The sequence below is a fragment of the Flavobacterium sp. LC2016-12 genome, assembly GCF_015351595.1.
Lineage (GTDB): Bacteria > Bacteroidota > Bacteroidia > Flavobacteriales > Flavobacteriaceae > Flavobacterium.
The window spans coordinates 749,240-864,582 of record NZ_JADKPT010000001.1; the positions used below are offsets into that span (position 1 = coordinate 749,240).

Here is a 115,343-nt window from a genome sequence, read left to right on the forward strand (position 1 = left end):
AAACAGCCGTTTTATCCAGAACCATTAATTTCTGCAAACCTTTCGGGGCGTGATTGTATAAAGAAGGCGTTGTAGACAACAGAATTCCGGTTTTGGCACTCCACAATTTAATCCATTCTACAAATTCCACCGCCGATTTGTCGTTGACAGTCTGTAAATCCAGAAAACGTTCTGCCCAGTTTTGTTCTTCTAAAAGTTCATCAATTTCGCGGGCAAAACCGCAAAAATCAGGATAAGCTGTTGAACCAAATCCAACCACAGAAAAATTGATTTTTTGCTGTTGCTTGTGTTTTTGTAAAAGGGAAATAAACTTTCTGCCGTTAGAAGGAGCATCGCCCAATCCGTGTGTGGAAGAAAAAATAATAATATGTTCTGCTTTTGGGAAAGTCGTATAACTATTCAATTCGGTTAAAAAAGCCTTTTCACCAGCAGCATTCAATTGTTTCTGAATCGCATTGGCGAATCGCAAAGAGCTTCCGTTTTCAGACCCAGCCAATAAAATGTATTTGCTTTCGCTGGCTTTGAATTTATTTTTAATTCGGCTTGACCTTCTTTTTAAAGTCATCGCAAAACCGGAATAAATAAAAAAGAGAATATTTAATGAAGCAATAGCCAGAACCAGAGCCCAGATCGCGTTAATTCTTCCGGTATGAAGGTCTAAACTCAAAGCAGCAAATTGAGCCGTCATTGGCGATTTTTTTTCGCTAATTACTTCACCCGTAACCTGATTCACTTCAATTTCACGGTCTTTTAATTCAATAATGTAATATTCTTCAGGATCGTCTGTAAAAGGAAATTCGATTTTCTTTACATCCGTTAAAAGTATAGTCTTGAAAACATTGACTTTCGCCCCTTTTTTGGTAGGAATAATTTTTTCTGTTTTTTCTTTTTGCTCTTTTTTATCCATGAAAAAGTTAAACCTTTCCAGCGACAAATACGTTCCTGTAAGTGCTATAATTAAAATTGGAATTAAAGCCAATCTTCCTAAAACAACATGGTAATATTGAGCAAAATATTCTTTGATTACTTTCGAAAAGAAATTACGAATTCCTTTTTGTCTTTTCAAAACCAAAGCAAACCCGGAAATAGCAATCAGGAATAATAAAAAGGAAATAACACCGACAAAAAAACGACCTGCTTCATGTAAAAATAAAGAGCGGTGAAAGCTCGTGATCCATTGAATAAACTCAGTTTTCTTAACCGGAGTTCCTAATTTTTTTCCTGTTTTGACATCAACATAAGCGTTGATATCATTCCCATCCTGATCGATAGCCTGCAACGTTACAAACTGATTGCAATCAACGGTTAGCTCCGTCATTTCAGAATAGGATTTTTTTAATACAGGAAGCGTTTCTCCCAGCGTTATTTGATCAAAATTTTCGACTTTATACGGAAGTGTTTTTTCCTGTACAGCATCAACAGCCAGGATAATACCCGTTACCGATGCCAAAATCAAAAATAAAGAAGAAACCAAAGCCAAAGCCAGGTGAGAGGAACGCCAAAAAGAAAGAGTCATGAAGTATTATGCTAAAAAGTAAGTAAGCTTTGTCAAAGTTTAAAACTTTGACAAAGCTATGGTTTTATGTATTAGATTTTGTTTAATCTTACGTATTTAATATAACCTTTACCTTCTGTTTTATCAGCAAGTCCGGCAGTTGTTAGCGGAATTTCGGCATCAGTCACATAATATTTTTGATCTTCAACAGCCGATTCAAAACGTAATTTATATCCTTTGTTTAGTTTAGCATCTTCAATTTCAAAAGTAGTAATACTACGATCGCCACCCGTAACTGATGCTCCGCTTATTGCACTAATATCTTCATGTTTCTGAGTTTGAAATTTATTCCATTCTTTCAATGATTTGTACCATTTTTTGTCATCACCCATTACATAAAGTGTTTTTTCATAGTCTCCTTTTGGATTAATTAGTGAAACTACGATATAAGCACCTTCGCCCATATAATTGTTCATTTGAAGCATACATTTGTATTTGCTTTGTGCAACAGATTGAAAAGAGACAAGGCATATTAACGTAGCTGTAAAAGCGACTTTAAGAATTGATTTCATATAATTGTTAATTGTGAATTGTTAATTGTTATTTGTGAGATGGGAAATGTGAGATGTGAGATGTGAGATGTAAAATGGTAAATGGGAAATTTGATTATGGATTGACTTCCAACATCTCACAATTCACATTTTACATCTTGCTTTTAAGTTATTTTAAAAAGTCGATTGATATATTTTGTTTTGTTAAAGACTCATTTTCTTTGGCAAGAGCGTAGGCGCTTTCGTCAAATTCAGTTTTAATGTCTTTTTTAGCACCAATTGAAATCAGATATTTCAGGATTTCATCGTTTTTAGAAATCATGGCAGCTTTATGTAAAGCCGTCATGCTGTCTTTGTTTTTGGCATTAACATCTATATTTAAAGGAGCTAGTTTTTTCAATAAAGTCAAATCACTTTTTACAACCGCTAAATGATACAAAGTGTTTCCATCTTTTTGAGCAGCAGCAAGATTTAAACCTTTTTCCTGTAATAATTTTACTTTTGCTTCTAAAGGATCTGGCCCTTTTGATTCAGGACGATAGGATTGGATTAGGTATACGCCTAAATTATTCCCGTCTTTATCCATAACATTTACATCGGCCCCTTTATTTAAAAGAAGCGCAACATTTTCAGGAGTTCCTGATTTTACAGCCATTGTTAAAGCTGATTCTCCTTTTACATTTTTTAAATTAATGTCTTTCGTGGTTGGAAGTAACAATTCCAATGCGCCATTTTCTCTGGCTCCGGCTGCAATCATAAAAGGTGTGTTCCCGTCTTTATTTACTTTATTAGCATCTGCGCCTTTTGCAAGGAAATAATTGATGATTTCTTTTTGATTTGCTTTGCCTGCCAAAACATGAAGAATAGTTTCTCCTGATTTGTTTACAGCTGTAGGTTTCAGTTTTACTTCTTCTACCAAATATTTGTAAGCTTCTAATGAAGTAGTTTCTCTACGGCTTCCTTGTGCAGCAATAAAAAGAGCATTATCTGTAGCTTTGATTCCTTTTGCAGCAATTTTTTTCAATAAGTCAATATTTCCAATTCTTGCAGCATAATTAAAAGCTGTATTTCCGTTATTGTCCACATCTTTAAGAGACATTCCCTTAGTTGTGAAAAATTCAGCAGTTGTCAGGTTTTTATCAAACGGAATCGTAAGCAATAATAAGTTGGCGCCATCGTTATATTTTTTCTTCGGATTTAATCCTGCTTTGAAGAATGCCTCATATAAAGCCGGATCAATTTGTCCGTTAGCCGCAGCAAAATCAGCTGGAGTAGCTCCGTGACTGTCTTCAAAATTAATATCTGAACCTTTTGCAATAAGATATTCTACCATTTCAACATTTCCTCTATAGGCGGCCCAGTGTAAATAGATACGATTATCGTGAGTCGATTTGTTGATTGGATTTCCAGGTTGCTCTAATAAAAATTTAATTGCTGTATTTGGAGCATCATTATTTATAGCAAGAACAACTACATCAAATGCATTTGCATTGGCTTCTGCCGGATTGTTTCCTTTTGCTATTTCGGCTTTTACAGTTTCTACATTTGGAGCGGACTTCCAAAAAGAGGCTTCTAATAAAATATTCTTTTGCTGAGCATTCGAAAATAAGGCTGCAACTAATGCAATCGAAATGAAAAGTTTCTTTTTCATATTTAGAATTTTACAATTTTTAAAATAATTGGGTTTGTTTTTTACACTCTAAAAATGCCTGAAAAAGGAATCTATTTAGAATAAATAAAAATAAGACAAATGTAAAAATAAATATTAGTAAGACAATTTTATTTGGTGTAGAAAAATCAATCTTAATTTACTCTTAAGATTACTTAATTCAAAAATGTTTAATTATTATACGGATTCTTTAGTGTCATATCGCAAATATTTTATTGCCAATTAGCGATATATAGTTTTTTGTTTTATTATAAAATTTTTTAAAACACTGATTAATAGCGTTTTAAAATACAGGCATTATTCTAGCCTAGTCGATTGCATAACAATCTAATAACGACTGTATGCACACCGAAAATCCAAAAACAATTCTTTTTATAACAGGAGCTTTTGTGAGTAATGAATCCTGGAACGATTGGCGGGATTTTTACGAATCTAAAGGATACGAAACATTTGCTCCACCGTGGCCTTATAAAAATGATACAGCAGAAAAGCTTCGCCAGCGTCATCCAGATCCCGAAATAGCATCGATTCGATTGCAACAACTGATAAATTATTTTGAAGAAATTGCAGGATCATTTTCAGAAAAACCAATTATTATCGGTCATTCTTTGGGCGGATTGATTGCTCAGATTTTAAATCAGAAAGGGTTGGCGGAAGCCATTGTTGCTATTCATTCGGTTCCTCCACAAGGTATTATGTCTTTTAAATTTTCATTTCTAAAAGCAGGATGGGGACCGTTAGGTTTTTTTACTTCTGCAAAAAAGACTTTTTTAATGACATTTCCGCAATGGCAATATGCTTTTACCAATGGTTTGTCTTTCGAACTTCAGAAAAAAGGATATGAAGAATTGGCGATTCCGGAATCAAAACTTGTGGTTCGAGATACAATTACAGCTGTTGCCAAAGTTGATTTCTCTAAACCACATCGTCCAATATTATTTATCGCAGGAGATGCAGATCACACGATTCCATATCAATTAAACCAAGAGAATTTTAAAAGATATACCGATAAAAACTCAGTTACGGACTATAAACTTTTCTCCGGCAGAAACCATTTTGTTTTAGGGCAACCCGGCTGGCAGGAAATCGCAATTTTTATTTCGGAATGGCTAATAAAGAATAAAGAATAAAGAATATAGAATAAAGAATACAGAATAAAGAATACAGAATATAGAGTCAAGAGTCAAGAGTCAAGAATTTGCGCTAAAATCTATACTCTATATTCTATGTTCTTTTTTCTTCTAAATAATTAATAACCACTTTAAATCTAAAATTATGAAATCAATTTCCAACGAAAATGCAAGATCAAAAAATAGAAAAGCTTTTTTAGGTCTTTTAATAATTAGTTTTTTTATGCTTGTGTCGTGCAACAAAAAAGCAGAACCAATAGCAGTCGACGAAGCAAAAGTTACCACTGATTCGGCAACTGTTAAGCCTGCTGATCCTCCGGCTAACTTTAAACATGCAACCGCTTTTGTAAACGGTGTTAATATCCATTATGTAATTGGTGGTAAGGGAGAGCCACTTGTTTTAGTACACGGTTTTGGTCAAAACTGGTACATGTGGAATCGTTTGCTTCCGGAACTATCAAAACATTTCACTGTTATAGCTCCCGATTTAAGAGGAGTTGGAGAATCAGACAAACCGGAATCAGGTTATGATAAAAAAACAATGGCAACCGATATTCATGAATTGGTTAAAAAACTTGGATACAATAGTGTTAATCTCGCCGGTCACGATATCGGACTTATGGTGGCGTATGCTTATGCGGCGCAATATGGCAGCGAAGTAAAAAAACTGGCTTTGATGGATGCATTACTTCCAGGAATCGAACCAGTTTGGTCACAAGTTTCGGCTTCGGCATGGTGGTTTGGATTTTTTGCATGGCCAGCTTCAGGAGATATCGTAAAAGGAAAAGAAAAAGAGTTTTTAGTTAATTTCTGGCCAATGGTGGGACACGTTAAAGATCCTTTTACTCCAGAAGAAACGGCTGAATTTGTAAGAGCTTATGCTGTTAAAGACGGAGCTAAATCTACTTTTAAATGGTTTGGGGCTTTCCCGCAGGACGGAAAAGACAATTTAGTTTTTGCAAAGACAAAACTAAAAATGCCTTTGTTGGCCATGGGTGGAGAATATTTTGCGGCAGCTTTTCTTAAAGAGCATTCTAAATTGGTGGCAGAAAATGTATCAGAATCTAAAATTGCAGGTTCAGGGCACTGGTTGGTTCAGGAAAATACGGCTCAGGTTCAAAAAGATTTATTGGCCTTTTTTCTGGCGAAATAATTCTTTAAAAAATAACGAACAGAGCAATTAAATTTCAAAATAATGAAACGAATATTTATAGTACTATTTTTCTTCAGCCTGCTTATGCAGGCTCAGGAAAAAGCCGATCTGATTATTTTTAATGGAAAAATTGCTACAATGCAAAAATCCAATGAATTTGTTCAGGCAATTGCTTCCAAAAACGGAATCATTTTAGCAACCGGAACATCAAAAAGTATTTTAGAAAATTATAAAACAGCGACCACGCAAGCTATTGATGCCAAAGGTAAAACCGTTGTTCCGGGTTTAAATGACAGTCATATGCACGTTATCCGTGAAGGACTTAATTATAACGCTGAATTGCGTTGGGATGGTGTGAAAACACTAAAAAGAGCAATGGAAATGCTGAAAGAACAAGCTGCCAGAACTCCGCCCGGTGTTTGGATTAAAGTAATTGGCGGTTGGAATGAATATGGTTTTGAGGAAAAAAGGCAACCAACCATCGAAGAGATAAATGCGGCTGTTCCTGACAAACCTGTTTTTATTACCTATTTGTACGGAAAAGCTTTTTTGAATAAAAAAGGAATTGAAGTTTTAGGCTATACAAAAGACACACACTATGAAGGAAGTATTTTAGAGCAGGATAAAAACGGCAATCTGACCGGATTAATGTTCGCCAAAGAAACTCCAAAAGCGATTTACACTACTTTAGGTTTAACCACAAAATTAACGCCCGAAGAAAGAATCAACAGTTCACTTCAGTTTAACAGAGAGTTGAATCGCTTTGGGTTGACTTCTGTAATTGATGCCGCAGGAGGATCGCAAAACTTTCCGACAGATTATGGAACTTCAATGGAATTAGCGAAAACAGGAAAATTAAATCTTAGAATTTCCTACTATCTCTTTGCTCAGCAAAAAGGAAAAGAGTTGCAAGATTATGAAAAATGGGTTGCCTCAACTTTAATTAATAAAAATGATAACCTTTTAGTTGCCAATGGTTATACCGAGGAAGGAGCAGGAGAAAACATTGTAGCTTCTGCAGCCGATTTTGAAAATTTCCTAGAGCCAAGAATTGTCCTTTCAGATGATATGGAAAAAGATCTGGAACCCATTATCAGATTATTGGTTAAAAACAGATGGCCATTTCGATTGCACGCCACTTATGGCGAATCAATTGACAGAATGCTGAATGTTTTTGAAAAAGTAAACAAGGAAATTCCGTTTAATGGTTTACGTTGGTTTTTTGATCATGCCGAAACTATTACACCAAAAGAATTAGAACGAGTGAAAGTACTTAATGGCGGAATTGCAGTACAATTCAGAATGTATTTTCAGGGAGAATTATATGAGAAAATGTACGGAGCGCCAAAAACACAATTACCTCCAATAAAAGAAATGCTTAAAATGGGAATCCCTGTCGGAATGGGAACAGATGCTACCAGAATTTCAACGTATAATCCGTGGATGGCAATGCATTGGCTCCTTACAGGAAAAACTTTAGGAGGAATGCAGTTCTGGCCAAAAGATCAGATTCTGGATAAATTTACTGCACTTCAATTGTATACTTCCGGAAGCGCCTGGTTTTCTGGAGAAGAAAGCGAAAAAGGAAAATTGATAAAAGGAATGTATGCCGATATGACCATTTTATCTGATGATTATTTTGGGATTCCTGCTGATAAAGTTCGAAATATCGAATCTGACTTGACCATTGTGAATGGAAAAGTAGTGTACGGAAATGGAGATTTCAAAGCTCTTGATCCCGGTATTGCGCCGGTAATTCCGGAATGGTCGCCTATTAAATATTTTGGAGGATATCAAATAAAACAATAAAAACATAAAAGATAAATCATGAAAACTCAAAAAATAATTTCGGCATTTGCAATTACTTTATTGCTTCTTATCAGCATTAATGTACACGCTCAATTTCCAATGCCGGATCATGTGCCTATATGGGATGCTAATAAAGTAACTTTAAAACTGCATAAAATTGTCGACAATGTTTATTCCGTTGCGCCGGAAACTGCAGAAGCCGAAACATCAAAAGGTATTGCACAAGCTACTTCGGCAGGATTTATTGTGGGAGAAAAAGGTGTTTTGCTTATCGAAACCATGTTATGCAAACGACTTTACGATCAGCTTTATAAACTGATCAGAAGCGTAACGGATAAACCGATAATTTATGCAATCAATACTAGCGATCATGGTGATCATTGTTTTGGAAATTATCTTCTTCCGAAAGAAACCATTGTTATTCAGAATGAATTCTGCAAAGACAATCTTTCTAAAAATTATGACAATATCAAAGGGTTCATGATTATGCTTTTTGGAAAAGGCAGAGGCATTGAAGAAAGTGTTTATCGTCCGGCAGATATAACGATTTCTATTAATGAGACAATGAAAATTGATATGGGAAAAGGAAATATTGTTGAAGTAATAAATGTGGGAACAGCCCAATCTCCTGCGGATCTTTTTGTGTATTTAAAATCACCAAAAGGCAATGTTTTATGGGCGGGAAATCCTTTTATTGCTGAGAGCCCGACCATTCCGTGGTTATTTGATGGCTATTTTCTGGAGCCAGTTAATAATCTGAATAAGATATATAATATGATTGGCGACAATGATATTGTTGTTCCCGGTCACGGCCGAGTTACCAATAAAGCCGGAATAAAATACACAATTGATTACGTTGAAGCCTTAAAAGCTAATGTAGAAGATGCTGTAAAAAAAGGACTGACTTTAGAAGAGACGAAAAAGGCAGTAACAATGAAAGAGTATGACAAAGGTTACGAGCTTTTCAATTGGCTTCACTTCAATTTTAATATTCCGAATGCTTATAAAGATATTAAAGAGAACGGAGGCAAAAAATGAAAAAGATATATGTAATTCTAGCTATTCTCTTGCTGAATTTTTCAGTATATGGACAACAATTGACAGATGAAGAAATCAAAACAAAAGAAACTGTAGAAAAGTTCTTTGGCTATATTGATGCGAAAGATCCGGACAAAATCGCTTCTATGGTTTCAGAAAAAGTCGATTGGTATATATTCGAATCGAAATACATGCCATGGACAGGACATCGTTCTAAGAGAGCAGAAATTTCAGCATTGTTTAAAACTCTCTTTAGTTATTTTGTTGACGGAAGTGAAAAACTCGAGGCACAATCTTTTTTATTGAGAGGAAATGAAGTAGCCGTCTTTGGTTTTGTCGAAAGAACAGTGAAAAAAAATGGCAAACATTTTAAAATGCCACTTGCGATACATCTTACAGTTGAGAATAATCTGATAAGCAAATTTTCGCTTTATGAAGAGACTTTAATTATTGAAAAAGTATTGAAATAGTTAAAGGCTAAGGACCTAAAAATAAGTCAATATGAAGGACAGAAGAACATTTCTTAAACAAGCAAGTCTTGTTGGACTTGCCGGATTACTGCCAGCAACGACACTTCTGGCAAGTGATTTAGAAACAAATATAGTAGTCAATAAAGAAGATTCCAATACCAAATGGGCGGACGGATCACGTTTGGTAGTATCGCTATCGATGCAGTTTGAAGCCGGTGGTCAGCCTGTAAATGCGGAGAGTCCGTTTCCGCAGAATATGCAAAAAGGATTTACCGATCTTCCTGGCGAAACCTGGTATCAATATGGCTACAAAGAAGGAATTCCCAGAATGCTGGACAATTGGGATAAGTTTGGTGTAAAAGTTACCTCGCATATGGTCGGATCGGCGGTATTAAAAAATCCAGCTCTTGCCAAAGAAATTGTAGAAAGAGGTCATGAAGCCGCTGCTCATGGTATGGATTGGGCAACACAATATTCTATGCCGTATGAAACTGAAAAACAATTCATCAAAGACGGTGCTGATGCTATTAAAAAAGTAACCAGTTTTCAACCTGTCGGATATAATGCAAATTGGTTAAGACGCGGAACAAACACACTCGAAATTTTGCAGGAACTTGGATTTAAGTATCATATTGATGATTTAAGTCGGGACGAGCCATTCTTATTAAAAGTAAAAGGAAAAGATTTTGCAGTGGTTCCGTACACCATTCGCTGTAACGATATTGTATTGATAGAGGGCAAAAATTTTAGTGCTGATCAGTTTGCACGTCAGGTGATATTGGAATTTGACCAGCTTTATAGAGAATCAGAAAAAAAGCGCAGGCAAATGTCGATAAGCTTTCATGATCGTATTGGAGGAACACCACAAATGGTTGCTGCAACTACAGAAATCCTATCGTACATTCAAAAACATAAGGGAGTTAGTTTTAAACGAAAAGACGAAATCGCCCAAATGGCTTATGAAGATAAGAACATCATTAAGGAATAATGATCTATTTAATTAACTATTATTTAGAAAATTTAAATTAACAGATTATGAAAAATGAAAATAGAACTTGGTTTATAACAGGAACGTCACAAGGAATAGGTCTTGTTTTGGTAAAGCAATTATTAGCTCAGGGATTCAATGTTGTGGCAACGGCCAGAAACGCCGAATCGCTTAAAGAAGCGGTTGGCTTTACGACAGCTCAGTTTTTGCCTTTGCAGGTAAATTTAATTGATGAAGAAAGTGTAAAAGAAGCTGTACAGAGTGCTATATCAAAATTTGGGTCTATAGATTATCTGGTAAATAATGCAGGATATGGATTAATTGGTGGTATCGAAGAAAGTTCTGATGCAGAAGTTCGCGCTAATTTTGACGTCAACGTATTTGGATTATTAAATGTAACCAGAGCCATTTTACCTCATATGAGAGCGGCTAAGTTTGGGCACGTCATCAACCTTTCTTCTGTTTTCGGATTACTTGCCGGAGCAGGTTGGGGAATCTATTGCAGTACAAAATTTGCCGTTGAAGCAATTTCTGAAGCGCTGGCGCAAGAAGTAAAATCTTTCGGAATCAATGTAACCATTATAGAACCAGGTTATGTGCGTACCAATTTTTTGAACAGCAGTTCACTAATTGCGCCAACAAATCCAATTGAAGCTTACACCGATATTCGCGAAGGGGTACGCAAGCATCAGCAGGATTTACCAGGAAATCAGTTAGGCGATCCTGAAAAAGTGGCGAAGCTAATTATAAAACTATCCCAGAATCCTGAGCCACCTTTAAGAATGCTTACAGGATCAGACGCTTATCAATTTGCCAATTATAAAATCGATGCATTAAAAACAGAAATTGAAAATAATAAAGAACTCACATTTTCAACAGATTTTTCAGCTTAGTTCATAAATAGGTTTTTTAGAATTGTTCGGAAGGAGTCCATCAATTTCAAACTTGGTTTTGAAAGAGGTGGATTTTTTTATGTTTTTTCTTATTTTTTCAAAAACAATCTTATTATTTAATATCTCTCAGTTTATAGAAACACTTGTAAAATCAATGGTTTACATCGGATTAAAAGTTTAAAATTTAGTTTTATAAAAATATTAACAGAATTAATAACGGAACGATCGTTCCGTTATTGTAAATTTGTCCCATAAAATAATAACACAACATAAAAATGAAAACAATAATTAAAAATTCAGCTATGCTTATTGCAGCACTTTTAGTAGGTACAACTTCACCTGCACAAAATAAATCAGTTAAAGCAGCAAATCCTCCTGCCAACTTTAAACACGCAACCGTAAACGTTAACAACGTTGATATTCATTACGTAATTGGTGGAAAAGGCGAGCCGTTAGTACTAATTCACGGATTTGGTCAAAACTGGTACATGTGGAACAGACTTTTGCCAGAACTTTCTAAACATTTCACTGTCATTGCTCCGGATTTGAGAGGAGTAGGAGAGTCAGGAAAACCAGAAAGTGGTTATGATAAAAAAACAATGGCAACTGATATTCATGAATTGGTAAAAAAACTAGGTTATAAAAATGTGAATGTTGCAGGTCATGACATTGGTTTAATGGTAGCTTTCGCTTATGCGGCTCAATATCCAACTGAAGTGAAAAAATTAGCTTTAATGGATGCTTTGCTTCCTGGAATTGAGCCCGTTTGGTCACAAGTTTCAGCTTCAGCATGGTGGTTCGGATTCTTTAGCTGGCCTTCTTCCGGAGCTATCGTTGCTGGGAAAGAAAAAGAATTCTTAACAGGATTTTGGCCGGTAGTTGCCAATAAAAAAGACGCTTTTACAAAAGAAGAAACAGCTGAATTTATTCGTGCTTATTCTGTAAAAGGAGCAACAACAGGAAGTTTTAAATGGTTTGGCGCTTTTCAACAAGATGGGAAAGACAATGTTGAATTCATGAAAACAAAATTAACTATGCCGGTTCTTACAATGGGCGGTCAATATTTTGCAGCAGCATTTTTAAAAGACCACACTAAATTGGTTGCTAATGATGTTCGTGAAACCAATATTCCAAATTCAGGACACTGGATCGTTCAGGAAAACACAGAAGCAGTTCAAAAAGGATTGTTGGATTTTTTCCTTAAAACTAAATAATTTTAAAAATTCCAAAAAAGAAATTCCAAATTCCAATCCTGGAGTTTAATAAACCCGACAGGTTTTAAAACCTGTCGGGTTTGTTATTAAATTGGAATTTGGGATTTAAAGTTTGGAATTTGGAATTTTTTTATTGGAATTTATCTATTTTTATCAATTAGAAATTCAGCTAAAAACTCAATTTTTATAATCGTTCCATTTTGATTTTCTATTGAAAGTTTTCCTTCCAAATCATCACTTAAACCTTTTATCAGACTCATTCCAAAAGAATTTTTTCTTTCCGAACTAACGTTAGTATTATAGCCAATTCCATTATCGGAAATAGTTAGTAAATAATAACTGTCTTTTACTTTTTCTACTGTCACATGAATCATTCCTGTGCGGTCATCTGGAAACGCATATTTGATCGAATTCGTAATCGCTTCATTCAAAATAAGCCCTAACGGTACAGCCTGTGCAACATCTAATTCTAAAGGAGCAACGTTAATTTCAAATCGAATTCTTTGTCCGGTATTGAAAGATTCTTTCAGGTATTCAACCAATTCTTTAATGTAATTCGGCATATTAATCGTCGAAATATTTTCAGAATTATACAATTTTTGATGAATCAACGACATTGAATGAATTCGGTGCTGACTGTTTTTTATTGCCGATAAAGCCATATCATTATCCAAATAAGCCGATTGTGAATTCAGCAGACTAATAACGGTTTGAAGATTGTTTTTTACACGATGATGAATTTCTTTTAAAAGCCATTCTTTTTCATCAAGCAAATGTTTTAAATTAATGTTTTTCTTATGGATTTCTCTTTCTTTCTGTTCCAATTTAGCGTGATTTCGCTGTTTTAATCGATAACGGTTATATAACAACGCGATCGTAATTATAAATAAAACAGAGCTTCCAATCGCTAAATAATTTAAAAGTTGTGATTTACGCAGTTCGCTTTTCTGCAATTCTGATTGATTGTTTAAGAGTTTGATTTCCTTCTCTTTATTTTGCGTTTCATACCGAATTTTGAGTTCTTCAATTTCCTTGTTTTTGGAAAAATTAACCAACTTATCATTTAGCTTTTTATAGACCTGATGGTGTTTTAATGCAGAAAGATAATTACCATTTATAGAATCAATTTTGGATAAGGAACTTTCAAGTCTTTCAGAGGTAAAATTATGCTTGTACAATTGTGCTATAGATGCAACTTTATCAGCATAAAAGGTGGCTTCTTTTACTCTGTATCTGTAGGCGTAAAAAGCAGTCATATTAGAGTACAGGTTTAATATATCGATTACAGTTTCGGGTGCTAATATTTGCTGCGCACATTTATCCATCTCCTTATAATTCTTTTCTGCCATAGCAAAATTATTCAGCTTGTCATAACAAAGCGCTTTGGTATTAGCCAGAATCATTTTATCAAAGAGATTTGGTGGCGGATATTTAGCCGTAACCGAATTAATATAATCAATAGCTTCCTGATCTTTTCCTTTTGAAGACATGGCAGCCACCAAACTCACAAAACTTTTGTACCAACCACCGGTATTACTTCCTTTTTCTCCTTCTTCAAAACTTTTTTCATACGTTGCTTTGGCTTCTTCGAAATGACCAAGCGCGAGATAAACGTTACCAAGGCGGAGGTAAAAATCATCTGCAAAATTATAGTCATTAATTGCTTCCATTGTTTTTATGCTCTTTAAAGCATAATACAAGGCGCTTTTTGTATTGTTTTGTAAAAGTTCAATGTAGGAGATCGTGGCTTCAGTAAAATGAATGTGCTTAAAACCGGCTTTTCGCTGGTAATACAAACTTTGATAAAATCCTTTAAGTGCTACCTTTAAATTTCCGGAATAATAATGAATGACAACGATCTTTAAATAATTTACAATCATTTTTTCTTGTAATCCCAGAGTGTTGTAAAGTTTAATGACTTCATTTAAAATAATTTCTTTTTGAGGATCAAAAACCGGTAGAAATTGTGCCTGATTGGCCAATGCATCAGCGAGGGCTTTTTGGTCATTTTGTTTTCGGCATTCGTTTACAACTTTGATAAAACAATTTTTACTTTCATCTAAATTACGCGCTTTCGCATAATATTTTCCAAGTAGCATCATACTTTGATGCTGCCATTTTTGTATTTTAAGCTCGTTACTGATTTTGAGTGCTTCCTTTATATTGTACAAAGCATTCTGAAGATATTCAGGTTTTCCTCCTGGTTTAGATAGATAAAAATTTCCACGTTGAAGCAGTAATTTTATTTTTGTGGTTCCTTGTGTTTTTACTAAAATTTTATTGAAAGCTGTGATGTTTCCTTTTTCTAACAATGCACTTCCATCTAGAAAAGCTTTATCTGAAGCATCATAAAACCCTTCATCATAATTTAATAAAAGGGGTAATTTATAAATTTTAGCAGCCAAAACGGTTGCACTGTCTTCATCAATTTTCCCTTGGTATGTTGCATAAAGGAAGGAGCTGCAAAGCTGAATTAAAAGCCGTTTTTTTGCCAGATTGTAATTGGCAGTTGAGGATGGTGCCTGCGCAAAAGATGGAAAAGACATTGCAATCAGCAGACATAAACAGTATAATTGCTTCATTGTTTTCTTAAATATTTGAAATGAATTACTTTAAAAATCAAATATAAAGAGAAACAACTGGCTTTTTAACATATTAATAATAAAATTCAGATTAAAGCAAAGGAAAAAATGATAATTTTAGATATTCAAGATGCCACGAAGCTCTTCAACTAATTCTTTGTAACTATTTGGTTTACAAATAAAATTATGGGCACCAATCTTTTCATAAATATCTTTCATAATGACATCAGATTGGCCAGATAAAACGATAATTGGTATATTTTGTAAATGATCATCTTCTTTTATTTTTTGCAAAAAATCTTTTCCCGTTAAACGCGGCATTTGCAAATCAAGAAAAATTATATCAGGTAATTCTGCTGCTTTTTTTAGGCCTTCCAGAGCCAAAGAAGCATCTGTATACGCTGTAATAGTGATGTTTTCCTTAAAAGAATTAACCGCTTCTGAAAATATTTCAATATCTTCAGCATCATCATCTATTACTAAAATATTTGAGTACTTCATGCTTTAAAATTATACAAAAATGAATTGCAGGCAATTACACAATTTAGTATCAGGTTTTATATAATATTAATATTAAGCAGGAAAAAAGCTTCTTTTATTGCCTTAATTCTAAAAAGCAATTTTTTTAACATAAAATTGAGTTTGTATTAAGCTTATTTTTATCTTTATAATGATTATAAATCAGATGCTTATGTTTGTAAATAATAGTTTCAGCTTTGGTGCATTAGTAAAATTCAGCGGAGGTTATTTATTATGGATTGTTGTATGGTCTTTTCTGGTTTTATTTTCATACGAATTTTTACATCTAAAATGGATTTCGATTCCGTGGGTTAGTATCGGAATCATCGGGACTGCAGTATCTTTTTATATTGGTTTTAAAAACAACCAGTCATACGAAAGAATCTGGGAAGCCAGAAAAATATGGGGAACAATCCTCAATATTAGCCGCATGTGGGGTGTTACTACGAGAGGTTATATTAGAAATCACCCATCTGTTGAAAAACTTTCTGAAGAAGAAATTGATGCCATAACCAAAAAACTCATTTACAGAAATATTGCTTATGTGTATGCTTTTCGGGCCCAATTATCAATACCTACATCCTGGGAACATATTACACTGGGCACTTATATTGCAAAAAGAAGTCGAAGATCAATTGAAAAAGTCGCTGGTGATACTCTTGAAGATGATTTTACCAAAGAAATGCTGGAAAAATATCTTAATTCTGAGGAATATGCTGATTTGAAGAGATTCAGGAATATGGCTACACATATTATTGATTTACAATCACAAGATTTGATGCAGCTTAGAAAAGATGACATTATTAATGATTTCTATCATGTGCAATTGCAGACACTTCTAAATAATTTATACGATGAACAGGGTAAGGCAGAGCGAATTAAGAATTTTCCGTTACCCCGTTTGTATGCTTATGCAAGTAATTTATTTGTCTGGATTTTTATTGTTTTATTGCCATTTGGTTTAATTGCTGAATTTGATCAAATTGGCCCTTATAATGTTTGGTTGTTTATTCCGGTAGTAAGCATTGTTTCCTGGATTTTTTTATTGATGGAACTTGTTGGGGATTATTCTGAAAATCCTTTTGGAGGTTTACCAAATGATATTCCGATGCTTTCGATCTGCCGAACTATCGAAATTGATTTGAAACAAATGATGAAAGAAGAAGATATTCCTAAATCTATTAAAGCTCAAAACGGGATTTTATTGTAATTTTTTATACTCCGACTTTCAATTTTAATAATTGAATATTCTACGCCTCAGCCCAATTTTTTTACTCAAGTCATTAAATAATAAATTGTTTCCGCATACCATTTTATTAACTAAAAAGTGAATAAATCTGATGAATTATTGGCGATTAAAAGATTTAGGTTTAAAATTTTTGTTTCTTCTTTTGGTATGTACTGCCAGCTTTAGTTTTGCTCAGCAAGATAGCCTCGGAAATGCAAAAAAAATCAAGCTGGATGAAGCCATATTACTTGGTATTCAGAATAATAAACAACTTAAAATTGCCAATACCAATCTGGCCATCGCAAATGAAAATGTAGATCAGGCTAAAATTGCCAAAATGCCGCGTGTGGGTTTAAGTGCCGGATATACTTATATAGGCGACCCTAAATTGTATGATGGATTTTATGAAAGTAACATTACCGTAGATTATTTGAATCATATGGGATTTGCCAATATTGTATCGGCGATTCCAATTTACAGCGGAGGGTCAATCAATAATAGAATTGAGCAACAAAAACTACTTAGTCAAATGCAGGAATCGGTTGTTAAGATGACTGAGGCTGACGTTAAAAATGCGATTACAGAACAATATTTTACCCTTGAAAAATTATACCGTCAAATTGAAGTAACGAAGCAGAATATCATCAATACAGATCTTCGTATCAGCCAGTTAAAATCACGTGTTAATAACGGTCAAAACTTAAAAAGTGATTTACTGAGAACCGAATTGCAACAATCTAACTTTAAGGTTTCGGTTTTTAGAAGTACCAATACAATCGAATTAATCAGTAATTATCTGGACATATTAATTGGTTTTCCAACGAACACTATTTTAAAACCTGAAGTAGCGGAAAGCATGCTTCCGACAGAGAATTTAAATCTTCAGCAAAGTTTAGAAGAAGCCTTTTTGAATAGAGAAGAAATCAAACGCGCTGAAATAGGAATTAAATTCTCCGAGTCTAATTTAAGTCTAACCAAAAGCGGTTTTAGACCCAACATTAATGCCAATCTTATTCTGAATACGGAATATCCGGCACAATGGCCGACCTATGTCAATATACTTAATTATTGGGCTGCCGGCCTTTCTTTAAGCTGGGATGTATCGAGTTTTTATACTTTAAAACATCGTATTTCAGGAGATAAACTGGAAATTGATAAGAGTAATATTGCTTTGGCCGTTACGAAAGACCAAATTACTACCGAAGTAAAAAATGCTTACGTACGTTATGCTGAAAGCAAGGAGAATATCAAAACCTTTAAAAAAGATGTAGAGCTTTCGATGAGTAACTATAAAATTGTAAAAAGCAGATATGATAATGATTTTGCTTTAATCAGCGAAATAGTAGATGCTGAGTTGCAATTGAATAACTCCCGAATTTCCTTGGTAAATGCCAATTTAGATTTAATTATTCAATACTATTCCCTGCAATATGCCATGGGTAAACTTTAAGATATAAATATCATGAGCGAAGAAAATGCACCAAATGAAGCAATTCAGAAGAAAGATAAAAGACGAAATACGGTTTTAACGGTTTTATCTTTTGTTTTTTTGATCGCTGGAGCTTTATGGATTTTGAGCTTATTTTTTGATTTCAGTAATTATGAAACCACTAATAATGCTCAGGTTGAGGCTTATATCAACAGTGTTGCAGCAAGAGCAACAGGCCATATTAAAGAAATTAGGTTTGAAGCCAACCAGTATGTTCATAAAGGCGATACTTTGGTGATTTTGGATGATTCAGAATACATCATCAAAGTGAAGCAAGCCGAAGCTGATTTGGCTATAGCCGAAGGAAACCTGCATTCCTTAGTGCAGACCATTACAACCTCAGCATCCAATCAGGCTTCGGGTCAGGAAAAGTTAGCCGGAGATTTGGCGAGTCTTGAAAAAGCTCAGAAAGATTATCAGCGTTTCAAAAATATGTATGCCGATTCGGCTGTGACACGCAACCAATACGATCAGGTGATTTCGAAACTGAAATCGGAGGAAGCCTACGTAAAAGCGAGCCGAAAAGGCTTGGAAGCCAGTGGATCTGTTACCAAACAAAGCAATATCAATCTGGAAGCTGCGAGAGCAACAGTCGCCAGAAAAAAAGCAGATCTTGATGCAGTAAAGTTGCAATTATCCTATACCAGCATAACAGCCCCATCTGATGGTTATGTTGGAGAACGCAATCTTTCTATAGGAGAATTAATTAACGCCAATCAAACAATAGCTACGATTGTACTGAACCAAAAGCTATGGATATCGGCCAATTTTAAAGAAACTCAAATTGAAAAAATAAAACAGGGGCAACAGGTCACCATTACTATTGATGCATTGGACGGAAAAGAATTTAAAGGAAAAGTGCTAGGTTTTTCTCCGGCAACAGGAGCGAAGTTCTCTATGGTTGAACCGGATAATTCGACTGGAAATTTTGTGAAGATAACACAACGAATTCCGGTTAAAATTGAATTTGAGGCTGCAGATAAAGATTTAGAAGAAGTAAAACCCGGTATGAATGTAACTGTCGAAGTAAAAAAGTAAAAGATGATCGCAGGAAAAAAAGGAAGCGTTTTTACACTTATAGGATTATACATCCTTACAATTCCTTTTTTTAATGGACTGAACGTTACTACTTATGATAATTCGCAGATTCTGGGGCATTTTGGAGCTTCAACTACAGTTTTTACGTATTCTGTCTATATTCCCATTTTTAGTATGCTGGCTTTTATGCCCTTGGGATTAAAATTAGGCAAACAGATTCGCGTTCGCACCATGATTTTATCGGTAAGTTTTTTATCGCTGCTTTTCAATACGGCCTCTTTATTTGCACCTACAATCGGGTGGTTTACATTATGTCGTGCTCTTATGGCTATTGTTTCCGTTATTGGGATATTTGCTTCGATGGTACCTATTATATTAAAATACAATCCTGTTTTTAATATGGCGTTGTTGTACGGTATTCTTCAGTTTATTCAGAAGGGAAGTCAGCATTTATATCAATATATTGGGGCTCATTTTACCAGTTTGCACAACTGGACTTTTAGTGTCTATTTTCTTAATGTCAATTTTTTAGTATGCATTCTTTTAGCCTGGTATTTTTATAAGGCCGATGTGGCGCCTATGAAAGCGGTATTTCAGTTTGACTGGCGAGGCTGGATGATCATGATACTGTTTTTTATGGTGATTCTCTTTTTATGTGCTGAAGGTCAAACCCGTAATTGGTTTGATGATCCAAAAATAGGATTGGCGACGGCTCTTTTGTTTCTATTATTGGGAATTTACCTATTGCATACTCGTTTCACAGAAAATCCTATAATCGATCCGGATGTGTATCGGTATAAAAATGTTGTGATTGGTGCTTTTTTGATGTTTTATATTGGGATTATGAACGGAACCGGAAGTATTGTAACGGGTTATATGACTAATATTTTGGGTTTTGATTCGGTTTTGGGCGCTCAGACACATCTTGCTTTACTGCTTGGGTTGTGTATTTCGATTCCGTTGTCAACCTATCTTTTATACAAAAGAATCTATCTGGCAACGATCTGGATTATTGGTTTTGCGTGCTACGGATTGTATCATGTTATGCTTTTTTTGAGGTTTTATCCCGGAATAGATTCTTCGGACTTCTTTTTGCCACTGATTTTTAAAGGACTTGGAATGGGGTTTCTTTTTCCGGTATCCTTGCTTTATATCTCAGAAGGAGTTCCGCCAAAATTAAGTACGTCTCGTATGATGAGCGGGATTATTGCTCAGGCTGTTTTTGCATCACTTTTAGGAGGAGCGATTTTAGGAACCTTTATTTCAAATATGAATATACAGCATAAAACAGGACTTAGCCAACAATTGACCATGACCAATAAACAGGCAGAAAATCAATTGGCGAGTTCCAAAAGAAACTTTTTATTCATGGGATTATCAGATGCTGAAGCACAGAAAAAAGCAGAGAAAAGCCTTTCTAATCAAACGGCTCAGACGGCTATGTTACTGTCGTATAAAGATATTTATCTGGTCATGTCGGCGATTTGTTTTTTGCCCATTTTTATCATTCTTCTTTTTAAACTTTGGCGCAGGCCAATTGGAAAAGTAGAATCGGAGCCTATACCAATTTAAAGTATTACATATAATCCAGTTTAGCTTCTTATTTAATTAACAATCGAGAATTATGGAAATAAAAAATGATCGTTTTTTATATCGTTTATGGACACAGGAGAAAGGACTCAGCGTCATGTTGTTACTGCTTTGTATCATGCAATTTATTGTGATTCCGTTATTTGGCAGCTACTCTCGTTTCATGGTAGTTATCAATATTTTTTGGATGTTATTTATATTGGCGGGAATTATTTCATTATCAAAAGATAAAAAGCAGGCCCTTCTGGTTTCTATTATTCCATTTTTGTTTTTAATGGTACAGTGGATCGACTTTTTTCAGACCAACGTTATTGTTGTATTTGCCGACCTCTTTTTGTCGGTTGCTTTAATGTTGCTTTTAATTGGGTTGGTTTTAATAAAAGTATTAGAACCCGGGCCCGTAACACAATATCGTATTATTGGTTCGATAGTCGTTTACATGTTGTTGGTCAATCTATGGTGTACGGTGTATTTATTTGTTTTTAAACACATCGAAGGTTCTTTTCAGATGGCCGTTTCTCCATTTGATAGCAGCAGCCAACAGGCTAATTTCATGTATTTCAGTTATATCACCATGACCTCGACAGGTTATGGCGAAATTGTCCCCATTCATCCTTTTGCTCGCTCCCTCGTTCAGATCGAAGTGCTGACAGGTGTTTTATACCCGGTAATCTTAATAGGAAGATTGGTTTCTGATGCCAACTTTTCTTTAAAAAAATAATAAACAAACACGTAAAACCAATTATTATCTAAAAACAAAATAAAATGGAAAATTCGAATGTGAATAAACGAAAAGAACTCTTTGACACTATTTTGCAGCTATTTTTTATCTTTCTGGTTGTTGGGTTTTGTCTTACATTGCTAATGCCTTTTTTTATGCCAATCCTTTGGGCAGCAATATTAGCTGTGGCATTTTATCCTTTATTTAATTTTCTGCAAAGAATATTAAAAGGACGAAAAACGTTGGCAGCTGTAATCATAACAATTGCAATTATTGCTATAATGTTAATGCCAGTAATATATGCCTTAAAAGCTGCAACGTCCAATTTTTTAGAATTGAAAACCGAGTTTGAGGCCGGAACCCTTAAGATTAGTCCGCCTAAACCTTCGATTAAAGAATGGCCTATAGTTGGCAAACCTCTTTACGAGTTTTTGCATTCAGCATCAACAGATATAGAACAGAGTGTCGTTAAGTATCAGGATCAGATTAAAGAATTTTCCACCAAAATTATGGGAAGTATTTTAAGTTCAGGTGTTGCTTTTTTGCAATTTATCCTTTCGGTCATTATTGCCGGAATTTTATTGGTTTCACCCGGAGCAAAAACTATGGTCCATAAATTTCTAAAAAAGATTGCCGGAACTGAAGCAGATGAAATTATGACCATTTCAACTTCTACCATTTATCAGGTGGTGAAAGGAATTTTGGGAGTGGCTATTATTCAAACGCTCATTCAGGCATTTGGATTGTTTTTAGCCGATATTCCGTATGCTGGAATATTGACCTTGATTTGTCTTGTTTTTTCTATTTTACAGATAGGCCCCATTATCATAAATATTGGAGTTATTGTATATCTTTTTTCTACCGGAGATTCCGGTTATGCGATTGGGTGGACTATCTTTTTTATCATAAGCGGACTTTCAGATAATGTTTTGAAACCACTTTTATTGGGTAAAGGCGCTTTGGTGCCGATGTTAGTAATCTTTTTGGGCGTTATTGGCGGATTTATAATGTCAGGATTTATAGGATTGTTTGTTGGTCCGATCGTATTTTCAATTGGTTACAAATTGTTTATTGCCTGGCTCGATGATCATCATTATACAACTCCTCAACCGGAAATAATTGAACCGGATCCTACTATTGAATAATGTCTATTTCTCCTAATAATCAAAACAAAATCCCATTTCATATCGAAATGGGATTTGTTTATAAATTTATGTCTGAAATCTTATTTACTATTCTTTAAAGCCGTTAATAATTCGACTAAATCTACAACGGCATAAGTAGAAGAATAATCGGAGACGGCGTATGGCAATATCAGACTGTTGTTATGAATAATGGCACCACAGGAATAAACAACATTTGGAACATAACCCTCGCGTTCATCTTCCAAAGGAGAAAGCAAAGGTTCTTTCAATCTTCCAATTTCCTTTGATGGGTCATCTAGATCAAATAAAGATGCTCCAATACAGTAACGTCGCATTGTACCCACACCATGGGTAATTACAAGCCATCCTTCTGTTGTCCAAAGGGGCGATCCGCAGTTTCCAATTTGGGTAAATTCCCAGGCAAAGCGCGGTTCCTGAAGTAGGATAGGAGTATTCCATTGCGTAACCCTGTCTGAATACATGATGTAGTTATTAACGCCATCAATACGTGAAAGCATGGCATATTTTCCTTTGATCTTTCTCGGAAATAAGGCCAGATTTTTATTTTGTGCACCCACTCCATGCAAAGGCATTACCCTAAACGTATAAAAATCTTCAGTAGAAATAAGTTTTGGCAAGATAGCGTGACCATTATAAGCTGTATAAGTGGCCAATACACGATGAGAATCATCATGATCATCATCAAAACGAACAAAACGCGCATCTTCTATACCACGACTTTCAGACTCAGATATTGGAAAAATAACACGCTCTGTAATATCAGAATCATGTTGAAAAGACAAATCATAAAAAGAATTAGCCAGCCAGATTATTTCTTCGAGTGCGGTTCTTCTTTCCTGACTGATAGATGGATCGCTTAAACCTGTTTTCACCAGAGCTTTTAATACCGCATATTCAAATTCATTTGGTAATTCCTGCATAATTTGGGCGATGTATTTATCATCGGTATGCATTTCATAGAGTTTCATTGAGAAGCGCTCCTTGTTATACAAGGTTTTATGTTCAATTTCGGCTTTGTCAATATGATGCCCAATTTTCATTACCTGAAGATTGTTGTTCCGATCAAGAATTGCTCTTCTAAAAACAATGGACGAAATATGACCTTCACCTGTTGCCCTGAAAGAAAGAATGACACGTTTTTCGCCCATTTCTAAACCTGTCTGGTCAAAATCTTCTATAATTGACGGATTAAAAATAGCGGCAGATTCAATGGCATATTCCATGGTACAGTAGGAGCCTATCAGCATCTTTCGATCCAGGGAAATAGCTTCGTAATCTACCTGCATTCCTTCGATTATAGGTCTGATTTTCTCGCAATGTTTTAAAAATATGCTTGAAATATTCCGATGTCGTCTGGCAAATTCCCTAAGTGTTTGTTCCAGAGTTTGTAAAACCTGTTTTTCATCCAGCATCATTATCCGCATCACCATTTGTTGGGTTCTTTCATCGCCATTCATAAAATATCGGGCAACAACTCTTTTGGAATCTGGTGTAAATACTATGTTTTTTCTAATGATGGGTACTCGCATATTTTTATTTTTTTGTTAGATAAAAGTCGGTCCAATTTTATTCCTAAATGGATAAAACGACTTTAGTTATTTTACTTTATGTTTCTTTTTTTTAGAGAATTAAGAAGCATATCTATTTTAAAACGGCTTAACTGTGTATTAATAGCTCTATACAAGTTAGTGATTTTGCTAACGAAAAAAACTTAAAATTTTATTAAAACTCCATGCATTGCCTTTCACTTTACAAATTTTAGCTTTTTGAAAAAATCAATTTATAAAGTCTGATTTTAATAAAGGGGTATTTCAAATTTACAAAAAAGAATAAAATTAATTGTATAAATATTTGATTTACAGTAGATAAATTTTGAAGCTTGTTTTTAAATAGAAAAGAAAGAACGTTTGAGACATAAAAAAAGGGACAAATGATTTTTTCACTTTGTCCCCATTAATAATTTTGAACGAATAATTAAACCTTTTAAGTTTACTCTTTATACAAAATGATAACTGCTTTGTAACCCTTACCAACATTCCATTGGCTAGATTCGATTACTTCGCCTTTATCATCATAAACCTGAAATTCAGCTGTATTTGGTGAAGCAGAACCTTCATTTAAAGCTTCAAAATCAATTTTGTTGATCCCTTTAACTAAATTTATTTTGAATCCTTTATAACTTCCGTCAAGAATTACTTCAGGTTCAATAACTTTATCATTCAGATACACTTTGATCTTATCGCCGTCAACAAAAGCAGCATCTCTGTAACGAATTGTAGAGGTAAAAGATTTCGTTACAAAACCACCTAAATATTCATTTCTTCTATAAAAAATACCTTCTACATTGGCTTCTCTTTTATAAAGAATATTATTATTGAAAAGTTCATCCGGATTTATTTTTAAAACAATCGGCTCTTTTGAAAGAGGCAGAGGCTCGTCTGTTGGCGGAGCTTCTGTTGGCGGAATCACTTCTTTATTTTCTGAATTTTTAGGTTGGATTGATTGCTGTTTTCTATTGAGCTCATCTTGTGCAAGTCCATGCACTGAAACACCAATCATCATAACTAAAAACAAAATCTTTTTCATACTTTTTTTCTATTTTATATATATAAGTTAATATTAGATTTAACCTAATAACCTAAACATTTAATTAAACTTTTTATTGTCTTTATGACGAACTGATTGTCAAAAAGAGTGTTGTTTTATAGATTATTTAACAACTATTGACTTTTTAAAAAGCTTCTCCAATTCTGAAATAAATTCCCCAGTCATCTTTTCCAACGGCCGCATCCAGTCCTACATTAAATTTTACGGTTTTAAAAGCTTTGTAACGGTATCCTACGCCGGCACCCGGATACATTTTCCAGTTGAAATCGGGTGTATCAGAACCATAAATGGTGGCAAGACCCGCAAATCCAACAACGCCCATCTTTTTACTAAAATTGTAGCGATATTCACTTTGTATCGCCATTAGTCCGTCGCCGCGATATTTCCCTTCAGAATATCCTCTGATGTCTTCTCCGCCTATGGTAACCTGTTGTTCAAATGCAATAGCACCCAATCCGAATTTACCTGAAAAACGCGCTGCCAAAACATCGGTTCCACTACGCATCGGAATGTATTTATTGTATTCGGAGAGGATTTTATTAGCATTGACATCATTTCCAAACCACTCCGGATAAGTAAGCCATCGCATTCTTATTTTTTCTCCTTTCGTAGGATAATAAACAGCATCACGAGTGTCATACAATACAATTGCCTGTAAGCCATTTGTATGTGTTTTTGAAGCGGGTTGTACGTCATCTTCATAAGTAGTATCATAATGTGCGTATGCATAACCGATGCCACCATATAAAGATTTGATTATTTTTCGTTGAACACTAAAATTTAGAATAGTAGTTTTGGTTCCATAATCATAAAAATCAGGTGCATCAATATCATCCATATAAAATTGAGAATTATGATTTCCTGTCATGAAGAAAAACGTGGCGCGCCAACTATCTTCTTTAAAATAAAACTTATTAAATAAAGCTAGAAAATAAGATTTATTAGTAGTGTAAATAGCTGATACTCCAGATAAAGTTTTAGGAGAAATTGTATCCGCTGGATTTATTTTGTACATCATCATGGGAATAGCTCCAAACATAAATTCAAGATTTCTATTGTAACTGATGTAGGGCATTACATTAAAATCGATATTTTTTTTGGGTTTGACAGCTATTGCAGTACTATCGATTGATTTCGTTTGCGTCCATGCCAGTGAGCAACATAAAGACAAGATTATTGATAATAAAATTTTCTGCATTTGGTTTCTTTTGAAAATTATGAATCAGTACTTATTAGACTATTTTCCTTTTTGATTTACTATTCCATTTCGCAAAGGATTATTATAAATATACGTAGAATTATTTATAAAGAACTGAATTATAGTGTTTCATTGTTTTAAATAAAGGATTTAGACCAATGTTTCCAGATGAAATCTTGTATGAAAAAACATCTGCATAAACTGCAGATGTTTTCAAGTAAAATGAAAATAAGTAATAAAGTATGCTGCTATTCAGCTGCAACCCTATTTACTGTATTTAATGCAACATCATTTAGCACACAATCGGCTTCTTTTTCTTCTGCCAACGTTTGCGTTAACAATTTTGCTACGTCATTTTCGCCAAGTGTTTTGGCGAAGGCACACAAAGTACCGTAGGACGCAATTTCATAGTGTTCGATTTTTTGTGAGGCCGCAATGATACCGGCATCTCTCACGGCTCCCGGAACCGTTTCCTGCAAAATGCTGTCGCCTTCTTTAAGCAGTCCTGCCATTGCTTCACATTTTTTTCCTTCCGCACTTTCTCCAAGGAGTTCAAAAACTTTTTCTAATCTTTTAACCTGGTTTTCGGTTACAGAAAGATGTTCTAAAATGGCACTGGTCAGCGCAGGAGATGTGGCATTTGACGCCATTTTTGGCAAAGCGGTGACTAGTGCATTTTCTGCCCAATAAATATCTTTAAGACTATCAATAAAGAAATCTTTTAGCTCTGAAGCGGCATCGGCAGAAGGAGATACAATATTATGTTTACCATTTTTATTAACGGCAGTTTTAACCGGAGTGGGTTTATCTGAATTTTTCATATGAGTTATATTTTAGTGTTAGTTGTATAAATTTTCTTCACGTTCCCAAATACGATGATTAGCCATAGCGTTTATAAAGTCAAGTGCAAATGTTTCAGTTGCCGGATCGCTGTATAAAATAATGCCTGAATCATCGTTATTAAGTTTTGAAGCAAATGGTGTTTCACTTAGTACTCCAATTGCTTCACCATCGGCACCAATAACTTTGCAGTGTTTGTAAGCATCATTTAGAAACTCAAGAACATCATCATTTTTCGCCAAATCATTTAGGCCTTCGCTATGTGGAATATAAACAGCGTCAAATAGTACTGATGATGTCGTCAGTAAACTAAAATCAACCGGAATTGCACCGCCTTCGTCAGTAAGAACAGATCCGAGGTTTTTAGCAATTATAAATCCTTTGGCATCTTCTTTTAATAATATATTTTTCATGTTCATCACGGACGCCGCAGAAACGCCATTGGCGCAAAGTATAGCTACTTTTCTGGAAGCTATTGTGGGCGTATTCGTTGGGTTTTTGATCATCGAAAGGGCATCAGACGATTTTACCGATGAATCTATAGAACGCGGTTCCTGATTTCCCATTTCATTTTCTGGAGAAACACCTTTGTTTATAGGAGTTTCAAGAATTGGCGGTACTGAAGTTCCTAGTCCTTCAGCCACTTTTTCGGCTAGCTGCATGTCTACCTGAGATAAAAGCCCAAGCATTCTGACTCTGATCGCAGCTGTTTCTACTTTGCCCAATTCAAAACGCAACGCTTTTACAATATGACTTTTTTCTGTTGGAGTCTGACTGTTGAAGAATAATTTTGCCTGACCAAAATGATCTGCAAAACTTTCGCTTCTTTCTCTCACTTTATGCGCGTCTACACGTTCATTAAAACTTGAAAATCCGCCTTCTTCAATTTTTGCCTGAAAAGGACATCCTCCGCCAAGCGAATTTGGATGATAACTCACACGGCCCTTATTAATTTCCTGACGCATATGCCCGTCGCGTTGATTGTTGTGAACCGGAGCAACACTTCTGTTAATTGGAATTTCATGAAAATTAGGACTTCCTAATCTTGATAATTGTGTATCGGTATAAGAGAATAATCTTCCCTGAAGAAGCGGATCATTTGTAAAATCAATTCCCGGTACAACATGCCCCGGGTGAAAAGCAACTTGTTCTGTTTCGGCAAAAAAGTTGTCCGGATTTTTATTTAATACCATTCGGCCAATTATTTTTACAGGAACAAGTTCTTCGGGAACAATTTTGGTTGGATCCAGTAAATCAAATTCATATTTGTGTTCGTCTGCTTGCGGAATGATTTGAACGCCTAATTCCCATTCTGGGAAATTTCCGCTTTCAATTGCTTCCCATAAATCCTGTCTATGAAAATCGGGATTTTTACCTGAAATTTTCAGGGCTTCATCCCAAACTACGGCATGTGTTCCTAATTTTGGTTTCCAGTGAAATTTCACAAAAACAGATTCGTTTGCTTCGTTAATTAATCTGAAAGTATGCACGCCAAAACCTTCCATCATTCGATAACTTCTTGGAATAGCACGGTCTGACATCGCCCACATAATCATGTGCATGGATTCCGGCATTAGTGAAATAAAGTCCCAAAACGTATCGTGTGCGGAAGCGGCTTGCGGAATTTCATTGTGTGGCTCCGGTTTTACGGCGTGAATCAGATCCGGAAATTTTGAGGCATCCTGAATAAAAAATACAGGAACATTATTTCCTACCAGATCATAAATTCCCTCCTGAGTGTAAAATTTAACGGCAAATCCTCTTACGTCACGCGCAAGATCGGTTGAACCTCTAAAACCTGCAACGGTCGAAAATCGAACAAAAACAGGCGTTTTTAGTCCGGCTTCTTTTAAAAATCCGGCCTTAGTTAATTCAGGAATTGGGTTGGTAACTTCAAAATAACCATGAGCCCCGGATCCACGTGCGTGTACAATTCTTTCCGGAATTCTTTCGTGATCAAAATGGGTGATTTTTTCTCTTAATATAAAATCTTCGAGTAGGGAAGGTCCGCGTTCACCAGCCTTAAGTGAATTGTTATCGTCATTAATGCGAACGCCCTGATCGGTAGTCAGGAATTTATTAGTTCCATCTGATTTATTTTGCAATAAATCACGCTGTTTTTCGTCTTGTAAATTTTTCATAAACTGTAAATTTTGATTTATTTTTAATAGTTTAATGTCGGAGTACCAAGGGTTTGTATTCAAGGTTTCCAAATTTACTCCATGTATTTGCCAACTTATTATAAGATTGTTTTATAAGGTTGTACAATTACCATGATAGAGAAAAGCATGTCAATGTATTGCTAATCAAATATTTCTATTTGATAAATACCAAGTGGTTTAATCGTTAAGATGCAATCCGTCTTATATAAATAAAAAGCAGTATCGTAGCAAAAACAGAGAGAAATCCGTTTTGCCAGTTTTGAAAGTGAGCATGACTCTGTAAGATTGAAGATATTCAGGAAGAGCTTAGGTTTCTAAAGCTGCTAAAATTGCTGCAATTGAAAAGTGAGCTCCACAAACAAATTCGTCAGCAGCTCCGTAATACATGGTAATTTTATCACCATCCACAACATGGCCATTAGTAAAAACGACATAACCGAAAAAGCCACTCAGTTCGTAATTTTCCTGTGGACTCATTATAGGTTCTACTGTACGTGCAATAACTTTAGACGGATCCTCAAGATCCATTAAAAATGCGCCGAGACAATATTGGTGTTCCGCATTTGCTCCGTGATAGATTTCGAGCCAGCCTTTGTCCGTTTTAATGGGCGCTGCTCCGGCACCAACTCGGGCACTATCCCAAAGTCCCATGCGTGTACCCAAAAGAAATTGATGATTTCCCCAATGAATTCCGTCTGGAGATTCGGCTAGCCAAATATAGTTGCCACCAATCTGTGGGCTTGACGGTCGATGCAAAGCATAAAATTTGCCGTTTATTTTTTCTTCAAAAATGGCAACATCCTTATTATGGGGAGGAAATATCATGCCTTTTGTGTCAAAATTTTTCCAGTCTTTGGTGGTACGCAATCCAACACCTACACCGTTGGATGAAACGGCTGTATAAGTTATATAAAAAGTATCTTCAAGATAACTTACCCGCGCATCTTCAATGCCAAATTGTTCTAGTATTCCAGAACCTACAAGTGAATTAAAGCCCTCAGGAGTATAAAAATGAACCCCATCATCGCTGCATAACAGGCGAAGATGGGAGAGTGTCGTTAAATAATCAAGTCCTTTATATTGAATTACTCTGGCATCTGTAGCAACCAGATCAGGATCATTAAGCGGTATTTCAATAATTTCAATTTTGCCTAAAGCGTTTACAACAGGAAAAAAGATAACGCCTTCTTTTTGTGCAATACTTTCTGCCACTCTTACCAACAGCCAGGTTTTTCCTTCGAAAACAAAAACACCCGGATTTAAAAGGCTTATAATTTGTAATTCTTCGCTGCTTGCCTCCAAATCTTTTGGCATCAAAAGCGGATTCTCTGGAAATCTTTGTGCAATGTCGCTCATAATTTATGGGTTTAAATTAATTAGGAATAAGAAGCAGGCTTAACTGAGTTTTAGAAATTAAGGAACATAAAAATACGCATTTTTGCCGTTATCTTCTTTTATATAATAGGAGTTTAATTTTTCAATATTGACATTTCGTTTAAAATAAAAGGAAAATTCTACTTTATCTATGTTGTTGTAAATCAGTATAATAATATGTGTTTTAAACTATGAATCTGCTTTTCTTACTAATTGATTAGTTAAATTACTAACAAATTAGTTTGTCTACTAATTAATTAGTAGTATCTTGCGTCAAAATTTTTAAACCATGATAAAACTAGCAAAACGAGAAGAACAGATCATGCAGGTGTTTTGGGATTTGAACAAAGCCTTCATACGAGATATTATTCCATTGTTACCAGATCCGAAACCGCATTATAATAGTGTGGCTACAATTGTGAAGATATTAGAAGAAAAAGGTTTTTTGAATCATGAAACGGCCGGTAATATGCATTGCTTTTTTCCGGTGATCAGTAGGGAAGAGTATCAGCAATTTGCACTGAAGGATATTGTGAGTCAATATTTTGATAATTCTTATCCGCGAATGCTGGCGTTTTTTGCCAAAGAGCAAAAATTGACCGAAACAGAATTAGATGAAATCGTGCACCTCATTAAAAAAGAAAAGATATGATACCTTATATTTTATATTCAGCGCTTATTCTTACTGCCTGTTTGGTATTTTACAAACTGCTTTTGCAAAAAGAAACGTTCTTTCATTTAAACAGGTTTGTATTGCTTTCCTGCATGGCATTGGCTTTTATTTTACCATTAGTTCCGGTTCCTCAGCAATTTTCCTTTAGAAAAATTGCTGTAGAAAAACCTGTAATAGTAGCGAAAACTCCAGTTAACGCTAATGTAACTCCAACAGTAAAAGAACAGCCAGTACAACCAACGCTTGTTGAAGAAACTAAACAAGTAATTAATATTGAGTCAATTGTTCAGTTGTTGGTTTATTTGTATTGGTTTGGCGTAATTGTCTTTGGACTTAACTTTTTGATGCAGGCGGTTATATTGTTTTACAGAGCCTATTCCACGTCGGTTATTCAGGATGGAAAGTTTCGTATTATCGAAATAACAGGCGATAAGGCGCCTTGTTCTTTTGCTAATAATATTTTTATCAATCCGGAGAAATATGAATGGGAAACCTATAATCAGATTTTGCTTCACGAAAAAATTCACATTGAGCAAAAGCACACGATTGATCTTCTGCTTGCTGAGATCGTTCTTATATTCCAGTGGTTTAATCCTTTCGCATGGCAATGGAGAAAAACGTTAGAAATCAATCTTGAATTCCTGACAGATGATCAGATGCTGCAGCAAGATGTGGTTGAGAAAGAAAGTTACCAGTTTAGTTTGCTAAAGGTAGCAGCACCCCAATTCCCTTTGAGTCTTACAACTAACTATAATCAATCATTATTAAAAAAACGAATCATCATGATGAACTCAAAAAAATCAAACGTGCACACCACCTGGAAATATTTTTTCCTGGTGCCAATTATGGTGCTGTTTGCCTGCCTTTTTAATCAACCGGCAGCGCAAAGTCAAACTCTTGCTTCTAAAGAGAAACAAGGAGAGCATTCAAACAATCAGGGCGGAATGGAAACCGAAGGAAGTTGGTTTGCTACTATCAAAGGTAATTCCGTAAGTATTCAATTTAAGAGCGACGAGAACAATTCTAATAGTACTTTTCAATTAGATGAATTTAATGATCTTCCAAAAGACAAGCAAGGTACTTTTACCTTAACGCGTGAAGCAGGAACAATGACTTTTACTGGTAAATTTGAAGGTAATAATGGAATGGGAAGCTATAAATTTACAGCCAACAAAGACTATCGTACAGCAATGAGCAAAGAAGGAATTGATCTTGAAGACGATGAAGATTTTATCGTTTTCTTTATGATCAACATCAAACAATCTTATGTGCAAATGCTTAAGAAAAATGGTTACAGCAATCTGGATAAAGATCAGATTATTCCTCTTGCGGCATTAGATGTAAATGAAGCCTATATTACTTCAATCAAACAAGTAGTTCCTGATATTGATTTAGAAAACCTTGTTCCTTTTAAATCGTTAAATATAGACAAAGCTTATATCGAAGAGATTCGTAAATCTGGTTATAAAGATCTTAGTCCGGGTAATATTATTGCATTGAAATCTCAAGGGGTAGATGCAAAATATATTAAGGATTTCCACAGTTCTACTAATTCTAAAAAGAATAACAAAGATGCAGAAGACGAAGAAGATAAAGATGACGACGTTATTGCGTTTAAATCATTGGGCATTGATCAGGCCTTTATTTATTCCTATAAAAAAATAGGCTACAATGATCTTTCGAACGATGATTTGATGGCTTTGAAGTCGTTAAATGTTACACCTGAATACATAACTAGTTTTAAGAAAGCAGGTTATAATGATATTAAAGCAGAAGACTTATTTGCTTTGAAATCATTAAATGTAACACCGGAATTAATTTTACAATATAAGGATCTTGGTTTTAACGACTTGAATCTTGATGATGTAGTGGGAGCAAAAGCAGTTGGTGCTACACCTTCTTTTATTAAATCGATGAAAGGAAAAGGACACGATTTTAAAAACTTAGATAAATATATTTCATTAAAAGCTGTTCTTGGTGGTAATTAAACATAAAAAATAAATCAAGTTGTAAGACAAAACAAGGCCCAAACCGAAAGGAATGGGCTTTTTTATGATTTAAACCCACTCTTCCGAAGTGGTATAATCATCCGGTAAGTAGGTGAGATATTGAACCATTCTTGGATTTTCGCCTTTGTTTGCTGTTGCACAATGTGGTAGCGCATTATTCCAGATTATAAAATCCCCTGCATTACCAATGATAGGTTTAGCTTCTAATGTTTTAATGGCTTTTTCTCTTGGGTTTTCATTTGGTTGAAGGTTATCGAGCCAATAATTTATTTTATTATTAAATCCCGGAACACAATGAAAAGCACCGTCATTAATACCGCAATCAGTTAGATAAAGCAAACCCTGAAGACCGAATTTAATAGGTTGTTTTAAGCTGGTATCCCAATGAAGCGGACTTCCCATAAAAACGAAATTTTCAGTCTCAGGCGGATTAAAACTTACTTTGTCAATGGTTTTGTATATTTTATCTGTGCCATAAAGCTGTTCATAAGCTTTTTTTATCCTCGGAGAAAATCTGTTTTTATTTAAGGTTTCATGATCCGAAAAATTAAGCATTAAGCCTTTTTGATTTTGATTTCTTTTATACCAGGTTTCTTTTTTGTTGGGATCCATTTCTAAGAAATCCCATATGGCTTGTTGTGTCGCTTCGCAATCTTTTTTTGAAATAGCATTTTTTACAATGACATAACCGTTTTTATCCCAAAATAGAAGATCTTTTTCTGAGAGAACGTTTTCAATGAAATCTTCAGCTGCTGTATTTTCGTTTTTTGTCCGATTATGGATCCAGTTTTTGAAAGTATCAAAATCAGGATTTTCAAAGTATAAAAATTGTAAAGTATCTTCCATGCTAATCCCCAGATGGTACAGGGATTTAATCTCATCGTTCCAGGTTTACGTATAATCTGAAGCAGGAAATTCGGAAGGGTATAGTGTGCGTTTCCAGAGTCTTTCAAGGAGGAATAATTGCATAATGTCTTGCTATTAGTATAAAAGAGCTATAAAATTAGCGATCTTTTACTAATACGTTATAAGTAGATATACCTGATATTAAGATTTTTGTAATTACGTATCGAAGTACTTTGGGTATAAAAAAAATCCACATCATAATTTGATGTGGATTTCACTATTTTTACTCTATAAATTAATTATCAGAGAAATTTCCAATTTGCTGTAAATGGCGTTCTGTTTGGTATTTATTAAAGTTATTCCATTTTGGCGGAGAACTTGTTTTTTGTCCGTACATCGAATCCAGACAAACATTGTTGTCTTTGTATTTATCATGTAAAACAGCCAGAATTTTAAAGAAAAATTCGTCTAATAATACAATCTCATCAAATTCAGATTTTAAAGTATTATAATTTTCATCTGAAGGATTTAATAGCTGAAGTAAAGTTAAAACTTCGTTCTTTTCTTCTTCATTAATTTCAGTTGCATAACCCATTTTCAAGGTTTTGAAAACAAGATTATTCCACGCTTTACTGTCATGACCCCACTGAACATCAGGAAGGTTTAAAGAATGCTCACAAATTAAAATAATTGAGAAAAGTACATCATTTAAATATTCTGCCGGAAACTCATCAAAACTTCTGAATTCGAAACCGCTTTGGTACATTTTTTCCTGATTAAAATCAAGACCTACTTCTGAAAGCATTTCATATTCCATTTCAGTTTCAATCTGATCGCGCCACCAGATGTTTTCTTCTTTTTCGAATTTCAGTAGTTTTCTAAAATTGTCTACGTTGTAAGTTAGAATTTTACCTTTTGGCATTGCTTTGTTATAAGTTCCAACGCCTATGTAACGAGACATTGCATTACGCATAGAACCCAAAGTAAACTTTTTATCCAGACTGTATTTGTCACTTATCACGCCCATAATATCAGGACTTCCAAGAGTAGCTATGAAAAAAGGTTCAAACCATTGCAATAAATAAATTGCATTGGCGTGTGTTTTTTCAAACTCAGTATAATCAACAATTCGGCTGTCTTCAGTCAATGAAGGTAATGTAATATGAAAATGGTAGGTTCCGTTATTGAACAACACCAGGTTTTCCTGATTGGTCATGAACATATTAAGTCCGTTGTTGTAATCTGGGAAATTTAATTTTCCATTCAAAACAGATGATTCATTGATTTTATCTAAAAACAACTTTTTAGTTGCTTTTAATTCTTTGCAAGAATCAGCAATTGTTCTGTTTTCAAAATATTTGGTTACAAATTCGATAGAATCGCCATCAAAATGTACAGATCCCATTGTTTTGTTACGTTGGGTAATCATACTTTGAATATTATATGGCTGATCTTCAAGGAAAAGTTCCATGATCGATTTTCCAAGATATTCAGGATTTTCAATTGGTTGTGCACTTACTTCACCAGTTGCGGTATCCATTAATGGTTTTATAGGAGATAATGTTTTATGCTGATAATTGATGTCCAGTTTTTCAAGCGAATGACTGTTCATCATTCGGCTCACTTTATAGCTTTCTTTTGAATTAAAAGCTTTTTTCAAAACAGGGGCTAAGCTTTCTGGTTTGTAGCATTTTCTATAGTCGATACTGTATTTCTCAAAGCCAATTTTTTCTTGTATAAACTCACCAGAAACTATTAAGGATTCTTCAAATTGCATGTAGGTTTCGTTTTCTAATCCAATTCCCCAATAATATTTTTTTGTCTGATTGTCTTTCATTTATACTAATTTTCTTTTTATGGTTGATAATATTTTAAAGTTGTTTTTTTATTCGCAGATACAGATCTAATTAGTTAAAAACAGAGACAAAGAATCTTTAACGGATTGCATAAATTGTTGCTTCCATTAAAAAAGTTTTATTCGACTTTTAGAATTTTAGAAATGTATTTTAGTTTTAGGAATTTTGCACTTGTATCAACTGAATGACTGATAAAAAAGTAAGATTTTATAAAGGGGCTTATAAAATGCTAATAATCATTAATTACTTTTATATCAATAATTTAAGCAGATGAATAGCCTAATTGTACTTTTTAGCTATTCCTGTTTTTTCCAAGTTGCAAAAGTAGTCTTTTATTATGTTATTTCCAAGTAGTTAACACGCTGAAAATCAATTATTTTTTTGAATGTTTGACCAGGAGGTTTGTAGACTTAATTTACTCATGATAGTAAAACACAAAAGAGGAATATAATTCATCATTCCACCAGTCTTTTCTTACTTCTGAAAAGTAATTGTAATTCAGTTTTCCCGCTTGCGATTGCAATGGATAAATTACAATATCATTTTCACGATATGCTTTATGTAAATCTGTTTCCGGAACCACAGGAACAATATGTCCCGAAAGTCCTTTTTCTCTTCTTTTGGCACAAATTATTCCAATACCGCCATTTTTATTTACTTTCTTTTGAATCTCATCTGCCGTATACATTTTCTCCCAGCCAAAATTAGGCCCCCATTCAGCAAACCAATCGGTTATGGCACTCGAGTAAATTCTGTCTACGGTTTGCTCAAAAACAGCTTCGATCTCTTGTCCTTGTGCTATTTTTTCAAGAGATTCCTCTGTCCACCAAACTGTAGGAAGATATACTTTGGAGAAGTAACAATAATCGTAAGAATAGACGTTGCAATATGTATCTTCTACAGTTCGCTGATATCTAATACTATTTTCGACATCAAGTTTATTAATAAGTCGGGAAATACTTTCTTTTTTACTGACAACATTCGTCAAATCTCTATAAGGAATAGTAGAATCGCTAAGCGGTGTTTCCTTCATTTCCATAGAATCCAAGCGAGATTCCGGATGGGGTAATAAATCGGCTTTTTTTATTTGAGGGTATGTAGTTGGAGTATTTTCCAGAGGTAACGATGCTACCGTTTCTATATGTTTTTCCATTTTGACTTCTAAAAATTAATTGACTCAACAGCATAAAAATTGAATAATCACACCGTTTTCTGTCAGCTAAAAAAGTAAATATAACAATTTAAACTTTCTGAGGAATTTTGACAGCAGAAAATAGTAGAAAAATAACAGATTTTAAGTTTTTTCAAGGCGTTATACAAAAAAATCCTCTCTCTGCATTTCCATATCTGACAATTCCTTTGCAAAACCTTCACTGTTTTTTATCAGCGCAATTCTGGGACTTTTTACAAACTCAATAAGACTAAAATTAGACAATTTGATAACTAATTCATTGATTTCGTTTTCTTTTCCGGTGGCCTGAAAAACAGTATAATCCCTTTCGATGGAAACTGCTGTGATATCATATTTTTTTAGGAAATGAATTAGATTATCCTCATATATAGTGGCTGTTGGCACTTTAAAAAGAGTAATCTGTTTCCAGATAATTTCTTCATTAGTATTGCAATAACATTTATACACTTCAATGATTTTTTCGATTTGAGGTACTAAGTTTCGAACTACTTCGGAAGTTTCTGTTACTACAATTGTATAGCGGGATATGTGATCAACTTCACAAGAAGAAAAGTTGAAGCTTTCTATTTTAATTTTTTTTCTTGAAAAGATTAAAGTGATTTTTTGAAACAATTGTATTTGATCTTCGGCATAAATTGTAAAAGTGTATGGATTTTTCATGGCTATTTCTTGTGAGTATTTATTAATTGTTAGGTTTAATTTTTTTCAAAAAAAAAACCTTTCTCGTTTTGACAGAGAAAGGTTTTTATTATGCAATAGAATCCTGACTCGTCATGTGAGACGAATAATAATAATTGCGATAATACTATTTGTTGTTACGTTTTTCATAATGGTTTAAAATCAAAAAGACCTCCTGATTAAGGGAGGTCTTTTTAAATTATATCTTCAAATATATTTATATAACACCTCGCTGTAGACATTTAATAATGGCTACACTAATAATAATAGAGATGTTACTATTGTTTTTCATTTCTTTTTGTGAGTTGCAAATGTATTGAATTTAAATCAGCTTTAATAAAAACAATAATAAAACTACGGGAGGCTTTTAAAATAAGTTTTTTAGTTAAATAGTACTGTTGTTAATTTTTTGTTAAAGTAACAACAGTATTTTGTACTAATTGGTACAAAACAATATCTTTGCTACGTAATTAATTCAAAATGGCAGGAAGACCTAAAATATTCGATGAACAGGAAGTGATTTCAAAAGCCGCTCAGGTCTTTTGGGAGAAAGGGTATGAGGCAGCTTCTGCAGAAGAGTTATTAAAGGCTATGGGAATTGGTAAAGGAAGTTTTTACCTTTTTTTTAAAGGAGGAAAAAAAGAACTTTACGAAAAATCATTGCAACAGTTTGCTTCTAACTTACTTTCGAGATTGAGAAAAGAAATTTGGGAAAGCGAAAATCCTTTTGAGTATTTGAAATCCTTCTTTCTTGAACTTTCAGACAGTGCCAATATAAATAAAGCAAAAGGATGTTTCATGGGAAATGCTTTGGTTGAAATGGCAGCAAAAGATGAATATACCGCAAAAATAATAGCAAAGCTTCTTTTTGAATTAGAAAAAATATTTGTTGATGTCGTTCAGACCAGTAAAAATAAAGATCTCATCAAGACGGATAAAAGTGCTGAACTTATTGGAAGTCACCTGCTTAATTTATGGAACGGAATTAATATCACCAGACGAATGAATATGGATGATACCTCGTTGGCAGCACTTATAAAATTTAATCTCGAAATAATAGAATAACTTTTTTTAATCAATTTTGTACTGATTAGTACAGAATAAATTTAAACTTTTTACATCATGAAATACAAAATTTTTGGACAGAAAACCGGACTTAGAGTATCGGAACTGGCATTAGGAACAGGAAACTTTGGAACACGTTGGGGACATGGTTCAGACGAAGAAACTTCAAAAAACATTTTCAATAAATACATTGAAGCAGGAGGAAATTTTATTGATACTGCCGATGGTTATCAGGTAGGGCAATCTGAAGAAATCCTCGGAAATCTTATAAAAGAAAAGCGTCATGATTTAATACTTTCTTCTAAATTTTCTACAGGAGGATCTACATTATTGACTACCGGAAACAGCAGAAAGAATATAATCCATTCTGTTGAACAAAGTTTAAAACGTCTGGATACGGATTATTTGGATATTTACTGGGCGCACCTTTCTGATGGACAGACACCAATTGAAGAGATCATGAGAGCGATGGATGATTTAGTACGTCAAGGTAAAATTTTATACACCGGATTCTCCAATTTTCCAGCCTGGAAGATTGCAAATGCTGCATTGCTGGCAGAAATTAGAGGATGGGCTCCCGTTGCGGGAATACAAATAGAATACAATTTAATTGAAAGAGGAGCAGACCGAGAATTATTGCCTATGGCAGAATCATTAGGTTTGGGAGCAGCATTTTGGTCTCCATTAGCAGGAGGAACTCTTACCGGGAAATATCGTTCAAATTTGAAAGATGAAACGTCAAGACAACAAGCGTGGGGAGGAGCTTTATTAAAAGGTGAAACCGGTAATAGAGAAACAGAAATTTTAAATATGCTTGAAAAAATTGCTAAAGAAAAAGAAACCAAAATATTAGATATTGCTTTAGCATGGTTAAGACAAAAACACGACAATAGCGGATTATCTACAGTGACAATTTTAGGCCCACGAAATGAGCAGCAGCTTGCTGATAATTTGAATTCACTAAATGTTACACTTTCCAGTGAAGAGATTGAAAATCTTAATAAAATTAGCACAATTGATTTAGGATATCCACATACCATGATTTCAGAAAACCAGGCAAATATATTTGGAGAAAGTACTGGATTAGTAGAAGTAAAACATAAAGTTTAGACAAGATATAAGAGAAATTCACGATAAAATAGAATGAAAAGAAAAAAATGCTAAGCGAAGAGTTTAGTATTTTTTTTAAATTTGTTAGAACGCTATCGAAAGTAGTTACGTTTTTTTTCCTTACTTTAAATGAAATTTTGATAGCAATGTAAAAGGAAAATCAATTGCGAGATAAAGTCCGGAGGAAAAATACTGAAAAAGCTAAAAAGGAATTTTTAAATTTATAATATGAAAGCATTAGTTATTGGAGCGACAGGTTCAACAGGAGAATTCCTAGTTGACGAACTGCTAGCAGATGCAGCTTATACATCAGTTACTGTTTTTGTTAGGAGATCTATTGGAAAGCAACATCCAAAGTTGACAGAACAAATTATCGATTTTTCTAATATACATTCTTATAAAGATCTAATAGTTGGTGATGTCTTTTTTTCTTGTTTGGGAACAACCCTTAAAGCTGCCGGATCAAAGGAAAATCAAATAAAAATTGACTTTGATATTCCTGCAACGTTTGCAAAATTAGCAAAGGAAAATGGTATTAAATCGTTTGTTTTGTTATCTGCTTATGGAGCTTCGGCACAAAGCAAAGTTTTTTATTCTCAAATAAAAGGAAAATTGGAAGATAAGATTGAAGAACTTGGTTTCCGTCAGTATATTATTTTCAAACCCGGATTACTTTCAAGAGTTGGTACTGATCGATTTGGTGAAAAAATTATGGATAATCTTCTAAGAACAGTCAACGCAATAGGTTTGTTTAGAAAGTTTAAGCCATTACCAACAGAACTTTTGGCAGAGAAATTGGCAAAAGCACCAAAAGTATTGCCAATAGGGATTTCTATTATTAAACTAGAAGAAATTTTTAGTTTATAAAAGATGAGGAATATCAAAATGAGAAGATCTTATCATTTTGATAGGTGTATGAATATATGATAAAAAAGTTCATTTTATTGTAAGTAGTGTATAAACAGGTATTAACGCTAGTGTTTTGATTACGTCATCATTCATGGTATGTCGTTTGAATCTAATGTTTTGTATTTCTAATAATCAAACATGAAAACCGAGCAACGTATTACAGATTCTTCAGGCATAGATTTTCCGTTGCCTGTTCTTATCGCGCACAAAACAGCTTTATCACAGAATAGTACAATTCCAGGAGAGTTATTAGATTTTATAATTGAAGTGGCCAACGCGCACCACATTTTTTGGGTCAAAGAAATTTGTGATACCACATTATCTTCTGCTATTGCACGTGGCACAGGTATCTCAGGGCGTTCTCCTGAATCGTTAGAAACAAAAATAAAAAATGGCGATGCGGTTATTGCTTTTGCATCAGATGGAACATGGGCAGGTTTTTCTTTTATATCTTCTTGGGAAAATGGCCGGTTTGTCTCTAATTCCGGATTGATTGTCGCTCCTCAATTTAGACACACAGGCCTTGCAAAACGAATTAAAAGAAAAACTTTTGAATTGAGTCGTCAAAAATATCCTGAAGCAAGTATATTTAGTCTGACTACCGGACTGGCAGTTATGAAAATGAACCACGAACTAGGTTTTGAACCTGTTACTTATTCAGAATTAACTAATGACGAGGTTTTCTGGGAGAGTTGTAAGTCTTGTGTAAATTGCCCTATTTTAATGAGTAAACAAAGAAAGAACTGTTTATGTACGGCGATGAAATATGATCCTGAAAATGGATAAGAAAATGCATTTTTGAAAGTACTGTTCTTCTTTTTCAATTATGCGTAAATAAACCTATAACATCAATCTTTGGTGACAGCATTTTGTCATCTCAGAATAATATTTAATAATTTTCAATGGTGCTTTTTGATCCTTTTCAAGAAACACCATTTTTTTGTTATATATCACAAATGGTATTCAAAATTAGCGAAATGTAGTTACAGGAAAAATATGTATATTTGATTAATTGCCTGATAATTAATAATTTGTAATTACGGTGCAATGATTGCTCAGTTTTTTAAGCATCAAAAATTAAGCTGATCTATTACTAAAAAATGACACTATAGTAATTAGAGCTTAAGCTTTTAATAGTCATTGACAATACTTATAATTTTTTTAAATATTTAATCTTATGACAAAATCAAAATCCATAATTCTTATTCACGGAAACTTTGTAAACAATATAAGCTGGGCAAAGTGGAAAACGCATTATGAACAAAAAGGATATACCGTTTATACACCAGCTAATCCGGGACATGATGGAAACCCTGCAGCTTTAAGAAAACAGGTACATCCTGAACTAGTAAAAACAGGTTTTATAGATGTGGTTGACAACATTGCACAACTGATAGACAGCTTACCTGAAAAACCATTAGTTATTGGACATTCTATGGCTGGAATGGCGGCGATGAAATTGCTAGAATTAAATAAGGTGGCTGCAGCTGTAAGTATAGATGGTGCACCGCCTAAAAATGTATTTCCTCCAGTACAAACATTAAAATCAGTTATACCGGCATTTGGCTTTTTTTCTGGTAAAAAGTATTTTATGGGAAGCCGTGAATGGTATGATAAATGTTTTTTTAATACGCTGCCAGAAAGTGAAAGAGCAGATGCTTTTGCAACGTATGCAGTCCCTGAAAGTTATAAAGTAAGCCGTGAGTTGGTCCTAAATTCTTTTTCTAACATTGATTTTAGTACATCACACGAACCGATTCTATTTATAGGAGGAGGTAGTGACAATATTTTTCCACCATCCCTTACAACAACTTTAGCAAATAAATACAAAGACAAAAAAAGTCGTGTAGACCTGAAGATTTTTCAAGGAAAAAGTCATTTCATCTGTGGAGAAAATGGATGGGAAATAGTGGCCGATTATATTTTAGACTGGTATGAAAAACTATAAAAGTGAATTCAATTTAAAGTGATTAATAAACATTAAAAAAAAGTAAAATGAGTACGATTACAGTTAAAGACGGAACAGAAATTTATTATAAAGACTGGGGAAAAGGGCAGCCTATTTTCTTTCATCATGGTTGGCCATTATCTGGAGATGATTGGGATGCACAGATGTTATATTTCCTTGATCAGGGATTTAGAGTAATTGCGCATGACAGACGCGGACACGGAAGATCTACACAAACCTATACAGGAAATGAAATGGATACTTACGCAGCTGATGTAGCAGAACTTACAGCATTTTTAGATTTGAAAGATGCCATACATATCGGACATTCAACCGGAGGCGGAGAAGCCATAAGATATGCTGCAAAATATGGAAGCAGAGTTGCAAAAGTAATACTTATAAGTGCAGTAACCCCCTATATGGTTTTGAACGATAATAATCCAGACGGAGTTCCTATAGCAGTATTTGATGATATCCGTTTTAATACAGCCAATAACAGACAACAGTTTTATCACGATATTACTTTCCCGTTTTACGGATACAATAGAGAAGGAGCTGATATAAAAAAAGGAATTCAGGATAATTGGTGGCGTCAGGGAATGAATGGAGGAATTAAAGCACATTATGACTGTATAAAAGCATTTTCGGAAACGGATTTTACAGAAGATTTGAAAAGTGTGGATAAGCCTGTTCTTATACTTCATGGGGAAGATGATCAGATTGTTCCCTATGTTCCGACTGCTTTAAGAGCTGCTAAATTGGTTAAAAACGGAAAACTAATTACTTATCCCGGTTTATGTCACGGAATGCCAACGACAGATGCAGCAACTATTAATGCTGATATTTTAGCATTTATTAAACCGTAAGAATCAGATTTAAGTAAAAAAAATTGTAGAAAAGGAAACCGCAGTACTAAATTCTTATAAATTTACTATTGCGGTTTATTTATTGGTTTGCTTTTCGAGTTTTAATTTAATGAATTCACTCCAATTTCCATCTTCTGATTGAGTTAACCATTTGCCAGTAATTAAGGTATTTTCATCATTTATCTCTCCGGAAAATTTAAGGCCTTTACCTTGTATGTCAAATTCATTGTTGATTATCGAGCTCTTCATTACACCATCTTCACCTTTTGAATTGAAATAGTGCATTTTAGCAAAATCTATTGAATTATTCAACAATGCAATAATTTCAAACGTTTCACTTTTTTCCGTTCCCATTTTTACAGCTGCTTTGTGCAAAATGTAATTTCCTTTGAGAATCAATTCGTAGCTGTCAATTCCGGTCAATTCCAGTTTTTTTTGATCAGATGTAATGATGCCAGAGGTTTTCCAAATACCCAGAAGCTTTTTAAAATTGCTATTTTCTATGTTATTCATTATTTAATAAATTTAGTAAGTACTTCCTTAAAGAGTGGTGTTTCTGCTTTTTCCAGCCATTCAAATGCGAGCATATCAGGTGTGATTATTTCCGCTCCGTTTTTACTCATTCTTTCGAGTGCTCTTTCTTTGTCATTTGGATTTCTCGTTCCCACAGCCGAATCAAGTATAAAAACCTGATAATCCAATTCCAAAAGATCCAGAACAGTTTGCTGTACGCAAATGTGTGCTTCAGTTCCCGTTACAATAATTTGCTTTCTTCCCTTTTGTATCTTATCGATAAGATTTCCTTCGCGAACAGCAGAAAAATAAACTTTTGCCACAATATCTTTTTCTTTGAATTTATCGCGTAATACAACTGGTGTTGTTCCTATTTTATGAGGACAATGCTCGGTGAGAATATGCGGAATTCCTATTGTTTGTGCTAAATCTACAGCCCATATCACACTTTTTATTACTTCTTTATTTTCGTGAATTTTAGGTAATAATTTTTCCTGTACATCAATAACAAGTAAAGTAGAATTTGATGGTAAAATCTTCATAGTCTTAATTTTACATTAAAAGGTAGTTCAATCAAATTTACAAAAAACCAGACTCTGGATCTAATAAGTTTTTAATTATTAAACAGCTTAATTGTTCAATATCCTTTTAAAATTGGTTCCATTCTATAAAGTGGAACGCATTTTTTATCTCTGATTAATCGTACAAAATATTTATAAAATATCTTTATGTAATATTTACTAGTAAATATTCCTGATATAAACTTAAAATCAATTTATTATGAAATTTATTAAGCTATTTAACGAGGGCGAAATAATGAAATTTGTTATAATAATTTTATTGTTTTTCGTCATTTTGCCAGGCTGCTTTGCACAAGGCAATAAATCAAAGCCCAATATTTTAATCATTTTTGGAGATGATGTTGGACAGACAAATATCAGTGCTTATTCTTTTGGTGTTGTTGGTTACAGAACTCCAAATTTGGACAAGCTAGCCAGTCAAGGCATGATGTTTACAGATTACTACGCCGAAAATAGCTGTACTGCCGGAAGATCTTCCCTAATTACGGGGCAAAGTCCGAAACGTACTGGTTTATCTAAAGTTGGTATTCCGGGTGTAGCAGTTGGGCTCCAGGATCGTGATATTACAATTGCCCAGGCTTTAAAACCATTGGGTTATGCAACAGGTCAATTTGGAAAGAACCATTTGGGAGATCGTGACGAATATTTGCCAACGAATCATGGTTTTGATGAATTTTTTGGAAACCTATATCATTTAAATGCAGAGGAAGAGCCAGAAAGACCATACTGGCCCACAGAGAAAGACCCGCAATTTGTTAAGCAAAATAGTCCACGTGGAGTATTGCACACTTTTGCAGGTGGAAAAATAGAAGATACAGGACCATTGACTAAAAAAAGAATGGAAACCATTGACGATGAAACAACAGCTGCCTGTATCGAATTTATCAAAAAACAAAAAGAGGGTGGAAAACCATTTTTTACCTGGATGAATTTTACCAGAATGCATGTTTTTACACACGTTCGTGAATCTATGAAAGGACAAAGCGGAATGGTAGGAAATGAGTATGCTGATGGTATGATTGAAATGGATATGAATGTTGGTAAATTAATGCAAGCCTTAGATGAATTAGGTATTGCAGAAAATACTATTGTTATTTTTAGTACAGATAATGGTCCAAATCAATTTACATGGCCTGATGCCGCGACAACGCCTTTTAGAAGTGAAAAAGACTCTAATTGGGAGGGAGCTTTCCGTGTTCCGGCGTTTATCCGCTGGCCAGGAAATATCAAAGAAGGTTCTGTATCTAACGAAATATTTTCGGCACTCGATTGGTTTCCAACGGTCCTTGCTGCAGCTGGTGATACCACCATAAAAGAGCGTTTATTAAAAGGAACTTCTGTAGGAGGCAAACAATTTAAAGTTCACCTTGACGGTTATAACCAATTGGATTATCTGACAGGAAAACAGCCAAAAGGGAACAGAACTGAATTTGCTTATTTTAATGATGATGCAGAAATAGTTGCCTACAGAGTTGGTAATTGGAAAGCAGTTTATCGAGAAAATAAAGCGCCAGGTGGTTTTGCCGTTTGGTATGAACCTTTTACCACCTATCGTGTTCCTAAAATCTTTAATCTCCGCATGGACCCATATGAACGTGCCGATGTTGTTTCAGATCAATATGACGATTTTAGAGTTAAAAATTCTTATATAATGGCTGACATGACAATTCATGCGGCTAAATTTCTGGAAACTTTTGTCGAGTATCCACCAAGCCAGCCACCTGCAAGTTTTAGTTTAGATCAGGTCGAGCGAGATGTGGCGAAAAGAATTGAAGAGAACAAAAATAAAAGTAAAGCTAAGAAGTAATTGTTTCAAACTTGTTAATGATGAAAAAGTCAAGATAATTGTATTATTATCTTGGCTTTTTTTATTACTGATGAAGTTTTACAAATAATATTACTTAGAAGATAGATCAATTAAAGAAAGCGTAATTTTTCTTCTTCAATATCCAAGTAATACATTTGTCTTCTAATTATGGATTCGTCTAAAGTTTTATCTTTCTTATTTTTATCGATCAGCCATTGTCTTTGTTCGTTTAACAGATCGAGATAAATAATTTTAAGTTCGTCGCCAATCGATTCGTCATCTATTCCGTTGCTGTGAAGTTCCCATTTTTGAATGAGATGCTGCAATGGTGTATTCTCTTTAACCTCTCCGCTATAATGTGTTTTTAGATAATTTATAGCGTGTTCTGCTAATTCTTTTCGTACTGTATGATAAGCTTCCTCACGCGGAATAGGATCATAAATGTCCGTAAGATTAATTTTTCTGATAAAATAAGGCAACGTTAGTCCCTGAATTACCAAAGTCAAAAGAATAACAATAAAGGTAATAAACAAAATAAGGTTTCGTTGCGGAAAACCATTTCCGTTATTCAAATAAACAGGTATTGAAAGTGCAGCGGCCAGGGAAACAACACCCCTCATTCCGGTCCAACCAAGTATAAAAGGTGTTTTTATACCTGGATTCCTTTTATCAGCCACAGTAATGAAGTTTCGGGCAATCATTGTTACTACTACAGCGCCATATGAAGAAAGCATTCTACTTACTATTAATACAAATGTGATAAGTACTCCATAACCAATAGCAGAGGGAAGGCTAACGTCTTCAAGCCCTTTCGTAATTTGTGGAAGATCTAGTCCAATTAACATAAATACGAATCCGTTTAATATAAAACAGAGGCTCTCCCAAACATTTACACCGCGTAAACGAGATTTACTGGTAAGAAAACGATGTCTGTTATTTGATAAAAGCAAACCTCCACTTACTACAGCCAAAACCCCGGAACAGTGAACTTCTTCGGCAGCCAGGTAAATGATATATGGTGTAAGAAGCGTCAGAACAATATCTGCATTGGTATCAGTGGGTAAATATTTATGGGCTTTCATAAAAAGCCATCCAATTAGTAATCCTATAGAAACTCCGCCAATAATCATCCAGCTAAAACTTGTGGCAGCCTTAACAAATATAAACTGTTCTGTTGCAACCGCAATCATGGCAAATCTGAAAATGATTAAGGAAGACGCATCATTCAATAAACTTTCGCCTTCCAGAATAGATGAGATTGCTTTTGGTACTTTAACGAATTTCAAAATAGCACCCGCACTTACTGCATCTGGGGGAGAGATAATTCCACCCAAAACAAAACCCAATGCCAATGAAAAGCCCGGAATAAAATAATTAGCAACAAGTGCTACTGAAAGTGCAGAAACGAAAACGACAACAAAAGCAAAGCTTGTAATAATTCTGCGCCAACGCCACATTTCTTTCCACGAAACGGTCCACGCTGCTTCATATAATAATGGAGGCAGGAATATAATAAATATGAGTTCAGGTTCGATATTAATTGCAGGCACGCCGGGAATAAAACTAATGGCCAATCCTGCTAATACCAATAAAATAGGGTAAGCTACTTTTACTTTATTGGCTATCATGATCAGCAATAAAATAACAATTAATATACCAAGATAGAAAGGAAAGTTATCAAGCATTCTTTTAATTTATAAAAGGAAAAAATTAATGTTGTATTTAACTACACCGTCTGTTTGTTTGAAATATTTAAATATACCATTGCATATATTAGATCAGATTCAAATGTTTTTTGAATGATTATTATCTGGCCCAAGAATATTCTTTAGCTAATTTAATTAATTTTAGTAGAATATGAACGGAGAAGACTAATGCATTTCATATGCGTTTTGTAAATCATTAGCGGCTACTTCGGAAAATTGTTCTGAGGTTTTCAAATCTTCCGGGATCTTCTTAAATATTTTATCAATTGGGATGTAGATGTTAAATATAACGCCCTTATTTAAATTGCCATCAGCAACTATAATTCCGTTATGGTTATCGACAATCTTCTTTACTATAGCTAAACCAATTCCAGTTCCGGAATAATGCTCAGTGTGATGCAGTCTCTGAAAAATAACGAAGATATTTTGATTGTACTGTGCTTCGAAACCAATTCCGTTATCCTGAAAACTAAAATTCCAATAATCACAAATTTGTGGACTGTTGGGCAAATTAAGCCTTCTGAACTCTTCATTTTTAAGAATTTCAGATTGTATGGTAATTTGAAGCGGAACTTCAGGGATAGAAAACTTTAGTGAGTTACTTATTAAATTGTAAAGTAGCTGTCTAAATTGAAAGGGCATAACATTGACAGGCATTAATCCATTTATTTTAAAAACAGCTTTTTTATGACGAATAGTATCGTTGAGTTCTAATTTTACATCATCAATAATATCTTGTAAATCGGTCATTTCGTATTGATGATCTACTGTACTTACCCTTGAAAAATCCATTAAATCTTCAATGAGTTGTCTCATTCTTGTTGCCGCGACATGTATACGATTTAAATTGTTTTTTCCATCTTCGGTCATAGTTTTCATTTCTTTTTCCATCATAATTGAAATGAAGATTTGAATTTTTCGAAGTGGTTCCTGGAGATCATGGCTGGAGATGAAATTGAAGGCAAGTAATTCTTTATTTGCATTAAGTAACTCAATAGCCCTTTTTTCTTTTTCAGCATTTTGAAATTCTAATTCCTGATTGGCTATTAGTAGTGCTGCAGTTTGTATTTTTAATTTCTGAAGGAGATCTTCTTTCTCTATTAGTTCCTCAGCTTCTTTAAGTGCGCGAGTGATCTTTTGTAATAAGGATGAAAAATTATTTTTAGAAACATAATCTGTTACTCCTTCTTTTATGAGCATTACCGCATTTTCCTCACCAATAGTACCTGAAATAATTATAAAAGGTATGTTAAGTTCCCTTTCTTTAATTAGCTTAAAGGCAGAAACAGCATCAAATGCTGGTAATGAATAATCTGATAAAATAATATCCGGACAAAAGGCATCCAAAGCTTCTTCAAATGACCTTCTGGATTCAACTATTTTTGAGCTAAATGACAATCCGGATTTTGTCAAATGCCTTACTATTAAGTCCGCATCAGCAGTATTGTCTTCTAATAACAAAACTTTTATATCTTTTTTTATTTGATAAGGAATCATAGTTTCAGATTAAATAATTGTTCAATTTTGACTTTAGATTGCAGGCTGGCTGAGTATCATCCAGTACATCCCCATATCTTTTATGGCATTAAAAAAATTATTACTGTCTACTGGTTTTACGATATAACTGTTGGCACCCAAACTGTAGCATTTAGCTATATCAGGATCCTCTTGCGAAGAAGTCAGGATAACTACAGGAATTGATTTAAATTGAACATCACTTTTAATTTTTTCAAGCACCTGTATTCCGGACATCTTTGGCATCTTTAAATCCAAAAGAAAAAGTTTGGGATGTGATTTTGGATTTCTTTCGGAATAAATTCCTCTACAATACATAAAATCAAGTGCTTCTGCTCCGTCTTTTACATGTAAAAGTTTGTTTGTAAAACCGCTTTTATTTAAGGCACGTATCGTTAGTGTAGCATCTTCCATGCTGTCTTCGGCAAATAAAATTTCAATATCGTCGTAATTCATTTTTTTATCTTTTAATGTTTAATATCTGGCAGGCTAAAGTAAAATTTTGCACCTGCGTCTAATTTTGATTCTGCCCACACTGTTCCGTAGTGTCGGTTTACTATTTTTTGGACTATTGCAAGACCGATGCCTGTTCCTGAAAACTCTTCCTGTGAGTGCAGACGCTGGAAGACACCAAATAATTTATCATAATATTCCATGTCAAAGCCTGCACCCCAATCTTTTATACTATATATGATTTTATCATTTTTGGAAGTTGATGTTATCTTAATTCGGGTTTCTAATTTATATTTTGAATATTTGATTGCATTCGATATTAAATTGATCCACACTTGTTTAATTAACGAAGGATCTCCATTTGCCGGGGCAAGTTCATCGATTTCGAATATGGGTGTGTTTTCGCCTTTTTCAATGGTTAAATCGCTTATAACAGTATTTACAAGTGACTTCATATTTATGTTCATAGAGGATACCTGTTTGCGGCCTAATTTACTGAAGGCTAGTAAATCATCTATAAGAACTCCCATTTTATTAGAGTTTTTTATTATGCCGTTAAGTACATTTTTTCCATCATCGTCAATGGCGTCAATATGATCTTCTATAAGAATTTGTGTATAACCATTAATGGCGCGTATTGGTGCCCGAAGATCGTGCGAAACAGAATAAGAAAACGACTCCAGTTCTTCCTGAGCTTTCTTGAGCTCATCGTTTGCTAGTGTCAATTCTTTAGTTCGTTTTTCCTGATAAGCAAGTTCCCGGTTGGTAACAATTAATTCGGCTGCACGCTTTTCTTTCTCCACCTTTCTTTTTTGTTTCAGAATATTTTCGGCTGCTAATTTCTTATTGGCAATAATCAACTCCGCTGCACGTTTTTCTTTTTCCTTACTCTGAATGGCAAGTTCTTTATTGGCAATGATTAACTCCTTGGCCCGCTGTTCTTTTTGTTCATTCTGAAATTTTAATTCTTTATTGGCGACAACTAGTTCTGCAGCGCGTTTTTCTTTCTCTTTATTCTGAAAAGCAAGTTCTTTATTGGCAATAATTAATTCCTTTGCCCGCTGTTCTTTTTGTTCGTTCTGAAATTTTAATTCTTTGTTGGCGATCACTAGTTCGGCGGCTCGTTTTTCTTTTTCTTCATTTTGAAAAGCAAGTTCTTTATTAGCTATGATTAATTCAGAGGCCCTTTTTTCCTTTTCCTGAGCCTGAACTGCCAACTGCAAAAATTGTGTTTTTGCAAGTGTAATATCTGTAGCAATCTTTAGAATTTTATAGGGATTGCCATCAGTATCCAAAATAGGGTTATAACTGCCAAAAAGCCATATTAATTTACCATTTTTAGCAACTCGTATGAATTCATCTTTTTGATAAATTCCTTTTCTTAAGCTGTTCCAAAACAGTTGATAAGCATTAGATTTTGAATAAGAGGAATCAACAAGTAGGCTATGATGTTTTCCGAGTAAATCAGTTTCATTGTAACCCATTATTTCAAGGAAATTTTTATTGGCACTCAGGATATTACCTTCAAGATCAAACTCCAATGATGCATTTGTAGAGTTAATAGCATTGATATGATTATTCAATAATTGCTCTTTTGCCTTTAATTGTTCCTTTAGGTCATGAATTTCAGTGGTCTGTTTATCACTTTTTTTGGCGGGTTTTGTAGTGACAACGATAAATTCAGCAATATTTTGTATTTTCTCATTATTTGTTGTCGGAAGTTCTTTTTTTAGGAGAGGCAGATCTGGACTTTTTTGATCCTTTTCTTTTTCATGAAAAGCGATTTGATCTGAGTAAAGGATTATTTCCTTTTTGTCATTTTTTTCTTTGTTATTCATATAATACGAATTTATATTTAGAAAAATAATGGCAGTAATTTGCTGGAAAAGCACCTATATTTTAGTAATTATTAGAATGGAGACCTTAAATTGTAAAGTAAGGAATTATGATTTTTAACGAATATAGTTAAATTAACTGATAAAACACGTGTTTCTTGCGAGTATTATTATAGGATGACAACTTACGATAATTATTTTTGAGCTATTTTACGTTTTGTTTGGTTAGAAAACGAAAATTACTTTCCGTTTAAATTAAAAGAGTATCTTTCCCGGTACCAATTAACAAAAGAATTCATGAATAAGGGCGGACCAATAATTATTATAGAAGATGACCCGGATGATCAGGAAATCCTGGCTTTAGTATTTAAAGAACTTCATTACAAGAATGAAATTATTTTCTTTAATGATGGAGAAATGGCACTTAATTATTTAACTGCAACTGCTATTGAGCCCTTTATTATTTTCTCGGATATAAATATGCCAAAATTAAACGGAATAGAGTTGCGTTCAAAAATTCATGAAAATGAAGATTTGAGAATGAAGTCTATTCCTTACTTATTTTTCACTACAGGTGCAGAACAAAAACATGTTGTAGAAGCCTATTCAAAATCGGTACAGGGATTTTTTATAAAACCATATGATTTTGTAGAAATGAAAGAGATGATAAAAAGCATAGTAGAATACTGGCAGAAATGTGTTTCGCCCAATTATATAAGGTAGAACAGAACTACAAATCTTTTTTCTTCAAACACCGTCCTCTGGGCTCATCGCCTTCATGAAGCACAATGTCAGAATGCAGGAATTCTGCTGCCGCGGCGGAATCTTTCACTTTAACAGCACTGCGCTCTAACATCTCGGATTCAAATTCAGTTAAAACACTTTCTCTTATTCCTATTTTTTTCCAATGCACTAAAGATTTACATCCTTTTGCAATACCTCGTGCGAGCGAGAGTGCGTCTAGTAAAGCTTGATTTGCACCTTGTCCTTTGAACGGGCTCATTGGGTGGGCCGCATCTCCAATTAAAGTAGCTTTTCCACTTTTCTCTAATAACTCTGAAGTGAGTAATTCCCTGTCATAAACTGGATAGCCGGAAATTTGAGTTTCCAAAGTTGCCGCCAAAATCTGCGGAATAGGGTCGTGCCATTGTGTTCTGCGGCAAGCTTCTTCTTTGAGAGCATGTGTTCCTTGTGCGCTTAAAGTTTTCGCTTCTTCTTCACTCATTGGAAAACTAAGTTGCCACATTATAGCGTCAGACGTGTAAGGCATCATGTAGATACGTTCATTGCCATTGGCGGTTTGGAATACAGTAGCCGAATCGAGTAAAGGGTTTTCAAGATTTTTGAATGCACTTAACGGACAAATTCCTAATATAACAATACAGCCAAGATAACGTAGAGGAGTAATTTCTTCACCAATCAATAATCGTCGGACAGAACTACGAATACCATCAGCGCCGACGACAAGATCAGCTTTAACGTTCTTGATTTCATCATTAACCTGAAAAGTTAGAGCAATAGACTCATCATCAGTTTCTTTAAAATCTATTAATTGATGCCCCCATTGTACTTTTTCGTCTCCGCCGAGTTGTTTTAACAAAGCTAAACGTAAAGATTGGCGAGCTATATGAATATTGGTACGCTTTAGAGAATTTTTAGCTTCTGATTGTAGCCACTTTCTAATACCCCATTCTCCGATCACTTTTCCATCAGTAGTGTGAACTAAGTGTCTTGTCGAAGTGACGCCTTCATCTAAAGAAAAAATTCCAAGTCCTTCAATTGCTTTACTGGCTTGTTGTAAAGTAAGTCCGTAACCTTGTGATCGCGCATCAAAATTGCTATCGCGTTCATAAAGAGTAAAAGGAATTCCGCGGTGTAAACAAGCTACTGCAAGAGCAACTCCACCAATACCACCACCAATAATAGCAATATGTGGATAGTTTTCATTATCAGCAATAGGAGGGATTTCAGAAGCAAGTAATCCGGATCCGGAACAGTTAAGACATACGTTTAAGTGGGCCTTAGGGCGAATTGGAGCAGATCCTTCGTCTTTCGATTTTTCAAATAGGTCAAGTTCTGTCTGGTAGCGGAGTCGTACTTTCTTAGTGAGCCTTTGACTTTTTTTGCCTCGTCCCTGACATTCGTGACAAATATTCCAGCTCGTTTGTTTATTCTCCACTTTTTACTTCCTTGAATTAGGTCATTTATTCCTGAGTATCTCCCAGAAAAATTAGTTAATCACTTGCTTGATTATGCCGGCAAATTTAAAACAAAAGAGTACCAGTACAAGACTTGTTTACATTTTTTGGCGAAAAATTATAATAGACAATTGAAGACTTGTACGGACGGTTATTTTTTACAATAATACTGTTAATGTGGGAATTATATAAAATCTCAGGTTTAAAATATAAAAATTAATGTAAGATTAATCATAATTTTATGACACCAAAACACGTAAAGCATAAGGACATTGCCTTTGCAATCTAAATCGGAATATTAGAATTTCTCCTGTTCCAACTTTCATCTGAAAATATCTTAATTTTTTCTTTAAGATTTTTTTGCAGCTATTTAATACCCCAAAATTGAATATTATGAAATGTAAAATGGTGTTACTGGTATTTTTATTGTTTTTTTTCTCTAATTATATATATTCGTTTCAGGGCCAGGGACCACCTCCGCCCACGATTCCGCCTCCCGTAGGATTACCTGCAACCATTAATGATAAAATCTTGTTTTTAGTTGCTTCTGCTATTTTATTAGGCTTTCTGATTGTAAATAAAAAGAAGGCTTAGTTATAAAATCTCTAAGTTGTTTTGTTGTACCTCTAATTTGAAATTATGACAAGAATATTATTTTTATTAGTACTTAGTACTTCAAAATGTTTTGCCCAGATTTATTTTGGACCAACTGCAAATATGTACGTTAAAAGCGAAATTCTTTTTGTACAACAGAACATTAACTTAGAAGCAAACTCAAACTTGTATCTGAGAAATAATGGACAATTAATTCAGGGTACGACTCTTGCATCAACCAATACCGGACAAGGGAAACTATCCGTATATCAGGAAGGTACCAGTGATAATTTTGAATATAATTATTGGTGTTCGCCTGTAGGAAATGCTTCTGCAACAGTGGGAAATGAAAATTTCGGCATTACAATGCTCAATCAGCCAACCACATCTACATTGTCAAACCCTGCAACAGTGATAAGCAATTATAACGGAACAGCCAATCCGCTGGCTATTTCATCAGTTTGGATACATAAGCTAATAAATGCAAATAACTATTCGCAATGGGTATTTGTAGGAGGAGCAAGCACAATTGCTGCCGGAGAAGGTTTTTCTATGAAAGGAACCAGCGGAACAGATAGTGCTGACCCTGAAGGAACTGGTGTGGTCAATAATTCAGGAAGTGCCCAACGATATGATTTTAGAGGAAAACCTAACGATGGAAATATTACGATCAATTTAGGTGCTAATAATTCAACTTTAACAGGTAATCCATATCCATCGGCATTGCATTTAAATGCCTTCCTTTTAGATTCGGATAATCTGGCAACTGGTGGAATTGCTTATTTTTGGGAACAGGACAAAACAGTAAATTCTCACTTTCTCGCTGCCTATAGAGGTGGTTACGGAAGTTATTCACCAATGTCTGTAGGTGTTGACGGTGTCTATGTGCCAGCGACATTTAATTCTTATAATCAGGATGGAACTTTAAATACAACAGGCTTATCTTCATCACTTTCTATTCCCCGCAGATATGCGCCAATAGGCCAGGGGTTTGTTGTTTTTGCTAATGCTAATGGTACAGCAACTTTTAAAAACGCACATCGTATATATACTAAAGAAGGTCCAGGGGTTTCTCAGTTTGAAAAACAAACAAAACAAGCTGCTGATAAAACTAATAGTAATGAGGAGGTAAACGTTTTTCAGTATTTTAAACTTAATACAATTATCGACAATAAGTTTACCAGACAACTGGCATTGGCTTTTTTGCCTGAGGCTACAGATGGTGTAGATATTGGTATTGATGCTCTGAACATGGACACCAGTCCTCCTAATGATGTGGCTTTTTGGATTGAAAACAGTAGTTATGTCATTCAGGGCTTAAATTTTGATCAAACAAAAAAAATACCCATAACAGTAAAAGCAGGGACCAGCGCTACTTTTAAATTTTATATTCCGGAAGTAATAAATTTTGATACTTCACAGTCAATTTATCTTTATGACGCACTGGATCAATCTTATCATGATATCAAAAATGAAGGTTATCAGGTAACCGTTGCCCCCGGAATATATTCAGACAGATTTAAAATCACTTTTACAAGTGAAACACTTGGCGTATCTGAAGAAGCCCACAAGCAATTTATAATTTTCCAGGATAATAATAACAATGTTTTAAAAGCCTCAAACCCAAATAATATAGCAATAAAGTCTGTAAAAATCTATGATATGCTGGGTAAGGTGGTTTTATCGAAAAAGGATTTGGGATCAGAGGCAAATTTTTCTTTTTCAACTAATGGCTTAAGTCATGGAATTTATATAGTTGAGTTTTTAACAACAGAAAATAAAAAATTGACAGAGAAAGTGGTTATTTCAAATTCAGCCAGATAATTAAAATTTAAAATAGGAAATCAAAGCAACCAAAAATAGAGAAATTATGATAAATATATCTACTCCGCAAAATACAGGAAATGTACTAGTACTGTTTTTCTTCTTTTTAACCTTCCTTGGTCATGCACAAATTGGTATTGGTACTGTTACACCAAATGTAAGTTCTGTTTTAGATATAACTTCTACAACAAAAGGTATGTTAGCACCCAGAATGACAACAGCACAACGAACTGCAATTGTTACTCCTGCTGAAAGTTTATTAGTTTATGACACTACTGTAAAAGCCTTTTATTACTATAATTTAACTACCACCTCATGGGTCAAAATTGCTAATGAAGGTTCCGCTTTAAGAAACAATTATAAACTGGTTAAATCGGTAACAGACCTGGCACCAGAATTATTAGCAGGAGGGAATACAAGATATTTATTAACTTCAAATACCCTCTATGAAATTAATGGCACTATAGCTTTAACAGCTCCTATTGATTTAAACAATGCTTATGTATCAGGACTTGACACAAATGAAGATATTTTACAAGCTCCAGGAGTTGTTTTTCAGGGAAGTACAGGAGGCAGTATTAGAAATGTTACTTTACAGGGAGCAAGTGCTTTTAATATTACCGGTCCCGGAATAGCTTCTAATACCTCTCTTTTGGTTCAGAATACCGTTATAAGTGGGATGACTGCAGGCGTGGGAACTATTTCAGGTTTGGGATTGTATTTTGGTAATATCGTTCAGTTTGTAACTAATAACGGTGGAATTACGTATTCTAATATTGGAAATTTGTTACTAAGTAACCAGGCATGGTTTAGTTCTAATGTAGGAACTTTTGAAACATTTACCGGTAACTTTAGTTTAATACAAAAAAATAGTGGTTTTAGTACGGTCGACGTTGCAGATGTTGCGATGAATGTTAGCGGTTTGACTAGTACTTCAGTTGGAACCGGTATTTTAATAGGTACCGTTTTTTCTGGTACTACTACAGCTCCTTCTGGTATTATCAATCGTTATCCGGCAGGATCAACTTATCCGGGATATAATTTTAGTAATGCGTGGACAGTAGATTCACCGGGTATTCCAAGAGAAGGGGATAGCGATGCTACTGGCGATATAAATCTGAGCGCTAATGTTGGAAGTGGTGTGTCAACTACTTTTTCTGGTACGGGGACTGCAAGCAGAAAGAAATTAGTAGGAACTACTACTTCTAATAATTTGTTTCGTTTTACAAGAGATGGAGATAACATAATTACGTATAGAGGAAACAAAACGAGATATTTTCAAGTAGTTGCTTCAGTTTCCTATCAAACTACTGCCGACGCAACTTTTATTTTTTACATAGCAAAAAACAATACAGTTCTTACTGAAACGAAGGTATACGGAAGAGCTAGTAGCGGGCTTCTTACGACTGCGGGTATTGTAGCGGTGCCTATCATAGGATCGGTACAAATGAAAACAGGAGATATTATTGAAATTTGGGCAGAACGTTATGATGGGTTAGGAAACCTTTCTACAGTTTCTCTAAATTTAACAGCAAGATAGAGTAGTTCTTGTTATAGTTGTATTTTATAACTTTTATTGATGATTATATAAGCATATCAATACAGTTTAAAGTAATTTTATTTAAACTTTAAAACGTATTATTATGAACACAAATAATCAAAATCCGAAAAGCACTAATCAAAAAACTGGCGCTGATAGAAGTGATACGAGAAAACATCAATATAAAGAACATGATGAAGTTTTAACAAATGATGAAAATTATGATGTTGACACTCATAAATTTAAAGGTGAAACACCAGAATTCGATGATAAATTGAATAACGAAGAAAAAAAATAAAAGCTAAACGTCTCAAACTTTATTTGAGACGTTTTTTTTGGTGTATGTGCTTAACTGCTAATTGATACATAATTTAGATTGACCAAATTAGCCTCTTTTTAAAGATTTCTATTTACAATATTTGAAAAAAATTAAGAACTAAAAAAAAATTATGAATTGATTTTAATAGATTTGTATAATCTATGAATCCTCAAAAATGCTATGAGGAAATTATAAAATACAACATAAAATGAAATTTGTTAGTTCAATAGTTATATTATTAATGTTCTTTTGTTCCAACGCTTACTCACAATTGAGCGCGGATAAAATATTCGAAAGCTTTAAACAAGGAGAGCGTACAAATTGCTCATCGATTGCTTTTATTAAAGCTGCTTTAAATGTTTATGGACTGGACAATCTTTTTGTGACTGAAAAAGTAAACGACACTACCTATAAAATTACATTAAAAAATAGTGCATCATTCAACCTGAAAAATGATGAATTAAACAAAGCTAAATTTTCTGCTGACTTTGTATTTATAAAGGAAAATTGTGAAAGCGAAAAAATAACAGATTATGCAGTATTGACCTATGCTGTAATGGCAAAGTACAAACAAATTATTGATAAGAAGGCAACTTTTGATAAAGCTTTGGAGGATTTAGAGGAAGGTGAAGTATATACTCCAACAATTTACAAATATCTAGGGTTTAAAGAAGGCAAAGAAATACAAAAATTAAAGCGCGAATCAGGAAGTGAATTCTGCGGAGTAGTTGCCTGGTCAACTGCACATGCCGTTTTTGTTTGTGAAGACTTTATGGATTATTATGGAAACAAAAAAAGTATATATATAAAATATCCGGGACGTTTTAGAATAATTAAGTCATAAGCGTGTTAATGTGTTGATAAACAGTGGTTAATTACGTTTTTTTGTAATCCATCTTTTTTCTATATTGATTAGGCCATTTTAGCTTTTAGGCTGATTGTTAAATTTAAATTAAAAAAAAGAAATCAATACAGTTGCAGTTTAAGTTAATTTATATATTTTTGTCCTATTAACAACCAATTACATTCTCAAAATGAAAAGCACAATTTTCCTACTTAGTTTCCTTTTCTTCTTATCAACTGAAGCTGTTTCAGCACAGGCAAAAAATGCTCCAAGAAGTATTATCAGTACAACAGCTATCATCCGTAAATACCATGATCAAAAAGAATTAAGTGGTATGCAAAAAGGTGAACTTTTGGAATTATACATTGAGCGTATTAAAGTTTTAGTAAAAACGCTACCTTATATTGCTTTGGTTACTAAACCAGGTGTGACTATGGCCGATTTAGGTATTCCAGACGATTCTGAGCACAAAAAAGTATTAGACGGACAAGCAATTGGAACAACTACATTTTTAGATACTACAGTAGAATTTCAGAGAAAAATGATGCCTTATTCAGATAAAGGAAATCTAATCGCTGCAATTTTATTTTACGAAAGCACATTGAAATCATTACACGAATTCAACGATTTGAACGAGATGTAATTTTTAATTTATAATATAAAAAAGCCTCCAAAATCATTTGATTTTGGAGGCTTTTTTTTGGTTTATAATTTCCTGGGAACGGTTAAAAAATATTTTAATCACCCTTTTAAGAAAGATAAAAATGACTTTTAGTTTCGCTCAAAAGATACTATTCTACATTTTAAATTCAAATTTATTTTATGGCTTATATAAGCTTAGTTTTCATAGATTAGAATTATTATGTGTTAATAAATAGCATATTTTAATATTTAATCTGTAAGCGTTATTTGCCTTATAGAAGTTGTTGAACCGTTGCATTTTAGGTGAAGTTGGTTTCATATTATAAAGTGAAACGATTTTAGGATTAAATTTTATATATAGTAGTGTACTATAAATTAACTTTAGGTTTGGAATGTTTTTCCTATTTTTTTACTGAACTATAGCCCCCAAATATTCGGTATTTTAATTTCTTATATCCTATTGTTTCTTAATAAACGCATATAAAATTCATTTTTTTTAAAATTTAACCTTAAGATTTATGAAATTAAATTACTCTAAATTAAAAGCCTTAGAAAGTGTTTTATTATTCTTTTTATTTATTCTTCCAATCTATACATTTTCGCAGAATTGTACAGTAAATGCGAATGCAGATCGAAGTCAATGTCCGGGTGGACAATTGGCTTTACCGCCAGATCAGTTTAAGTTATTTGGAACTGAAAATAGCAGTGCAGGATATTTGCAAAATCCATTTTGGACACAAATAGGAGGGCCTGCCGTTAATATAACGGACCCTAATCTTGTTGAGACATTAGTAACAGGAGCTGTGCCAGGAAATACTTATAAGTTTAGATTAACTGCGCAATGTCAAGATGGCGCAACAGTTTCTGATGATGTCTCTATTACTATTTTGCCCGTTACTTTTGCAAATGCAGGTACAGACCAAACCTATTGTCAGGGAACGTATCCTTTAAATGGCAATGTTCCAGGAGCTGGTGAAACCGGAACCTGGACTATAAATGGTAATAATAACGCCGGAATTACAATAAATAATCCTAATTCGCCAACTTCTACTATTACAGTTTCCGGGGCTTCATCTGGAAATACCTCTTTAATCTGGACTATATCGAATCCTTCAGGTTGTACTTCATTTGATGAAGTAGTTATTTCTACTTTAGGAGGGGTACAGCCCGTTACAGCTGGTGCAGATATTAACTTGTCTAATTGTTATTCGGCTACCCAAAACGTAAATTTAAATGGTAGTTTTGGTGGTAATACACCAGGGCAACAACAAGGAACCTGGACTGTTGTTTCGGGTCCAAATGTCCCAACTTTTGCTAATGCCAATGCTAATAATACTAATGTAAGTGGTCTGGTTCAGGGAACTTATGTTTTTCAATGGACTGTAGTCGGTACTTGTGCCAACGGTTCTGACAGGGTGACTGTTACAGTGCCGCCGCCAACTGCTGATGTTACTAATGTTACTGGATCTTCTTCTTATTATTGTGATGGCAGAACATCGACTGTTTTGCAGGGAACGGTACCCTTGTATGTAAATGAAACCGTGCAATGGACACAAACAGGAGGGCCAAGCGCAACAATTGCAAATCCAACTTCGCCTACAACTTTGGTTACCGGAATGACGAGTTTAGGAACATATACTTTTCTATACACTTTAACTAATAGTACCACAAATTGTGTAAGAACAGGAACTTATACTATTGTGTTAGAAGAATTGATATCAATATCAGGCGGACCTGATCAGGCATTAGCCTGTAATGTTTCAACAGCAGTAATTCCTGTTACTTCGACAGGCAGCGGGCAAATGAAATGGCAAATAGTTGACGGACCGGCTGTTAATCCAGTTTTAAATCCTCCTTATCCATCTTTTCCAACTCCTTTGGTAAATTTTTCAGGTAGTAGTTTAACTATAGATCAATTAACTTTTTCGGGAACTTATGTAGTTAGGATAATAAAAAATCCAAACGCGGGAAGTCAGTGCGAAACAGTTTATGATGATGTTAAAATTGTTGCATCCAGACCAGCGGAAGGAGCCAATGCTGGTACCATGCAGGTTTTGGCTTGTAATGCAACTTCGGCTGTATTGGCAGGAAACTTAACAGTAGGAACGGGTACGTGGTCACAAGCGTCAGGACCGTCTACAGCAGTATTTGCAGATGTGCACAATCCAACGACAATGATTTCATCACTTGTAAACGGACAATATGAATTTAGATGGACTATATCTGGCGGCTCTGCTTGTGATGTTACGCAGAGTACGGCGAAAGTTTTAGTTTCAAGTGCAACGCCAACTCCTGCAAATGCCGGAACTGATCAATCTATTTGCTATGGAGCACCGGTTCAATTGCAAGGAAATGCAACAGTTAGTACTGAAACCGGAACCTGGACTGTTTCACCAAATGCCGGTATCACTTTTAATAATGTAAACAGTCCCAATGCTATTGCTTCGGGATTGATAGCAAATACAGTGTATATTTTTACCTGGACAATTGCAAATGGTTGTGGTACCTCATCAGATACTGTAAATATCACTACTAATAGTTCACAAGGTGCCAATGCTGATGCCGGTCCTGATCAATGTGTGGCAACTGGTACAGCTTCAATAACTTTGGCAGCGAATAATCCTGCGCCTGGAACTGGTTTATGGACGCAGACTTCTGGTACAACAGCAACAATAACAAATCCGAGCTTATACAATACTACAGTTACGGGCTTAAGCGATGGTAATTATGCATTTAAATGGACAGTTACCAATGTAAATTGTGCCGCTGGTGAAGATACTGTTGCTATCACAATTGCTCCGGATATCACAACAGCAACAGCGGGACCAGATCAGAGTGTTTGTAGCAGTACAGTGACGGTAACTGGAAATACTCCAGCCGCCGGAGAAACTGGTTTATGGGAATTTGTAAGTGGTGGTGATGGGCCAGTGATAACCAATCCTTCAAGTCCAACAACAACTATTACAGGTTTAACAAGTGGTTCCTGGGTCTATAAATGGACTATTTCCAGAGGTGCTTGTCCTGCTTCATCAGATTCAGTACAAATAAATAGTGATATACCACCATCGACAGCAGTTGCCGGACCAGATCAGACAACATGTAATAATTCGACTGTTACATTGGCAGCAACACCACCAACAGTTGGTAGCGGAATTTGGTCATTAATTTCAGGACCAAATTCTCCTGTTTTTTCTAATGTAAGATCAGCGACCTCAACTTTATCTAATTTAATAACTGGGGAATACATTTTAGAATGGACAACTTATACTGGGATAGTATGTCCTGAAAGTAAAGACCGTACAACGATAAAAGTGACAGAAGCTGCTGCTGCCGGATCAGATATTTCGACCTGCTTGGAAGGGCCTTTGTATTTAACAGGAAACGATGGAAGTACGGGGACATGGACTTATGTTTCAGGTCCAAGTACTCCAACAATAACAAAAACAGGAAATAATAGTGCATCGGTTACTGGTTTGGTTCCAGGTGTTTATGTATTTAGATATACCATTCCTGCTGCCGGATCTTGCCCTGCAACTTCTGATGATATTACTGTTACGATTAACGGTCAAATAACAACAGCTCCAAATGCAGGACCAGACCAAAATTTATGTAATTCGGTTCTTGCTATACAAATGGCAGCTTTGCCACTTGACCCTGGAACAATAGGAAAATGGACTGTTTTAGCAGGCCCGACAGGAGGATCTTTTGTGAATGATACCAATCCAACTACAACATTTATAAATCCAGGTTTTGGAATTTATGTTTTCAACTGGACTGTAAGCGCAGGAACGTGTAGCAGTTCTGATCAGGTTAGGGTTGAGAATGCCCAGACACCTTCAGCAGCTGTAGTAGAAGGAGATAATGCGATTTGTGGATCAACAACTGAGCTTACAGCGACACCCCCAACAGTTGGAACAGGAAGATGGGCTCAGGTTACAGGACCAACTACAGCCGTTTTTAGTTCTGAAATTTTACCAACCACAACAGTTTCAAATTTAACCGTTACAGGGGGAGTTTATGTTTTTAGCTGGACCGTGAGCAATGGTACAATATGTACACCTAACGCAGACACGGTGCAAATTACCGTAACGGCAGATTTAACAACACCAAACGCAGGACCAGATCAGACGATTTGTGTGTCTGGTAATACAACTTTAGCAGCTAATACAATTACGGTTGGAACAGGCGCATGGTCTAAATTTAGTGGGCCAGTTGGAGGGACTTTTTCAAATACTGCAAGCCCAACTTCAACATTTACGCCAAGTTTACCAGGAACTTATGTATTACGCTGGACGGCAACAAACCTTAGCTGTACGTTTTTTGATGACATGACTTTGACAGTTGATCCTTTACCAACAACAGCCAATGCAGGAAATCCTTTTGCAGTATGTCAGTTTCAACCAGTGAATTTAAGTGGAAATACACCAACAACAGGTACCGGATTATGGTCACAGGTTTCAGGACCATCAACAGCAGTGTTTGCAGATCCATCTTCACCAACGACTAGTGTTTTGGGCACGCAAGCCGGAGTTTACGTTTTCAGATGGACCATTTCAAGTGGAAGCTGTCCTTCAAGTTCAAGTACTGTAACCGTTACAATAAATGAATTATCTCCTTTGGCAGATGCAGGAGTTGATCAAACGATTTGTAACACTTCAACAGCAACTTTGAGCGGGAATAATTCTGGAACGTCGACTGGTTTATGGACATTTGTTTCTAATGCTGGTAATACGGCCGTAATAACCAATCCAAATCTTTTCAATACAACCGTTACCGGAATTTCAACAGGAACAACAAGATTAAAATGGACTATCTCAAATGGCTCCTGTACGCCTTATTCTGATGAAGTACAAATTACAAAACCATCAGATTTAATAACTTCGCCATTAACAGCAAACTCTACTATCTGCTTAGGTGGAACTATAACTTTAAGCACAACTCCGTCTGGAAGTTTAACTCCTTATAGTTATCAATGGCAAAGTTCTGCTAACGGAACTTCTGGCTGGAGTAACATTTCAGGTCAAACAAATGCTTCCTATACAACAGCAAGTAGTTTAGCAGTTGGAGAATACTATTACAGAGTAAATGTTTCTAATTCATGTACCCAAATTAGCAGTACTGTCGCCAAACTAACAATTATCGCAGATCCGGTGGTTACAACTCAACCGGTTGGAAATACCATTTGTTCCAGTGGCACGCATACGATGACTGTTGTAGCAACAGCTACAAATACAGCACCTGGTAATTTAACTTATCAATGGCAGAGTTCTACTAATGGAACATCAGGCTGGGTAAATGTAACGGGTGGAACAGGAGCTACAACAACTACATACACGACAGCAGCGTTAACTTCAAATTTATATTATAGAGCAAGAGTGAGACAAGGTGTCATCGCTACTGGCTGCGAAACTTTGTCAAATCCGGTTCTTGTAAATGTTGTTACTATAACTGCGCAACCTGTGACTCCTGCTCCTGTGTGTGTAGGAGGAATTGTAACAGTTAGTATTGCCGCATCCTTAAATGGAGGTACAGGAACATTAAGTTATCAATGGCAGAGCTCTGCAGATGGAACTTCTGGTTGGGCAAATGTTTCTGGAGGTACTGGCGCAACAACCAATTCTTATACCTCAGGAGCTCTAGCGAGCAGCATTTTTTATCGATGCATGGTTACTTCATCGGCAACAAATTGTACTTTGACGTCAAATAGTGTTCAGGCTACAGTAGTTGCTGATCCAAGTATTACAGTACAACCTTCAAATGGAGCCGTTTGCGTAGGAGGTTCTTTTACTTTAAATGTTACAGCTACGGGAGGAACACCAGGTCTAAATTATCAATGGTATAGCGGTCCGGATACAGCCAGCTTTGCACCGATACCTGGTGCAACATCTAGTTCTTATACCACTCCTGCACTTACCGCAACGACGCATTATAGAGTAGAGGTTTCAGCTACAGGAAATGGTTGTGGTTCAGTAGTTTCTGACAATGCCTTAGTGGCAGTAGGTGCTGATCCTGTGGTTAATCAACAACCTGCAGGCAGTACAATTTGTTCAGGAAATACACATACGATGAGTGTTGTTGCTTCGGGAAATGTTATTTTACCTCTAGCTTATCAATGGCAAAGTTCTGTAAATGGAACTTCAGGCTGGACAAATGTTACAGGCGGAGTAGGAGCTACCACAGATACTTATACCACAGCGGCATTAACTTCAACATTATATTATAGAGTACAGGTGACACAGTCTCCAAATGGCTGTGAGACTTTTTCAAATGCAGCTCCGGTATTTGTTGCTACTATTACGGCACAACCTACAGCACCGGCACCAATTTGTGTTGGAGGTGTTGTGAATCTGACTATCACGGCTTCATTAAATGGTGGAGCGGGAACACTAAGTTACCAATGGCAAAGTTCTGCAAACGGCACTTCTGGTTGGGCAAATGTTACTGGCGGAACCGGCGCGACTAGCAATTCATACACTTCGGGAGCACTATCAGTGAACACTTTTTATCGCTGTATCGTTACTTCATCAACAACAAATTGTACATTAACATCTAATGTGGTACAAGCAACAGTCGTTCCTGATCCATCAATTACAGTTCAGCCGACAGGAACAACAATTTGTTCGGGAGGAAATCATACCTTAACAGTAACAGCTACAAACGGAACACCAAGTTTAACATATCAATGGTCTAATAGTATTGATAATATTAATTTTAGTCCTATTTCTGGAGCTACATCGTCAACTTATGTAACACCAGCTTTAACACAAACAACTTACTACAGAGTTGCGGTTTCTGCAAGTGGAAATGGTTGTACGACGATAACTTCTTCTGTCGCTACGGTTGTTGTTTTATCTGATATTTTTATTACAACACAACCTGTTGTGCGAACAAATATATGTAGTGGTTCAACTGCAACTTTAAATGTAACGGCAAGTGGAGGTTCAGGAAATTATACCTATCAATGGAGAAGTGCTACCGTATTGGCAGGGCCTTATACTAATATTTCAGGAGCAACTTCATCCTCCTATACAACTCCAGCTCTGACTCAAAATACCTACTATCAAGTTGTTATTTCTGATAATACACAGGGATGCTCTCCTGTGACTTCAAATGTTTCAGGTGTTATTATTCCGAGTATTATAACCCAGCCGGTCACTCCGGCGACTGTTTGTGTTGGCGGGACAATTTCGCTATCTACCGCTGCTTCTGCCAATGGTGGCTCGGCAACTTTTACTTACCAATGGCAAAGCTCACCAAACGGCACAACAGGCTGGACAAATGTCTCGACAGGTACCGGAGGAGCAACAGCAAATTATACGTCAGCGGCATTATCAGCTACAACCTATTATCGAGCTATAATAAGTTCTTCAAATCCAAGTTGTACACTTACTACTAATGTGGTTATGGCTACTGTAATTCCAGATCCGACGATTACAACGCAACCAACCGGAGGGAATATTTGTGAAGGCGGAACATTTACAATGTCATCTGGCGCGACAGGTGGCTCAGGAAATTTTACCTACCAATGGCAAAAATCGTTAGACGGGACAACAGGTTGGGCAAATGTAACTGACGGTACAGGGGCTAATACCACAAGTTATACTACTGGTCCTCTAAGTATTGATACGTTTTATAGATTACAAGCGAGTGAATCAGGAACAGGTTGTGGTGCAGTCAATTCGAATACAGCAAAAGTTGAAGTTTTTGAATCTCCTCTTATATCAGTTCAACCAACTGATGCTGAAGTTTGCATCAATCAATCACACACTTTTACGGTAGTAGCATCTGGAAACATCCCCTCAGGAACTTTACTATATCAATGGCAAACGGCGACAGTTTTGGCAGGACCTTATACTAATGTAAGTGCTGGTTCAGGAGCTACAACTGCTTCTTATACTACACCAGTTTATACTACACCGGGAAATAGATATTTTAGAGTTTTAATTTCTCAATCGCAAGCAGGTTGTCAGACTATCTCAAATCAGGTCACTTTGGATGTTTTTGATGTTCCTTCAGCTCCAATTGGCGATGTTACACAACAGCCATCATGCACAAATGCTACAGGAATAATTGCAATTACTGATCCTGATTTAGGAACAGGGTATGAGTATAGTAAAGATGGCACAACTTTTCAGGCAAGTAATATTTTTAGTGGTTTAGCTTCCGGAACTGTCACAATTTACGTGAGACGAGTAGGTTTAGACAGCTGTATTTCTCTTGGTACACCATTTATTATTTTTAATAAAATTTGCGCTGTTCCTGAGAATTTTGCAGAAATTTCTGGTGACACAGGAGGAACTACAACTACTACAATATTAGATAGTGATACTCTAAACGGTGCTTCTGTAAGTATTTCAACGGTCACAGTTACTGTAAATACAATATCTCCTTATTTGACTCTCAATGGTGATAACACTATAACAGTTGCTTCGGGAACACCAGCAGATGATTATACTTTGACCTACACTATTTGTGAAACAGCTAATCCTTCCAATTGTTCAACAACTACAGAAACTGTACACGTAACCTCGGCAGGGATTGAAGCAATACTGGACGTTGTTCCATTTATAGTAAACGGTTACGTTGAAAACCTGAATGTTATTAATGTTTTGACTAATGACAGACTAAATGCTTTACCAGCTACCACATCAAATGTCATAATCTCGGTTGATATTCCGGCGACTCCAATTAATGGCGCACCAGTTCCAGTTTTAAATATTTCAAATGGAAATGTTGATGTTCCTGCTGGTACAGCAAGAGGACTTTATGATATTAAATATAAAATTTGTGAAATTGGTTCACTTTCAAATTGCGATACTGCAAATATTTTAATTCAGGTAGGAACTACTATAATAGATGCAAATGACGATAGAGTAGAGAATATTAATGGTTTTACCGGGCAAGTGAATGTTATTAATGCTATAAATAATAACGATACTTTGAATGGAGTACCAATTACTTCTGCAAATTTTGATGAAATAGAAATTACTCAGGAATTACCAGCAGATCCAGTTTATGGAGGAGCGAATGTTCCGATATTTAGTACTACAACAGGTTGGGTTACTGTTCCTGAAGGAACTCCGGCAGATACGTATTACATAACTTATCATATTTGTGAAAAATTAAATCCAACAAATTGCTCAGATGCCAGTATTGCAATTGTTGTAGATGCAGCACCAATTGTTGCTAATGACGATGTTGCCAATAATGTAAATGGTTATGTTGGTGCAGTCAATGTTATTAATGCTTATATAAATCCTGTAGGAGCAGATACGTTTAACGGAGATATTATAAATATTAATTTGGCAGGAGTATTAACGGGTAGCATTGTCAGCCCAGCTACTCCTATAAATGGAGGTCCTGTTCCGGAATTAATATTAACATCAGGAAGAGTTAATGTTCCCCAAGGAACTCCGGCGGGACAGTATCAAATCAAATATAAAATATGCGAAAACCTAAATACTCCAAATCCGAACTTACCAAATGGAGGTAATTGCGATGATGCGATTATTATTATAAATGTAATTGCGCCGCCAATTATTGCAAATGATGATGTAGTTTCTGGAATTAACAGTTACGCGGGTGCAACAAATGTAATAAATGCTTATGATAATGATTTATTAAATGGAGGAGCACTTGATCTTACTGAAATAACAACAACAATTATATCAGCCCCAAGTGCAATAGGTGGAGGCCCACTTCCGACATTTGATACTACCACAGGTTTTGTTAGTGTTCCGCCTCTAACTCCGGCAGGGGAATATAAATTTGTTTACAGGATATGTGAAAACCTTAATGCAACTAATTGTGATGACGCAACTATAACAATTACTGTTGTTCCGGCACAAATTATTGCAGAAGATGATATTCCTTTTACTTCGATAAATGGATTTATAGGAGAACCAAATGCTATTAATGCTTTAGATAATGATACTTTAGATGGTGTTTTAGTAAATCCTGCTGATGTTGAAATAAGTGTTCTTGCAGCGGCAGTTTCTATTAATGGCAGTCCTGTACCGATTTTAGACTCTTCAACAGGAAATGTAAGCGTTCCGGCCGGAACAGCTGCGGGTAGTTATACTATAACGTATCGTTTAAGAGAAATACTAAACCTTAGCAATAATGATACGGCAATAATTACGATAGAAGTTACCGCTCCTGTTATTGAAGCTAATGATGATACGGTTGCTAATATTAATGGTTATCTAACAACTGCAAATGCTATAAATGTTTTGTTAAATGATAATCTTAATGGAGCAACAACTAATATAAATCAGGTGACAGTTACAGTTGATACTCCGGCAACTTCAATTAATGGAGGACTGGTTCCTATATTAATACCTTTAACAGGAACTGTTGGTGTTCCGGCAGGAACTCCAGCCGGTGACTATGAAATTAGATACCATATTTGCGAAAAACTAAATGCAACAAATTGTGATGATGCGACAGTATTTATTAGTGTAATTTCAGCTCCTATTGATGCTGTTGATGATACCGCAAGTGCTATTAATGGTTTTGCTGGAGCTGTAAATGTTGCCAATGCTTTAACAAATGATACGTTAAATGGAGTAGCTGTAGTTCCTGCGCAAGTAACCATTAGTAATGTAGTTCCTGCGATTCCAATTAATGGAGGAGCCATTCCTGTCTTAGATCCTTTAACCGGAAATGTAAATGTTCCGGCAGGTACCGCATCAGGCACGTATATAATTGAATATACTTTAAGTGAAAACTTAAATATAGCTAATTTAGATACAGCTGAAATAACTATAATTGTTACAGCTCCTTCTATTGTCGCTAATAATGATTCAGCTAGTAATATTAATGGATTTGTTGGTGCCAATAATGTGGTAAATGCCATTATAAACGACAGATTAAATGGTATGGATATTCAGTTAAATGCAATTGATATTACTTCATTAACCACAACACCGCCTCAAACTCCACCTTACGTTGTAGGAAATCCGGTTCCGGTATTGAATATTACTACAGGAAACGTTGATGTTCCTGCAGGAACATCAGCAGGAACATATACAATTCATTATAGAATTTGTGAAAAACTGAATCCATCAAATTGTGATGAGGCTGATATTGTAATCAATGTCTTGCCAACAATAATTAATGCTGATAATGATTTTGTGAATTCGATCAATGGCTATGCAGGAGCAAATAATGTGATTAATGCTTTGGCAAATGATGAGCTTAATGGCACACCAGTTTCATTGCTTCAGGTTAATATTCATTCATTGGATACAACAGTTCCTCCAGCTTCAGTCAATGGAAACGTTCCCGTTCTTAACCTGCTAACAGGAAATGTAGATGTTCCTCCATTGACTACGGCAGGAACGTATACGATTCATTATGAAATTTGCGAAAAATTAAATCCGACAAATTGTTCAGATGCCAATATTATTGTAATCGTTGATGCAGCACCAATTATAGCTAACGATGATGCCGCATCCGGAATAAACGGTTATGCAGGTGCAACAAATATTTTAAATGCATTTGATAATGATTTATTAAATGGTGCTGCGATAAATACAGCTGAAATCAAAGCAACAGTAATATCGGCCGCGATAGCAATAAATGGAGGTCCGGTTCCTGCTTTAAATATTACAACTGGCTTTGTAAGTGTACCTACCTTAACACCAGCAGGAGAATATAAAATTGTTTATCAGATTTGTGAGAATATAAATGCTGCAAATTGCGATCAGGCTACCATTACAATTACAGTAGTTGCGGCACCAATTGTTGCTGTTGATGATAATGCCACTGGAATAAATGGTTTTGTAACGACTACAAATGTTGTCAATGCTTTAACAAATGATACGCTAAACGGAGTTGCGGTAATTCCTTCTCAGGTAACTATTAACAACATCATTCCTGCAGCTTCTATTAATGGAGGTCAGGTTCCTGTTTTAGATCCTTCAACAGGAAATGTAAATGTTCCTGCAGGTACCGCAGCAGGCAGTTATTTTATTACATATAGTTTAAGTGAGAAAATAAATATTACCAATACTGATAGCGCTATTATTACCATAGTAGTTACAGGCCCGGTTATCGAAGCCAATGACGATACGGTCGCTAATATCAATGGATATGTAAGAACAGTAAACGCAATTGATGTTTTGGCAAATGACACACTTAACGGAGCTGCAGCTGACTTAAATCTGGTTAGTGTTACAGTTGATACTCCAGCGACACCAATTAATGGAGGTCCAATACCGTTGTTAGAACCATTAACAGGTATCGTAAGTATTCCGGCAGGAACTCCAGCCGGTGACTATGAAATTAGATACCATATTTGCGAAAAACTAAATGCAACAAATTGTGATGATGCTACGGTATTTATTAACGTAATTTCAGCTCCTATTGATGCTGTCAATGATACAGCAAACAATATCAACGGTTTTGTTGGGGCAAACAATGTTATTAATGCTTTAACGAATGATACATTAAATGGAGTTGCTGTTGTTCCTTCACAAGTAACCATTAGTAATGTTGTTCCTGCCATTCCAATTAATGGAGGTGCAATCCCTGTTTTAGATACTACAACAGGGTGGGTGAGTGTTCCAACGGGCACGGCAGCCGGAACGTATACAATTGAATATACTTTAAATGAAAATTTAAATACTGCTAATTTAGATACTGCTGAAATAACTATAATTGTTATTGCACCAACTATTGTGGCCAATGATGATTCAGCTAGTAATATTAATGGATTTGTTGGCGCAACCAATGTTGTAAATGCGATTACAAACGACAGATTAAATGGTATAGATATTCAATTAAATGCAATTGATATCACGTCTTTAAATACGCTAACACCAGTAGATTATGTTTCAGGTAATCCGGTTCCTCTATTGAATATCACAACAGGAAGCGTTGATGTACCAGCAGGAACATCGGAAGGCACGTATACTATTCACTATAGAATCTGCGAAAAACTGAATCCAACAAATTGTAGTGAGGCGGATATTGTAATCACTGTTTTGGCTACAGATATAATTGCCAATGACGATTTTGTGCAGGATATAAACGGCTACCGAGGAGGAAACAATATTATAAATGCTTTAACAAATGATTTGTTGAATGGCGCATCAGTTTCATTCCCTCAGGTTAATATTCGACATATTGGTACTATTGTACCATTAACGTCAACTAATGGAAATGTTCCGGTATTGAATACCATTACTGGAAATGTAGATGTTCCACTATTAACACAATCAGGAACTTATATAATTCAATACGAAATCTGTGAAAAGCTGAATCCTGCTAATTGTAGTCAGGCTTCCATTTATGTTGTGGTAGACAGACCGCAAATTTTAGCCGAAGATGATTTAATTACAAATATCGATGGATATCGCGGCGCACCAGAAGTATTGAATGCTTTAACAAGTAATGATAGATATGATGGATCTCCTTTGACAGACATCAACCTGGTAATAAGAACCGTAGTTTCTCCAGCGACCCCTATTGATGGAGGTGCGGTTCCGTTCTTGTTTCCTGGAACCGGATTTGTATCTATTCCGCAGCGTACCCCGGCAGGAACATATCAAATTAAATACATAATCTGTGACAGGCTAAATCCTTTAAATTGCGATGAAGCTACTATTACTATTCTTGTATTAGTACCGCCAATTGTAGCCAATGACGATGCAGTTGATAATATTAATGGAAACACAGGAGCAACTAATGTATTGAATGCTTACAATAATGATACATTGGATGGATTGCCAATGGACTTTTTAGATTTTAGAGGAAGATTAATAACGCCAGCAAGCTCACTTAATGGAACCCCGGTTCCAGTGTTAAATGTTCTGACAGGAAATGTAGATGTACCGGCTGGTACTCATGCAGGAACCTATTTTATTACCTATGAAATTTGCGGAAGATTAAATTCAACCAATTGTGACCAGGCAGTAATTACAGTAAGAGTTGTTCCTGCACCTATTGATGCAGTTGATGATAATGCAACCGGAATTAATGGTTTTGTGGGAACTGCAAATGCGATCAATGCTTTGGACAATGATACTTTAAACGGCGTTCTGGTAACTCCGGCAGATGTTCTTATTACTAATGTTGTTCCTGCGACACCTATAAACGGTGGTACTGTGCCAACATTAGATGTTGCAACTGGTATTGTTAGTGTTCCGGCAGGAACGACAGCAGGAACTTACACTATTAGTTATAGACTACGAGAAGCGACAACTTTGTTAAATTATGATGATGCTATTATAACTATTGTGGTTGACGCTCCGGCAATAGTAGCCAATGATGATACACTAGCCAATATCAACGGTTATGTAGCAACTAATGATGCTATTGATGTCTTAACAAACGATACGCTTAATGGAGCAGCAACAAGCTTAACTAATGTCAATATTACTGTTGATACCGCAGCAACGCCGATTAATGGTGGAGCAGTTCCAAAATTAGAACCACTTACGGGAATGGTAAGTATTCTGGCAGGAACTCCGGCAGGTGATTATGAAATCAAATATCATATTTGTGAGAATTTAAATCCAATTAATTGTAATGATGCAACAGTTTATATTACAGTTGTAGGGCCAACAATTCTTGCTGTTGATGATTCTGCCACAAATGTCAACGGTTATGTTGGAGCAAACAATGTCATCAATGCACTAACAAATGATTCATTAAACGGAGCTGCAATTCAATTGGCTCAGGTAACGATTACTTCTATAAACACGGCAACTCCGGCAGATTACGTGACTGGAAACCCGGTACCGGTATTGAATATTGCGAATGGAAGTGTTGATGTACCTCCGGGAACTTCAAATGGAACGTATACTATTCATTACGGAATCTGTGAAAACCTGAATCCAACAAATTGCAGTGAAGCAAATATAATTGTTGAGGTAAATGCAGCAACAATTTTAGCCAACAATGATATCAATCTTAATATAAATGGTTATGTTGGAGCAGTAAATGCACTGAATGTTTTGGATAACGACTCATTCAATGATTCTTCAATAGAGGCTAAAAAAGCAAAAGTAGCGGCGATAAACATAAGCCAAATTACTATTACAATTTTAAATCCGGCAGATCCTATTAACGGAAGTTTGAATATTCCTGAATTAGATCCTGCAACTGGTATTGTTAGCGTTCCGGCTCAAACTCCTGCTGGACTGTATACTATTCAGTACCGAATTGCGGAGAATTTAAATCCATCAAATTTTGATGATGCAACGGTATTTATTACAGTAACAGCAACAACAATAGAAGCAAATAATGATACTGTTCTAAACATAAATGGTTTTGACGGTCAGGCCAATGTTATCAATGCAATTACAAATGACAATCTAAATGGAGTAGCAGCCCAATTGGCAGAAATTACTATTGGAATTGTAACACCAGCCACACCAATTAATGCCGGTCCAGTACCAACATTAGATATTATTACAGGAAATGTTAGTGTTTTGGCCGGAACGCCAAGCGGAACGTACACGATTCGCTATTCAATTTGCGAGAATTTAAATCTAACAAATTGCAGTGAGGCCGATATTATTGTTACGGTTATTTCCGGACCAATTATCGCTAATGATGATGCTGCAACCGGAATAAATGGATTAGACGGAGCGGCCGATGTGATAAATGTTTTAACAAACGATTTATTAGACAACGCTGCACCAACTTTATCACAAGTTGCAATACATGTATTATCACCAGCCGATCCAATTGCCGGAGGAGCGATTCCTGCATTGAATCCTGCAACAGGATTGGTAAGTGTTCCAGGGGGCACATCATCGGGAATATATACTATTGTCTATGAAATCTGCGAAAACCTGAATAGTATAAATTGTGATCAGGCGGTAATTAAAATTGCAGTTTCACAGCCAGGAATTACATTAGTGAAACGAGGCGTATTCTCAGACACAAATGGCGACGGTTATGCACAACCAGGAGAATTGATTCGTTATTCATTCCGAATTACCAATACGGGAGCAATAGATCTTACTAATGTTGTTGTTACAGATCCAAAAGCAACAATTGCGGGAACTCCAATTGCAACATTAGCAATAGGTCAGTTTGATACAACAACCTATACCGGAACTTATGTTCTTACTCAGGTTGATATTGACGCCGGATTTGTAGTTAACCAGGCACTGGTAACCGCTCAGCCAACCATAGGAACTGCTATTCAGGATCTATCAGATAGTGATGATCCGACGCTTATTGGTAATGATGATCCAACAGTTACGCCAGTTGTTCAATTTAAAGATATTACATTGATAAAAGGTGGGATATTAACTGGTTCTGGCGGCGTTGGTTCAGTAATCAATTACAATTTCAGAGTTAGAAATACAGGAAATGTACCTCTTACTAATGTTGTAATAACAGATCCAATGTTAACAACGACTTCGATTGCGGTTACACCTAGTACATTATTACCTGGCGCTGACGGTACTGCTACAGCATCTTATACGGTAACAGTGGGAGATGTTGCGAATGGAGCCGTTATAAATACAGCAATGGCTATTGGAGATGATCCATCAGGAAATCCTGTAACGGATGTTTCAGATAGTACAGATCCGACGTTGACTGCTGATGATGATCCAACGGTTATTGATTTAACATTCAGACCTTCTATAGCCGTAATAAAAACAGCAACCTTTAATGATGAAAACAAAAATGGTTATGCAGAGATTGGCGAAACAGTAACATATAATTTCGCTGTTACCAATACCGGAAATGTACCGTTAGTAAACATTGTAGTAAAAGATCCAAAACCAGGAATTACCATTTCCGGAGGACCGATTATTTTAAGACAGGGGGAAACGAATACTACCGCTTTTGTCGGTATTTATGTTCTGACCGCTGCAGATATTGATGCAGGTCTTGTAGAAAACCAGGCTGAGGTTGATGCCGTAAGTCCGGATGGATTAACTGCTAACGATCTGTCTGATGATAATTCTAATTTAGAAGATGATCCAACAATTTTACCATTAAATGCTTGTAAAGTAACCATTCATAATGCTGTTTCTCCTAATGGTGATGATAAAAATGAGGTGTTCAAAATTGACGGAATCGAGTGTTATGCTAACGCTTATGTTCAAATTTATGATCGTTGGGGTGTTCTGGTTTATGATGCCTACAACTATGATAATAATGCGGTAGCGTTTAAAGGTATTTCTGAAGGAAGAGCTACAGTAGCCAAACAAAAAAGATTGCCAGACGGAACCTACTTCTATGTCATTACCTATACAACGTATCTGAATGAAGCGGTAAGTGCAACAGGTTACTTATATCTGTCTGGGAATGATTAATATTTAATTTAAATTTTAGGTGTGATTAATTGGTAATAAGCAAAAAAAGCTCAACTATGAAAACAAAATTATTTACCTTCATAACAGTGTTTGTGGCAATTGCAGGTTTTGCACAACAAGACGCTCAGTTTACGCAATACATGTACAATACAATAAATATTAATCCTGCATATGCAGGTTCTCGTGGAGCCTTAAGCATTTTTGGGTTGTACCGTACACAATGGGTCGGACTGGATGGTGCACCTGAAACGAGTAGTTTTTCAATTAATACACCTATCAACAATAGTAGGCTGGGAGTTGGTGCTTCTTTGGTAAATGATAAGATTGGACCAACAAATGAGAATAATATATCCGTTGATGTATCTTATACCGTTCAGACATCTGCCAATTTCAAACTTTCATTTGGTATCAAAGGAACGGGTAATATCTTCAGTTTAGATGCCAGTAAACTGAATCCGGAAGATGCGGGAGATCCACAGTTTCAGGATTTGGATAATAAATTCTCTCCGAATGTTGGAGCCGGGGTTTATTGGCATTCTGATAAGGCTTACATCGGTTTTTCAGTACCAAATTTTATCGAAACAAATCGATACGATGATAACGATGTGGCTATTTACAAAGATAAAATCAATTATTATTTAATGGCAGGTTATGTTTTTGACCTTGATAAATACCAATACATCAAATTCAAACCTGCTGTCCTTACTAAAATGGTAGAAGGTGCACCGCTTCAGGTAGATTTATCAGCCAATTTTATGTTCTATGATAAATTTGTCGTAGGTGTCGCTTATAGATGGAGCGCTTCATTAAGTGCTATGGTAGGGTTTCAGATCACAGACGGACTTTATTTAGGTTATGGTTACGATCGTGAAACTACAAACCTAAACAATTACAATTCAGGATCACACGAGATATTCCTTCGCTATGAATTCTTTAAAAACAATGGTAAAATGACAACTCCACGTTTCTTCTAAAAAAAACTATCACTATGAAAAATTGTACACTTCTTTGTCTAATAATTGTAAATGCTTTTTCATTTGAAAGTTATGCACAGCAATCAAAAATAAATGCAGGTGATAAAAATTATAATAGCTACGCATATGTTGATGCAATAAAAACTTATGAGAAGGTTGCGCAAAAAGGCTATAAGTCCGAAGACATGTTTAAGAAACTGGGGAACGCCTACTACTTCAATTCAGATTTTGAAGGAGCAGTAAAGTGGTACGACGAATTGTTTGCAATGAATACAGATCTTGAGCGTGAATATTATTACCGATATGCACAGTCTTTAAAATCAACCGGGCAGACAAGTAAAGCAAGTACAATTCTGGACGAATTTCATTCAAAATACAAAGACGACAGCAGAGGAAATCTATATAAGGAAGACAAAAATTATTTAGACGAAATCAAAGCCCATTCAGGACGTTATACTATTGAGAATGCCGGAATCAATTCTAAATATTCTGATTATGGAACCTTTGTTCATGATAACAAAATCTATTTTGCCTCAGCCAGAGATACTGGAAATTTTTCTCAACGAAAGCACAAATGGACTGGAGAATATTTCACAAATTTATATATAGCCGATATTGATTCTGCAAAAGTAAAAAAGTTCAAAACAGATTTAAATACCAAATTTCATGAATCTACACCGGTTTTTACTAAAGATGGAAAAACAGTATATTTTACAAGAAACAATTATGTTAACGGAAAAAAAGGAAAGAATGAAGAAAAAATTACTTTAATCAAAATATATAAAGCAACGCTTGAAAACGGGAAATGGACCAACATTACTGCAGTGCCATTTGCCAGCGATAATTACAGTACAGCACACCCGGCATTGAGCCCTGATGAAAAGACATTATATTTTGCATCCGATATGCCAGGAACATTAGGTCAGTCTGATCTTTATAAAGTTAGTATAAATAATAACGGCGGATTTGGTACACCGGAGAATCTGGGAAAAACCATAAATACAGAAGGGAAGGAAACATTTCCATTTGTAACGGATGAAAACGAAATTTATTTCACCTCAGATGGGCATCCCGGACTTGGAGGGTTGGATGTATTTGTGGCAAATATTGACAGTGCAGGAAATGTCAGTAACGTGCAGAATGTTGGTTCTGATGTCAACTCCCCAAAGGATGATTTTGCATATGTAATTGATCCGGTTACCCGAAAAGGATATTTCAGTTCCAACAAAGATGGAGGACAAGGCTCTGATGATATTTATAAATTTTTAGAAACCAGAAGGCTACAATGCGTTCAGGAATTGAACGGGCTAATTACTGATGCCGAGACAGGTGTAATTCTGCCAGGAACGAAAGTTACTTTGTTTGAAAATCAGGAAATAAAAAATTCAACTGTATCAACAGTAACCGGATTTTATAGCTTTCCTGTAGAATGTGGAAAAACATACAACGTGCGAGCAGAAAATCCGGATTATACAACCAAGGAAGTTAATGTGACAATACCAAAAATAGATGGTAAAACCAGTCTTCCGATTGCTTTGGATAAAGCCATTTGTAAAGTTACCGTTGGTGATGACTTAGGAAAATGTTTTGGTATTAAAATGATTTATTTTGACTTGGATAAATCCAACATTAGAACAGAAGCCGCCATTGATTTAGAAAAAATATTGGTGGCCCTAAACGAGAATCCAACTATGAAACTTGACATTCGCTCGCATACAGACAGTCGTGCTTCATCCAAATACAATGAAGGATTATCCAACAGAAGAGCAAAATCTACAATACAATGGCTTGTTAAAAATGGTGTCGGTAAAGACCGATTAATAGGCAAAGGTTATGGGGAAACACAGCTTGTCAATAAATGTACTGATGGTGTTTCGTGTACGGAAGCTGAACATCAGCAAAACAGACGAAGTGAATTTATCATAAATTCTTTATAGGCCATTTTGAAGTAAATGAATTAAGTTGTAAAAAAATAATAAATTATAGAGAACAAAAAATATTTTCAAAAGCCTTTCCCTTAAAACGGAAAGGTTTTTTTATGTCGATAACTTCCAAATTGGTGCAACATTAAATTTGTTAATTTCTGTTATAAGAAATGAAGATTTATATTTTAATCAGAAAATTATCTTAACTATCTAAAAATTAATAACAAATACTGCCAAAATTATTATAAAATTAAGTGAAAGTTCTCGTTTAGAGAGAATAAACAAGAAACAAAAGCGTTCATTCTGTATAGAAAATTATATTATGAGCTTATTTGATTTTATGACAGTGGAGATAGCTATGGATTTAGGCACCGCTAATACATTAATAATTTATGAAGGAAAAGTTGTGGTCGATAGCCCTTCGATCGTGGCAAAAGATATTAGGACCGGGAAAATTATTGCTGTAGGCAAAGAGGCTAATTTAATGCAAGGTAAAACACACGAAAATATTAAAACAATCCGACCGCTTAAAGACGGTGTAATTGCAGATTTTGATGCATCGGAGAAAATGATTAACTGGTTTATTAAAAATATCCCCGAATTAAAGAAGAATTTTTTTACTCCCGCACTACGAATGGTAGTATGTATTCCAAGCGGTATTACTGAGGTAGAAATGAGGGCCGTAAAAGAATCTTGTGAAAGAGTAAATGGAAAAGAGGTATTTTTAATTCATGAGCCTATGGCAGCTGCAATTGGAATTGGTTTAGATGTTATGCAGCCACAAGGGCACATTATCGTTGACATTGGAGGAGGAACTACAGAAATTGCAGTTATTGCTTTAGGAGGAATAATTTGCGACAAATCCATAAAAATTGCAGGAGATGTTTTTACCAATGACATTCTGTATTTTATGAGAACGCATCATAATTTATATATTGGAGATGCTACTGCCGAACAGATAAAAATAGACGTGGGTGCTGCAATTGAGGAATTAGATTCTCCACCAGATGATTTATTGGTTCGTGGAAGGGATTTACTCACAGGAAAACCTAAGGAAGTCAAAATTACTTCCAGAGAAATTGCAAAAGCTTTAGATAAATCAATTCTAAGAATTGAAGATGCCATTATGGTAACACTTTCGCTGACACCGCCTGAACTGGCTGCGGATATTTATAATACAGGACTGTATCTTGCCGGTGGAGGGGCAATGCTGCGAGGTCTTGATCAAAGAATTTCAAGAAAAACGGATCTTCCGGTATATATTGCAGAAGATCCTTTAAGAGCTGTGGTACGAGGTACGGGAATTGTTTTAAAAGACATACCTAAATATAAAAGAGTACTGATATCTTAATTCTTTAAAGAAATTTATAAAAGGTAAAACCTCCAAAGTCATTGATTTTGGAGGTTTTTTCGTTTAGTTTCCTTTCAATAAATTGATACTTACCGTAGCGATATCCGCTTCCGGAAATCGTTTAAAAATTGCTTTATCTGGAAATAATCCTGCTTCTGCTGCAACCTTATTAAAGACATCAATCTCAACAATGTATTGATCGGAAAAACCATGTGTAGCATCATAGGCCGTCGCAGGTGTTTTTCCTAAGTTACTGGCAGCCAATTTTGGATTTATGGTATGCAACTCAATCAGAAGCAAACCAAATTTCCGCACATAAGGAGACCATTTTTGCAGATGTTCCAGGAGATTATCTTCTACCATATTATTACTGATTCTTTTTCCTCTGTAAGCAAACGCACCAGTTGAGGTACTGATTCTATTTTTGTTGATGTACTCAGGATCTGTCCAAATACGATTGTGATCCAGAAATGTCCTTACGTTTAGTAAATCTTTCAGGTCAATATTGTAATTTTCTCTTAAGTCATCTGAAAGTAGGTCAGGGCGACCAATATCTCCCCAAATTACTTTTGCCCAAATATCTGCTTTTATAAGATTAGCTCTGGTTACTTTAAGGGCAGCCTGATTAAAATCGGCTCCCACCAGAAACAATGGATATTCATCCAGCATTTTTCCTCTTAAAGTTTGCCTGTCGATTACTTCAAAAATGTGTTGCAGAAAAGCGCCATTGCCACAACCCATATCGAGAATTCCTTTGGGTTGTTCTTCAATAGGTAAATTAAAAAGTTTAATGATAATTTCATCTACCACTTTAAAGTAAGTGTCGTGAGCACCGCCGCTTCCCCAAACATTCATTTCACGATCTACATGAATTTCATTTTCACCATCGGCTATCATTCTTAAAACAGCCGGGTCTCCAAAAATTAATTCTTCAATTTTGGCAAAAGTTGGTAAATAAGAAACGGTCACGCCATAAGCACTTGATCTCTTTGCAAAAAATAATCCCACTTCGGTAAATTGATAATTTCCATTTTTTTCCAGAAACCAGCCAAGATGCACCAAAAAGTCCAGGATTTTTTTAAAATTTTCAGGCGATTTATGAAACTCTTCGGGTTTGAAAGAAGTCTCCATGAAATATTTATGAAACATTCCGTTCATTGCCAAACGAACTATAGTGGGCGCAATCAGATAACCTTCAATATGTTTTAAAACCTGATCCTGAATGGTGTTAGTAAGAACATCATTAGTAGTTGTAATTCCATATCCTTTCTTATATTTTTCAAAAATAATATTGAGTTTTTCAAACGGTACATCATCAAAAATACGGGTATGGAAATGGATCGAAAAGTGAAGTAAATCAACAACATCCTGATACAGATGGAACAATGAAAAAGCTATTTCTGTCTTTTCATTAACTGAGATCTTAATTTCCTGTGTTTCATTATTGACTTCATAATCTAAAAAGCCTTGTGAAGCTAAAATTCTCAAGCCAACATTCAAATAGCCTTCATTGGCTCTAAAAGCACTTAGAAGTTCTGTCAGCTGTACTTCCTTTTTGTTTAGGATAAACGCTAAAACTTCCTTTTTTTTAAGAGCAATTGCAACTGGAGCAACAGCTAAGCCATCAAGATGTCTGAAAATAGAACCTCTGAGTAATGATTTATCGTTCATAGTGTAAAAATGAAGGTTTCTTACTATAAAGATAGTTTAAAATGAAATCTGATGTTAGACATTTTGAATATATAAACCATTTTTTAGAGGATTTGTAAGGAACGGGAAGTCTTTAACGGATACATCAGTTATCTCAGTTTCGGAGTTTTTAAAAAGGCTTATTCTTCCACTGCAGTCTTTAAAAATTAAGAAAATTCGTATTTATTAAAAGGTTTTGCAAAAACTAGTAACTGTCTTGTTTAAAGTGATTTAAAATTCCACTAAAATTTTAGTTAACATTTTTTTTGCAAAAAAATCTCTTAAAACTTGGGTTTTTAAATTTTTAATATACCTTTGTTCTATCAAATTGGTAGAATTTAAAAATCCCTATATACAAAGGGATGGAAGGCTATAAAAGGATTTGATTTAAAAAAACACGAACCATTTTGATGATTAATTCTTCAAAGCTTGTTGCTTTTGAAATTCGTCAAATGTCTAATACATAAAATTTTTGATAAGAGAAAACCTTGAAATTTTGGGTTAAAACTTTTATAAAAACCAATTTAAATAATAGTAATCTAAAAATATAAAAATGAAAAAGCGAATGTGTTGCAAATAAAAAAACCATTTCTGTTGCAGCAGAAATGGTGAAGCTTAAAGAAATTGTTCATCTCTATAAGAAAAGCGAGAATGGAGTTAATCCGTTCAGGGCTTACTTATTTTTTAAACCAAAACAAAGTAATGAAAAAAAAATTAAATAGATATATCTGGTTGTGTATTTTCTTGATTTCCATCGGAATTAAAGCACAAGAAACCAAACCTTTAATTCAATCTAAACTCGAGGGAATAGTTGTAGATGCTATTACAAAAGAGCCTATTATCGGGGCCTCAATTAATATTAAAGGAACAACACACGGAGTTGTAACTGATTTTGACGGGAAGTTTTTTTTCCAGACTGGACAAAAATTACCTTATACCTTAATAGTAAGTTTTTTAGGGTATAAAAAAGCAGAATTTGTAGCAAATACAAACGCTGTTGTTATTGAGCTTACTCAGGAACAAAATGCGTTATCAGAAGTAGTAGTTACCGCACTTGGTATTTCAAAAGAAAAGAAATCTTTAGGTTACACTACCCAAGCTCTTAAAGGTAAGCAATTGTCTGATACTAAAGAAACTAACTTTCTGAATAGTCTTACCGGTAAATTGGCAGGAGTTCGTATTACCAATTCACAAGGAGATATGGGATCTTCACGTATTATTATTCGTGGGGAGACTTCTATAGCGGGAAATAACCAGCCATTATTTGTCGTGGATGGAGTTTCGGTAGATAACTCGCAGTTGAACTTTGGTGGTGCAACTCGTGATTTCAAAAATGCAATTGCCGATTTGAATCCTAATGATATTGAAACATTAACCGTATTGAAAGGCCCTAATGCAGCTGCGCTTTACGGATCACGTGCTGCGCATGGAGTTGTCCTTATAACAACAAAATCTGGAAAAGGTCAAAAAGGATTGGGTATAAACTTCAGTACTGGTATAACGGTTTCTCAGGTTAGCACTTTGCCTTCTTTTCAGAATTCATTTGGACAAGGATCAAATGGGAAATTTAGTTACGTAGATGGTAAAGGAGGAGGAGTTAATGATGGGGTTGATGAAAGTTGGGGACCTAAAATGGATGGACGCCTTATTCCACAGTTTTATTCAAACGGTGAGGCAGTACCTTTTGTAGCTCATCCCGATAATGTTAGAGATTTCTTTAATACTGGTCTTACATATGATAACAGTATTTCTGTGGCAAAATCAGATGAAAAATCAGATTTTCGTTTGGGAGTAAACAATCAAAAACAATTAGGAACGGTGCCTAACAGTGAGGTTAACAAAACAAACTTTACCGTTAACACGAATTACCAAATATCCAAAAGTGTAAAAGTAGGTGTAAATGCTAACTATATTGTTACTAATGCGCCAGCTTTACCAGGTGGTCCTTCGGGTAACCGTGCTGCCGGTGTAATGCTTCAGTTTCTTTGGTTTGGACGCCAGGTAGACATCAATGAACTTGATAAGGATTGGACCAGAAACTGGAATAACAGCTATTATAGTAATCCGTATTGGAATGCAAATTATAATACTACAAGTCAACAGCGTAACCGATTAATTGGTGATATTCACTTGGATGCAAAGATTTTTGAAGGACTTAATTTTAAATTCCGTACTGGAGTTGATTATTATAATGATCGCAGAAAGTATGAGATTAAGTACGGTACAAATGGAACTCCTTTCGGATCATATGCTGAAGATGCATACACTGTAAACGAACAAAATACAGAAGGTATTTTTACTTATACTAAAAAACTAAACGATGATTTTAGTTTAGATGCCCTTGCCGGATTCAACGTTCGTAACCATAGCGATGCAAATAATTATCAAAAAGCGCCACGTTTGGCAGTACCTGATTTATATACATTAACTAATTCAAGAGATCCTTTAACTTCATCAAACTCTTTGTCGAGATTAAGAGTATACAGTGCTTATGCTTCGGCACAACTGGGTTATAAAAATTATGCATTTTTGAACGCAACAGCTCGTAATGACTGGTCGTCAACATTGCCAAGCAATAACCGTTCTTATTTTTACCCTTCTGTTAGTGGTAGTTTGGTATTGTCTGATGCTTTGAAACTGAAAAGCAATACACTTGATTTGTTAAAGATACGCGGTGGCTGGTCTGAAGTTGGTAATGATGCAGATCCGTATCAATTGTCTACGGTTTACAATTTTCAAACTGCATTTGACGGAAATCCGATTCAAACTTCTTCTCAGAAGAAACTTAATGAAAACTTAAAACCGGAAACAACACGCTCAACCGAAGTTGGTTTAGAAGCTTCTTTCTGGAAAAACAGACTTCATTTTGATTTTGCTTATTACAATACCAATAGTTTTGATCAGATTTTGGAGATAAAGACTACGGCTTCAAGTGGTTATAATTCACAATTAATCAATGCAGGTAAGATAAATAATCGTGGTATCGAAATTCAGTTGGACGGAAATCCTGTTCAAAATGAAAATTTCAAATGGAATGTTGCTGTAAATTATTCAAAGAACATAAGTGAAGTGGAGATTTTGGATTATGATAAACAGATTCAAAATTACACGATTGGCTCTTCAGGAGGTGTTGATGTTTTGGCATCTGTGGGACAGGCTTACGGGGCACTTTATGGAACAGCTTATCAACGTGATGCCAATGGAAATATAGTAGTAGGAGCGAACGGATTACCAAAAGCTGATCCCCAAAAGAAAGTACTGGGACATTACACACCAGATTATTTAGCAGGTGTAACCAATACATTAACTTATAAAAACCTTGAATTCTCATTTCTTGTTGATGCTAGTGTAGGAGGAGAGCTTTTCTCAGGAACAAACAGAACAGGAATTTATACTGGAGTACTGGCTGAAACTCTTCCGGGACGTGACGCCGCTAATGGTGGATTAAATTACTATTTGGCAGGTACTACAAAAACTTTATTACCAGCAGGTACAACAGCGCCAGGTGGAGCAGCGGTATATGATGATGGAATGATCTTTAACGGAGTATACGCCGACGGAACTCCTAACTCTTCCGTTCTAAGTGCACAGGAATATTACAAAGCGTCATACAATATTAGTGAAGCCTATATTTATAGTTCGACTTTCGTGAAATTAAGAGAAGTAAAATTGGCTTATAACTTCAATAAGGCATTTGCTAAGAAGCTGGGATTAGATGGAGCAAGCATTACTGCAGTAGGTCGTAACCTGTTTTTTATCTATAAAGATGCACCAAATATTGATCCTGAAACAGCTTTCAATACTGGAAATGCACAAGGATTGGAGAGTTTATCTCTACCAACTACCAGAAATTTCAGCCTTAATGTCAATCTAAGATTTTAAAAATACAGAATCATGTTAAAAAAAATATTATATACAACGCTATTTGCATTTACACTGACTTCATGCAGTGATACTTTGGACGATATTAATAAAAATCCAAATGCAACTGAAACACCATTGGCACCTTACCTTTTAACAGGAACCCTAAAACAAGGGGCTGATTTATATTGGGGCTCGACAAATAACTTTGATTCGTCACTGTTATTTGTGCAACATTGGGCTAAAATCCAATATACGGAACCGGACAGATATGATGTGTCTAATACTTCTTTCACTACTTTGTGGAATACTGGATATGCAACTTTGATTACGGATTTGAATACAATTATCAATTTTTCACAAGAACAGGCAAACTCAAATTATAAAGGGATTGCATTAACATTACGTTCATGGACATTTTTATTGTTGACAGATGCTTATGGAAGCATTCCTTATAAAGAAGCAGGTCTAAAAGTAACTCCGGCGTATAATACTCAAAAGGAAGTATATACAGGATTACTAGAAGATTTGAAACAAGCACAATCTTTATTAAATACAGCAAATGGAACCGTAACAGGTGACTTATCCTATAAAGGTGATATTTTAAAATGGAAAAAACTGGTGAATTCACTTCGTTTGCGTATTGCATTGAGAATATCTGACAGAGAACCAGCTTTGGCTAAACAAGCTGCGATTGAAGCTACAAGCGATGCTGCAGGAGTACTTGGCAGCAATAGTGATACTTTTAAGTTTACTTACACTAGTTCGCCTCAGCAAAATCCTGCTTCTGCATGGTTCGAAACTCGTGATGATTATCGTATTTCAAAAACAATGGTTGATAAGTTAAATGAATTATCCGATCCACGTTTGCCTGTCTATGCGCAATTGCCATCAGATGTAAGTGTAGGTAAGTACGTTGGGGGTGCAAATGGATTATCAAACAGTGATGCTAATAGTCAGGGTTTTGCTAAAACTTCAAAACCGGGAACTTATTTCCTAACTTCAGCATCGCCGGCAGTACTTGTTTCTTATTCTGAAGTACTGTTTAATCTTTCTGAAGCGGTAGCTCGTGGTTATATTTCTGGAGATGCAGAACAGCTTTATAAAAATGCAATTACGGCATCGTTCAATCAATTTGGGATTACCGATGCAACCGTTATAGCTAATTATCTTAATCAAACCACCGTAAAATACGATGCAACAAATTATGCTAAATCTATCGGTACACAAAAATGGATTGCATTCTATGGACAAGGTCTTGATGCTTTTACGGAGTGGAGAAGATTGGACTATCCAGTATTGACAGCTGGTCCGGCAACGGTTTTAGACGGAAAAATACCTTCACGTTTCTTTTATCCGGGCACAGAGCAATCTTTAAATGGGACTAGCTATCAGGCAGCAATCGCGGTTCAGGGTAAAGACTTGCTAACTACAAAACTATGGTTTGATGTCAAATAGTATTGAAGATCTAAAGGGATACATCAAATAAAATAGTATAATAAAAAAGCTCCGCAAAGATATATTTTGCGGAGCTTTTTGCTTTAATATAAAAACGTTTTTAGAGTTGTTTATAATTATTTTATGCCTGCAAACTGCTTAGGATCATAAAAGAATTTTTCTGATTGTATGAGTTCGCCCTCCCAGCTTTGACGGGTAATTTCTTCAATTTCAGAAATACTTCCATTTTTCCATTCAAATCGGAAATACCATTGAATAACAACCTGATCACCATTTACAAAATAGGGACGAATGCATTTGGATACTAATGATTTGACTTTTTGAAGCGTATTTTTTTCATTAGCAACAAGTAAACCCCTGCCTACACGAGGTTCGGCCTGGTTTTCCTGCATTGAAGCATCGGATGTGTAGAATTTTTCAATTGCCTTATCATGTTCATTAGATTCGACCATTGCAATAAATTCTTCTATTGTTTCTAGTTTAGGCATACGTTCTGTTTTTTGCTTTTTGAACAATTTCTAAATATCTATTTTCAAAAATAGCCTGATCGACAGGTAAAACAACAGATTCAAATAATTTAATCAATTCCTCAGAATGGTTTGCTACTTTTTTTGCCTGAATGTTGTAGTGAATAAACTTTATCCATAGTATGGCTTTTAATTCTGTTTCATCTTCATTCCACATTTTCATTTCAACGAGTAGGAGATTGTCTGTATATTGAATTAACTGCGATTCAATCAGTATCGTTTCCATTGTGAATGCCGGTTTCAAATAGCTTATCTGATTCGAGGCAACTACCCAGCTCAGACCTGTAGTCTTCATGTATTTAAAAATGTCAAGATCATAATTTTCAGCAATTTGATCTTCACGGACATTAATGAAATATTCTAAATACTTGGAGTTGTTCAAATGATTAAAAGGATCACAGTCCTGAAATCTAACTTTTCTTTTTGTCTTTAATATTTTTTCCATCTTCTAAATATATTACATCAAATACCGATCGGTATTTGACGGGTTAAAAATTTTTATTTCCTGATGCTGCTAATTATAGTAATATCTATAAAATCCATTGCATCATTTATGTAGGTTGCGTCATTGTGTGTAAAGGCCAAAAGCGAACTTCCTTCAATTAGGGATAAAATTATTTTGGCATATTTTGTTGCGTCAGTATTTGGCTGAATTTCATTGTTAAGGATGCCATCACTTATAATATTAGTTAAACCAATAGTAAATTTTTGGGATAGATTTTGTGCCGATTTAAATAGTAGCGGATTGATGAATTTTGTATCAACTCCTGCTCGTAACATTGGACAACCGCCCATGTCTTTAACCAGATCATAATAGCTGCGCTGATACTCTGTTATAGCATGCAATTTATTTATACTGCCTTGTTTAGCGGCAACAAGCTTGAATAAAGGTGTTATGGCTAAGTTTATATTTAATTGAAAGGCTTTTAATGCTAAATCTTCTTTGTTCGAAAAATTGCAGTAAATCGCACCTTTAGTAAGTCCGGTAGCCTTTGTTATATCGGTTAAGCTGGTGCCTACGTATCCTTGTTTATTAAAAATTGGAGCTACTTTATTTAATATGATGTCTGAAGTATTCATGATTTCTAATTTACGGGCTAAGATTTATGACAAATATAGCGCAAATACCAATCGGTATTTAATGGTAAATAAAAAAAATCTCATTTTTAACTAAATGAGATTGTGCATTATAGTTCACTAAATGAATGTTTTAAAAGCTATTAAAGCAATAGCCAGTCCAAAGAGAAAGCAGCAATGATGAAAATACTGTGTACAAATACAAGCTGAAGATAATATCCTTTAAAATTAGCAGTATGCACGGAAGGTATAATTTCAAGCAGAAAGGTCCAGCTTATAATTCGGATCAATGCACTGATAACACCTATAATTATGCTGGTCGCCCAGGAAATTTCGGTGAATTCACAATACCATATCAGGTAATAAACGGTTGCAAAACATAGTCCAAAGCTATGGTGCAGTACCTTTCCGATTCTTAATTTGGTTTTTAGCGATAACTCAATAGCAATAGTAGAAAGAATACTTGTAAGCAACGTAGGTTCCTGATAAATTTTTGAGTCTGGTGTTGCTATTGACTTATTGAATACTTTTATAATACAACAGGCGATAAGCCACGAAATAAAAATTTGAAAGAGCAGGGGCAAGATCATGAAGGGGTGTTATTTTTACACTTCAAATATAGTATTGAAAAAGCTAAGAATAAAGTTAAAAATTGAAAAGGGTAAATTTTCTTCATTTTCTTATTTATGCACCTAGTTTTATTTTCGTAATTTAGTTAGCAACAGAAGTGATTAATAACATAAAATTGAGAACCTTATGCCTTGGAATCCGGAAATATATAATAAGTTTAAAGACCTTCGTAATAAACCATTTTATGATCTAATAGATTTTATTGAATTACAGGAAGCTTCAACTGCAATTGATTTAGGATGTGGCACTGGTGAACAAACCGCCATATTAGCCGAAAAGTTCAGCAAAACTGATTTCCTTGGGATTGATTCATCAGCTGAAATGCTGATACAATCAAAATCTTTAGAGACTGCTAATCTTCATTTTGAACGTTTGTCAGTAGAAGATACACTCGAATCAAACAAAAAATGGGATTTAGTTTTTAGTAATGCTGCGCTTCAGTGGTCTGATAATCATGAAATATTATTTCCAAAACTGATTAATTCACTTACTTCAAAAGGTCAGTTTGCAGTGCAGATGCCCATTCAGAAGGAAAATATTCTAAATAAAATTTTATATCAGTTAGCGGAAGAAGACCCTTTTAAAGCCTATTTTAAAGGATGGAGAAGAGATTCTCCTGTTCTAAGTATGGATGAATATGCGCAAATTATGTTTGATGGCGGATTAGAAGAAATTCAGATTATGGAGAAAGTTTATCCCATAATTGCTCACGATCATGATACGCTGTATAATTTTATTTCTGGCTCGGCTCTGATTCCCTATTTAGAGCTTCTTCAGGAAGATCAAAAGCAATCCTTTATAAAAGCATTTAAAACTAGAATTGAAGAAAAGTTTCCAAAGCTTCCTGCTATTTATGCATTCAAAAGAATTCTGCTGTATGGAAGAAAAAGTCAAGAAAATAGATAACCAGTTCATACTTTGAAATATAAACTGGTTATAAAATAATATTCTAGTTAGTTACCAGTTGCGCTTTTATCTACAAGAAATAATAATTCTCCTGAAACAGGCTTAATCAACTGCATCGGGTAAAGTGAAGGATTGTATTCTCCTTTTGTTACTTCTTTCAATGCAGGCGCTTTTTTCTCTCCAAAAGCTACTACAATGATTTTTTCTGCCTTATTGATTAATGGTGCCGTAAGTGTGATACGGTGCATTTTTTGAGGTTCAAGATAATAGGCCGCAACCCATTTGTTTTGTTCTTCCAAAACTGCCTGACCGGGAAAAAGGGAAGCGGTGTGTCCGTCATCGCCCATTCCTAATAAGATAAGGTCAAATTTTCCTTCGTCACCTAAAACCTTTCTAATTGACTGTTCGTAAGTAATAGCAAAATCTTCAGGCGTAACTTCATCTTTGTACATCTCAAAAATATTTTCTGATGGAATAGCAACGTGGCTTAATAAGGTAGCGTAAGACATTTTGGCATTACTTAAGTCGTCATTAAGAGGAACCCAACGTTCATCTCCCCAGAAAATAAAAACTTTACTCCAGTCTATTTTAGTTTTGTAAGTGTCAGAAGCTAATAATTTGTAAATACCGGCAGGAGAGGAGCCTCCTGTAAGTACGGCTGTAAATTGGCCTTTTTCAGCTATTGCTTTTTGCGCTGCTGCTACAAAAAGGTCTGCTGCTTTAGTATTAATTTCTTCTGTCGTATTATATATCTGTATCATCTTCTAAAAATTCTTCTTTTGTTTGTGTGTTTGGAATCCATTTGTGTCCCTGACGCGCCAATAGTTCGTCAGCTTCTTCAGGTCCCCAGCTTCCTGCTTTGTAATTTGGAAAATTAACAGGCACTGTATCTTTCCATACTTGTTGAATCGTATCGATAGCATCCCAGGCTTGTTCTACCTGATCCCAACGCATGAATAACGTAGGATCTCCTGCCAATGCATCTGCGATAAGCGTTTCATAAGCTTCCGGCGACATTGTAGAGCAGGCGAAATAATCAAAGATCATTTCAGCTGGTCTCAATGAAAGTGACAGACCTGGTTTCTTGGTCATAAACTGCAGTTTAATGTCCATTGCAGGCTGAATATTGATAATAAGCCTGTTTGGCGTCATCCCTTCTTTTCCATAAGAAAATGAGGAATGTGGAACTGGCTTAAACTGTATAATAATAGAAGATTGTTTTTCTTCCATTCTTTTTCCGGTACGTAAGTAAAACGGAATTCCCTGCCATCTCCAGTTGTCCAGATAAATTTTCATGGCTACGTAGGTTTCTGTAATAGAATCCGGCGCAATTCCTTTATCCTGACGGTATCCGGGAACAGGATTTCCTTTTATTGCACCAGCATCATATTGTCCTCTGACAACGTAATGATCCACTTCCTCCGGTTTGATACGACGAATAGATTTTAGTACATCTGCTTTACGGTTTCGAATGTCATCTGCCTGTAATGAAGCCGGAGCTTCCATAGCGGTCATACAAAGAATTTGAAGCAAATGGTTCTGGATCATATCTTTTAAGGCACCAACTCCTTCATAAAAACCACCGCGTTCTTCAACGCCTACCTCTTCTGCTACTGTAATTTGAACAAAGTCGATGAAGTTTCGGCTCCATAAAGGTTCAAACATTGAATTTCCAAAACGGAAAGCCAAAATGTTCTGAACGGTTTCTTTCCCTAAATAATGATCGATTCTGTAAATCTGTTCTTCTTTGAAAGTCTGCGAAAGCATTTCATTTAGAGCAATTGCAGAAGTTTTATCATAACCAAAAGGCTTTTCAATAATAATACGATCTTGCTTTGGATTAGCAGCAAGGCCAATTTTCTTAATATTACTTGAAATTGTAGTGATGAAAGAAGGCGTAATCGAAAGATAAAAAAGACGATTGGCACGTTCTCCAAAACTTTCATCAATAGCATTTATTTTTTCATTCAAACTTTTATAAGACGCTTCTTTGTCTATATCAAGGCTATGATAGCTTATGTGAGAAAGGAATTTTTGAGTTTCCGGATCCAAAGTATCTTTCTTTCTTGAAAAGATATTTAGGTTTTCCTGCACATAGCCTCTGAACTCTTCATCGCTTTTTTCAGCTCTTCCAAGTGCGATAATCTCAAATTTCTTTGACATTCGACCATCAAGGTAGAGATTTTGAAATGCGGGAAATAGTTTTCTTTTTGCCAGGTCTCCCGTTCCCCCAAAAATGACAATAATGGTTGGATTTATATTTTTGAACTTACTCATTTGTGTGTTGTGTTGCTTATAGTTCCTTATTCAGACCATTGGGTGTGAAAAACACCTGTTGTATCGATTCTTTCGTAAGTGTGAGCGCCAAAATAATCGCGCTGCGCCTGAATTAGGTTTGTTGGTAGATTTTCAGATCTGTAGGCGTCAAAATAAGCCAGTGAATTCATTAGTCCCGCTACAGGTAATCCTTTTTGAACAGCAAATTGAATCACTGATCTCATTCCTGCCTGGTTTTTGGTTAATTTTGAAGCGATTCCAGCATCTAAAAGCAAGTTTGGTAAATCTGTTTTTGCAACATATGCTTTTCTGAAATCTTCTAAAATGTTAGCACGAATAATACAGCCACCGCGCCATATTTTGGCAACAGTTTCTAAGTTTAATCCGTAATTGTATTCTTTAGATGCAGTATGTAATTGTGCTAATCCTTGTGCGTAAGTCACGACAATAGATAAGTATAAAGCCGATTTTAATGCCGCAATTGCCTCGCTTGTATTTACATCAGGTGACGGAGCGTTCCACACTAGTTTTTTGGCAGCTTCAATTCTTTCCGGTTTCGTTTTAGACATATCGCGCATAAAAACGGCGGCATCAATAGTTGGAATCGGCACTTGCAAATCCATTGCGTTTTGCGAAGTCCATTTCCCTGTTCCTTTAGATTTTGCCCAATCCGAAATTTTATTGATTAGTCTGCTTCCGTCTTCGTCTTTTTGTTTCAGAATGTTTCCAGTAATTTCGATCAAATATGATTTAAGATCGTGGGTTTGGTTCCATTCTTCAAAAGTTTTCTGAATAGTATCTTCATCTAGATTATAACCTCTTTTCATAAGGTCATAAATTTCAGAAATAAGTTGCATGATTCCGTATTCGATTCCGTTATGAACCATTTTTACATAGTTACCCGCAGATCCATTTCCTAAATATTCTACACAAGGTTCGCCATCTACTTTTGCTGCAATAGCTTCAAATATAGGACGAAGTCTCTCGTATGCTTTCTGATCACCACCTGGCATCATAGCAGGGCCGAATCTCGCACCTTTTTCACCTCCTGAAATTCCCATTCCAAAGAAGTGGATTCCTTTTTCAGATAATTCCAAAAATCTTCTGTCTGTATCGGTAAAAAAAGTATTACCACCATCAATTATAATATCTCCCTTGTCTAAATGTGGAAGTAAACTTGCTATTGCGCTGTCAACAGGCTTTCCTGCAGGAACCAGTAACATAATAGCTCTTGGCTGTTGAATAAGTTCTACAAAATGTTTAACATCTGTTGTTGCTTCAATGGTATCATTAGGACCGGCTTCTTGTTGAAGAGAATTAACTTTTTCGGTATCTAAATCTAAACCTGCTGCTGCAAAGTTATGGCTCGCTATATTCAAAAGTAAATTACGCCCCATTACACCTAATCCTACAATTCCAAAATCAAATTTGCTCATAGTTTTCAATTAACTAAAATTATTATAAAATGTTTTTCTGAAAAAAGGAGTAGAAAAAATAGTAATTCTTTTTCGTTCAGTTCTTTGCAGAAAAAACAAAGTTTGGCTCAATCTTAAATTTTAAGATCTACCGCGCTAAGTTAGAGAAAAATGATGAAACATTGCGTGATTATTAGCCCACTTTAAGAACTATTATGTTACTTTTTTATGTGTGAAAAACACATTTAGCACCTCATAATACTGTTGTTTGTTTATGAATTATTAGTCTTTGAAGTAAAACGTAAAAAATACTTCAATGACATCTTAAAAGCGATTAAACAAGAATTAGGGACGAAATAATCCTAAAATTGAATACCATAATGTAAAAACAAAAGGGAAGGAAGCGAGAAAATAATGCTAAAAATGCCTTATATTAGGCATTTCAAATAAACAAACGTAATAATTAAATTGAATTTGCATATGGAAAAGTTTATCCTCAGCCTTAAAAACAGATTTTCAAAAAGTAATTTTTTGCATTTAATGATTATGGCTATAATTTTTACTTCTAATTCTATCTCAGCGCAAAAAAAAGACATGATGATTCGCATTTCAGAAATTGAAATTTATCCTGAATATTTATTGCAATATAAAGCAATATTAAAAGAAGAGTCAGCAGCATCCGTAAAGCTAGAGCCTGGAGTTTTAGCAATCTTCCCGATGTATCAAAAGAAGGACTCTACCCAAATTAGAATATTAGAAATGTATAAAGATAATGATGCCTATCAATCCCATTTAAAAACACCTCATTTTCTAAAATATAAAACAAGCACGCTTAAAATGGTTAAGTCATTAAAACTGATTGATATGGATACAATTGATCCAGAATCAATGAAAATGTTGTTTAGGAAAATGAATGATTAATTATCTTAATTACAAGTTCTAGGTAATTTATTACTTCTAATTCTCAAGTTGCACTTTGAATTTACCAAAATAAGGTTCATCAGCCATTAAGGAATGTCCGATAACTAAAATATGATCTCCTTTTTGTTTTAAATCGATTTTCAAATCCATTCCAAAAGGCCCGTCTGAGGAGTTATCCGGAAAAATGATTTGATTGAAACGGATATTTCCTTTTCCGCCGGCTGGAAAAATCAGTCCTTTTAATTCGCCTGAATTTTCATTTTTAAATTTTATATATACTTTAGAATGAATAGAATCTAAAGAACCTTCAGCTATATAGAGATTTTTTTCATTCTTATAGACCATAAAAATTGTGTCGCCTATTTGTTTGTTTTCTTCTTTTACTGGTTTGCTTTCCTCTTTAGTTTTCTCTATTGGAATTGAATCTGAAGCCTCAGTAGTGGTTTCCTTATTTTCTTTTTGTTGACAGGAAAAAAAGAAAATTGATATGAGAAATATTAAGAAATTTTTCATGACGTATCTTTATTTAATTATCTCAAAATTAATTCTTTTTAAAAGATCTTCCTTATATAATAACATTTAGATGTTGTAAAATTTGGAAGAAATGTCCGGCTTCACGAAAGAATTTGTAACAATTCTGATAAAATTTCTTTGTTACAGTAATAATTGATTCTATTTAATTTTTTGCACTTTTTTAACGATATAATATTTAAAATCTAAAATAGATAAAAAATATAACACGTCGGACTTTTGTGTACGTAAAAACGTACTTTAAATTCTCCTTTGAGAATCGTTATTTACCAACTTTACAGCGTTAATTACGATCCCATAATAATTGTAGATGTGATTGGTAATAAACTAACTATTTAATTATTAATCATTAACCTTTTAAAAATGAAAAAATTATTAAAATTAACAAGTGTGCTATTTGTTGTAGCATTAGTATTTAATTCCTGTGAAAAGGAACAAGATTTATATGTCCCACAAGCTGTTAACAAAGAAGTATCCAAAAGTGGTGTGAACGATGTGTCTCAAAGCGCTAAGGACGCCGCTCCATTGGCCACTGCTGCTGGAGGCGGTGCCGGAGCAAGAACGATTACATTAAAGACAAATACGCTATCGTGTGGGGGTGGTTTGTGTACATCTTTTGGAGTTTGGTCAGAAGGAGTGTACACCGTTTGGTTCCAGATGAAATTTAATTCGGGATTTTATTGGAGCAGAGGTGGTAAATGCGGATATGGTATACTGATTGGTGATCAAAATACGGGTGGCGATCCAGGATGGGACGGCAATGGTGGTAGCGCCAGATTTATGTGGTATTGTCCAAATGGATCAAATAGCGCCAAAGGTAGCGGAGCCTATCTCCAACCTTACGTATATTATAAAGATCAGCCTGGTCAATTTGGCAATGATTTTGGAAAAAAGTATTACATACAAGAGGGTGTGACTTATAATTGTCAGATTTCTGTTAAGTTAAATACTGGGACAAATACTAACGGCTATGTCAAATATTATGTTAATGGGACGGAGTTATTAAATCAAACAATTCGCTGGGTAACCAACGATTCAAAACGAAATGTTAATGCAGTAAGTCTTCATACTTTCCGTGGCGGAAGCCAGGAATACTGGAAAGCTCCAGTAACTAGTTCTATTTATTATGCCAGTGCAGCTTGGGATGCACAATAATATTTGAACCTTAAAACAATCTGACTGAAATAAATAAAATCACAGCGTGATGTTGTTAAGTTGAGTACGTTTCGGATTCATTTACGATTAGTAATATACAAAAAGCGTTAAACTGAATAGTTTAACGCTTTTTAATTAAAAAATTATAACAGTATCTCAAATTTAATCCCTTATTCGGGAAGCTGGTTATATAATAACTATTTTTATTTTGCTGCATACAAACCTGAAAGTAAGTGAGTAAGCTGATAAATTTGGATGAAAAAGGATATAATTAACTATTTCATCAAAACGAGTATATTTGGCTGTTTTAAAAATTCCAGAATGTCACAAAACAAAAAGTCTATTTACACGCTCCAGTTTATTTTGCTCTGCCTGAGTTCTCTTTTATTTTCTTCCAGCTTTAACATGATTATACCAGAGCTTCCCAGTTATTTGAGCGGTTTGGGAGGAGCCGAATATAAAGGCCTTATTATTTCATTATTTACACTTACAGCTGCGATATCACGTCCGTTTAGCGGAAAACTGACAGATCGATGGGGACGTGTGCCTGTTATGGCTGTAGGATCTGTTGTTTGCTTAATTTGCGGTTTTTTATATCCAGTTTTAAGTTCAGTTTCTGGTTTTCTTCTCTTAAGATTGGTTCATGGTTTCTCAACAGGATTTAAGCCAACTGCAACTTCTGCCTATGTAGCTGATATTATTCCACAGGAGCGATGGGGAGAAGCATTGGGTATGCATGGATTATGTTTTAGTATTGGAGGAGCTTTAGGGCCGGCGGTAGGAAGCTTAATTGTAAATGCCTTTGGAATTGATGCTATGTTTTACAGCTCTTCATTTCTTGCTTTTTTATCTATAGTTATAGTAATGAATATGAAAGAAACTTTAGCAACAAAAGAAAAACTCCATAAATCTATGTTTTATATCAGCCGTACTGATATTATAGATATTGGAGCACTTCCTGCGGGAATAATAACTTTTTTCTCTTATACCGCATTTGGATTAATACTTACTTTAATTCCGGACTGGAGCGAACATTTGGGTGCAGAAAATAAAGGAATATTTTTTACTTCTTTTACAGCAGCATCAGTTTTGGTGCGGTTTGTTGCGGGAAAAGTTTCTGACCGCTACGGTCGAACGAGTGTTATTCTCGTCGGACTGGTAGTAACAGCCTTTTCGTTATTCGTCATAAGTGAAAGTACAAATGTTACGGCACTATTAATAGGCGCAGCGATTTACGGAATGGGTACAGGTACATTGTCTCCTGCAATAAATGCATGGACAATAGATCTCAGCAGTCCACAACATCGCGGGAAAGCCATTGCAACAATGTACATTTCTATGGAATTAGGAATTGGCCTTGGAGCATTGATAGGAGGTAGTTATTATAGTGATATAATTGAGCGTATACCGCTTATCATGAAAATAGATATCTTCATACTATGCGTTGGTATTCTATATCTTTTATACTGGAAGAGATTAAATAAAAAATTAAAATTGGTATAGATAGGGTATTATAAAATAAGTAATTAGAGTTGGATAATAAGATAGAGTCAATAAGTCCCAGAGGATAGGAGAGAAGTGGGTAACCATAATACACGTTGCACACCCAACAGTTTACAATTAATCTTTATATTTGATTATTAAATTAATAAAATGAGCGAAAAAACGAAACCTTATGCCTTAATAACTGGTGCCAGCAAAGGTATTGGAAAATCTATTGCTTATGAACTGGCTAAACAGGGTTATCCGCTATTGCTTGTTGCAAGGAGTGAAGTTGAATTAAAAACACTATCTGATGAGCTGAAGGTTAAATACGGCATAAATGCCCCTTTTTTATCGATTGATCTTTCGATAAATGGTGCAGCGCTAAAAGTAACCGATTGGATAAAAAGCAATAACTATTCCATTGGCTTTTTAGTTAACAATGCCGGTTATGGTGTGTGGGGCGATTTTAGTAAGTCTTCATTAACTGATCAGCTTGGCATGATGCAGCTTAACATGAATTTAGTGGTAGAACTTTCATATTTATTAATACCCATACTTTTACAAGAAAAACAAGCCTACATTTTAAATATATCGAGTACTGCTGCCTACCAGGCTGTACCTACGCTGGCTGTTTATTCAGCCACAAAGGCTTTTGTTTTATCGTTTACCCGTGCCTTGCGTTTTGAACTTGCCCAAACTTCAATTTCAGTAACCTGTTTTAGTCCGGGTCCGGTTGATACTGGTTTTGCCGCGAGAGCGGGTGTAAACCCTCTTAATAAAATGGCTGAAAAGTTTAATATGCAGCCTGATGAAGTTGCAAAAATGGCCGTTAAAGCTACGTTCAACAAAAAATCAGAAGTTATTCCGGGTTTTACCAATATCATTTCGGTTTATGCCAATCGTGTACTGCCAAAGGCTTTTATCGAAAAAACCGCAGCTGGAATTTATAAAATTTAATTTTTAGGAAAAAAAATTTAAAAAAAATCTTTGCAAAAAGATAAATTATATTACATTTGTTTAAATATCTACTAATTCTATAGAGTATGTCTAATAAAAGAAATATGTTTAATTTTACTAAGGTCAAATGCACGAAAATATTCGAATGCGAATGTGCTGTTGTTGCTGTTGCTAATCACTTAGAGAAAATTAAAACACTATTATTTCATTTATTAAATCATATATCACATGGTATCTTCTTATAAAACTTTTACCCTTACTGAGCAATTAACTGCTGAGCAAATCAACTTTTTTAACGAACATGGCTTCATCCATTTCAAAAAATTTATAAATCCGGTAACGGTTTCATCCATCATTGATGCGTCAAAACAAGTGGAGCAAAAATGGATTGACAATGACCTTCAAAAAGTAAATGGTGTTCCCATTAAATACGGAAAAGATTTAGATGGTTCTCCTATTGTACAGCGTTTTGCTTTTATCAATCAGCATCATCAAACCTTAAGCGGTCTTCTACTTGATCCAAGATTTAATAGTTTATTGCCACTGGCAGGCGAGGGCTCAAGATTAGGTACTGAAGAAAAAGACGGAATGGTTTTTAATCATTATATCAATGGGCCGGAAAGTAAGTTTACTAAAATGGGATGGCATACAGATGGTTTGAGAGATATTTTTTATGGTGGAAAATTAAATCCAATGCTAAATGTAGGTATTCACTTAAGCACTTTACAACCCGAAAACGGCGGCCTTAAAATCATTCCGGGTACGCATAAGCAAAGTGTTTATCAAATGCTTTTTCGCAAAAAGTACTTTTTAGACAATAAACCCGATCCACAGGAAGTTGCTATAAATCCGGAAGCCGGAGATTTAACCATTCACGATGGCCGTTTGTGGCACAGAGTGGCAGAATCTTCTATCCGTGGTGAAGAAAGCAGAAGAAGGGTTATTTATGTTCCAATTATAGCTGGAAAATATGCTCCTAAGGATGAGAACAGTCCGACGGTTTTCTATCAACGTTTTGCAGGTATTGTTAAATAATTATGCTGATTGTCCTCGCATTTAGTTATCTGGTTAGATCAGGTAAGCTAAAAAGAACCACGGATTTTTTAAAAAATACGCAAAGAAAAATAAAATATTATAAACTAAAATTGGCTTACTCTCAGGCTTAGTAATATTGTTTTATTAATGGGAAAAGAAACTCAGGTTGAAGGTTTTAGTGCAATTGCACAAAGAACGTTTTCAGACCGTCAGCGCACTAATATTTTAAAAAAAGCAGAACAGTTAACCATTGTATTTTTGCTTCCAAAAGTACCTAAATTCATTACTCCAAACATACTCACTTTATTGGGTACTTTGGGTTCTGGACTTGTTTTTTTAGCTTTTGTTTTAGGCGCTTATGTAGGCAATTGGTATTTGCTTTTGGGCATTATCGGATTGGCTATAAATTGGTTAGGCGATTCTTTAGATGGAAGATTGGCTTATTATAGAAACATTCCACGTCGTTGGTATGGTTTTGCACTCGATATTATTGCCGATTGGATTGGTATTGTACTTATAGGCTTTGGCTACTACATTTATGCCGAAAATGGCACACAAATAGTAGCCTTTGCTTTTGTCGCCTTGTATGGCTGGTCTATTATCATCAGCCAGTTGCGCTACAAAATTACCAATGAATACAGTATAGATTCCGGTTTTGTTGGCCCAACAGAACTTCGGTTTATTATTGCATTCATTTTAATTATCGAAGTTTTATTTCAGGGATCAATTACCTATTTGGCTGGTTTAATCACTATAATATTGCTTATAATTAATAGCATAGACAGCTTAAAGCTTTTAAGGCTGGGCGATTTAAAAGATAAAAACCAAGACTGATATGTTCAGTAAAAAATCCATTTTCACTTTTCTACAAGCACAAGTTGCAGCATTTTTAGGAGGCCTTACCGATTATGGTTTGATGATTTTATTGACAGAAGTATTCAAACTGCATTTTACCTTTTCTATTCTAATCTCCGGAACCGTTGGTGCCGTTATCAATTTTAGCATCAATAGATTTTGGGTATTTAAAAATCAATCTGGTTATGTTAGTCCCATTAACAGTCAGCTTTTTAAATTCGCGTTGGTGGTTTTGGGAAGCATTTCCTTAAAATCATTTGGTACGCTTATTTTGCAAAAAACATTTCAAATCGATTATAGAATCGGAAGATTAATTATCGATAGTTTTGTTTCTTATGGCTTTAATTATCCACTGATAAAATATTGGGTATTTAAGGTTAACGAAAAAGAGAATGTAGTGGAATCAAATTAATTCGTGTAGTTAAAAAAAAAGTAATTTAACACATAGTCCTGACGCTTCTGGCAATGTCATTAAGTTAAGCTTTTAGAAAATAAAATTAATCTCGCAAAGGCGCTAAGACGCAAAGTTTAAACACAATATTGTCATTTCGACGCAGGAGAAATCTTCGCGAGAAGCTCGACAAAGATTGGAGTTGCTTACGGAGATTTACTTCGTCTGTTCGCTATAGCTCGAGTCCCCTGCGTCGAAACAGTGACATCCAACACGCCATATAAAAATTCCATTTATGAATAAATTCCCATTTAACTATTTTACAAAATCACTAATCGTTATAACGATCTTAGTAAATATAATTTCTGGAAATCTATCGGCCCAATCCAAAAATCCATCGCCATTACATTTTCCAACACCTAAAAACATTGATAATATGCTGTTTTACGTTCAGCGAGACCCCAATACAAACACTGCTATTTACGCCCTAAACTACCAGGAAAACGGAAAAATAAGCAAAAGCAATCCTATAAAAGCCTATTGGATTCGCTATGCTGAGAAAGGAGAAAAAGCAGATTTCAATTATATACAACGAAAATTTGCCTACGGAATAGAAAGTAAATCCTTAAATAATGAGGAGTTTGAGCTTCAATTTGTATCATATAAAAAGTTACCCTTAACCTTGAAAAAGGTAGATTCAGACCAAAAGTATCATGTTTTTGTAAGTGTAAATCAGAAAAAAATTCAGGTAGAAAAAATATTTGTGCGCATTGAAGGCGGTTCTTTTTGGTTACCCAATGTAAAGTATGCCGAAGTTACCGGAATCGATGTTTCTTCAAATAAAACAATTACGGAAAGAATGTTATTGAAATGAGATGACTATATACTTGATGTGCCAAAGTTTAACCTTTCAAATTTGATACTTTTACAAACCGACCAAGTAAAATCAGCCGGTTTGTATTTGTCAAGATTTTATTTTATGTTTTGTATACAAGCGGATTTACCATTCACCATTACATCAACCAGCCCTAAATTTTCATTAAAAGTTGTTCTTACATAACTGCCCTTAACTAGAACAACAGCACCATAAATTTTTCCACTTTTTTCTGACACAAAATTAAATACTACCCTTTTGTTATCAGGACTAATACTCAGTTCGTAACTGGTAAATTCTGTGTTTTTTATAGCAAATTCCTGTTTGGTGTCAATTATTTTATCACCGACGTAAAAATTGACCACCTTATCACTTAAGCTTATATCAGGATAATATTCATTTACTTTTTTTAGCAAATCATATTGTGCCGCGCTTGCATTCTCACTTTTTGATGTAATGTTTTGTGAAAATGAAGCTATTGAAAACATAAAACCTAGAATTAAAATGTACTTTTTCATAATGTTGATTTTTAATTTTTAGAAAAAACAGGTTTAAATTATGAAGCAATTTACGAATATTAATTTTATAAATAACTATATTACAGATTGTTATGATTTATTGCGATGATGTGAAAAATGTTATCGCTTATCGCTCTTATTTACAAAAGACTAATACCCAAAAATAGTCCCGATCACCCTCGCTCTCCGAAGTCTTTTTCATGAAAAGCTGTGCAATCCCGAAGGCCTTCGGGATTGACTTTTGCATTTTTTTGCTTCTTAGAAATTATTAATTTTATAAAATTCAGTAAATCAGTTATTTATAAAATATTTAACAGAGTAAACAGGGGAATTATATAAAATATCTACATATTTTTGCAACATCAGAAAATGAAAGTTTAAGTTTTACAGTTTCCCAAATCTCAATTTACTTAATTCAATTTTGTACAGCGTATGAAAATATTTTTTATGGTTTTGTTTGTTTCTCTGAGTTCCTTTTCCACTTACAATGCAACGGATAAAAAAGAAGCATTATCGGAGCTCGAGTATGTAAGGCTTGCTGATCACGTTAGCGAGATCAAATCGGTATTAACCAATAATGGCCGTTATAATACTAAGATTGCATTTTTGGTAGACATGAAAATTAAATCGGGCAAGAACCGTTTTTTTGTTTACGATCTTCAAAATAACAAAATATTAGACCAGGGTCTTGTAGCCCATGGCAGTGGGTCGGAGACCGGAATAAGAGGAGAATTGAAATTCAGCAATACTCCCAATTCAAATTGCACTTCCCTTGGCAGATATTCGATTGAGAAATCCTATACAGGTATTTTCGGAAAAGCCTACAGACTTAACGGACTGGATGATTCCAACAGCAATGCCTTAAAAAGAGCTGTAGTGCTGCACCAGTATTCGGCTGTACCCTACGAGGAGCAGGATTATTATATCAGCAATAGCCACGGCTGCCCAATGGTAAACGAAATGTTTTTTAAAAGGCTGGAGAAAATTATCGACAGTTCTAATTCAAAAATTATGCTTTATGTTTATTATTAATTATAAAGCAAATGGACGAAGTATTAATATAGTGCTCTGAAGTTTTAATCTATCACGTTTGAAAGGTGTCATCAAAAACAAGACAATAAAAAAAACCTATTTTATTATAAAATAGGTTTTTTTATTTTTTATAAGTAGTGAACATGTTGTTCCGAATTTCACGAAGCTTAACTTATTAATTCATAACCATTTCAGTATCCTCTTTGTTTATAGTAGGCAGTGAATCTTCAGTAGGTTCGTCCCAATGTCCCCAGTCTCCCTTATATGGAGTGCGGTAGGCTACATCACACTTATTTTCACCGTAAGCCATAACCTGATAAGGACATTTTTTAATTTTCTGAGTTTGAATAGTTAAGTTTTCCATGGCAGCTTTTATTTTTCGTAAAGGTAGTAGCAACTTAAATCTGTTTGTTATACTTTAAAGGTTACTCGTTACGTAATTCCCATTAGTGTATTAAATTTCAGTGAACTATGACCCAATTAAAAAAAGATTTTATGCAAGATTTAGAGAAATAGTTTCATTAAGAATTGAGCAGTGCAGAAATTTACTTTAAAGATTTTGTTTTCTTGATACTGTAATGGAATAAATGTTGTTTTTTTACTTTTCTAAAAGAGTTGAAATACAAAAGTCTCTCCATTAAATGAAAAACTATGATAAGAAATTTTTTAGTAGCCACTAATTTTTTACTGTTATTTAGTTGTCAAAACAATAATGTTTCGGTAGTGGCTGAACCTACAACTAAAAATATCGAAAAGACTGTACCTCAAAAAACAATAAAATCGGAAAAGCCTCACGATAATAAGCCAGAAGATACTAAAGTTTATAATGCATCTGAGGTAGAAGCTTTGCCTAAATTTCCAGGAGGTATAGAAAAGTTGCATGTTTTTTTAAAGAAGAATTACGTTATTCCGGAAGAATTAACTGAAGATGAAGCTTCAAGAGGCGGAGTTTTTGTAAATATAAAAATTGAAAAAGATGGCAGTTTGTCTGAAATAAAAATTCTTCGAGATATTGGTTATGGTTCAGGTGAAGAATTAGAAAGGGTTTTAAAATTATCCCCAAACTGGATTCCGGCACTCAAAGATGGAAATCCGGTAAGATGTTTGTACAGTATACCTTATTATGTTCAGTGATTAATTTGATAGTAAATAGTCAACACCATAAACACAATAACTATATCTTTTGATTTGGTCAGCAAATGGCAATAAAAAAGGATTTCCCTCTATTTTTTCAAAAAAATCATAAAACATATTAAGATAACTATCAGCGTGATTAATGCAAACTTACTAACACCAAAATTTGAAAAGGAAAACATGTTTTATATAAAGCAGTTTTTCTAAACGGATAAATTATTTAATTGGAATCAGCTTCATTAAATCTGTCATAGTATTTGGTATGTTGTACATTTCTAAGTTATTATAAGATGATGACAAACCTTCAAAAGCTATAGCTCCCAAATAGTGATCCGAAAGATCAAAACTATACACCTGCCAGTTTTGAGTATTTTTAATTAGACTGAAGTCTACGCTATGATGTCCATCTAAACATGGAATATGTTTAAAATCTTCATCAATACCTTTTCCTAATGCTTTTACAAAAGATTCTTTGCGTGTCCATAAACTGTAAAAGGTTTTTTTTTTGTCAGTAGCATTTTGAATCGTTAACCTTTCGTTTTCATCAAAAATATCAGGAAGCAGATTTGTGAATTTAAAATCTTCAGACAGGTATTCAATATCTATTCCAACTTTTTTAAGTGAAATTGCAATTATAGCAAAGTTTTCGGAATGTGAGATATTGAAATGTAACCAAGGATGCGATGCTAAATATGGTTTTTTATTAAAATCATAATCAAGGTAAATATTTTTTACGGCTAATTTAGTATAGGCTCCTAAAATTATTTTTAAAATCGATCTGTAAGTAATAAATCGGTTTCTGTCTATTTCTTTGTAAAAGCGTTTTGCTTTTTTAATTTCTATTGAATTAAGGAACTTATACAAATCAGATTTTAAATCGATGAAGTCAGGTAAATAAATACAGTAAATAATTATATCATTAGTATTTAATGAGTATTCCTTACCAGAGAATAATTTAACGCTCTTGATATTTGAAAAAGAAATATAGAGCCTAGATGTTTTCATGTTTTTTATCTAAAATATCCTGAATTAGTCGTGCCAATACTCTATCATTTGGTGGTGCTACAATTTCTAAATGATTACCGGAGATATTATGAATTGTCACGCCCTTTAATGCCGCTTTTTTCCATCCTAAATGTGTAGGGTCTAATTTATAGTTAATATCATCTTTTGATCGAAATAAATCAACTTCAAAGTTTTGTGGTTTAAGGTGATAGCGATCAACAATTTTTTTAACTAAACTATCAGCTTCTATAAATTGTTTAAAGGCCAAAGCTTCTTGTTCACTCATCGTGTCGTTCTTACCAAAATGTCTTTTTAAGATATAATCTTTTTTTCCATTAAAGCGCATTTTAAAACCCTTCCAGCTCAATAACATTTCTTTTAGAAAGTCTAATCTTCTGTGCGTAATATCAAAGTATCTGACTAATTGTTTTCGTCTGTAACTTCCATAATAATAAGAAGAATCAACATAAGAGTCGAGTAGTGCCGTTAGGGTCACTGTTTTGCCTTGTTCTTTTAACTGACGCGTCATTTCGAAGGCAACAATGCCACCAAAAGAAAAACCTGCTAAGGCGTATGGTCCCTTTGGGTTTACTTTTATGATGGCATTTATGTAATGTGTTGCCATAGCTTCAATTGATTCATACCATCCATCAAAACCTTTCGGTTTTGTGCCCTGAATACCATAAATAGGTTGATCCTCATCAAAGTGTTTACTTAAATTGATAAAGTTTAAAACATTAAGTCCTGCTCCGTGTACGATAAAAAGTGGTACTTTGTTCCCATCAGGTTTTATTGGGACTAAGCATTCTGCATAAATTTCGGTTCCTGTGTTTAGTAGCTTAGCAAATTTTTCTACTGTTGAATATTTGAATAAAGCAGACAACGGAATTCGCTTGCCAGTGTGTCTCTCTATTTCAATCATAACTTTTACTCCCTTGATTGAATGTCCTCCCATCTCGAAGAAATCGCTAAAAATATCGATGTTCTGTATGTTTAAGCTTTCTTTCCAAATAGCTGCAACTATATTTTCTTCCTCTGTTCGGGGAGCAGTATATTTAGCTTTTTTATTTACTTTATAATTGGATAATGCTTTACGGTCTATTTTGCCATTAAGCGTTGTTGGCATTTTATCTATTAAATTAAAATTATGTGGAATTAATTGTGACGGTAATTTTGATGCCAAAGCTTCGCGCCATATAGGTATCAGATTTTCGCTACTTTCTTCACTGGAATGAGGTACAATATGTGCTACAAGAAAATTTTCGTCAGCTAATACAACGGCATATTTTATACCATCAAGTAATAGTAGTGCTTGTTCTACTTCTCCTGGTTCGATACGATGTCCTCTAATTTTAACTTGTTGATCGAGACGCCCTAAGCATTCTATTTCGTTGTTTGGAAGTATTTTTCCTAAATCACCTGTACGATAAATTATATCGTTTTTGCCGGCAGAAAATTTATTTTTAATAAATTTTTCCGATGTAAGTTCTGGTCTTTTCCAGTAGCCTTTTGCAACACCGTCGCCACCTATTACAATTTCCCCAATCTTTCCTGGTGCGGCAAGTTGTCCTTGCTCGTCAATGATGTAAAATTGTGTATTTGCAATAGGTTTTCCAATTGTTATTGCTGTATCATCAGTACTTATTTGTTTTACAGATGACCAAATGGTAGTTTCGGTTGGACCATAAACATTCCAAAGCGTATGGCATTTACTTACAAGCTCTTTGGCGAGATCTTCGGGCATAGCTTCACCACCGCATAAAGCTTTAAGCGGTAAAGGTTCAGACCAACCAGAGTCTAAAAGCATTGACCATGTTGTGGGAGTCGCTTGCAGAAAATTGATGTTTCCTTTTTTTATTAATTCAAGTAAAAGTCTTCCATCTCTAGCTGTTTCGTGGTCTGCTATTATTAATGTTGCGCCTTTAATAAGTGGCAAATACAATTCTAATCCTGCAATATCAAAGGAGATAGTGGTGATAGATAATACCCTGTCATTTTCGTTAATACCAGGTTCTAAGGCCATACTCAAAAGAAAGTTAACCAAATTTTTATGTGTGATAGGAACTCCTTTTGGGTTGCCGGTTGATCCGGATGTATACAGTATATAAGCAACATTATTGGAACTTACGGTAAAAGCAAGCGGTAAAGAAGAATATTGGTTTAATAAATCAATAGCATCTTCTATAAAAATAGTATGCGACCAAGACGGTAAGGATGCAAATAAAGTTTTACTGGTTATTAACATCTTTGCATCAGAATCATTAAGCATAAACTCTAAACGTTCTTTTGGATATTCGGGATCCAATGGTATATAAGCCGCGCCGCATTGTAAAACGGCTAATAAAGTGTAAAGCAGTTCCGGGCTTCGTGAAAAAGAAACAGCAATAAAATCACCAGATTGTATTCCCTGCGCTTTTAAATAATGTGCTAACTGGTTCACTTTTTCATGTAACTCGGTGTAAGTAGTTTTTGAATCATGAAATTCTAAGGCTGTATTCTGAGGTGTAATTTCTGCTTGTTTTTTAAGTAACTCTGTCAAAGTTACATTTGGATATGGCATTTCAGTACTATTCAGAATGTCGTAATCTGCTAAATAATTGCCTCCGAGTAAATCTGATAAAGGATTGTCTGAACCTGATATTAGTTTATGCATTATCTCTTCAAATGAAAGCATCATTTGAGTTATTTTTTCTGGTTTGAATAATGTAGTATTATAGGTCCATTGAAATATAGGTCCATTTTTAGATTTAAAAATATGAAGCTGAATTTCGAAGGTTCCATATTCTCTCGGATTCAGGTTTAAATCGTGAGCAAGACCCTTAAATGAAAATTCATTTTCGATAGTCCGACTCAAATCAACTGTTAGTATAACCGGAACTAACGGAATTCTTGAAGGGTCTCTGCGAATTGCAAAACTCTTAAGAAGATGACCAAAACTAACTTGTTGATGTTCATATGCATCAAACAACTGAGAATTTCTTTGCTTTAGATAGTCTAAAAAGCTAATGTCAGGATTAATTTTACTTCGTAACGGAAGTAAATTAACACAATCTCCAATCAGCTGTCGCATATCATACAATGTATTTCCTGAGGAAGGGAATCCTACTACCAAATCGTGCTGACCAGTAATTTTACATAAAAAGACCTCAAAGGCTGCTAGCATTGTCGTCACCAAACTACAACCGGCATTTATTCCTATATTTTTTAGTGAGGTTATTATTTTATCATCTAAAGGAAAATCCAGGCGAGCACTATTATATGTTCGTAATAAAGGTCTTTCATAATCTAATGGTAGTTCAATTGTTGGAACCGATTCTTTATAGATATTTAGCCAAAAATCTTCTAAATTTTGATATTCAGTACTTTCCATAAAAGAATTTATTTTTTCGGCAAAATCACTGAATCGCTCTGGAGCTGGAAGTTCCGGTACTGTATTTTCAATATACGCTGAATAAATTGTGCCGAGTTCTTCTAACATTATATCGATACTGAGTCCGTCACCTATAATATGGTGAATTGTAAGGGTGACTAAATATTCAAAATCGTCGACATTAATTACGCTAACTCTGAACAGAGGACCATTGACAAGATCAAATACAGTATTAACTTCTTCCTTGATTGCACTATCTATATATTTTCCTTTTTCAATAGCGGTTAGGTTAGAAAAATTATTGTAAGATATTTTAATATCACCTCCGGTATAAATGCACATAAAGTGTCCGTCTGGACTGAAAGAAGCTCTAAGTCCTTCATGACGTTGTATTAAAGTTTTTAGTGCTTGCTCAAATGTATCTATAACTAAATTACCCTTAAATTGAATCGAAACTGATAAGTTATATGCTTTATTGGCATCACTACTTCCAAAAATACAATCTGACCATATTTCCTGTTGAGAATTTGTTGAATAGATTACTCTTTCAATCTCAGGTGAAAATGGAAAAAATTGAATTTCATTTTTAGTTTGAATTTGGGGTTGAGGTTTGTTTTTCATTACTATCATAATTCTATTTTTAAATGAAATTGTACAGTTCGTAAAGTGACAATTTAAAATAATTGATTATTAATCATGGTTGCAAGATTCTAGTAGCTGTATTTTTATGAACTTCCCTTTTTTATTAGAATCTTCTATAAACCATGCTGGATTCCCGTTTTCGTCACGCCCTAATTTTCCGCCCTTAACAGGTGGATCATTAGCCATTATGATATACTTTTTATCTGCGATTTTGTTCTCCAAAAATTGCTGATCAGCAATCTTCAAAACATCAAAAGTTTTTTCTGGTTGTAGGGTTTCATTTGTTTCAATGACCTTGTCGGGTTTAAAAGTTTCAGCATCTAAAAGTTCTGTTTTCAGACTTCCAAGAGCAGATTTTCCATTTAAGGTGGTATTTCGATAATTTTGTAATTGGTCGATCTTTTGGCTCAAAAGCTGTATTTGCTGAACAATTTGTTCTAATGAAATTTGATTTTCAATTGAAGATAATTGAGGTTTATTTATTAAAATATTAGATTCAATGATTTCATTAGGAGTGATTTCAATTTCTTTTTTAGATTCATTGAGATCCTCTTCAGGAAGGTTAAGGTCTATATAATCAGCTAAAAGAGATGGTGTTGAAAAAACTTCGTTAAGTTGTCTAAAAGTAATTGGTAAGTCAAACTCTTTTTTCAGTTTGCCTGACAATTGGGTAAGAGATAAGGAATCAAGTCCAAGTTCTAAGAAAGTATTTGATGCTGCATCAGATTCATAACTTATTCCTGATGCGTTCCTAATAATTTCTGAAATCTTAAATTGTACTGAATCTTTTCTTGAATTGTTTGTTTTGGTAGCGCTATCGGTTTCTACTGAAGCTATAGGTGTATTTAAAACTGCCGGTATATCAGCAACGGCAGTTTTTTGAATTACTACTGTCTCAACTGTACTTAAAGGTTCAATCCAACAAGGTTTGCGATCAAAAACATAACTCGGTAATTTGATTTTTTGTCTCTGTTGTTGATCGTAAAAAGCATGCCAGTCAGGTTTTATACCTCTAATCCATAAGTCGCCTAAAGCGTTTAACAAAGTAGAATATTCGTTTTCTTGCTCATCCTTAGGAAAAGTTAGACTAGGAAAAGCTGGTATGACTTTACCAACAGCTTGTTGACGCGCTAAAGTAATTAGAGTTTGCCCAGGGCCAACTTCTAATAATATATAATCCTCTAAACCAAATGCAGTATCCATTGCATCTGCAAATCTTACCGTATTTTTTAAGTGGTTCACCCAATAGATTGCACTTGTGGCTTCTGTATCTGAAAGCCAGGTTCCCGTTACTGTCGAGATAATAGGTAAGCGAGGAATATTTAATTTTATTTTTTCTACTTCATTTTTAAATGATTCTAAAATAGGATCCATCATAAAAGAGTGAAAGGCATGGCTGGTAAGGAGTATTTTGTTGGGAATATCTTGCGAATCAAGTTTTTTATTAAAATCAGTAATATCTTCTTTTGTGCCCGAAACCACACAAAACTGATTTGAATTTATTGCCGCAAGTGAAAGTGTTTCAGGAAGCACTTCATTTAATTGCTCAATAGGTACTCGTACAGCCAGCATAGATCCGCCAGGGAGTCCACTGATTAATTTTCCTCTAACCGCAACGATGTGTAAAGCGTCTTTTAAATTCATAATTCCTGCCAAATGTGCTGCGGCAAATTCACCAATACTATGGCCACAAAGAAAAGTTGGTTTTATTCCCCAACTCATCCATAATTGAGACAATGCATATTCGGTAACGAATAAAGCAGGTTGCGTTAAACGAGTATCTTTTAAAAGTTCTTCCGCTTCACCGGAGTTAATTTCAGGATAGATTATATGACGTATATCTAAATTTAAATCTTCCATCAATAGTTCAGCGCATTTATCTATCGCATTGCGATATACTTCTTCGTTATCATAAAGCGTTTTACCCATTTGTAAAAATTGGGCTCCTTGTCCCGGGAATAAAAATCCCATTTCGCCAGGTGCACTTTTTAATAGTGCGGATTTAATGCTTTTTGTTTTGAGAGAAATTAATTTTTCGGCTGCATCGCTTGCAGTATTGGCTATTAAAAAGCTTCTATGGTTAAAGTCATCGCGCGTTGCACTCAATGAATAAGCTATGTCTGCTAAATCATTATCTTTTGATTTATCAATAAAGTTACCCAGCTCATTTTCATAGCTCAGCAGACTATTTTGGCTTTTAGCAGACCACATGAGTATTTGAAGTGGTCGCGTCGTTGAAGGTGGCAAAGGTTTCATCTCATATTCTTCGACAATAACATGTGCATTGGTACTTCCTATACCAAATGAGCTCACGCCAGCTCTTCTTTTACCATCGGCATTCCAGTCAATCAATTTATTATTGATGTAAAAAGGGCTATTATCAAAATCTATATTTGGATTTGGTTTCGTGAAATTAACCATTGGAGGTATTTGCTTATGACGCATTGCTAATAATGTCTTTATTAGACCTGCAGCACCTGCAGCAGCAGTGGTATGACCCATATTACTTTTTATAGATCCCAAAGCACAATAGCCATTTTTTTCTTGTTTACCATAAGCGATTTTAAGTCCTTCTATTTCTATTGGATCGCCAATAGGAGTTGCGGTGCCATGTGCTTCCATATAAGTAATGGTTGATGGCGATATTTGAGCGTCATTGAATGCATTTATTATGGCTCCAGCCTGACCTTTTGGGCTTGGTGCCATAAAACTGCCTTTGTCTCCTCCGTCGTTATTTACACCAACGCCTTTAATTACTCCGTAAATAATATCTCCGTCTTTTTCAGCTTCTTCCAATCTTTTAAGTAAAACGACTCCTGCGCCATCACTAAAGACGGTACCTTTTCCAGAAGCCTCAAAAGATCTTGTAGAACCATCTGGACTTTTAATAAATCCATCATCATAAAGATGACCACTATTTATGGGTGAAGTTACGCTGGAACCGCCCGCGAGAGCAACGTCACACATTCCGGTTCTTATTGCTTTTACCGCTTCAGCAACTGCTAATAACGAAGTCGAGCAAGCGGAATGCACACTAACAGAAGGACCTTTTAAATTTAAATGATATGAAGTTCTGGGGGCAATAAAATCTTTTCCATTTACAGTATAGATCTGAAGTTCGCCTATTGAACTTTTTAGCTCTTTGTTTGAAAATATATTATTTTCGTAGTAAGTATTAATTTCACTGCCTGAGTATACTCCAATACTTCCTTTGTAATGTTTAGGAAGATGTCCGGATTGCTCTAATGCCTCAAATGAAATTTCTAGAAACACTCTTATTTGCGGATCCATAGCGGCCGCAAGTTGTGGGTTTAATCCAAAGAAATTGGCATCAAATGTTTTGGCTGAAGACAAAATCCCTCGAGCACCTATATAAAGTGGGTCTTTACGAAGACTTTCAGGCAAACTAATGTCTAATTCATCTTTTGTAAAATAAGATATTGTCTCTTTTCCATTTTTTAAGTTCTCCCATAATTCCTCCATTGAGTCAGAACCAGGGAATCTTCCAGCCATACCAATTACCGCAATGTCTGCAGAAACAGTTTTGTTTTTGGTCTCTTTAAAGGCAAACAAATCTTCCTTATTTTTTTCTCCATTTTTATCCTCTCCTAAA

83 protein-coding genes (2 of these 83 running past the window's edge) are annotated in these 115,343 nt (G+C 35.0%); 47 read left to right on the top strand and 36 right to left on the bottom strand.

The window, feature by feature from the left end; translation table 11 throughout:
* The 3 genes from IRZ99_RS03145 to IRZ99_RS03155 all read right to left on the bottom strand — a co-directional run.
* A protein-coding gene (locus IRZ99_RS03145) for a PepSY domain-containing protein (protein WP_194655878.1) crosses the window boundary here: on the bottom strand, positions 1–1,516 show its 5' portion. 671 nt of this gene lie to the left of the window's left edge; 1,516 of the gene's 2,187 nt are visible here — the first part of the coding sequence; it begins with the start codon at positions 1,514–1,516; its stop codon lies off the left edge, out of view.
* A gap of 71 nt (positions 1,517–1,587) precedes the next feature.
* Entirely contained in the window at positions 1,588–2,067 is a 480-nt protein-coding gene (locus IRZ99_RS03150) for a DUF2271 domain-containing protein (RefSeq protein ID WP_194655879.1), read from the bottom strand.
* A gap of 148 nt (positions 2,068–2,215) precedes the next feature.
* Positions 2,216–3,697, bottom strand: a complete 1,482-nt coding sequence (locus IRZ99_RS03155; protein WP_194655880.1) for an ankyrin repeat domain-containing protein — start codon at positions 3,695–3,697, stop codon at positions 2,216–2,218.
* A 359-nt stretch (positions 3,698–4,056) separates the two neighbouring features.
* Between IRZ99_RS03155 and IRZ99_RS03160 the strand changes: the two genes are divergently transcribed.
* The 8 genes from IRZ99_RS03160 (at position 4,057) to IRZ99_RS03195 (ending at position 12,410) form a co-directional block, all read left to right on the top strand.
* Complete coding sequence (locus IRZ99_RS03160) at positions 4,057–4,845, top strand: alpha/beta hydrolase (RefSeq protein ID WP_194655881.1); 789 nt, start codon at positions 4,057–4,059, stop codon at positions 4,843–4,845.
* A gap of 145 nt (positions 4,846–4,990) precedes the next feature.
* Complete coding sequence (locus tag IRZ99_RS03165; protein WP_228519000.1) at positions 4,991–5,998, top strand: alpha/beta fold hydrolase; 1,008 nt, start codon at positions 4,991–4,993, stop codon at positions 5,996–5,998.
* Positions 5,999–6,040: 42 nt separating this feature from the next.
* A complete protein-coding gene (locus tag IRZ99_RS03170; RefSeq protein ID WP_194655882.1) occupies positions 6,041–7,807 on the top strand; it encodes an amidohydrolase in 1,767 nt (588 codons plus the stop codon).
* 18 nt (positions 7,808–7,825) lie between these two features.
* On the top strand, positions 7,826–8,845 hold the full coding sequence (locus IRZ99_RS03175; RefSeq protein ID WP_194655883.1) for an MBL fold metallo-hydrolase: 1,020 nt from the start codon (positions 7,826–7,828) through the stop codon (positions 8,843–8,845).
* Complete coding sequence (locus IRZ99_RS03180) at positions 8,842–9,315, top strand: nuclear transport factor 2 family protein (protein WP_194655884.1); 474 nt, start codon at positions 8,842–8,844, stop codon at positions 9,313–9,315. Before IRZ99_RS03175 ends, IRZ99_RS03180 begins: the two co-directional genes overlap by 4 nt.
* Positions 9,316–9,346: 31 nt before the next feature.
* A complete protein-coding gene (locus IRZ99_RS03185; RefSeq protein ID WP_194655885.1) occupies positions 9,347–10,303 on the top strand; it encodes a polysaccharide deacetylase family protein in 957 nt (318 codons plus the stop codon).
* 47 nt (positions 10,304–10,350) lie between these two features.
* Positions 10,351–11,196 (top strand): oxidoreductase, encoded by an 846-nt coding sequence (locus tag IRZ99_RS03190; RefSeq protein ID WP_194655886.1) that lies wholly within the window; start codon positions 10,351–10,353, stop codon positions 11,194–11,196.
* A gap of 275 nt (positions 11,197–11,471) precedes the next feature.
* Positions 11,472–12,410 (top strand): alpha/beta fold hydrolase, encoded by a 939-nt coding sequence (locus IRZ99_RS03195; RefSeq protein WP_194655887.1) that lies wholly within the window; start codon positions 11,472–11,474, stop codon positions 12,408–12,410.
* A gap of 140 nt (positions 12,411–12,550) precedes the next feature.
* On the opposite strand, the gene IRZ99_RS03200 is transcribed toward IRZ99_RS03195, so the two are convergent.
* Together IRZ99_RS03200 and IRZ99_RS03205 are read right to left on the bottom strand one after the other, a co-directional pair.
* Positions 12,551–14,992, bottom strand: coding sequence for a sensor histidine kinase (locus IRZ99_RS03200; RefSeq protein WP_194655888.1), 2,442 nt, complete (start codon positions 14,990–14,992; stop codon positions 12,551–12,553).
* Positions 14,993–15,109: 117 nt separating this feature from the next.
* Positions 15,110–15,493 carry a response regulator gene (locus IRZ99_RS03205; RefSeq protein WP_194655889.1) on the bottom strand — a complete coding sequence of 128 codons (384 nt, stop codon included), beginning with the start codon at positions 15,491–15,493 and terminating at the stop codon, positions 15,110–15,112.
* Between the two features lie 190 nt (positions 15,494–15,683).
* Here IRZ99_RS03205 and IRZ99_RS03210 point away from each other — a divergent pair, with 190 nt between their 5' ends.
* The 6 genes from IRZ99_RS03210 (at position 15,684) to IRZ99_RS03235 (ending at position 22,722) form a co-directional block, all read left to right on the top strand.
* On the top strand, positions 15,684–16,721 hold the full coding sequence (locus IRZ99_RS03210) for a bestrophin family protein (RefSeq protein ID WP_194655890.1): 1,038 nt from the start codon (positions 15,684–15,686) through the stop codon (positions 16,719–16,721).
* 130 nt (positions 16,722–16,851) lie between these two features.
* Positions 16,852–18,189, top strand: a complete 1,338-nt coding sequence (locus tag IRZ99_RS03215) for a TolC family protein (RefSeq protein ID WP_194655891.1) — start codon at positions 16,852–16,854, stop codon at positions 18,187–18,189.
* 12 nt (positions 18,190–18,201) lie between these two features.
* Entirely contained in the window at positions 18,202–19,266 is a 1,065-nt protein-coding gene (locus IRZ99_RS03220; RefSeq protein ID WP_194655892.1) for an HlyD family secretion protein, read from the top strand.
* A 3-nt stretch (positions 19,267–19,269) separates the two neighbouring features.
* Complete coding sequence (locus tag IRZ99_RS03225; RefSeq protein WP_194655893.1) at positions 19,270–20,838, top strand: MFS transporter; 1,569 nt, start codon at positions 19,270–19,272, stop codon at positions 20,836–20,838.
* Positions 20,839–20,890: 52 nt separating this feature from the next.
* The gene (locus IRZ99_RS03230) at positions 20,891–21,577 is read left to right on the top strand and encodes a potassium channel family protein (protein ID WP_194655894.1); all 687 of its coding nucleotides are present in this window, start codon (positions 20,891–20,893) and stop codon (positions 21,575–21,577) included.
* Positions 21,578–21,621: 44 nt separating this feature from the next.
* Complete coding sequence (locus IRZ99_RS03235) at positions 21,622–22,722, top strand: AI-2E family transporter (RefSeq protein ID WP_194655895.1); 1,101 nt, start codon at positions 21,622–21,624, stop codon at positions 22,720–22,722.
* An 80-nt stretch (positions 22,723–22,802) separates the two neighbouring features.
* Here the strand turns inward: IRZ99_RS03235 and IRZ99_RS03240 are convergent, their stop codons facing one another.
* From IRZ99_RS03240 to IRZ99_RS03265, 6 genes are all read right to left on the bottom strand, one after another.
* Positions 22,803–24,272 carry a glycoside hydrolase family 130 protein gene (locus tag IRZ99_RS03240; protein ID WP_194655896.1) on the bottom strand — a complete coding sequence of 490 codons (1,470 nt, stop codon included), beginning with the start codon at positions 24,270–24,272 and terminating at the stop codon, positions 22,803–22,805.
* Positions 24,273–24,732: 460 nt separating this feature from the next.
* Complete coding sequence (locus tag IRZ99_RS03245) at positions 24,733–25,329, bottom strand: hypothetical protein (protein ID WP_194655897.1); 597 nt, start codon at positions 25,327–25,329, stop codon at positions 24,733–24,735.
* A 145-nt stretch (positions 25,330–25,474) separates the two neighbouring features.
* On the bottom strand, positions 25,475–26,548 hold the full coding sequence (locus IRZ99_RS03250) for a BamA/TamA family outer membrane protein (RefSeq protein ID WP_194655898.1): 1,074 nt from the start codon (positions 26,546–26,548) through the stop codon (positions 25,475–25,477).
* 248 nt (positions 26,549–26,796) lie between these two features.
* Entirely contained in the window at positions 26,797–27,369 is a 573-nt protein-coding gene (locus IRZ99_RS03255; RefSeq protein ID WP_194655899.1) for a ferritin-like domain-containing protein, read from the bottom strand.
* Positions 27,370–27,387: 18 nt separating this feature from the next.
* On the bottom strand, positions 27,388–29,529 hold the full coding sequence (locus tag IRZ99_RS03260) for a catalase (RefSeq protein WP_194655900.1): 2,142 nt from the start codon (positions 29,527–29,529) through the stop codon (positions 27,388–27,390).
* A gap of 327 nt (positions 29,530–29,856) precedes the next feature.
* The gene (locus tag IRZ99_RS03265; RefSeq protein ID WP_194655901.1) at positions 29,857–30,906 is read right to left on the bottom strand and encodes a glycoside hydrolase family 130 protein; all 1,050 of its coding nucleotides are present in this window, start codon (positions 30,904–30,906) and stop codon (positions 29,857–29,859) included.
* A 307-nt stretch (positions 30,907–31,213) separates the two neighbouring features.
* On the opposite strand from IRZ99_RS03265, the gene IRZ99_RS03270 reads away from it, so the two are divergent.
* Complete coding sequence (locus tag IRZ99_RS03270) at positions 31,214–31,576, top strand: BlaI/MecI/CopY family transcriptional regulator (protein ID WP_026983956.1); 363 nt, start codon at positions 31,214–31,216, stop codon at positions 31,574–31,576.
* Positions 31,573–33,585: a M56 family metallopeptidase gene (locus tag IRZ99_RS03275; RefSeq protein WP_194655902.1), complete on the top strand. Its 2,013-nt coding sequence runs from the start codon at positions 31,573–31,575 to the stop codon at positions 33,583–33,585. The genes IRZ99_RS03270 and IRZ99_RS03275 overlap by 4 nt, the downstream gene beginning before the upstream one ends.
* Positions 33,586–33,654: 69 nt before the next feature.
* Here the strand turns inward: IRZ99_RS03275 and IRZ99_RS03280 are convergent, their stop codons facing one another.
* The 4 genes from IRZ99_RS03280 to ilvN all read right to left on the bottom strand — a co-directional run bounded on the left by IRZ99_RS03280 (position 33,655) and on the right by ilvN (position 38,160).
* Entirely contained in the window at positions 33,655–34,452 is a 798-nt protein-coding gene (locus tag IRZ99_RS03280) for a phytanoyl-CoA dioxygenase family protein (protein WP_228519001.1), read from the bottom strand.
* A 295-nt stretch (positions 34,453–34,747) separates the two neighbouring features.
* Entirely contained in the window at positions 34,748–36,289 is a 1,542-nt protein-coding gene (locus tag IRZ99_RS03285; RefSeq protein ID WP_194655903.1) for a hypothetical protein, read from the bottom strand.
* 434 nt (positions 36,290–36,723) lie between these two features.
* Positions 36,724–37,461 (bottom strand): hypothetical protein, encoded by a 738-nt coding sequence (locus tag IRZ99_RS03290; protein ID WP_194655904.1) that lies wholly within the window; start codon positions 37,459–37,461, stop codon positions 36,724–36,726.
* A 159-nt stretch (positions 37,462–37,620) separates the two neighbouring features.
* The gene (ilvN, locus tag IRZ99_RS03295) at positions 37,621–38,160 is read right to left on the bottom strand and encodes an acetolactate synthase small subunit (RefSeq protein ID WP_194655905.1); all 540 of its coding nucleotides are present in this window, start codon (positions 38,158–38,160) and stop codon (positions 37,621–37,623) included.
* A 498-nt stretch (positions 38,161–38,658) separates the two neighbouring features.
* Between ilvN and IRZ99_RS03300 the strand changes: the two genes are divergently transcribed.
* The 6 genes from IRZ99_RS03300 to IRZ99_RS03325 all read left to right on the top strand — a co-directional run bounded on the left by IRZ99_RS03300 (position 38,659) and on the right by IRZ99_RS03325 (position 44,076).
* The gene (locus IRZ99_RS03300; RefSeq protein ID WP_194655906.1) at positions 38,659–39,243 is read left to right on the top strand and encodes a TetR/AcrR family transcriptional regulator; all 585 of its coding nucleotides are present in this window, start codon (positions 38,659–38,661) and stop codon (positions 39,241–39,243) included.
* Between the two features lie 57 nt (positions 39,244–39,300).
* Entirely contained in the window at positions 39,301–40,353 is a 1,053-nt protein-coding gene (locus IRZ99_RS03305) for an aldo/keto reductase (RefSeq protein ID WP_194655907.1), read from the top strand.
* Between the two features lie 228 nt (positions 40,354–40,581).
* Complete coding sequence (locus tag IRZ99_RS03310; RefSeq protein WP_194655908.1) at positions 40,582–41,220, top strand: NAD(P)H-binding protein; 639 nt, start codon at positions 40,582–40,584, stop codon at positions 41,218–41,220.
* 180 nt (positions 41,221–41,400) lie between these two features.
* Positions 41,401–42,048 carry a GNAT family N-acetyltransferase gene (locus IRZ99_RS03315; protein ID WP_194655909.1) on the top strand — a complete coding sequence of 216 codons (648 nt, stop codon included), beginning with the start codon at positions 41,401–41,403 and terminating at the stop codon, positions 42,046–42,048.
* 391 nt (positions 42,049–42,439) lie between these two features.
* A complete protein-coding gene (locus IRZ99_RS03320; RefSeq protein ID WP_194655910.1) occupies positions 42,440–43,210 on the top strand; it encodes a carboxylesterase in 771 nt (256 codons plus the stop codon).
* Between the two features lie 47 nt (positions 43,211–43,257).
* Positions 43,258–44,076 (top strand): alpha/beta fold hydrolase, encoded by an 819-nt coding sequence (locus IRZ99_RS03325; RefSeq protein ID WP_194655911.1) that lies wholly within the window; start codon positions 43,258–43,260, stop codon positions 44,074–44,076.
* A gap of 75 nt (positions 44,077–44,151) precedes the next feature.
* On the opposite strand, the gene IRZ99_RS03330 is transcribed toward IRZ99_RS03325, so the two are convergent.
* The gene (locus IRZ99_RS03330) at positions 44,152–44,589 is read right to left on the bottom strand and encodes a hypothetical protein (RefSeq protein WP_194655912.1); all 438 of its coding nucleotides are present in this window, start codon (positions 44,587–44,589) and stop codon (positions 44,152–44,154) included.
* Positions 44,589–45,131 carry an isochorismatase family protein gene (locus IRZ99_RS03335; RefSeq protein WP_194655913.1) on the bottom strand — a complete coding sequence of 181 codons (543 nt, stop codon included), beginning with the start codon at positions 45,129–45,131 and terminating at the stop codon, positions 44,589–44,591. The genes IRZ99_RS03330 and IRZ99_RS03335 overlap by 1 nt, the downstream gene beginning before the upstream one ends.
* Before the next feature lie 238 nt (positions 45,132–45,369).
* Between IRZ99_RS03335 and IRZ99_RS03340 the strand changes: the two genes are divergently transcribed.
* Entirely contained in the window at positions 45,370–46,977 is a 1,608-nt protein-coding gene (locus IRZ99_RS03340; protein ID WP_228519002.1) for an arylsulfatase, read from the top strand.
* Positions 46,978–47,087: 110 nt separating this feature from the next.
* On the opposite strand, the gene IRZ99_RS03345 is transcribed toward IRZ99_RS03340, so the two are convergent.
* From IRZ99_RS03345 to IRZ99_RS03360, 4 genes are all read right to left on the bottom strand, one after another.
* Entirely contained in the window at positions 47,088–48,662 is a 1,575-nt protein-coding gene (locus IRZ99_RS03345) for a Na+/H+ antiporter (protein ID WP_194655914.1), read from the bottom strand.
* Between the two features lie 186 nt (positions 48,663–48,848).
* On the bottom strand, positions 48,849–50,180 hold the full coding sequence (locus IRZ99_RS03350) for a hybrid sensor histidine kinase/response regulator (protein ID WP_194655915.1): 1,332 nt from the start codon (positions 50,178–50,180) through the stop codon (positions 48,849–48,851).
* Positions 50,181–50,213: 33 nt separating this feature from the next.
* The gene (locus IRZ99_RS03355) at positions 50,214–50,654 is read right to left on the bottom strand and encodes a response regulator (RefSeq protein ID WP_194655916.1); all 441 of its coding nucleotides are present in this window, start codon (positions 50,652–50,654) and stop codon (positions 50,214–50,216) included.
* 11 nt (positions 50,655–50,665) lie between these two features.
* On the bottom strand, positions 50,666–52,489 hold the full coding sequence (locus IRZ99_RS03360) for an ATP-binding protein (protein WP_194655917.1): 1,824 nt from the start codon (positions 52,487–52,489) through the stop codon (positions 50,666–50,668).
* Positions 52,490–52,783: 294 nt separating this feature from the next.
* On the opposite strand from IRZ99_RS03360, the gene IRZ99_RS03365 reads away from it, so the two are divergent.
* The gene (locus tag IRZ99_RS03365; RefSeq protein ID WP_194655918.1) at positions 52,784–53,209 is read left to right on the top strand and encodes a response regulator; all 426 of its coding nucleotides are present in this window, start codon (positions 52,784–52,786) and stop codon (positions 53,207–53,209) included.
* Between the two features lie 7 nt (positions 53,210–53,216).
* On the opposite strand, the gene IRZ99_RS03370 is transcribed toward IRZ99_RS03365, so the two are convergent.
* Positions 53,217–54,665 carry an NAD(P)/FAD-dependent oxidoreductase gene (locus IRZ99_RS03370; RefSeq protein ID WP_194655919.1) on the bottom strand — a complete coding sequence of 483 codons (1,449 nt, stop codon included), beginning with the start codon at positions 54,663–54,665 and terminating at the stop codon, positions 53,217–53,219.
* Between the two features lie 412 nt (positions 54,666–55,077).
* Between IRZ99_RS03370 and IRZ99_RS03375 the strand changes: the two genes are divergently transcribed.
* From IRZ99_RS03375 to IRZ99_RS03420, 10 genes are all read left to right on the top strand, one after another.
* Complete coding sequence (locus IRZ99_RS03375; protein ID WP_194655920.1) at positions 55,078–55,278, top strand: hypothetical protein; 201 nt, start codon at positions 55,078–55,080, stop codon at positions 55,276–55,278.
* A gap of 45 nt (positions 55,279–55,323) precedes the next feature.
* Positions 55,324–57,102, top strand: coding sequence for a T9SS type A sorting domain-containing protein (locus IRZ99_RS03380; protein ID WP_228519003.1), 1,779 nt, complete (start codon positions 55,324–55,326; stop codon positions 57,100–57,102).
* A 46-nt stretch (positions 57,103–57,148) separates the two neighbouring features.
* Positions 57,149–58,642, top strand: coding sequence for a hypothetical protein (locus IRZ99_RS03385; protein ID WP_194655921.1), 1,494 nt, complete (start codon positions 57,149–57,151; stop codon positions 58,640–58,642).
* Between the two features lie 103 nt (positions 58,643–58,745).
* Positions 58,746–58,940 carry a hypothetical protein gene (locus tag IRZ99_RS03390; RefSeq protein WP_194655922.1) on the top strand — a complete coding sequence of 65 codons (195 nt, stop codon included), beginning with the start codon at positions 58,746–58,748 and terminating at the stop codon, positions 58,938–58,940.
* 229 nt (positions 58,941–59,169) lie between these two features.
* The gene (locus IRZ99_RS03395) at positions 59,170–59,805 is read left to right on the top strand and encodes a hypothetical protein (RefSeq protein WP_194655923.1); all 636 of its coding nucleotides are present in this window, start codon (positions 59,170–59,172) and stop codon (positions 59,803–59,805) included.
* Between the two features lie 190 nt (positions 59,806–59,995).
* Positions 59,996–60,448, top strand: a complete 453-nt coding sequence (locus tag IRZ99_RS03400; RefSeq protein WP_072970905.1) for a hypothetical protein — start codon at positions 59,996–59,998, stop codon at positions 60,446–60,448.
* Between the two features lie 517 nt (positions 60,449–60,965).
* Positions 60,966–77,735, top strand: coding sequence for a gliding motility-associated C-terminal domain-containing protein (locus IRZ99_RS03405; protein ID WP_194655924.1), 16,770 nt, complete (start codon positions 60,966–60,968; stop codon positions 77,733–77,735).
* Positions 77,736–77,791: 56 nt separating this feature from the next.
* Positions 77,792–78,709 (top strand): type IX secretion system membrane protein PorP/SprF, encoded by a 918-nt coding sequence (locus IRZ99_RS03410; RefSeq protein WP_194655925.1) that lies wholly within the window; start codon positions 77,792–77,794, stop codon positions 78,707–78,709.
* 14 nt (positions 78,710–78,723) lie between these two features.
* Positions 78,724–80,646 carry an OmpA family protein gene (locus tag IRZ99_RS03415; RefSeq protein WP_194655926.1) on the top strand — a complete coding sequence of 641 codons (1,923 nt, stop codon included), beginning with the start codon at positions 78,724–78,726 and terminating at the stop codon, positions 80,644–80,646.
* Positions 80,647–80,956: 310 nt separating this feature from the next.
* Positions 80,957–81,985 (top strand): rod shape-determining protein, encoded by a 1,029-nt coding sequence (locus IRZ99_RS03420; RefSeq protein ID WP_194655927.1) that lies wholly within the window; start codon positions 80,957–80,959, stop codon positions 81,983–81,985.
* A gap of 63 nt (positions 81,986–82,048) precedes the next feature.
* Here IRZ99_RS03420 and IRZ99_RS03425 read toward each other — a convergent pair whose 3' ends face one another.
* A complete protein-coding gene (locus IRZ99_RS03425; protein WP_194655928.1) occupies positions 82,049–83,656 on the bottom strand; it encodes a class I SAM-dependent methyltransferase in 1,608 nt (535 codons plus the stop codon).
* 720 nt (positions 83,657–84,376) lie between these two features.
* Between IRZ99_RS03425 and IRZ99_RS03430 the strand changes: the two genes are divergently transcribed.
* The gene (locus IRZ99_RS03430; protein ID WP_194655929.1) at positions 84,377–87,556 is read left to right on the top strand and encodes a SusC/RagA family TonB-linked outer membrane protein; all 3,180 of its coding nucleotides are present in this window, start codon (positions 84,377–84,379) and stop codon (positions 87,554–87,556) included.
* Between the two features lie 12 nt (positions 87,557–87,568).
* Entirely contained in the window at positions 87,569–88,993 is a 1,425-nt protein-coding gene (locus IRZ99_RS03435; protein WP_194655930.1) for a SusD/RagB family nutrient-binding outer membrane lipoprotein, read from the top strand.
* Positions 88,994–89,109: 116 nt separating this feature from the next.
* Here IRZ99_RS03435 and IRZ99_RS03440 read toward each other — a convergent pair whose 3' ends face one another.
* The 4 genes from IRZ99_RS03440 to IRZ99_RS03455 all read right to left on the bottom strand — a co-directional run bounded on the left by IRZ99_RS03440 (position 89,110) and on the right by IRZ99_RS03455 (position 91,187).
* Positions 89,110–89,481 (bottom strand): nuclear transport factor 2 family protein, encoded by a 372-nt coding sequence (locus tag IRZ99_RS03440; protein ID WP_194655931.1) that lies wholly within the window; start codon positions 89,479–89,481, stop codon positions 89,110–89,112.
* Entirely contained in the window at positions 89,474–89,965 is a 492-nt protein-coding gene (locus tag IRZ99_RS03445; RefSeq protein ID WP_194655932.1) for a thioesterase family protein, read from the bottom strand. Before IRZ99_RS03445 ends, IRZ99_RS03440 begins: the two co-directional genes overlap by 8 nt.
* 53 nt (positions 89,966–90,018) lie before the next feature.
* A complete protein-coding gene (locus tag IRZ99_RS03450; RefSeq protein ID WP_194655933.1) occupies positions 90,019–90,600 on the bottom strand; it encodes a TetR family transcriptional regulator in 582 nt (193 codons plus the stop codon).
* Positions 90,601–90,740: 140 nt separating this feature from the next.
* Positions 90,741–91,187, bottom strand: coding sequence for a hypothetical protein (locus IRZ99_RS03455; protein WP_194655934.1), 447 nt, complete (start codon positions 91,185–91,187; stop codon positions 90,741–90,743).
* A 166-nt stretch (positions 91,188–91,353) separates the two neighbouring features.
* Between IRZ99_RS03455 and IRZ99_RS03460 the strand changes: the two genes are divergently transcribed.
* A complete protein-coding gene (locus IRZ99_RS03460; RefSeq protein WP_194655935.1) occupies positions 91,354–92,133 on the top strand; it encodes a methyltransferase domain-containing protein in 780 nt (259 codons plus the stop codon).
* A 47-nt stretch (positions 92,134–92,180) separates the two neighbouring features.
* On the opposite strand, the gene pgl is transcribed toward IRZ99_RS03460, so the two are convergent.
* From pgl to gndA, 3 genes are read right to left on the bottom strand one after another with little or no spacing between them, the layout of a single operon-like run.
* The gene (gene pgl, locus IRZ99_RS03465; protein WP_194655936.1) at positions 92,181–92,894 is read right to left on the bottom strand and encodes a 6-phosphogluconolactonase; all 714 of its coding nucleotides are present in this window, start codon (positions 92,892–92,894) and stop codon (positions 92,181–92,183) included.
* Positions 92,878–94,410, bottom strand: a complete 1,533-nt coding sequence (zwf, locus tag IRZ99_RS03470; protein ID WP_194655937.1) for a glucose-6-phosphate dehydrogenase — start codon at positions 94,408–94,410, stop codon at positions 92,878–92,880. Before zwf ends, pgl begins: the two co-directional genes overlap by 17 nt.
* A 26-nt stretch (positions 94,411–94,436) precedes the next feature.
* Positions 94,437–95,846, bottom strand: a complete 1,410-nt coding sequence (gene gndA / locus IRZ99_RS03475) for an NADP-dependent phosphogluconate dehydrogenase (protein WP_194655938.1) — start codon at positions 95,844–95,846, stop codon at positions 94,437–94,439.
* A 459-nt stretch (positions 95,847–96,305) separates the two neighbouring features.
* Between gndA and IRZ99_RS03480 the strand changes: the two genes are divergently transcribed.
* Positions 96,306–96,746, top strand: coding sequence for a putative quinol monooxygenase (locus tag IRZ99_RS03480; protein WP_228519004.1), 441 nt, complete (start codon positions 96,306–96,308; stop codon positions 96,744–96,746).
* 36 nt (positions 96,747–96,782) lie between these two features.
* Here the strand turns inward: IRZ99_RS03480 and IRZ99_RS03485 are convergent, their stop codons facing one another.
* Positions 96,783–97,259 (bottom strand): hypothetical protein, encoded by a 477-nt coding sequence (locus IRZ99_RS03485; RefSeq protein WP_194655939.1) that lies wholly within the window; start codon positions 97,257–97,259, stop codon positions 96,783–96,785.
* A gap of 408 nt (positions 97,260–97,667) precedes the next feature.
* On the opposite strand from IRZ99_RS03485, the gene IRZ99_RS03490 reads away from it, so the two are divergent.
* From IRZ99_RS03490 to IRZ99_RS03520, 7 genes are all read left to right on the top strand, one after another.
* Positions 97,668–98,432, top strand: a complete 765-nt coding sequence (locus IRZ99_RS03490) for a polysaccharide lyase (protein ID WP_370527652.1) — start codon at positions 97,668–97,670, stop codon at positions 98,430–98,432.
* 321 nt (positions 98,433–98,753) lie between these two features.
* Complete coding sequence (locus IRZ99_RS03495) at positions 98,754–99,935, top strand: MFS transporter (protein WP_194655941.1); 1,182 nt, start codon at positions 98,754–98,756, stop codon at positions 99,933–99,935.
* A gap of 150 nt (positions 99,936–100,085) precedes the next feature.
* Positions 100,086–100,874, top strand: coding sequence for an SDR family oxidoreductase (locus IRZ99_RS03500; RefSeq protein WP_194655942.1), 789 nt, complete (start codon positions 100,086–100,088; stop codon positions 100,872–100,874).
* A gap of 228 nt (positions 100,875–101,102) precedes the next feature.
* On the top strand, positions 101,103–101,909 hold the full coding sequence (locus tag IRZ99_RS03505; protein ID WP_194655943.1) for a phytanoyl-CoA dioxygenase family protein: 807 nt from the start codon (positions 101,103–101,105) through the stop codon (positions 101,907–101,909).
* Between the two features lie 147 nt (positions 101,910–102,056).
* Positions 102,057–102,743 carry a CDP-alcohol phosphatidyltransferase family protein gene (locus IRZ99_RS03510; protein WP_194655944.1) on the top strand — a complete coding sequence of 229 codons (687 nt, stop codon included), beginning with the start codon at positions 102,057–102,059 and terminating at the stop codon, positions 102,741–102,743.
* A gap of 1 nt (position 102,744) precedes the next feature.
* Entirely contained in the window at positions 102,745–103,176 is a 432-nt protein-coding gene (locus IRZ99_RS03515; RefSeq protein WP_194655945.1) for a GtrA family protein, read from the top strand.
* A gap of 274 nt (positions 103,177–103,450) precedes the next feature.
* Positions 103,451–104,029, top strand: a complete 579-nt coding sequence (locus tag IRZ99_RS03520; RefSeq protein WP_194655946.1) for a DUF4833 domain-containing protein — start codon at positions 103,451–103,453, stop codon at positions 104,027–104,029.
* 98 nt (positions 104,030–104,127) lie between these two features.
* Here the strand turns inward: IRZ99_RS03520 and IRZ99_RS03525 are convergent, their stop codons facing one another.
* Positions 104,128–104,547: a hypothetical protein gene (locus IRZ99_RS03525; protein WP_194655947.1), complete on the bottom strand. Its 420-nt coding sequence runs from the start codon at positions 104,545–104,547 to the stop codon at positions 104,128–104,130.
* 432 nt (positions 104,548–104,979) lie between these two features.
* Here IRZ99_RS03525 and IRZ99_RS03530 point away from each other — a divergent pair, with 432 nt between their 5' ends.
* Entirely contained in the window at positions 104,980–105,579 is a 600-nt protein-coding gene (locus IRZ99_RS03530; protein ID WP_194655948.1) for a murein L,D-transpeptidase catalytic domain-containing protein, read from the top strand.
* A gap of 175 nt (positions 105,580–105,754) precedes the next feature.
* Here the strand turns inward: IRZ99_RS03530 and IRZ99_RS03535 are convergent, their stop codons facing one another.
* Complete coding sequence (locus IRZ99_RS03535; RefSeq protein ID WP_194655949.1) at positions 105,755–105,976, bottom strand: hypothetical protein; 222 nt, start codon at positions 105,974–105,976, stop codon at positions 105,755–105,757.
* A gap of 254 nt (positions 105,977–106,230) precedes the next feature.
* On the opposite strand from IRZ99_RS03535, the gene IRZ99_RS03540 reads away from it, so the two are divergent.
* Entirely contained in the window at positions 106,231–106,713 is a 483-nt protein-coding gene (locus IRZ99_RS03540; RefSeq protein WP_194655950.1) for an energy transducer TonB, read from the top strand.
* A gap of 216 nt (positions 106,714–106,929) precedes the next feature.
* Here the strand turns inward: IRZ99_RS03540 and IRZ99_RS03545 are convergent, their stop codons facing one another.
* The 3 genes in view from IRZ99_RS03545 to IRZ99_RS03555 are tightly spaced (at most 60 nt apart) and all read right to left on the bottom strand, a layout consistent with a single transcriptional unit that may run on beyond the window.
* Positions 106,930–107,718: a 4'-phosphopantetheinyl transferase superfamily protein gene (locus tag IRZ99_RS03545; RefSeq protein WP_194655951.1), complete on the bottom strand. Its 789-nt coding sequence runs from the start codon at positions 107,716–107,718 to the stop codon at positions 106,930–106,932.
* The gene (locus IRZ99_RS03550; protein WP_194655952.1) at positions 107,705–111,718 is read right to left on the bottom strand and encodes a non-ribosomal peptide synthetase; all 4,014 of its coding nucleotides are present in this window, start codon (positions 111,716–111,718) and stop codon (positions 107,705–107,707) included. The genes IRZ99_RS03545 and IRZ99_RS03550 overlap by 14 nt, the downstream gene beginning before the upstream one ends.
* 60 nt (positions 111,719–111,778) lie before the next feature.
* Positions 111,779–115,343 carry the 3' portion of a polyketide synthase gene (locus IRZ99_RS03555; RefSeq protein ID WP_194655953.1) on the bottom strand. 1,787 nt of this gene lie beyond the right edge of the window, so only the last 3,565 of its 5,352 coding nucleotides appear in the window; its start codon lies off the right edge, out of view — the gene reads right to left on this strand; it ends in the stop codon at positions 111,779–111,781.

Bases quoted from the DNA above. Each gene is read 5' to 3' on its own strand.
- IRZ99_RS03150 (WP_194655879.1), bottom strand. From the start codon at position 2,067: ATGAAATCAATTCTTAAAGTCGCTTTTACAGCTACGTTAATATGCCTT.
- IRZ99_RS03275 (WP_194655902.1), top strand. From the start codon at position 31,573: ATGATACCTTATATTTTATATTCAGCGCTTATTCTTACTGCCTGTTTG.
- IRZ99_RS03540 (WP_194655950.1), top strand. From the start codon at position 106,231: ATGATAAGAAATTTTTTAGTAGCCACTAATTTTTTACTGTTATTTAGT.
- IRZ99_RS03375 (WP_194655920.1), top strand. From the start codon at position 55,078: ATGAAATGTAAAATGGTGTTACTGGTATTTTTATTGTTTTTTTTCTCT.
- IRZ99_RS03285 (WP_194655903.1), bottom strand. From the start codon at position 36,289: ATGAAAGACAATCAGACAAAAAAATATTATTGGGGAATTGGATTAGAA.
- IRZ99_RS03155 (WP_194655880.1), bottom strand. From the start codon at position 3,697: ATGAAAAAGAAACTTTTCATTTCGATTGCATTAGTTGCAGCCTTATTT.
- IRZ99_RS03545 (WP_194655951.1), bottom strand. From the start codon at position 107,718: ATGAAAACATCTAGGCTCTATATTTCTTTTTCAAATATCAAGAGCGTT.
- IRZ99_RS03520 (WP_194655946.1), top strand. From the start codon at position 103,451: ATGAATAAATTCCCATTTAACTATTTTACAAAATCACTAATCGTTATA.
- IRZ99_RS03330 (WP_194655912.1), bottom strand. From the start codon at position 44,589: ATGAATAACATAGAAAATAGCAATTTTAAAAAGCTTCTGGGTATTTGG.
- IRZ99_RS03420 (WP_194655927.1), top strand. From the start codon at position 80,957: ATGAGCTTATTTGATTTTATGACAGTGGAGATAGCTATGGATTTAGGC.
- IRZ99_RS03525 (WP_194655947.1), bottom strand. From the start codon at position 104,547: ATGAAAAAGTACATTTTAATTCTAGGTTTTATGTTTTCAATAGCTTCA.
- IRZ99_RS03395 (WP_194655923.1), top strand. From the start codon at position 59,170: ATGAAATTTGTTAGTTCAATAGTTATATTATTAATGTTCTTTTGTTCC.
- IRZ99_RS03235 (WP_194655895.1), top strand. From the start codon at position 21,622: ATGGAAAATTCGAATGTGAATAAACGAAAAGAACTCTTTGACACTATT.
- IRZ99_RS03325 (WP_194655911.1), top strand. From the start codon at position 43,258: ATGAGTACGATTACAGTTAAAGACGGAACAGAAATTTATTATAAAGAC.
- IRZ99_RS03340 (WP_228519002.1), top strand. From the start codon at position 45,370: ATGAAATTTATTAAGCTATTTAACGAGGGCGAAATAATGAAATTTGTT.
- IRZ99_RS03505 (WP_194655943.1), top strand. From the start codon at position 101,103: ATGGTATCTTCTTATAAAACTTTTACCCTTACTGAGCAATTAACTGCT.
- IRZ99_RS03180 (WP_194655884.1), top strand. From the start codon at position 8,842: ATGAAAAAGATATATGTAATTCTAGCTATTCTCTTGCTGAATTTTTCA.
- IRZ99_RS03435 (WP_194655930.1), top strand. From the start codon at position 87,569: ATGTTAAAAAAAATATTATATACAACGCTATTTGCATTTACACTGACT.
- IRZ99_RS03290 (WP_194655904.1), bottom strand. From the start codon at position 37,461: ATGGAAAAACATATAGAAACGGTAGCATCGTTACCTCTGGAAAATACT.
- IRZ99_RS03280 (WP_228519001.1), bottom strand. From the start codon at position 34,452: ATGGAAGATACTTTACAATTTTTATACTTTGAAAATCCTGATTTTGAT.
- IRZ99_RS03385 (WP_194655921.1), top strand. From the start codon at position 57,149: ATGATAAATATATCTACTCCGCAAAATACAGGAAATGTACTAGTACTG.
- IRZ99_RS03195 (WP_194655887.1), top strand. From the start codon at position 11,472: ATGAAAACAATAATTAAAAATTCAGCTATGCTTATTGCAGCACTTTTA.
- IRZ99_RS03460 (WP_194655935.1), top strand. From the start codon at position 91,354: ATGCCTTGGAATCCGGAAATATATAATAAGTTTAAAGACCTTCGTAAT.
- IRZ99_RS03190 (WP_194655886.1), top strand. From the start codon at position 10,351: ATGAAAAATGAAAATAGAACTTGGTTTATAACAGGAACGTCACAAGGA.
- IRZ99_RS03550 (WP_194655952.1), bottom strand. From the start codon at position 111,718: ATGATAGTAATGAAAAACAAACCTCAACCCCAAATTCAAACTAAAAAT.
- IRZ99_RS03530 (WP_194655948.1), top strand. From the start codon at position 104,980: ATGAAAATATTTTTTATGGTTTTGTTTGTTTCTCTGAGTTCCTTTTCC.
- IRZ99_RS03200 (WP_194655888.1), bottom strand. From the start codon at position 14,992: ATGAAGCAATTATACTGTTTATGTCTGCTGATTGCAATGTCTTTTCCA.
- IRZ99_RS03345 (WP_194655914.1), bottom strand. From the start codon at position 48,662: ATGCTTGATAACTTTCCTTTCTATCTTGGTATATTAATTGTTATTTTA.
- IRZ99_RS03400 (WP_072970905.1), top strand. From the start codon at position 59,996: ATGAAAAGCACAATTTTCCTACTTAGTTTCCTTTTCTTCTTATCAACT.
- IRZ99_RS03270 (WP_026983956.1), top strand. From the start codon at position 31,214: ATGATAAAACTAGCAAAACGAGAAGAACAGATCATGCAGGTGTTTTGG.
- IRZ99_RS03450 (WP_194655933.1), bottom strand. From the start codon at position 90,600: ATGAATACTTCAGACATCATATTAAATAAAGTAGCTCCAATTTTTAAT.
- IRZ99_RS03170 (WP_194655882.1), top strand. From the start codon at position 6,041: ATGAAACGAATATTTATAGTACTATTTTTCTTCAGCCTGCTTATGCAG.
- IRZ99_RS03175 (WP_194655883.1), top strand. From the start codon at position 7,826: ATGAAAACTCAAAAAATAATTTCGGCATTTGCAATTACTTTATTGCTT.
- IRZ99_RS03300 (WP_194655906.1), top strand. From the start codon at position 38,659: ATGGCAGGAAGACCTAAAATATTCGATGAACAGGAAGTGATTTCAAAA.
- IRZ99_RS03500 (WP_194655942.1), top strand. From the start codon at position 100,086: ATGAGCGAAAAAACGAAACCTTATGCCTTAATAACTGGTGCCAGCAAA.
- IRZ99_RS03430 (WP_194655929.1), top strand. From the start codon at position 84,377: ATGAAAAAAAAATTAAATAGATATATCTGGTTGTGTATTTTCTTGATT.
- IRZ99_RS03185 (WP_194655885.1), top strand. From the start codon at position 9,347: ATGAAGGACAGAAGAACATTTCTTAAACAAGCAAGTCTTGTTGGACTT.
- IRZ99_RS03205 (WP_194655889.1), bottom strand. From the start codon at position 15,493: ATGAAGTACTCAAATATTTTAGTAATAGATGATGATGCTGAAGATATT.
- IRZ99_RS03405 (WP_194655924.1), top strand. From the start codon at position 60,966: ATGAAATTAAATTACTCTAAATTAAAAGCCTTAGAAAGTGTTTTATTA.
- IRZ99_RS03245 (WP_194655897.1), bottom strand. From the start codon at position 25,329: ATGAAAAAGATTTTGTTTTTAGTTATGATGATTGGTGTTTCAGTGCAT.
- IRZ99_RS03510 (WP_194655944.1), top strand. From the start codon at position 102,057: ATGGGAAAAGAAACTCAGGTTGAAGGTTTTAGTGCAATTGCACAAAGA.
- IRZ99_RS03255 (WP_194655899.1), bottom strand. From the start codon at position 27,369: ATGAAAAATTCAGATAAACCCACTCCGGTTAAAACTGCCGTTAATAAA.
- IRZ99_RS03165 (WP_228519000.1), top strand. From the start codon at position 4,991: ATGAAATCAATTTCCAACGAAAATGCAAGATCAAAAAATAGAAAAGCT.
- IRZ99_RS03485 (WP_194655939.1), bottom strand. From the start codon at position 97,259: ATGAAAAATTTCTTAATATTTCTCATATCAATTTTCTTTTTTTCCTGT.
- IRZ99_RS03390 (WP_194655922.1), top strand. From the start codon at position 58,746: ATGAACACAAATAATCAAAATCCGAAAAGCACTAATCAAAAAACTGGC.
- IRZ99_RS03225 (WP_194655893.1), top strand. From the start codon at position 19,270: ATGATCGCAGGAAAAAAAGGAAGCGTTTTTACACTTATAGGATTATAC.
- IRZ99_RS03410 (WP_194655925.1), top strand. From the start codon at position 77,792: ATGAAAACAAAATTATTTACCTTCATAACAGTGTTTGTGGCAATTGCA.
- IRZ99_RS03350 (WP_194655915.1), bottom strand. From the start codon at position 50,180: ATGATTCCTTATCAAATAAAAAAAGATATAAAAGTTTTGTTATTAGAA.
- IRZ99_RS03445 (WP_194655932.1), bottom strand. From the start codon at position 89,965: ATGGAAAAAATATTAAAGACAAAAAGAAAAGTTAGATTTCAGGACTGT.
- IRZ99_RS03335 (WP_194655913.1), bottom strand. From the start codon at position 45,131: ATGAAGATTTTACCATCAAATTCTACTTTACTTGTTATTGATGTACAG.
- IRZ99_RS03440 (WP_194655931.1), bottom strand. From the start codon at position 89,481: ATGCCTAAACTAGAAACAATAGAAGAATTTATTGCAATGGTCGAATCT.
- IRZ99_RS03265 (WP_194655901.1), bottom strand. From the start codon at position 30,906: ATGAGCGACATTGCACAAAGATTTCCAGAGAATCCGCTTTTGATGCCA.
- IRZ99_RS03515 (WP_194655945.1), top strand. From the start codon at position 102,745: ATGTTCAGTAAAAAATCCATTTTCACTTTTCTACAAGCACAAGTTGCA.
- gndA (WP_194655938.1), bottom strand. From the start codon at position 95,846: ATGAGCAAATTTGATTTTGGAATTGTAGGATTAGGTGTAATGGGGCGT.
- IRZ99_RS03495 (WP_194655941.1), top strand. From the start codon at position 98,754: ATGTCACAAAACAAAAAGTCTATTTACACGCTCCAGTTTATTTTGCTC.
- IRZ99_RS03260 (WP_194655900.1), bottom strand. From the start codon at position 29,529: ATGAAAAATTTACAAGACGAAAAACAGCGTGATTTATTGCAAAATAAA.
- IRZ99_RS03250 (WP_194655898.1), bottom strand. From the start codon at position 26,548: ATGCAGAAAATTTTATTATCAATAATCTTGTCTTTATGTTGCTCACTG.
- IRZ99_RS03315 (WP_194655909.1), top strand. From the start codon at position 41,401: ATGAAAACCGAGCAACGTATTACAGATTCTTCAGGCATAGATTTTCCG.
- zwf (WP_194655937.1), bottom strand. From the start codon at position 94,410: ATGAGTAAGTTCAAAAATATAAATCCAACCATTATTGTCATTTTTGGG.
- IRZ99_RS03160 (WP_194655881.1), top strand. From the start codon at position 4,057: ATGCACACCGAAAATCCAAAAACAATTCTTTTTATAACAGGAGCTTTT.
- IRZ99_RS03365 (WP_194655918.1), top strand. From the start codon at position 52,784: ATGAATAAGGGCGGACCAATAATTATTATAGAAGATGACCCGGATGAT.
- ilvN (WP_194655905.1), bottom strand. From the start codon at position 38,160: ATGAAAAATCCATACACTTTTACAATTTATGCCGAAGATCAAATACAA.
- IRZ99_RS03215 (WP_194655891.1), top strand. From the start codon at position 16,852: ATGAATTATTGGCGATTAAAAGATTTAGGTTTAAAATTTTTGTTTCTT.
- IRZ99_RS03480 (WP_228519004.1), top strand. From the start codon at position 96,306: ATGGAAAAGTTTATCCTCAGCCTTAAAAACAGATTTTCAAAAAGTAAT.
- IRZ99_RS03310 (WP_194655908.1), top strand. From the start codon at position 40,582: ATGAAAGCATTAGTTATTGGAGCGACAGGTTCAACAGGAGAATTCCTA.
- IRZ99_RS03455 (WP_194655934.1), bottom strand. From the start codon at position 91,187: ATGATCTTGCCCCTGCTCTTTCAAATTTTTATTTCGTGGCTTATCGCC.
- IRZ99_RS03220 (WP_194655892.1), top strand. From the start codon at position 18,202: ATGAGCGAAGAAAATGCACCAAATGAAGCAATTCAGAAGAAAGATAAA.
- IRZ99_RS03425 (WP_194655928.1), bottom strand. From the start codon at position 83,656: ATGAACGATAAATCATTACTCAGAGGTTCTATTTTCAGACATCTTGAT.
- IRZ99_RS03355 (WP_194655916.1), bottom strand. From the start codon at position 50,654: ATGAATTACGACGATATTGAAATTTTATTTGCCGAAGACAGCATGGAA.
- IRZ99_RS03415 (WP_194655926.1), top strand. From the start codon at position 78,724: ATGAAAAATTGTACACTTCTTTGTCTAATAATTGTAAATGCTTTTTCA.
- IRZ99_RS03230 (WP_194655894.1), top strand. From the start codon at position 20,891: ATGGAAATAAAAAATGATCGTTTTTTATATCGTTTATGGACACAGGAG.
- IRZ99_RS03320 (WP_194655910.1), top strand. From the start codon at position 42,440: ATGACAAAATCAAAATCCATAATTCTTATTCACGGAAACTTTGTAAAC.
- IRZ99_RS03240 (WP_194655896.1), bottom strand. From the start codon at position 24,272: ATGCGAGTACCCATCATTAGAAAAAACATAGTATTTACACCAGATTCC.
- pgl (WP_194655936.1), bottom strand. From the start codon at position 92,894: ATGATACAGATATATAATACGACAGAAGAAATTAATACTAAAGCAGCA.
- IRZ99_RS03360 (WP_194655917.1), bottom strand. From the start codon at position 52,489: ATGAATAACAAAGAAAAAAATGACAAAAAGGAAATAATCCTTTACTCA.
- IRZ99_RS03380 (WP_228519003.1), top strand. From the start codon at position 55,324: ATGACAAGAATATTATTTTTATTAGTACTTAGTACTTCAAAATGTTTT.
- IRZ99_RS03305 (WP_194655907.1), top strand. From the start codon at position 39,301: ATGAAATACAAAATTTTTGGACAGAAAACCGGACTTAGAGTATCGGAA.
- IRZ99_RS03210 (WP_194655890.1), top strand. From the start codon at position 15,684: ATGTTTGTAAATAATAGTTTCAGCTTTGGTGCATTAGTAAAATTCAGC.